A 113,876-nucleotide genomic window follows, 5' to 3' on the forward strand; every position below is an offset into this window, starting at 1 on the left:
CGCAGAGGATCGTGGATGCAGATGACCGCCGCCAGTTCCCCATCGATGCAGAGATACAGGTGGGAATACGCGGCGGGCAGCGCGTCATATTTCTCCTGCTCTCCCTCCGGGATACAGCAGCCCTCGTCCTCAAAGACAAAGTGGGCACTGCCGATGATGACCTTTTTGTCCTCTACCATAACGATTTGCTTTACCAGTGCCGCCCACTGCTCCGGGTAACATGCCAGCAGTTCTTCATGCCGCAGCTCCTGTTCATGGATGACAGGATGGTCAAAATGCCGCAGGTAGCGGAGGCGTTACTTTTTGCCCATTTTCAGGGCGTAAAAAATATGAATTTCCGTACCGGGCACATTGATCTGATCCGGCAGCGGTGTAATGAGATCGGAGTAAAACTGGTTTTTGCAGCTTTCCATGGTCACATAAGGCCGCCCGCCGCCCAACATGTCCATAAACGCCTGCACATAGGCTTCCGTCTGACCCATGCGTTTTTGAAGCTTTTTTTGCAGGATACGGCTTTTGAACTTTCCATCCCGGATGAAGGGATAGAGCAGGGGCAGGAGCAGCGCCGTCTGTAATTTTGCGGCGGCAATCGGCGATTGATCCAGATCGGAGCTGCCCAAAATGCCATAATCCATGTGGATGTTTTGCCGCGCCGCCAGCAGGCCCACAAAAGACCCCCCCAGAGAACAGCCGTAAGCCCCATGGATATGACCGCTGCAATGTTCCTTGATGTACGCTTCTATTTTCTCTGTTTCCTCAGGCATGGTCGGAAACTCTGTGTTTTCCGTCTCATCAAAGCCGTCATAGCTGACGCAGAGTACTCGAAAATTCTTTTCCAGCAGCGGAATGACTCGCCCAAAATTGCCTTTCCAATGGCAGCAGGTTCCGGGCAGCAGCAAAAGCGCCGGGGCGCTTTTTTTACCGAACTCGTAAACCTTCATCTTCCAACTCCCGCTAAGTATCTGCTTTTTGCTCTTTCTTCGGTATCATCCGATTCGTCATAGGCATCGTATGGGGCGTTGGGATCATGGGCTTTTCTCCGAAAGGGGGAGCAAAGCTCATTTTTGTGTGCAAAAGCAAAGTCCATATTGTCCGTCCAGCCTGTGTGTCCGGTTATGAACAACGGATGTAAATCGCGCCCCCGCAGCTTTTCTTCCAGTGCAGTCAGAGATCGCACCGCCAGTTCATTATCCTCTGCCAAGGCGGAAATGAAGCTGTATCCGCCGTCCGCGCCGAACCAGATGGTGTCGCCGGTAAACAAGTAACGGTCATCGACAAGATACACCATATGTCCCCAAGTGTGGCCGGGAACGAGGAAGCATTCGATTTTGATGCCGTCAATGTTGATGACTTCCCCATCCTGAAGCAGCACTTTTTTGTTGTTGATCGTGACCTGCGGCAGCTTATAAAGATGATAGATGACCTTGCGGCGTACCTCTCCGGTCAGATAACGGTTTTCAACTTCACCGATGTACAGCGCTGCGTTTTGGAACAATCCGGGGCTGTCCGCTTCCACCGCGCCCACATGGTCGGTGTCCTGGTGGGTGATAAGAATGTGCTGAACCGACTGTGGGGCGATTCCCAACCAGCCCATTTTTTCCGCCAGCCGGTCATAGTTGTACCCGGCATCGATCATAATGACAGCATTGTCCTTGCAGTAGAAGAAGATATTTGCTACCCATTCCCGCACGCAGGCAACGTTTTTATCGATCCAGCCGGTGTTCAGAGGCTTGAAGATCTCCTTGCCCCGGTACATCCGGCTCATTGCTTTTCGTTGGAATTCCGTTGCTTTTTTCGACATGATCGCACCTCATTTTCGTGCCGTGACGCACAGCCAGCCTGCTTTATTCTTGTGTATCTGCACCTCGTGAAAGCCCGCCTGTTCCAGATATGCTTTCAGCTCGGTACCCTGATAAATGGTCATGCCGTTAATGATCTTCGTCCACTTCTCGTCCTTGTCTGTGTCGCCATTGCTCTCGTTGCAGATAAAAAATGTCCCGCCGGGCTTCAGTACCCGCCAGACCTCACGGAAGCACCGCAGCAGATCCGGCCAGAAATAGACGGTTTCAAAGGCCGTGACCGCATCAAACCAGTTATCCGCGAACATCATATCTGCCACGCTGCCTTGCAGAACGGCGCAGCGACCATCAGCGATGGCAGTCTCGTTGACCTTTTTGGTTTTCTCCACGCTGACGAGCGAATAGTCGATGCCCTTGACGATACCCTGCGGGCATTTTTTCAGCAGCCGTCGGATATTTACCCCACCGCCGCAGCCGCAGTCAAGCACCTTATCGTCCGGAGCAAGCTCCAGAAAGCGAAGCCCCCACCGCGCCACAGGGCTGTGACTCAGGTTCATCATGACCACCATGAGTTTCCCGCCAAAGCCCGCAGGCTTGCGGGTATTCTCAAAAAAGGACATTGTAAAGCCTCCTTACGTTTTCTAATGGTGAGCCAGCCGGAGCGATTCCTCGCGGCGCTCGGATCATCCGGCGCCGATTCCGTTTCATCCCTCCGGCTTCAGGAATTTTTCCGCATAGTGATCGAACAGCTCCGGGTGCACCAAGACCAACTCTGCGTGGGCCATTTTGGGAATTCCGTGGACCCGAATCTGCGGAAAATAATGCTTCATAAACCGAATATTGTACCTACGGTCTTTCTTTTCATCGCAGCCGTACCAATAGGTGATTTTTGTGCCGCATTCGGCAGGCACTTTCGGCAGAGCGTAATTGTTGGCAGACCAGAATATGTTTCGGATCGTCCGGTTCGAGAAGGTTTTGAGGTACCGCTCCATCGCATTATACTCTTTCCTGCTGTCATGCCCCGGCGGAGTAAACCGTTCCGGCGGAAATGCCGCTTCCAGCACCTCACGGTTGCTTGCCACCGTTCTGAAGGACAACACATCCCGCGCCAGCAGCAGCTTTCGCACCAGAAACGGCAGGCGATAGGGAGTCATACCGCCGTCAATGATTGCCCGGCCAACGGAAATTTCCCCCAAGGCCAGCAAACGGGTCAGACACGCACCACCCAGAGAGCAGCCGTAGGCAGCATCCAAATGGGAAATGCCGTGGACATTCAGATATTGGGTCACCTCGTCCACAGTCTGCTCCACGGAAGTAAAGTCTCCCGGATATTCCGGCTGGTGACCGTCGAACACCACCTGAAAAATATGCCACCTTTGGGACAGGACCGCAATGGTGTCCGCAAATGCCCATACGGGCTCTGCCGTGCAGGGAAAAAACAGCAGCGTTTCTCTATGCTCCCGTCCGCACTCCAAAATTTGCACCGTTTACTCCTCCTTCTTCACATATTCCGCATATGACCCGGCATTCCGATCCCGGAGGCCCTTGTGTTCTTGCATCGCTGTTATCCTCTTTCGTGGTTAGATTGGTCTAACCATCGCCCGTGAATTCACGCGATTAGAGGCGTCTAACCGTCATGCCTTGAAAAAGCCGCAGTTCTGCGGCCTTTCGGCTTATTCAAATAGCTCCCTGCAAGCACCGTACACCAGTGCTTCCAGCACCTGCGGATACAATTCCCCGATCTGCTCCTTATGGGAAACTGTGAGGATCAGTCCCCGCACCGTCGCAGCGGCCAAAGAAGCGCCGCGCCTTGGCATCAAATCATATTTTTCAAAGAGCTGACGAATGTGCGTTTCGTCATCGTGGTAATGTTCCTCTTTGACGCCCTCCGGCAATCTCTGTAAAAGCAACTTGGCGTCATGTTCAATGAACGCCATGTCGCCAGTATCAGACAGCCTCCGGCAGACGGCCAGAACCGCCTCTGCCGCGCGCTCCGATGTTGGCAGGCCGCCATTTCTGCACAACGCTCGATCAGCCACCCCGTAAAGCTCGGAGTGGATACTTTCCAGAACTGCAAAGAATGCCATCTCCTTGGATTCGTAGAATTTATAGAACGAGCCCTTCGCAATGCCGACCGCCTTTGTCAGTTGATCCACTGAGGTTTTCTTCATCCCCAATGTGACGGCGCAGCGTCTTGTTTCCTTCAGCAACGCCTTGTGAAGCTGTTCTGCTTCATAGTCGGTAAAAGCCAAGCTTGTTCAACCTCCAAATGACCGTTTCGGTTCTTCTGGTCATGTTATATCATGACTCTTTCCATTTTGCAAGAGATTTAAGGTATAAAACTTCATGCATGAATACCGCACCACAAAAATGCGCAAATGCCGGTGCATGAAGTTTTTGTGCATCATTTCCGGCTGCCCCGCAGGGGCGAGGAAATGGCAGATTTGTCACAGCATCCGTGCTGTAGGCAAGAAGGCACCCTCTTTTCCATAGAATGCTCGAAAAGTGGGTTTCATTCAGTTTACACTTGCGGATAAAAACGGTATAATTACATACAAGTCGAAACCGTTATAGACAAAGGAATCTGTTGAAGCGCATCGGAGGGCGAAACCATGCCGAAACCGAAATGGAATCTGAATACCATTTACATATCCGAGCGGCTGCAGGAGAGCCTGCGGCCCATCTCCCGCTGCGCCATGAACACGGTGGTGGCGCCCATGGGCAGGTGAAGGACAACGGACAGATCAACATGGCGCTGTGCTGCGATTTTCGGTGCGGCACATCTTACTGTGTCACTTCAATCCTTTCGCTGACGCTTGTTGTGCGCTGTGATTCAAAAAATTCAACCAGGTCTTGACAGGTAATCACTCGGTAACTATAATAGAAGTTACCGAGTGGTTACCTGTCTGGGAGGAATATTATGGCTGGAGATACGAAAGAACGAATTTTGGAAACAGCGCTGGAATTGTTTGCGCAGAACGGCTACCTTGGGACATCTATGAATGATATTGCCCAGCAGTTAGGATTCACAAAAGCCGCCCTGTATAAGCACTATACCAGCAAACAGGAGATTTTGGACAGGATTGTAGAACACATGAATGAGATGGACTATGAACGTGCGGAAAGCTATGAAATGCCGGAGACAGAGCCAGACGGCTTCGCGGAGGCGTATCTGAACACGCCGATTCAAAAGATCCGCGCATACAGCATGGCGCAGTTCGACCATTGGACGAAGGAACCGTTTTCCTCTAATTTCCGTAAGATGCTGACACTGGAGCAATACCGTGATCCCAAGCTGGCGCAGCTCCATCACGACTACTTGGCGGGTGGGCCTCTGGAGTACATGGCGGCAATTTTTCGTAAGCTGACAGATACTGACGAAGCCGCCATGCAGCTGGCGCTGGAATTCTATGGGCCAATGTACCTCCTCTACAGCGTCTACGACGGTGCGCAGGATAAAGATTCCGTTGCTCCTTTGCTGGATGCGCATATTGAGCGGTTCATTGCCAAGGTCGAATCCTGTTACAGAAAGGACAGGGAGACGATATGAAGGAACATGAAGAGAAAAAACAGTGGGTTTTATGCCCTTGGTGCGGCTCGAAAACGCGGCTGCAAATATTTCGGGAAACTGAGTTGAAAGACTTTCCTTTGTTCTGCCCAAAGTGCAGACACGAAAGCATCATCAACGCAAAGAATTTCACGATTGAGACGAAAGAAGCCAGACGCTAAGACGCAGTGCTGATCGCAAAGCCGATCATGCGCTGCGTCTCACTTTTTTGAGAGGAATGTTTCTATGAACGCAATTATTTACACCACCAATACCGGCAGCACAGAGCATTATGCTAAGTTGCTGGCGCAGAAAACCGGACTTCCTGTGTATTCCCTTGCAGAAGCGAAGAAACGGGTCTTTGCCGGAGCGGAGGTTATCTACCTTGGCTGGATCATGGCAGGCTCTGTCAAGGGCTATGCCGAGGCCGCAAAGCGTTACCAGGTACGCACCGTCTGCGGTGTCGGCATGGGGCAAACCGGAACGCAAACGGACAACACGCGGAAAAAGTCGGCGATCTCTGCTGACATTCCGCTGTTCACCCTGCAAGGGAACTTTGATGTCAAAAAGCTGCACGGCGTCTACCGCCTTATGATGGAGATCATGGTCAAAACGGCAGGCAAGGGCCTTGCCGAAAAGAAAGACCGCACACCGGAGGAGGACGATATGCTGGATATGATGCTCCATGGCGGTGAGCGGGTTAAGGAGGAAAATCTCGGCGCTGTTCTCGATTGGTACAATACACAGCGATAAGAATGGGAGGGAATGATGATGATGATGTGTCCGAAATGCGGAAAAGAAATGAGAAACGGCTATCTGTTCAGCAGTAAGGATGGCGCGTTCAGCTTTGCAAACGAAGTGCCGAGTGCCTTGGAAAACGCCAAAAACACGGAGGAATTTGTAAAACTCACCGGGTTGAAGGTCGGCGGTCGCACCAGCGTGGAGGCCTGCTGCTGTGATGCGTGCAGAACGATCATGATTCAGTATTGAGAGGTGCAGTGAGAATGAAACTCTATTTTGGAAATGCCGTTGCTACGGCGACAACTTTGATGATCCTTGCCCTGCTGGGCTTTATCGGCTGGTCGGTTTGGGGCCGCGCAGTTATTCAGTATTGGGGACGCAGAAGTGTGCTTCTGCTTGTTTTTGGACTTGTGATCTGCTGCTTTGCGGCGGCGCGGGACGGGTTATATAAAACGATTCAGAATGCCATTGACGGAAGCTGCGCACCGGGACTGTTTCCACTGGTCAGCATTCCCACCATCGTCGGCTGTGTCGGTGCGCTGCTGATTATCATTGCCGCCATTGCCACGCCGATTGCCAAAACGCAGCACGCGCGAGAGATATGGTTCTATATGATGTCGGGCGGCGCTGTACTGAAAATCGTGACGATGGAGATCGCACGAATCATTCTCTGAAGGGAAAAGGCAGCACATTTTGACGGCGAGATTCCGCTGTTTTGAGAAAGGATTCATGAGGATAAAATGAAAGATTTAATAGTATATGTTCACGGAAAGGGCGGCTCGGCGCAGGAAGCCGAGCACTATAAATCGCTATTTCCGAAGGACGAAGTAATTGGGTTTGATTACCATTCCCAAACACCTTGGGAAGCAAAGAAAGAGTTTCTTGCGTTTTTTACCGAGCAGAGAGGCCGGTGTGAGCACCTCACCTTGGTTGCCAACAGCATCGGAGCTTTCTTTACGCTGTCCTCGCTGGATGAAACACTGGTTGACCGGGCTTATTTCATCTCTCCGATTGTGGATATGGAAAACTTGATTTGCAATATGATGCAATGGTCGAATGTAACCAAACAGGAGCTTGCCGAGAAACGGGAAATCGCCACGAATTTCGGAGAAACGCTGTCATGGGAGTATCTTTGCTATGTGCGCAAGCACCCGATTATCTGGAATGTCCCTACCTGTATTCTCTACGGCGAGCATGACAACCTGACATCCATTGAAACGGTATCTGCATTTGCCAAACTGCACCATGCTGATCTGACCGTCATACCCGGTGGCGAGCATTGGTTCCATACCGACGAACAGATGCAGTTTCTGGACAAATGGATCAGAGAGCGCAGCTTGAACGATGTCTGCGGCTGATGATACTTAACGGCGTGAACGATGAAACAAGAATAAAAGTAAGCGGGAGGCAGCGGGAATGGAGCTTCAGGAACTGCACTCATACATATGTCGGCAGAAAAAGCCCTTGCTTACGGGCTGATCGACAAAATTGTTGACAAGAGATAAGGAGAACCACCATGTCAGAAAAGAAGATCACCATTCGTTTGGAAACCAAAGACGATTACCGTGCCGTTGAAAACCTGACCCGCGAGGCCTTTTGGAATGTCTACCGCCCCGGCTGCATGGAGCACTATGTGCTGCACTGCTATCGGGATGACCCGGCTTTTGTGCCGGAGCTGGACTTCGTCATGGAGCTGGACGGTGAGCTGATTGGGCAGGTCATCTATGTGCGGTCAGAAATCGACTGCGATGACGGAAGAAAGGTGCCGATCATGACCTTCGGTCCCCTTGGCATTGCGCCCGCATACAAGCGGCAGGGCTACGGGAAGCAACTGCTGGACTATTCCATGGAAAAAGCAAAGGAAATGGGCGCGGGTGCGCTTGCCATCACCGGCAATATTGACTTTTACGGCAAGTCCGGTTTCGTTCCGGCAAAAACCAAGGGCGTGCGCTATGCCGATGATCCGGAGGCGGATTATTTTCTCATCAAGGAGCTGACGCCCGGCTTTTTGGACGGCATCTCCGGCACTTATAAAGACCCTGAGGGATATTTTGTTTGCGAGAAGAATCCGGAAGCATTTGAACAGTTTGAAGCGACCTTCCCGAAGAAGGAAAAGCTAAAGCTGCCGGGACAGCTGTTCTGAGCAGGAGGAATCTGAGTATGATCGAGTCAAGATGTGGGCTTCGGTGCAGTGATTGCAACTTTCGGGAATCGATGGGCTGCAAAGGGTGTGTGAATATGGACAAACCCTTCTGGGCGGATAGCTGTCCCGTGAAATCATGCTGTGAAAAGAAGGGCTTGCAGCATTGCGGCGAATGCGATGACTTCGTTTGTCCTTTATTACATACTTTTGCTTACGACATGGAGCAAAGCGATAACGGCGCAAGAATCGAGCAATGCCAAAAATGGTGTAACAATAATGGCATCCAGTAAAGAGTATCTTCATTTCATTCTGGAACAGCTATCCGATTTGGACGATATGCCTCGGCCCGGCGGTATCCGAGTGGGATCGTCCAGTTCCTCCAGCTCCGGATCATCCCCACCGATAATTTCGGAGCATGTCATTTCCACAAGTCCAATATCCTCCGGCGCAATGCCCTGTATGTCAGGGAGATCATATACGCTCTGTGCGTCGGCGACCTGCCGCAGTAGTCGTATTGCTCTCGGAGAGCGTCCAACAGCTTGTCCATCACCTTTTCGCAGAGTGTCTCTGCCTCCCCCGCTGTGTTGTACTGCGAAAGCTGCATAACCTGTAAGCGGGCAGCGGCATCTGCCAGCCGCTTATTAGCAGGGATCAGGTCAATGCCAGTCTCCGTATGTATCACGGCGCGGGGAAGATGCAGTTCCAAGTCTTCCGGCGAGTCGATTTGAACAAGCAGCAGCTTCGCCAGCGTATTTATCTGTTCACCCGGCGTATAGCCAAGTGCTGCTGTAAGATTACCCTGCGGGTCATTGTCGATCAGCAGGACCTTTTTGTTTTCAATTGTAAGAGCAGCAGCAAGATTCAGTGCTGTTGTAGTCTTACCCACACCACCCTTAGAGTTGGTGATAGATATTACAGTGTTTTCCCTCATATATATTACTCCTAATAGTCATAAAATTTTGTAGCTGCGACATCATTTTTATAGAGATATGAAGGGTGAATACTGACTGACTGTATTGAGCTCTCCTATATTGGTGTAAGATTGGTGTAAAATCAGTATTCTTGCATATTCTACATTCTGTAGAAGCATTGCAGCGCAACGGTTTGACCGCTCCAAAACGCATTCCGTTAAATATCTAACGTTAATTCATTAACATTTTCAGACTTCCGTTTACAGCGCCGCTTTTTTATGTTAAAATGAGTTGATTCTTGACCTGCGGAGGTTTTTGATAATGAGAATGCGGAAAAAGAAGAATCTGGTCCCCCGAATGGAGCGCTGCGCCGCGCAGCTGATCCGGGACCCCTATGAGCACCGGGGCCACTGGCGGGATCTGATGCCCCAGGCCCGGGAGTTGCGGGTAGAGCTGGGCTGCGGCAAGGGCCGCTTCACCCACGGCACCGCTGCGGCAGAGCCGGATGTGCTGTTCATCGCCATTGAGATGGTGCCGGACGCCATGGTGGTGGCCATGGAACGGTGCGTGAACGACGGTCTCACCAATGTGTTTTTCGTGGACGCCAACGCTGACCAGCTCCCCCAGTTCTTCGCCCCCGGTGAGGTGGACCGGATCTACGTCAACTTCTGCGATCCCTGGCCCAGCAAGCGCCATGCCAAGCGCCGCCTGACTCACGGCAACTTCCTGAAGCTGTACCGTCAGGTGCTGAAAATGGGCGGTCAGATCCACTTCAAGACTGACAACCAGCCCCTGTTCGAGTTCTCCGTGGAGGAGCTGCCCCAGTTTGGCTTTGAGCTGTCTGAGGTCACCCGGAATCTCCATGAAAACGGCCCGGTGGGCGTTATGACGGACTATGAGGTCAAGTTCCACGAGCTGGGCCAGCCCATCAACCGCTGCGTGGGCACCATGGTAGACTGGGAAGAACCAGAAGTTCCGGAGGACGTGGAACCCGCTGAGGAAACTGTTGAGGAATAAGAACGGGAGGACGCGCCGATGGGCGCGTCCTTTTACTGTTTTCTGTAAAGACAGCCCTCTCCCCTATTTTTCAAAATCTACACGCAAAAAACCTCTTCGGTTTCCCGAAGAGGTTTTTGTTTGAAGAACTGTGTAATTAAGCCTTCTTGGCGATCTCGATCAGCTGAGTGAATGCAGCGGGGTTGGAGATAGCCATCTCAGAGAGCATCTTGCGGTTGATCTCGATGCCGGCGACCTTCAGGCCGTGCATGAAGGTGGAGTAGTTCATGCCGTTCATCTTGCAGGCAGCGGAGATACGGGTGATCCACAAGCTGCGGAAGTCACGCTTCTTCAGCTTGCGGCCGGTGTAAGCGTAGGTCAGGGACTTCATGACGGCCTGGTTCGCCATCTTGAAGTGCTTGGACTTGGAACCCCAATAGCCCTTGGCCAGCTTCAGAACTTTATTTCTTCTCTTGCGCGTCATCATCGCGCCCTTGACTCTTGCCATTTGTAGTAGCCTCCTATTTCAAACGTCTCGTTACTTATTTGTAGGGGATCATCTTGCGGACAGCGTCCATATTGGTGACGTCCGCATAACCGCCTGCGCGCAGACGACGAGTGCGCTTGGTGTCCTTCTTGGTGAGGATGTGGCTCTTGAAAGCCTTGGCGCGCTTGACCTTGCCGGTCTTGGTGAGATTGAAGCGCTTCTTGGCGCCGCTGTGAGTCTTCAGTTTCGGCATTGTAGTTGCTCCTTCCGTGTATTGAAATCTCTTGAAATTTACTTGCTCGTCTTGGGAGAGAGGAAGATGGACATCATACGGCCCTCCAGCTTGGCGCTCTTGTCCATGTTGGCCACCTCGGCGCACTGCTCAGCAAACTGGTTCAGCAGATCCCGGCCGATGTCCGTATGTGCCATTTCGCGGCCGCGGAAGCGGACGGAAACCTTCACCCGGTTGCCATCGGCAATGAACTTCTGGGCGTTCTTGAGCTTCGTGTTGAAGTCTCCCACGTCGATGCCCGGTGACATCCGGATCTCCTTGATCTCTACCACATGCTGATTCTTGCGGGCTTCCTTCTCCTTCTTGCTCTGCTCAAAGCGGAACTTCCCGTAGTTCATGAGCTTGCAGACGGGGGGGACGGCCTGGGGCGAGATCTTGACAAGATCCAAGCCCTGCTCATCCGCGATCTTCAGGGCCTCCAGGGAACTCATGATGCCCAGCTGCTGACCTTCAGCGCCGATGAGTCGGATCTCCTTGTCGAGAATGTCCTCATTCAGTTCATGCATTTGCTTAGCTATGGTCGAAGCACCTCCTTCTAAAAATCACAAAACGCGGATACCATTTTGGCATCCGCGCAACAACAAACCGCCCTGCGGCAGTCTGGTAACAACGCTGTTGACCTCTTTGCGTCATGCTGGAGGTGAGGCGGATGCAATCAGCCTTCTTTGTTTTGCCTTGATAGTATACCAAACCATTTCTGATCTGTCAACAGGAAAATCAAGAAATTTTTTCTTTTTTGTGAATAGTTTTCCCCGCGGCGGCAACACTATCTTCTGTACGCAGACCGTCCCCCCGTGGGGACAGGAAAGGAGGCACGTTCCATGCAGGAGAAAAACCGGGAGAGCAACCAGAAAAACGCTCAGAAGGAGCCCAATGAGCAGAAGAACCAGAAAAACGACCGCAAGTAAGCCGGCGGCCATCCCATACGCAAGCGGCCCGGAGTTTCCGGGCCGCTTTTCTTTTGATTTTCTCTGCGTTCATTAAACCAGTTTTCGTCAATGGGCGATTCAGCGAGGGATCCCGTCACGCGGCGGCTGCGTTCTTCGGCCGGCTCAGATGCCAGATCATGCCGATGGCAAAGCCGATGACCGCCGGGAGCAGCTAGCCCAAATTCTTGTCGAACAGCGGAAGATTGGCTGCGGCGAACCGGATGGGTGCCTCCAGATGGAGGGCCGTCTGCGCGGAACCCGGCAGGGTCTTCATAAAGTCGAACAAAGCGGCGATCCATGTGGGGATCATCACGGCGATGTACACAATGCGGTCATGCCCGAAAAATCTGCCGATAAACGCCAAGGTGATCAAGGCGATGGCAGGGGGATAGATCAACATGAGCACTGGGATAGAATAGTTGATAATGGCACTGAGGCCCACGTTGGAGACAGCGAAGGAAAAAGCCGTGAACAGAATGGCCCAACCCCGGTAGGAAAACTTTCCGCCGGTCATCTTGTCGAAGGTCTCTGCGCAGGCGGTGACCAGGCCGATTGAGGTTTTCAGGCAGGCGAAGGTAATGGTAACCGCCAGAATGAGCTGCCCCACGCCGCCCAAGTAATGCCCGGCGATCTGCGTCAGGGCCACGCCGCCGTTTTCAGACAGTTCAAACAGCCCTCTGGACTGAGCGCCCACCAGAATGGACACCACATAGATCAGTGCCATCAGCAGGCCCGTGAGGAGGCCGGAAGAGAGCACGTCCTCCGCGATGGCGTCATCATTGGTCACGCCCATGCGGCGGATCACGTCAATCACCACGATGCCGAAGGCCAGACCGGCGATGGCGTCCATGGTGCCGTAGCCCTCGATCAGAGAGGGGAAAAATGCGTCACTCTGATAGGCCGCCACCGGCTCCACGGCAGACGCGGCGGCACCGGGGGCCAGCAGCGCCGCGATCATCAGCACGGCAAAGAAGATCAGGAAAATAGGATTGATGATCTTGCCGATCCAGACGGTGATCTTGCCGGGGCGCAGAGAGAAAAACAGCACGAAGGCAAAAAACACGGCGGAGAAGATCAGCAGATACAGCCATTCCGCCCCGCTGTCCCCCAGCATGGGCGCGACGCCGGTGGTAAAGGACACCGTGGCGCATCTGGGAATGGCGAACAGCGGCCCGATGGTCAGATACAGCAGACAGGTGAAGAAGATGCCGTATCCCTTGCTCACCTTGCCGGCGAGGGTCTGTAAACCGTCGGAATGGGTGATGCCGATGGCGGCCACACCGAAAACGGGGATCCCCACCGCCGTAATGATAAAGCCGATCATGGCGGGAATGGCGTTCCGGCCCGCCATCTGTCCCAGATGGACCGGGAAGATCAGATTGCCCGCGCCGAAAAACATGCCGAACAGCGTCCCGGCCACCAAAAGCTTCTGCCGGATCGTCAGCTTCTTCGTTGTCATGGAACATCATCTCCTTTATGGGTCTTATCATATAGGAAACCCTTGCAAAAGAGAAACGCAGGGTTATAATAGTTATATGACAAATCGTAATACATAGCTGAAGGAGGGAACCATGGACAGCAAAAAGCTGGAGATCCTGATGACGGCAGTGAATCTGGGCAGCTTTTCCAAGGCCTCCGAGGTGGTGGGTTACACACAGTCCGGCCTGACCCACCTCATCAACGGTCTGGAGCGAGAGATCGGCATGGCCCTCATTCGCCGGGACCACAGCGGCATTTCCCTGACAGAGAACGGTGAGGCTCTTCTGCCCGCCATCCGGGATTACCTCAGCGCCACGGCGAAGCTGGAAAACCAGATCGCCGCCATTACGCAGAAAAAGGCAGAGACCATCCGGGTGGCGGCCTATGCCAGCCTTGCCATGCACTGGATGCCGGAGATCCTGTACCGGTTCCGCCGGGTGTGCCCGGACACCGACGTGGATCTGCGGATGGTGGACCACGAATTGGAGCCCTTTGAGCTGCTGGAGGAAGGCCGCACCGATGTGATTTTCGCCGCAAGGCAAAGCCATGTCAACTGCGACTGGACACCGCTGTACAACGACATTATGTACGCCATCCTCCCGGAGGATTACCCCACCGGGGGACGGGACTCCTTCCCCATCGAGGAATTTGACGGAAAGGAATTTCTGATGCCCTACGGTCGGTTCGACATTGACGTGAACGCCGCCCTCAGTCCCAGGGGCGTCCGACCCCAGATCCGCCCCTGTCATGTGGACGATGAAACGGTGATCCGCATGGTAAGCAAGGGACTGGGCGTCTCCATGATGACGGAGATCATGATGCGCGGCAGGACGCAGGGTGTCCAGACGCTGCCGGTCACGCCGCGGGCAGGCCGGGAATTGGGCATGGGGATGCCTCTGCGGAAAAATATGCCGGAGGAGGTCCTCCGTCTGCGGGACTGCGTGCTGGATTTCATCCACGAACTGTGACCAACCGGCGCTCCCCTGTTGTGATTCCATTCAAAATCAGCTATACTGAAATTCAAATTCTAAAAAAGGCGGTAGAGCCATGAATCTCTGCGACGAACTGACGATCCGGATGCTGTTGGAACGCCACGGCTTTCATTTTTCCAAATCCATGGGGCAGAATTTTCTCATTGACCCCCAGATCCCCGCTGATATTGCGGCAGCGTCTCAGGCAGACGAGACCTGCGGTGTGCTGGAGATCGGCCCCGGCATCGGCCCTCTGACCTCCGAACTGGCCCAACGGGCCGGAAAGGTGGTCTCCATTGAGCTGGACCGGGCGCTGCTGCCCATTCTGGCGGAGACCATGGCCCCTTATTCCAATGTAGAGATCGTCCCCGGAGACGTGACCCGGCTGGATCTCAAGGCCCTGATCGACGAAAAATTCGCTGGCCTGCGGCCCATCGTCTGCGCCAACCTGCCCTACAACATCACCACGCCCGTGCTGACCGCGCTGGTGGATATTCCCGCCATCGAGTCCATCACCGTCCTGATCCAGAAGGAGGCCGCCCAGCGGCTCACCTCCGCCAAAGGCAGCGCCGACGGCGCGTTCCCCCTGCGGCTGCAATACGAAATGGAAACAGAATGTCTCTTTGACGTCCCCCCGGAGAAATTTCTGCCCGCCCCCAAGGTGACTTCCACCGTTCTGCGGTGCGTCCGCCGGAAGGAGCCGCCGGTGGCCGTCCGAGATGAGGCGTTTTTCTTCCGGGTCATCAAGGGAGCCTTCCTGCTGCGGCGAAAAACCCTGTCCAATTCCCTGTCCGCTGCCCTGCCGGGGTGGGACAAGGCCGCCATTGCCGACGCCATCGCCGCCTGCGGCCTGCCTGCATCGGTCCGGGGAGAGGCGTTGACGTTAACGGAGTTCGCTGCCCTGACAGACGCGCTGGCGGAGCGGAAATAACCGCCGCCCTGCCGCGAAAAGTCACAAAAGGAACCGTCCTCTTTGCCGGAACTTGTCATCTTCATAACTTGCTTTTTCCCCTGCGTTCCAGTATCATACAGTTATCAACCATGATTACAAGGAGGTATCCCGATATGTCCACAAAGGCCTATTATCCCAGAGCCGAGATCGGTCCCGGCCAGGTGGGTTTTTCCAAGACCCGTTCCATCATCGAAGCTCCGTTCTACGGCAACAATGTCATCAAGGTCAACACCTTGAAGGAAGCCTATGAGCTGGCCAAAAATTCTCCCGGCACCGTGGTCACCGATATGCCCGTCTACCGGGGCGAGGAATTCGGTCTGGAGCCGGACGCCAAGGTCCTGCTGTTCAATGACGGCTCCATCACCGGCCGCTACGCCCCCGCCCGCCGCATCACCGGCAAGCCCGGCGTGGACACCGCCGCCCTGGATAAGATCGTCATGGACGCCGTGTACGACACCCGCTGGAAGACCATGTATCACGCCGAGGTGTTCATCGGTCTGGACCCCGAGTTCATGGTGAAGGCCCATCTGCTGATCCCTGAGGGTGAGGAAAACCTCCTCTACAACTGGATGCTGAACTTCCAGTATATGTCCACGGAATATGTGAAGATGTACAAGAACTCCAAGCCCGTAGGCGACGGCAAGGAGCCTGACATCTACATCTTCTCCGATCCCCAGTGGACCGGTGCCCCCGGTCAGGAAAAGGTCTGCGACCCCAAGTGCCTGTGCTACTTCAACACGGAGACCAACTGCGCCGCCATCCTGGGTATGCGCTACTTCGGCGAGCACAAGAAGGGTACCCTGACCCTGGCCTGGGCCATCGCCAACCGCAACGGCTACGCCAGCTGCCACGGCGGTCAGAAGGAATACACCCTGGCGGACGGCCACAAGTTCGTCTCTGCCGTGTTCGGTCTGTCCGGCTCCGGCAAGTCCACCCTGACCCACGCCAAGCACGGCGGCAAGTACCCCTCCATCAAGGTGCTCCACGACGACGCCTTCATCATCAACTCCGACACCTGCGCCTCCATCGCTCTGGAGCCTACCTATTTCGACAAGACCGCCGACTATCCCGTGGATTCCCCGGACAACAAGTACCTGCTGACAGCGCAGAACTGCTCCGCCACGCTGGACGAGGACGGCAAGGTGGTGCTGGTCACTGAGGATATCCGCAACGGCAACGGCCGGGCCATCAAGTCCAAGCTCTGGTCTCCCAACCGGGTGGATAAGATCGAATCCCCCGTCAACGCTATTTTCTGGATCATGAAGGATCCCACCATCCCTCCCATCGTGAAACTGAAGGGCGCGTCTCTGGCCTCTGTCATGGGCGCTACGCTGGCCACCAAGCGTTCCTCCGCTGAACGGCTGAAGGAGGGCGTGGACCCCAATGCTCTGGTGGTGGAGCCTTACGCCAACCCCTTCCGCACCTACCCGCTGGTGAATGACTACGAGAAGTTCAAGAAGCTGGTGGCTGAGAAGAACGTGGCGTGCTACATCATCAACACCGGTGACTTCATGGGCAAAAAGGTCCAGAAGGAGGATACGCTGGGTATTCTGGAATCCGTGGTGGAGGGCCGTGCGGAATTCAAGCCCTGGGGCCCCTTCTCCGACATTGAGATCATGGAGTGGGACGGCTTCGTGCCCGACCTCACCGACAAGGGCTATGTCGCCCAGATGCAGGCCCGTATGCAGGACCGCCTGAACTACGTGGAGGGCCTGAAGGACGCTGAGGGCGGCTTCAATGCCCTGCCGGATGATGCCGCCGACGCCATCCGCAAGGTGGTGGAGCAGGCCAACAGCCTGTAAGCAGCATTTCCGCAAATAAATACGAATACGCAAAGGGAGCGTGTTCCGGTTTTGGAACATGCTCCCTTTCATTGTTTTCCCAGGAAACATCCGTCAACGCGCGTTTTTCCCCGGCAAGCCGCCAAAAGCTCGCAAAAACCGGCCTGCCCGCAATTTTGCGGGCAGGCCGGTTTCTCAGTTCAAGCTGTTAACGCTCAATCTTCCAGCAGATAGACAGTGCCCGTCCGGCGGCCGAACTGGATGCACTCCTGATAGCTCTCCATATACAGATCGATCTTGGGACCCTTCATGCCGGTGTCCTCGGCACGGGTCAGGCCGTATTCCATACCCTTGGCCACAACGTACAGGTCGGAGCCAAGGGGGAACACCCGCTTATCCACGGCGGCCACGCCCTTATGGACGGTGGTGCCGGTGGCGGTACGGGTCCCTACGCCGTCATACCCGGCGGTATAGGCGGTGGCGGTGACGGTGACGGCCTTGCTGAATTTCATAGTGCCGCCAGAGGCGAAAGTCAGGTAGCCGGAGCCATCGCTCTGGGTAGTGACGTTCACCAGCTTATCATCCGGCTCCACATAGGAGACCGCCGTTCCCCGTTCCACCACCTCCGTTACGCTGGTGGTGGAAATTTCCTCTACATACTGGCTGGTGACCAGCTCGCCGCTGACCCAGGTCTGCTCATAGATGGCTGTGTGCTGGCCGTCCATACCCTTCCGGGCCACCCGTTCCTCGCCCTTGGGCAGGTCCGGTGTATCCCGGTAAACCGTTTCGTGCTCCGCCTTTTCCGTCACCCGTTTGAAAACCGTCAGGTGATCGGAAATCGTCAGCATCACGCTGTTTTCCATCAGCTCGATGCCCACCATCTCCCGGGAACCGGGGATAATATCCATACGGGAGAGGAACTGCTTCACCGTTTCCTTCCGGGCGGTGGCAGTGATGGTCTCGCCGCCCCGGCGGACAGTCACCATGGTACCCTCCGTCAATACGGCGTTTTCACCGCTCTTGCCGGTATCCAGGTTCAAAAGCAGGGATTCGATGCCGGAATGGCTGTCATCCAGCGCTGCGGACTGCTCTCCGTCGCTGAACAGATACAGGGCTTTAGCCCAGCCCGTGGCGCCCGCCATGGTGACGGACAACAGCAGCAACAGAGTCAGACAGCGGCACAGCCATACCGTTTTTGGAGTGTGTAAATGTCGCAAATGTAAGACCTCCTGACAGCGCCAAATAGCGCCGTTACTGTTTTGTTACTTTTGTAATTTATCCAAAACTGGGTCTAAGTATACCTCCATCTCCCACTTTTGTCAAGTTTTCGCCTATTCTGCGATTTTATGTCCACCACAATCCCGCAAAAACACGATTTTCATTTTTTAGATTTTTCCAACCTCGATCCGCAAAAGTTACAATTTGTAACCGATTTTCTGTTAAAAAAGTACCGGTATCCGAAACCGGACACCGGCGCTTTTTCAGGTGTACGCTGCCTCTCAGCCCTGGACCTCCGGGGTGAAGCCCAGATCCTCCAGCTCGCTGACGGCGGTCTTGACGCAGTTCTCGCAGCCGTCGATGGTGACGTTCTTCGCCGCCAGATCCACCCGGAAGGTCAGTTCCGCGGCGGTGAGGGCGTTGGTGATGCGCTTCACACAGTTTTCGCACATCATGTCGGGTACTTTAATCGTTGTCATTTCAAATTCCTCCTTAAAATATTGGATGCTCATTTCATCATTTTCTGAATGGTGGCCACTAAATCGTCCACCACGTCCAGATCACCCTTTTGAATGTCCGTCACCACGCAGGTACGGATGTGCCGGGCCAGCAGTTCCCGGTTGAAAGCGTTCAGCGCCGACTGGATGGCGGAGACCTGGGTCAGGATATCCGTGCAGTAGGCGGAATTCTCCACCATCCCCCGGACGCCCCGCACCTGCCCCTCAATGCGGCTGAGCCGCTGCAACAGGGCTTCCTCCTCTGTCCGCTCCCGGACCTTCCGCCGCTGGGAACAGCAGCAGTTTTTTGTTTCCTCTGCCATTGCTTCCTCCTTTTTACAGCTTCACGGTGCCCAAACGCAGGGCGTTGCCCACCACGCACACGGAGCTCAGGGACATAGCGGCTCCCGCGAACATAGGGGAGAGCAGCGGCCCGCCCAAGGCGTACAGCAGTCCAGCGGCGATGGGGATACCGATGGTATTGTAGCAGAATGCCCAGAACAGATTTTGCTTGATGTCCCGCAGGGTCAGGGCTGACAGCCGCAGCGCCCGGGGCACATCCTCCAGATCCGAGCGCATCAGCACGATGTCGGCGGCTTCGATGGCAATGTCGCTTCCACTACCGATGGCACAGCCCACGGTGGCGGCGGTAAGGGCCGGGGCATCGTTGATGCCGTCCCCCACCATCATCACCTTGCGGCCTGCCGCCTCCAGCTTTTGCACGTGGACCGCTTTTTCCTCCGGCAGCACCTCCGGGATCACCTCGTCCACGCCCACAAGGGCGCCGATGTGCTCTGCGGCGGCGCGGCTGTCTCCCGTGAGCAGCACCACCCGAAGTCCCTGCTTGTGCAGAGCGGCAATGGCAGCTGCGCTGGTCTCCTTCACCGGGTCCGCCACGGAGATCAGTCCCAGCAGCGCCCCGTCAGCGGCGAAGAACATGGGCGTTTCCCCCTGTCCCGCCAAGGCGTCAGCCTTTTCGGAAAGGGCGGAGATGTCCACGCCGCTTTCCTCCATCAACCGGCGGTTGCCCGCCAGCACCGTCCGGCCGGAGAGGGTTGCCCGGAGGCCCCGTCCGGGGAGCAGTTCAAAATTCTCCGGCTGCTTGCCGGTAGATAGTTTTTTCTCCTGCGCCGCCTGTACGATGGCCGCCGCCAAAGGGTGCTGAGACACGGACTCCACTGCCGCCGCGATGGTCAGCAGCCCCTCCGCCGTGCCGCCTGCGGGACAGACCTCCGTAACGGCAGGCTCGCCCTTTGTCACGGTGCCGGTCTTGTCCAGCACCACGGTATCCACGGAGTGGGTCACCTCTAAAATTTCACCGGAGCGGATCAGGATGCCGTGCTTCGCACCCAGACCGGTGCCCACCATGATCGCCGTGGGCGTAGCCAGACCCAGCGCACAGGGGCAGGCGATCACCAGCACAGAGGTGAACACCCTCAGGACAAAGGCAAAGTCCTTCCCAGCAATGGCCCAGATCACCGCCGCCAGCACGGCGATGGCAATGACTGTTGGAACGAAAATCCCCGCCACCTTGTCCGCCGTCCGGGAGATGGGGGCCTTTTTGCCCTGAGCGTCCTCCACAAAGCGGATGATCCGGGAGAGGGTGGTGTCCTCCCCCACCCGTGTGACCTTCACATACAGCACGCCGTTTTCGTTGACGCTGCCACCGATGACCTCGCTGCCCTCCGCCTTTTCCACAGGCAGGCTTTCGCCGGTGAGCATGGCCTCGTTGACGCTGCTCTCGCCCTTGGTCACCACACCGTCCAGCGGGATCCGGGCGCCGGGCTTTACCAGCAGCACGTCCCCGGCCTTGACAGAGGACGTGGGTACCTCCTTGCCGCTGTCCGCTAAAAGGGCGGTGTCCGGCGTCAGCCGCATGAGGGCGGTGATGGCGCTCTTGGTCTTTTTCATGTTCCGGCTCTCCATGAACTTCCCCAGCGACACCAGCGTCAGCACCACGGCGGAGGATTCGTAGTAGAGATTATGCACATGGCCGTGAACATCATCGGTGATCAAAAACATCATCACCACACTGTATACAAAAGAGCAGGCGGAGCCGATGGCCACCAGCGAATCCATGTTGGGATTCCCGTGGAACAGTGCCTGAAAGCCGTTGATGAAAAAGTTCCGTCCGCAGTAGAGCACCGGAATCGCCAGCATAAGCTGTAAAACGGCGAAATTCATAGGATGAGTGTGCATGGAGAACAGATCCGGCAGCGGCAGGGCAGGCAGGCCGAAGGGCAGCATCTGCCCCATGGACACATACAGCAAGGCACAGGAAAAGATAGCCGAAACGATCAGTTCCCGCTTTTTTCGCCGCAGCTCCGCCTCCTCCGGGTCCTCGCCGGTCTGGACCGGAGCCGCTTCCTGCTTTTCCTGATGGAGCTTGGCCCCGAAGCCCGCCTTTTCCACCTTGGCGATGATCTGCTCCGGCGTCACCTGCGTTTCGTCATAAACGATGGTCATGCGCTCCGCCACCAGATTCACGTCGCTGCGCTCTACCCCCGGCAGCCGCCGGGTCACTTTTTCCACGGACGCACTGCATGCGGCGCAGTGCATCCCGGAAATGTCATATACTTCTTCCCGCATGGGGGTTCCTCCTTTGAGACGGTAAATTGCTTTCCTGTCGACCTTTCCCAAAACCGATATTCCTATTTCGTTTGCATCATATACCCCCATAGGGTATTTGTCAAGCAAAAAAACAACGCGGACAGGCAGACCCGTCCACGCCGTTTTCTGTTCCGTTTCCCCGCCTTGCTCCAAGCGCAGGTCACCCTTTGATGATGGTCATGACCGCCGGCAGCAGCATCAGGATCGCCAACGCGCCGGTGCCCCACACGATGTTGTAGCTGACGGAGTCCTTATCCTTTTCCCGGCAGTCCAGTGCGGAGAGGAAGGCGTATCCCGCCTCCAAGCCGAAGGCAAGCGCCGCAAACAGCGCAAGCCCCCGCCATTCCAGTGCGGACAGGGCAATATAGATGGCAAAGCCGATACCGCCGATGATGGCCCCGGTGTTCAGCTCCTTGCCGGGTTTCAGCCAGATGTCTTTTTTCATATCCTTGTTCCTTCTTTTTCTTTAGTATCTGTTGACGATCACGTTCAGCACCTTGCCGGCCACCGTTCCGGCCACGGCGTTTCCGCCGCCGCCGTTTTCCACCAGCACCACAAAGGCGTAGGGCGCATCCTCGTTCCGCAGAAAGCCCGCGAACCAAGCGTGAGGCGTCTGTCCCGTCCCCACCTCCGCCGTGCCGGACTTGGCGCACAGCTCCATGTTGGGAAAGCGCTTGGTGCCGTAGGTCTCTGTCACGTTATTGGCCATAAAATCCGCCACAGTAGCCGCCGTTTTACTATCGATCAGCCGCCCGGTGTGCCGAGTGATGTGAGGCAGAGAGGGAATTCCCAGTGAGGACACTGTTTTTTTGATTAGATACGGTTCCGCCGCCTTGCCGCCGTTGGCAATGGCCCCCATCCACAGCAGAAAGGCACAGGGGTTCACCTGATCGTGATATTGGCCCACACCGGCCCAGCCCAGCTGCCCGGCGGTGATGCCGTCCCAGTTGAACGTGCCCTTGGCGGTGGGCAGGCCGTCCACGGAATAGGCGCTGGTAAGTCCCGCCTTCTCTGTATACCGCCGCAGGGTATCCGCCCCCAGCTCCTCCGCGATCTGAGCGAAGGCCGCGTTGCAGGAGTGGGCGAAGGCCTCCTTCAGTGTCTGCTCCCCGTGGACGCCGGAGCAGGTGATGGTCTCGTCCCCGATCTGGACGCTGCCGGTGCAGTTCCATGTCCGGGTCTCCGCGTCCGGCAGGTTCTCCAGTGCCGCCGTCAGGGTCACGGTCTTGAACACAGACCCGGGCACAAAGGCGGAGGAGAGAAACCGGTTCAGGTACGCGCCCTTATAACGGTCATTCTCTTCCAGATCCTTGGGGACGTTCAAGGGGTCATAGCTGGGCGCCGACACCATGCACAAGATCTCACCGGTCTTGTAGTTATACACAGCCACCGTCCCGGCGTGGCCACCCAAAGCCCTGTACGCCTCGTAGTTATACCGGGCGTCCAGGGTCAGGTACAAATCGCTCCCCCGCTCCGCGCCGAATGCGCCGTTCACCAGATCAAAGCCGGTCAGCTTGTCGGCAAAGGCGTTGAGAACGCCGGTGCCGATCTTGCCGTACAGATCTCCCACCGCATGGAGGGTAGCCTTGCGGACGGTTTCATTTTCATAGTAGGTGCGGTGGCCGTTTTCCACGGAGGACAGCACATCCCCGTCCCGGTCCAGCACCGTGCCGGAGATCAGCACGCCGTTGGAATCGTACAGATGGCGGTTAAAGGCAGAGGAGGCCCACTTGCCGCCCTCGGCAAAATACCGGATGAGAAATACACTCATCCCCGCCGCCAGTAAAATCGCCAGTGCCATGCAGATCACGGCCCGTTTTTCAATCTTCCGCATGACCGTCCTCCTTTTCAAAGGCATCCTCTGCCGGTGCCGCCATACGGGCGGCTTCCTCGTCCAGCTTCCGCTCCGCCGCCCGGCCGATGGCAAAGCTGGCGTCCGCACGGGTGTCCATGGTCTTCAGATACGCCAGCAGTCCCCATGCCGACAGCATGGCGGAGCCGCCGTTGGACACGAAGGGGAAGGTCACGCCGGTGAGTGGCAGAAGATCCACGGAGCCGAACACATTCAGGCTGGTCTGAAACACCAGCAGGGAGCCTGCCGCGCAGGCGGCGATGGTATAAAAGCTGGATCGGCCAGTCCGGGAGGCGCGAACGGCGAACCATGCCAAGGTCAGGATGCAGGCCACCGCCAGCAGCGCGATAACCAGCCCCCATTCCTCGCATAACATGCCAAACACCAGATCCGTATCCCCGGCAGGGATACGCTCCAGCCAGCCGTTTCCGGCACCCATGCCGAACAGGCCGCCGGAGGCCGCCGCCGACATGGTGCGGGTCTGCTGATAGCCGGAGCCGGAGGCCGCCTCCCAGGCGTGGCCCCACGCGGCGAAGCGGCTCAGAATATAGGGCTTGAACTGTACGATGATCCCCGTGCCAAAGGCCGCGCCGCCGCAGATGAGGGCCAGAGTTGCGGCGTCCCCGGAGCGGAGATAGGCAATGACCAGGAAGGTCACAAAAAAGATGGCCGCCGTGCCGAAGTCGCTCATCAGCCCCAGCAGGCCGATGCACACGCCGGTGAGCACGATAAACAGTGCCAGATTCCGGCGGCGGAACAGCCGTTCCAGCGTGGCGGAGCCTGCAAAAATATAGCAGATCTTGGCGATCTCCGAGGGCTGGAAGGATATACCGCCCAAGGTGACCCAGTTGGTGGCGCCGAATTTAGCCTTGCCCAGCACCAGCGTAATCCCCAACAGGCCGATGGCCCCGGCAGCCATGAGCCAGCGGCGCTTTTCCACCCGTTCCAGATCCCGCAGGAATAGACCCAGCGCCAAAAACAGGCCCATGCCCAGAACGATGGCCAAAAGCTGCTTGGGAAGGCTTCCCGGTGCGCTGGAAGCTGTCACCGCAAGGGATAACGTCGAAAGATAAAAGGCGATGGTCTCCAACTCAAAGCCCACGCAGCGGCCCAGCCGCAGCGCGGCGGCGTAGAGCCACATAACCGCCGTGAGGATCAGGAAGCAGATGGGGATCACCGGGCTGGCCTTCTCCCCCGCCGCCAATGTTAACTGAATGGCGGTCAAAATCTGAAATACCGTCAGCCACAAAAAAGAGGGCCACATGGCGGCGGGCCGCTCCGCCTGCCGCTTCTTTTCCAGTTCTTCCCGCTCCCCCACGGTCTGGGGCAGGAACACCAGCGGTACGCCGCCCAGTGTAATCGTATCCCCCAGCTTCACCGGGGCCTGCTCTGTCACAGGGGTCCCGTTGACGGCGGTGCCGCCCTTGGAGCCAAGATCATACACCGTCCAAGCTCCGTCCTCACCACGGCACAGCGCCGCGTGCTGCCGGGAGATGCTGGGATAGTTCAGAATCGCATCGGCGGATTTACCCCGCCCCAGAATATTTTCCCAGTGGGTCAGGGGGATACTGCCGCCGCCGGGCAGGCTCAACTGGGCCCAGACCTCCGGCGTGTGGGGGATTCGCAGCAGGGACCGGATGGCCCGCACCAGGATCAGCGCCGAAAGCACCGGAAACAGCAGCCGTGCAATGGCCGTGTACCAGCCGGTAATCAGAGGATGGGCACTCAGCCACAGGGACAGCGCAGAAAACAGTTCCTGCATCCCATTCCCTCCTTTCCGAAAAAACAGCTTCAGACCGAACCGGCGGAGTCTGTCTCCGTCAGCCGGAAATCAGGGTTATTATAGCATTATCCCAATAGCCTGTACACCCTTGCCGACGGAAAAACACAGTCTTTTATTCTTTTTTCTGTTTTTCACTTGACCGTTTGTTAAAAATAGATTAAAATAATTATCCGTATGTACGAATATATGTCTACTCAGGGCGGGGACCGTTGTTTCCCGCCTTGATCTACCATCTATAAATAGGAAAGGCCGATCGATCATCATGAATCATCCATACAAAACAAGGGAAGGCGGCGCTACCGTCACCATCTTTGTCCCCTACGACTGCAAAAACCACTGCCCTTTCTGTATCAATAAGGAAGAATACGGGGATATGACCGGCTTCTCTCTGGAGAAGATCGTCCAGAGCATCCGCCGGATGGATGCCATCACCCCCAAATGCGATTTCGTCTTTACCGGCGGCGAGCCCTTTGCCGACATTGAAAAGCTCCAGATCATGCTGGATGAGATCCCCACCACCCACCGGGTGTTCATCAACACCACTCTGCCCGTCTCCAAATGTCAGACGGAGGAGGACATTCTGGCCTTCGCGGAGCGGAATAAGCACAAGATCACCTGCATCAATGTATCCCGCCACATGCAGCACTATGTGGTGGAGTCCAATGACTCGCTGCTGACCCGGCTGCCGGTACCCTTCCGGATCAACTGCGTTCTCTACAAGGATTATCCCAAGGAGAACCTGATCCCCTTCATTGAGCGCTTCCGCAAGCTTCCCGGCGCCAACATCCAGTTCCGCTTTGACTACACTGCCACCACTCCCGAAAACCTCTACGAGCCGGACAAGATCCTGCACGATCTGAAGGAGATCGCGGAATACACCGGTCTGGACGGCTGCCGGATGCGCTGCGGCTTCCACTTCGACTACAAGGGCATGGAGCTGACCTATCACAAGACCCTGCCCTACTCCACCATCGTGGAGACCGATCCCGCTGACGGCGTTACCTATGATATTCTCTATGACATCCTCATCAAGCAGACCGGCGAGATCCATTCCGACTGGACCGGCGTGGTGATGGACGTCCCCGCCTATGAGAAGGTTGTCTTTGAGCCCTATGACCTGAAATGGCTGGAGGGCGGCCCCCGCAAATAAGCTGACAACCCCCAGAAGCAATGCTTCTGGGGGTCTTTTTTTCTCCCAATTCAGTTTTGTGCTCCCAGCAATCCCGTCCTCTTGTTTTTCAGAGGATCTGAAAGAGAAACCCAAAGCGACACCGCATATCGGTTCTTCAAGCAGCACCCCCAGACCGGAGTCTCCGGTCTGGGGGTGTATCAGCTATATGATCTTGCGCGCTCTGTCTCAGTTCCGATTGAACAGATTGGCCGCCCACATACCGGCATCGCCGAAGCCGCCGCTGGGGTCCTCTGGGGCCGGAGGCTCCGACGGGATCACGATGCCGCCGGTTGGATCGTCAGGCAGGTTCGCGTCCCCGAAGCCGCCGCTGGGATCGTCGACCGACGGGCTGTAGTTGGGATCATTGGGATCATCAACGCCACCGCCGGGGTGATCCGGGTCCACCGGCGTCATGCCGGCATGGGCCGGACAGCCGATGACCTCCGGGTAGGTCTCTCCGCCACTTGCCGTAGGCGTGGGCTCCAGACCGATGGCCCGCTTCATCTCGATCAGATGGAACATCTTGTCCGGGTTCTTGGCACTGTCGGTGGCAATGGAGGCGTAGCGGGTGCCGTCCGCCTTGAAATACTCGGTCCGTTCAAAGTCCAGCACACCCACCTGCTTAATTGCAGAGGAGGGACAGTTATCGGTGGCAACGCACTTACCCTCGGTGCAGTAATCCACAAAGGTGTGGAGATTGCAGTTCTCCGTGGGAGCCGTGCCTGCCGCCACCGTGACCTGAACCGCCCGGCTGCCCCGGATGTCAGAACGGCAAGCGTCGGTGCACAGCAGGCCGCTGTCGGCGCAGACCGTCACCTGCTCCAGGCCGCTGGCAGGCTTTGCAAAGCTCTTATTCTCCAGATGCTCGTGGATCTTCTGCATGACCGGCTTCCACATGGTAATGGCCGGGTTGCCGGAGGCGGAGATCTTCTCATTGGTCTTGGGATAGCCCGTCCACACGGCGGCGCAGTAATAGGGGGTATATCCCACGAAATAGCGGGTCTTGGAGTTATCCGTGGTACCGGTCTTGCCCGCGATGGTCATGCCGCTGAACTTGGCGGAGGTACCGGTACCGGCGTTCACCACGCTGGTAAGCATCTGGTTCATGAAGTAGGCCGTGGTCTCCTTCATGGCCACATGGGTCTCGCCCTCGTTTTTCAGCACGGTCTCACCGTTGCTGTCCCGGACCTCGGTATACATCTTGGGGGAGTTGTAAACGCCGCTGTTGGCAAAGGCAGAGAAGGCCGCCGCCATCTCCACAGTGCTCAGGCCATAGGTCAGACCGCCCATGGCCAGCGGGGAAACGGCCATATCCTCCGGCACCAGGCTGAGGCCCAGCTTCTCCGTGGCGTAAGCGTAGGACTCCGCCACGCCCAGCGCCTCCACGGTCTGAACGGCGATGGTGTTGATGGAACGCCGGACGCCCTCGCCGATCATGGTCCAGCCGGTGTAGGTATTGGGGGAGTTCTTAGGCCAGGGAGAATTGTTCATAAGCTCTACGGGGTAGTTATCAAAGGTGGTGGCCGGTGTCACAGCACCGGCGTCCAGAGCTGCGGAATACACCGTCAGCGGCTTGATAGAAGAACCAACCTGATGCTTCTGGACCGCATAGTTGTCCACCAGATTCTGGGTCTTGGGGCCCATGGCGCCCACCATGCCCACGATGTTGCCGGTATAGGGGTCCATGATGGTGATACCGGATTGCAGCTGGTGGCCCTTGGCAGAGTGTACATTCAAATTGCTCAGATCTGCGTAGACATCCTCCGCGATCTTCTGGATATCCGGGTCCATGGTGCAATAGATCTGATAGCCGCTGTTGTTCACCAGCCGCTGGGCCGCTTCATAAGAAATGCTCTTGGCCTGGGCCAGATCTGTGGTCACGTCCTTGATGAGCTGCTCCACGAACCAGTTGTTGATCTCGATACCGTCGGTCTTGACCAGCTCGCTGGCGTCTCCGGAGGTATCTGTGAAGTTCAAAGGCTCCGCCTTGGCGGCTTCGCACTCCTCTTTTGTCAGATAGGGCTTGCCGGTATCGGGATTGATGACCTTAGACATCTTGTCCAGGATCAGTTCCTGGCGCTTCTTGTTCAACTGCCGGGGAGTGACGGTGGTGCCGTCCTTCCGGGTGTAGGTCCGTTCATACTTGGGGTTGTAGAGGGACGGGTTGTTGGTGATAGCGATGATACAGGCGCTCTCCGCCGCCGTCAGGTCCTTGGCTGACTTGCCGAAGTAGTATTCCGCTGCCGTTTCCACGCCGCCGCAGCCGCTGCCCAAATAGATCATATTCAGGTACAGCTCCAGAATCTGGCTTTTCGTGTTGTTCTTTTCAAATTCCAACGCCCGGAAGATCTCCTTGACCTTGCGGTTGATGGTGTTCTGATTCTCGCCGGTCATGTTTTTCAGCATCTGCTGGGTGATGGTGGAGCCGCCGTAGCTGTCGTTGCTGCCGGTGAGGGTCAGCAGCGTAGCGCCCAGGGTCCGCTTCCAGTCCACGCCGTGATGGCTGAAAAAGCGCTCGTCCTCAATGGACACCGCCGCCTGCCACAGGTAGGGGGACATATCGTCGATGTCGATCAGGACACGGTTCTCCTGCCCGTGGACCTTCTGGAACTCCACCCACTGACCGCTCTCCTTGTCCTGATAATAGACCACGGAGCTCTGGGACATGGTGTAGTCCTCCGCCCGGACCTCCAGCGTCGGCAGCAGAGATGTATTCACATACTTCATGAAAATTCCCAGCAGCATGAGCGTTGTGCAGACGCCGATCAGGACCAGGGTAAAGACCGTCATCACAACGCCGCCCGCCACATGACCGGGCCGGACCTTCCGCCGTTTGCGGGAATGATCCGCCCCCTGGGGATGCGTGTTTCTTCTTTCCTCCAACTTGGAACCTCCTTTTGTGATCCACAAGGCGGTTTCCCTTCAGGAAACCAACCCACAATACACCATTATCAAGTCCATTATATCATCCCCTGTCAACTGCGAAAATGTCGGATTCAACCGGTGAAAAGTTTCCGCTTCCATAGATTTTACCAAATTTTTCCGAAAATTTCTGTCACATAACTTTCGTACTTCGCTGCTTTTTCACGGTTTTCGCTCTTGCAATCATCGTTTTCTTCCGTTACAATAAGGGCAATCCTTCCCCGGAGGGACAGACAACACGAGAAAGGGTATACAAAGATGAGTGAAGATTTCGGCCCCACCTTTATTACCGTGACCGACGAGGACGGAAAAGAGCTGGTTTTGGAATTTGTAGACGCTCTGGAGTATAACGGCCAGATGTATCAGGCCTTCTTCCCCGCCGAGACCGAGGGGGAAAACGAGGATGATCCCGACAACGGTCTGGTGATCCTGAAGGTCATCCACGAGGATGGCGAGGATCTGCTCTCCACGCTGGACTCCGACGAGGAGCTGGAGGCGGTCTACGAGCAGTTCATGGAGCTGCTGTTTGACGAGGACGAGGAATAATTCCTCCGTTTCCACGCAGACTTTTAAGGAATACGTCATTCCGCGTGTCCTGCGGGGTGCGTGATAGATCTTTTTTTAACCCACATTTCGTTATTAGGGATGCACCTCTCAGGGTGTGGATCGCAGGCCTCCCGGCTGCCGTTCGCGGTTGGAAGTTGGAAGCGGTAAAGCATTCTGGAAGCAACCCACCTGTGCTTGAAGGTGCAGGTTATAACGAGGTCTACACGGCCGCCGCGGGACAGCTTTATACGACAAAAAGGACTGCTTTGCAGTCCTTTTTTCAGTTTATTTTCAGATATGTGTCATACAATAAGCGCAGTTTTGCCCCGGATGGCATCAAACGCGATCTGGTACTTGCATATCGCGGCGCAATCCTTTATAATGACGGGGTATGTGACAAATCATGCGGCGCTGTGCCGCGCAACAACGTTTAAACTTGAGAGGATGGACAACAAATGAGCGCATCAAGAGAAAAAAAGCTCCGGCAGGATCAGACGGCCTCCGGCTATGTGGATCCCAAGGCAGAAAAGGAGCTGGAAGAAAAGAAGGCTGAAAAGCGCAGCAACGTTCTGTACAGCGTCATCGCCGTACTGTTCGTGCTGGTGGTGGCAGCCAGCTTCCTCTGGAGATCCAATGTGATCTCCCGCAACGCCACGGCCCTGACCATTGACGGCGAAACCTACAGTGCCGCCGAGGTGAATTTCTATTATCAGAATGTTTACCGCGGCTTCCTGCAGAGCAATTCCTACTTCATCAGCTATCTGGGCCTGGACACCAACGCCTCCCTGAAGAGCCAGACGGTGAACGCCACCGCCGCTTCCATGATGGGCGTAGAGGAAGGTTCCTCTTGGCATGATTATATCATGGACAACACTGTCAAGCAGATGACCATGGTCCAGCGGGGTCTGAAGCAGGCACAGGAGGAAGGCTATCAGTTCCCCGCCAGCGTGCAGGAGCAGTATGAGGACTCCCTGAATTCCCTGAAGACCTCTGCGGAATCCACCGGCATGTCCGTGAAGGCATATCTCCAGAGAAATCTGGGTGCCATCATGACGGAGAAGGTCTACAACCAGCAGGTCCTGCGGATGCTGCAGTATCAGGCATACGCCCAGAGCTATTCCGACAGCCTGACCTACACCGACGCGGAGCTGGAAGCCGCCTATCAGGCAGATCCCAAGACCTATGACAAGGCCGCCTGGGAGTATGTGGTCGTCAGCGGCGCTGCCGATTCCACCACGGATGCCGACGGCAACACCGTTCAGGCCACCGATGAGGAGCAGGCTGCTGCCAAGGAGACCGCCAAGGCCACCGCAGAAGAGATCCTGGCCGCTTACAACAGCGGAAAGTCTCTGGAATCCATTGCCGGCAATTATGAAAAGGCCACCTATTACAACACCACCGACGCCACTTATTATGACGGCGTTGTGGGTAACTGGCTCTTTGACGATGCCCGCAAGGACGGTGACACGGAGATTCTGGAAGTTGGAACCAACTATTACGTCGGTCTGTTCCACAGCCGCGGCCGCGAGGAATACAAGACCGTGGACATCCGTCACATCCTCATCACCCCCGAAACCGGCACCAAGGCTCAGGGCGACGAGGGCTATGAGGACGAGCAGACCCAGCTGAAGGCCGCCGCCCGCACCAAGGCCGAGGAAATTCTGGCCCAGTGGAAGTCCGGCGAGGCCACCGAGGATTCCTTCGCCCAGCTGGCTCTGGAAAATTCCGCTGACGGCTCCAAGTATGACGGCGGTCTCTACACCCGGGTCACCAAGGGCTGGGCCGTGGAGGAGTTCAATGACTGGTGCTTCGACGCTTCCCGCAAGGATGGTGACACCGGTATCGTGGACACCACCTACGGTTCTCATGTGATGTACTTCGTTGGCTACGATCTGCCTGCCTGGGCGGCATCTGTCACCTCCGATCTGCAGGAGAAGGCCGCTTCCGAGTGGAGCACCGCCCTGTCTGAAAACGCCGATGTGCAGCAGAGCGACTTCGGCATGAAGTTTGTGGGTTAAAACTCAGTCATCGGCCCACTATTCCCGAAACAAAGGGTCGGCTTTTCAGCCGGCCCTTTTTGATCTTTACTTTTGAAATTCGGAGCGTTTTATGGACGAGCGTTTTTTGCGAAATGAAATGTTGTGGGGCAAGGATGGACAGGCCCGCCTGACCGCCGCCCACGTCATCGTGTTCGGACTGGGCGGCGTGGGCAGCTACGTGGCAGAGTGTCTGGCCCGGGCCGGTGTGGGCGAGCTGACGCTGGTGGACAGCGACACTGTGGCTCTCTCCAATCTGAACCGTCAGCTGGAGGCGCTGGACTCCACCGTGGGGCTTCCCAAGGCAGAGGCCGTGGCCCGGCGGGTCCGGGATATCAACCCCTATGCGGTCCTGCATCCCATGGAGGCCCTGTACAATGCCGACAACCGGGAACAGTTCTTCCCTGCAGGCTGCAGGTATGACTATATTGTGGACGCCATTGATCTGGTAAGCTGCAAGCTGGATCTGGCGGAGACCGCCCGGCGGCTGGGCGTCCCCCTCATCATGGCATTGGGTACCGGCAACAAGCTTGACCCCTCTCTGCTGCGGCTGGCGGATATTTCAGAGACCTACGGCTGCCCGCTGGCCCGGGTCATGCGGAAGGAGCTGCGGAACCGGGGCATCCTCCACCAGACGGTGGTCTTTTCCCCGGAACAGCCTGCGCCTACCCAGCAGCTGGAGGCTCCCCCGCCGGGACGGCGGAGCGTTCCCGCCAGTAACCCTTGGGTTCCCGCCACTGCCGGACTGCTGATGGGAAGCAAGGTAGTCCGTGACCTTATCGCCCAAAAGGAGGCGTAATGTATGCTGACCGGAACGATCATCAACTCTCTGACTATTCTGGCCGGGTCCGCTGTGGGGCTCGTCCTCCGGGCCGTCACCCGCCGTTCCTCTAAGGAGGTCTCCGCCGACGGTCTCGGCGGTCGGCTCCAGACCATCATCATGCAGGGCATGGCCTTGTGCGTTCTGTATATCGGCGTCAGCGGATGTCTCAAGGGGCAGAACACCCTGACCGCCATCCTCTCCATCGCTCTGGGCGCCATTATCGGAGAGCTGCTGGATCTGGACCGCCGGATGCGGTCCCTGGGGGATTGGGTCCAGACCCGGACCGCCCGGCTGATCCACACGGAGGATGGCGCGCCCAGCATATCTGACGGGTTCGTCACCGCTTCCCTGCTGTTCTGCGTGGGGGCCATGGCCATCGTAGGCGCTCTGGAAAACGGCCTTACCGGAAGCTATGACACTCTGAAAGCCAAATCTATCATCGACGGTATCAGCTCCATCGTGTTCGCCTCCTCCTTGGGAGTCGGCGTGGCGTTTTCCGCCGGGGCCATTTTTCTCTATCAGGGGGCCATTTCCCTTTTGGCGGGGCTGCTGTCCCCCCTGCTGGGGGACGCCGTAATCGCGGAGATGACCTGTGTCGGCTCTCTGCTGATCGTGGCCCTGAGTCTGAATATGCTGAACGTCACCAAAATCAAGGTCATGAACCTTGTCCCGGCTATCTTTCTGCCGATTTTGCTGTGCCGGTTTATGTAAACCTCGTGCAAAAGGGACGCCATCTTTGCAGATGGCGTCCCCCAGCGTGTCGAAAAAGTCTTTTCTCCCCGCTGAGCCAGTTTTTAGAACTTTATAAATGTTCTGAAAACTTAGGATTTCAATGGCGCAGGGAAATAGGCGAAGCGCCGCCGGTGGCGGATCAAGCGAGCTTGTTTCGAGGAAGGCTCCCAAACAGCGGATACGCAGTATCCGCTGTTTGGTCTGAGCCGACGGTGTATCCCTTCTTGGGTTATCTCCGCGCTAAGAGCCGCCTTGCGGCGGTTGCGCTCCGAAACACGCCTGCGGGCGTAGTCCCGCGCACACTCTTCACCCGCAAGGGGTATGCAGCATCCGTAAAGCGGCGGAGCCGCTAACGGCTGCCCTACCTTACCGTCGCGGAGAATTTACCACTTTATCGACAGTCTCAGGGACGCCATCTTTGCAGATGGCGTCCCCTTTCATATTCACTTTTGCGTTTCGCCTGTCACGGTCCTTATTTTGCGCTTTCCACCATGGCGGTGATCTCCGCCTTGGGCCGGTAGCCCACGGATTTGGCCACGGCCTTGCCGTCCTTAAAGACCACCAGCATGGGGATGCTGGAGACCTGAAAGCGCATGGCCAGCTCCATCTGCTCGTCCACATTGATCTTGCCCACCTTGAGGGTTCCGGCGTTTTCCTCAGCGATCTCGTGGACCACTGGAGCGAGCATCTTGCAGGGTCCGCACCAGTCGGCGTAGAAGTCCAGCAGGACGGGCTTATCGGAATTCAGTACCTCGTTTTCAAAATTCGCAGCAGTAATTTTCAGTTCAGCCATAAGAAAGGCTCCTTTCATTTGTATATCATCAGTCTTTGTTTTTCAGCTTGCAAATACTCTGGTGTATAGTCTCCGCGGGATAGAAGGCGCACTGCGTCCGTGGCTTGTCAAGTACCATGGTGATGAGCAGCGAAGTCAGCATGAGGCTGTAAGGCCGAGGGCGAAGCAGAGGATGGGTCCCCTCTCAGTCCTTCAAAGATTTGTAATAGAGCATACAGTGGCAGTAGCCCTCGAAATCAGGGTCGGCGATCTGGTCCTTAAACTCCTGACACATGCACCTGGTAGCCTCCGTGCGCTCCAGACGGCAGGGGCAGTACCCACCGGTACGCTTCAGGCCCTCGCGGATGGTGTTGACGACCTCCTGATCGGAATTGAGCTTGATTTTCATGTCAGTTCCCGCTTTCCTCGTTTTTTGTTATGGCCTTATCATAGTAGGTTTCGTCCTGCCTTTCTGTAACAAAGTCACATTCATGAAAAAATCCGACGCTTTTTCAGCGTCGGATTTCAGCGTGTCGAAAAAGTCTTTTCGACACGCTGAGCAAGTTTTCAGAACTTTATAAATGTTCTGAAAACTTAGGATTTTAATGGTGCGGGACACCCTTCTTGGGTTTCCCGCACACACCCTTCCTTACCGTTGCGGAGAATTTACCACTTTATCGACAGTCTCTTACTATATCAGCTACTTCAGGCTGTCAAAGTCCCGCAAGGTGATGGCGCCGCGCTTGAGCTCCACAAGGCCCTCCTCCGAGAACTGCTTGAGCATCCGCGCCACGGCCTCCCGCGCGGAGCTGATGTGCTGGGCGATCTGTTCATGAGTCATGCGGATTGTATCAGAGCCGGTGCGCTCCGCTTCGGACAGGAGAAAGCCCGCCAGCCGCCGGTCAAGGCCCTTGAACAAAAGCTGCTGCATGGCCCACATGACGTCGGAAAACCGTGCCGTGGCCAGCTCATAGAGGCAGCAGCGCACAGCCAAATTCTGCTCCTTGAGCATGGCAACGATATTTGCGGGGATAATGAGGACCTCGGTATCCCGCTGGGCAGTCATCTGGGTGTCAAAGGTGATCTGGCTGATGACGCAGGAGGCCGACAGCACGCACAGATCGCCTGCATACAGCCGGAACAGTGTCACCTCCCGCCCCTCGTCGGAGAGGAGATAGGTGCGGAGCTCTCCGGAGAGTACCAGCACCAGACCGAGACATTCGCTGCCGCCGTCATGGATGAGCGCCCCCTTTTCATAGCGGCGCGTCACCGCACTGCGCTGCACCGTTTCCCGCTCCCGCTCGGTCAGATCCTTCCAAAACGGAAGCTGCACCAGCCGATCCTCCATATCAGTGGCAGCCGTGATGGCCGCAGCCATGCTCACCGCAGGTGTGGCCGCCCTCGCCGTGGGCATGGTCGTGATGATCACAGCGGACGTTGGGATCGTATGCAAGCGCGCTTGCCAGCAGGGCGTTCACCGCCGCGTCCGCCTCGCCGCTGACGCCGCCGTAGAGCTTGATACCGGCCTCCGCCAGTGCCATCTGCGCACCGCCGCCGATACCGCCGCAAATCAGGGTATCCACGCCCCGCTGCATCAGGAAGCCAGCCAGCGCGCCGTGGCCGCTGCCGTTGGTGTCCACCACTTCCTCCCGGACGATCTTGCCGTCCGCCACTTCATAGAGCTTGAACTGCTCCGTGTGGCCGAAGTGCTGGAAAATTTGACCGTTTTCATAGGTAACTGCGATTTTCATATCAGGTTCTCCTTTTTGTTTGTGATCGGATTCGTTGAATGTCCACATCCGGCAGCTGCGGCCGCAGTGCGGATGCTCCTCCCCGCCGCAGATGCGGTAATTCCCGCCGGTGATGCGCAGCGGCTTTCCGTGGACAAGACACGCCGCGATCTTCTGCCGCGCGCTTTCGTAGATTTCCTGTACGGTGGAACGGGAAATGTCCATCTGGGCGGCACACTGCTCATGGGTGCGCTGTTCCAGATCCACCAGCCGGATGACCTCGTATTCGTCCAGCGTCAGCAGGATCGGCGTTCCGCTCCCTCCCCCGTTCGGGCAGAAGGTATCGATCTGCGGTTTGCCGCAGATCCTTCGGCATCGCGGTGGTCTCGGCATTCATACGCCCCCTTCGTTTTCGGTATATGCCGATTATAAATCAGTTTTTTGGAAAAGTCAATCGCTTTCTGCCGCTGCGCGGTCTTGATGCCGCAGAACAGCTGCGAGGGCCTCTCTCCATAGAAAAATACCGCTGTACAGCTTACGTACAGCGGTATCCGATCCCAAAAGTTTCGATTACAGTTTATTTTTGCGGCTGCGACAATTTTTTCAGCACCCAGATCTGAATGGGAACGGAGCAGAGAAAGGTCAGCAGGTCCGCCACCATCTGAGCCATCTGGATACCGGGCAGGCCCAGCGTCAGGGCCAGGATCCACACGGTAGGAATAAAGAACAGCCCCTGCCGGGCCACCGCCATAAAGGTGGCCGGCACCGTCAGTCCCATGGTCTGCTGACACATATTGCCCATGACCACCCAGCTTTGCAGGCAGAAGGTCACGCACTGGAACCGCAGAGCCGCCGTACCGATGGCGATGACCTCCGGATCGTCCCGGAAGATGGATACAAGCTGCGGTGCCCAGGCAAAGCCCGCCGCGCTGACAGCCAGCAGCAGCACGAACGTCACCTTGACGCTGAACCAGAAGCCCTCCTTCACCCGGTGGTACAGGCCGGCGCCGTAGTTGAAGCCGCACACCGGCTGAAAACCCTGACCGAAGCCGATCATGGCGGAGCCGCCGAACATCATGATCCGCTGCACCACACCCATAGCGGCGATGGCGGCGTCTCCATAGGTCCGGGCCGCCTGATTGAGGCAGATGGTAGCTACGCTTGCAAGCCCCTGTCGGGCCAGAGACGGCAGACCGCCCTTGAAGATCCACAGATAATAATAGGGCTTCAGTTTCACATGAGAAAGGTGGAGTTTGAGGTTGCCGCCCTTGGTGCAGCCGACCAGCAGCAGGCAGAAGCTGACGAACTGGCTGATGATGGTGGCCCAAGCAGCGCCGGCGATTCCCAGATCCAGCACAAAGATCAGCAGAGGGTCCAGTCCGATGTTCAGCACCGCACCGCTGGTGATGCCCACCATGGCGTAAGCGGCGCTGCCCTGAAAACGAAGCTGGTTATTCAGCACCAGCGATGAGGTCATCCACGGCGCGCCCAGCAGGATCACGCTGAGGTACGCTTTGGTATAGGGCAGAATGGTGTCCGTGGAGCCAAGCAGGTAGGCCAGAGGTTCCAGAAACAGCAGTCCCAGCACGCAGATCAATACACCGGTAGCCAGAGCGCTGAAGAAACCTGTGGAGGCCATTTCCGACGCCTCCTGATAGTTTTTGTGGCCGATCTCCCGGGAGATGAAATTACCGCTGCCCTGACCGAAGAAAAAGCCGATGGCCTGAATAATGGCCATCAGGGAAAATACCACGCCCACCGCGCCGGTGGCGGCGTTGCTCTTCAGCATTCCTACAAAAAACGTGTCCGCCATGTTGTAAAAGGCAGTCACCAGCATACTGACCACGCAGGGCAGCGCCATGCGTGGGATCAGCCGGCTCACCGGTGTTTCCGTCATCAGTTGATACTTCTTTTGCTGTTGATCTTCCAAAAAAGTCCCCCCTGTGCAGATATGGCTGTCATTTTTGTGGATTGTAACATATTTTTCGAAAAAAGAAAAGAAAAACGTAAAATTTTTCCGCGTTTTCCGGGTGTTTTTATGATTCTTGACAGAAAAAGTCCTTGAATCTCGGCCAAAAGGTGAGTATAATATAAAAGATTATTGACCGGGGCTTTTGCCCCGCACAAAACTTCAGGGACTACCCGGAGAGGATGAGACAGATGACTGCATACAAAGACATGACACTGGACCAACGGAGGGCTGAATACGCAGCATTGCAGACCGCTTTTGCAGATCTGAAGGCACAGGGATTGAAGCTGGACATGACCCGCGGCAAGCCCTGCAAGGATCAGCTGGACATGGTATCTGACATCTTCGATATGCTCAAGGAGCCGGAGGACTATATTGTCGACGGCATTGATATCCGCAACTACGGTGCGCTGTCCGGTCTGCCGGAGGCCAAGCGCCTGTTCGCAAACCTTTTGGACTGCAAGCCCAAGCAGGTATTCGTGGGCGGCAACGCCAGTCTGCAGCTCATGTACGGCGTGATCGACTGCGCCTTTATCCACGGCCGCCTCAACAGCCCCCGCCCCTGGTGCAAGGAGCCTGTTGTCAAGTGGCTGTGCCCCGCCCCCGGCTATGACCGCCACTTCAAGCTGACGGAATCCTTCGGCTTTGAGCTCATCACCATTCCCATGACCTCCACCGGTCCGGACATGGACGCCGTGGAGGAGGCCATCAAGGACCCGGCGGTGAAGGGCATCTGGTGCGTGCCCAAGTATTCCAACCCCGAGGGCATCATCTACTCCAAGGATACCATCGTCCGTATGGCCTCCATGAAGCCCGCCGCGCCGGACTTCACGATCATGTGGGATAATGCGTACTGCATCCACGAGTTTGACGGCGACTATGTGGAGTTCCCGGACATCTTGCACCAGTGCAAGAAGTATGGCAACTATGATATGGTCTACGAGTTCGCCTCCACCTCCAAGATCACCTTCCCCGGCGACGGTGTGGCCTGCATGGCTACCTCCGAAGCCAACCTGGAGGATTTTGAGAAGTGGATCGGTATTCAGACCATTTCCTATGATAAGGTGAACCAGCAGCGCCATGTGCTCTATCTCCAGAACCGGGCTCACACCCTGAAGCTGATGAAAAAGCACGCGGCATTCATGAAGCCGAAGTTCGAGGCCGTTCTGAGCACTCTGGACCGTGAGATCGCCCCGCTGGAGATCGCCAGCTGGAGCCATCCCAAGGGCGGCTACTTCGTCTCCTTTGACGCCATGCCCGGTACCGCCAAGCGGACGCTGGCCCTGTGCAAGGAGGCCGGCGTGGCCATGACCGCCGCCGGCGCCACCTTCCCCTACGGCATCGACCCCAATGACAGCAACATCCGTATTGCCCCCTCCTTCCCGCCTGTGGAGGATGTGGAGAAGGCCATTGCCGTTTTCTGCACCTGCGTAAAGATGTCTGCATTGGAGAAGCTGGGCGTATGAGATACCAAGGCATGGTCTACCGTCCGCCCTCCGAGGCGTACAGCCTCATCGTGCAGGTGACCTACGGGTGCAGCCACAATACCTGTGCCTTTTGCAGCATGTACAAGGAAAAGCGCTTTGCCCTGCGGCCTCTGCATGAGGTTCTGGAGGATTTCCAGATGGCCCGGCAGCGCTACCGCAGCGTCCGCCGCATCTTTCTGGCGGACGGCGACGCACTGATCCGAAAGGCCAGTGAACTGTACACAATTCTGGATACCATCCGGGAGCTGTTTCCGGAGTGCGAGCGGGTCACCAGCTACGCCTCTCCCAGCAGCATCCGCCTGCGGACGGACGAGGAGCTGCAAACCCTCCGGGCCAAAGGCCTGACCATGGTCTACATGGGGTTGGAATCCGGCAGTGACAAGGTCCTCACCCTCATGCGGAAGGGCCATCCCGCCGCAGAGATCATCGAAATGGGACAGAAGGTCCGCAGAAACGGCATGGCACTATCCGTCACTGCCATCACCGGTCTGGGCGGCCCGGAGCTGCTGGAGGAACACGCCGTCAAGACCGCCGAGGCCTTCAACGCCATGAACCCGGAATACATCGGAATGCTGACGCTGATGGTGGAGCCGGGAACACCTCTGTATGACTGGGTCCATGACGGCAGCTTCCGTCTGCTGGACCAGCATCAGGTGCTGAAGGAAACAGAGCTGCTGGTCTCTCACTTCGACAGCCCCGGCAGTGTGTTCCGCATGAATCACGCCAGCAACTATCTGGACCTCCGGGGCACCCTGAATCAGGACCGGGATACTCTGCTGGCCAAGATCCATCAGGCTGAGCAGGATCTCAGCTGTCTGCGGCCCGAAAGCTGGCGCGGACTGTGATTCGCAGCGGAGCCATTCCCATTCTTTCGTCAGATAAGAACAGGCGTGTAGGGTTCTGCTAACAGCGCACGATACGTTCCCATGAATGACAGCAAGCTCGTTCATGTGCATAATCAAAAAGAGCGGAGGGATCGTTTGATCCCTCTGCTCTTTTGCGGTTTTGCGGTCAGGCAGCGGCAAGATCCGCTGTGGCCTGCCGGTAGATACGAATGAAATAGATGATCTCTGCCGCTGCCGTGATGGTCCAGGAAAACACATACAGCAGATACAGGGACGTGATGGTGCCGAACCACGCAAACACGGTGTAGACCCAGATAATGCGGAACACGCAGGAGCCCAGGATCACGATGACCATGGGGACAGCGCTCTTTCCAAGGCCACGGGAGGCGGCGATGGAGCCGTCCATAAACGCGGAGACGCAGTAGGAAACGCTCATGACCGTCAGACGGTACATACCCGCGTCCATCACCTGCGGGTCTGTGGTAAAGAGGCTCAGGAACGGCCGTCCAAACAGCAGCAGTCCCAGACCCAGAAGCAATCCCGCACCGAAGGCGTAAGCCGTGCTGATCAGGAAGGTCCGGCGGATACGGTCCTTCTTGCCTGCGCCGTAGTTCTGACCGATGAAACTGCCGCAGGCGGTGTAGAAGGCCTGCATCACATCATACACCAGCGCGTCGGCGTTGGTAGCGGCGGAGTTACCCGCCACCATGGTGGCACTGAAGGTATTGACGCCCCGCTGGATGAACAGATTGGCCAACGCAAAGATCGCGTTTTGCAGTCCGGATGGGATACCGATGGATAGAATGGCTTTTGTGCGGGTCTTATGGAACCGCAGCTGGGAAAGCCGCAGGCAATAGCTCTCACGGCTCCGCAGCAGCGCCGCCGTTACCAGAATGGCGGAGAAATACTGTGAGATGATACTGGCCACCGCCACACCCGCCACGTCCATATTGCAGACGATGACGAAGAACAGGTTCAGCACCACATTGATAATGCCGGCGATGGAGAGGTAGTACAGAGGGCGGCGGGTATCACCCACCGCGGAGAACACGGCGTTGCCAAAGTTATAGACCGCCAGTGCGGGCATACCCAGACAGTAGATGCGCAGGTACAGCACAGCGCCGTCCATCAGCTCCGGTTTGGTGTTCAGCGCTCTGAGGATACCGCCCGCAAAGCCGCAGCCGATTCCCAACAACACCAGTCCCGCCGCCGCGCAGGTCAGCGCCGCCGAGTGGACGGTATCCGAGAGGTTCTTTTGATCGTCAGCTCCGAAGTGGTGCGCCACCAGTACGTTAACGCCGCCGGACAGTCCGATGAGGAAGCCGGTAAACAGGGACACGAAAATGGTGGTGGAGCCCACCGCTCCCAACGCTGTGGAGCCTGCGAACCGGCCGACCACCGCCACGTCCGCCATATTGAATAACACCTGCAGCAGGTTGGAAAAGATCAGAGGAATGCTGAATCGGAAGATCTTCTTCCCCAGCGGGCCCGTTGTGAGGTCCGCCTGTGCCGTTTTCATGTCTCCCGCCTCCCTTTTATCGTCATGCCCGCCAAGTGTAACACAGTCGGCAGGGCATTTCAACCGTGAAAGCGAAATAATCAGCGTCGACCTTTTGCAAAATCATTCGTTGACTTTCTACAACATAATCCGGTATAAGGGTGGCACGCTTTAGTAAAATCGATTACGTATCAGGAGGAACCGTTTTATGAAAACATCCGGCGCCGCATCTAAGTTTGCTATTCCCCTCTGATGCCGGTGAAATTCCAGTTCAACATCGGTGACATCGTACCTATGCTCATTGCTCATAGAGCATCGTCCTTTTTGGCTGCCAGACGAAACAGGTACATGACCAGCAGCCACACCCACGAGACCATTTCCGCGTAGGCGATGGTCATATTTCCAAAACGCGGAGCCATTGCGTAGGAAGCGATGATGCGGACCGCCAGAGAGACCAGTCCCGCAGCGCTGGAGTACATCAGGTCTCCCCTGCCCTCCAGATAGCCGCGGAACGCCGTGGTCAGGCCGAAGATCGGATAGAAGAATGCAATGCGATGGAAAAAAGCGCTTCCGATCGCCACCGCGGCGGTCCCTGCCCCGAAAAGCGCAATGATCTTTCCGCCTGTCGGGATCACGAGGCCCGTCAGGAACGCAGACACCACCAGGGTCAGAATTGTACCGGCAGTGAGGGTTTTGCGGGTGCGTATCGTATCTCCCGCGCCGTGACTGTGGGCCGTGACCGTGGAAATACCGGAGCCGAGGTTCACGATGGGCAGCAGGATCAGCGTGTCGATGCGGTAGGCCGTTGTGATGGCGGTGACGGTATCCGTTCCGAAGCGGTTCATGAAGTCCTGCAATACCAGACTGCCTAAGGCGCTGATGCTGGACTGTACCATGGGCGGCAGGCCGTAGCGCAAGCCGTCCCGCACCACGGCGCCGCAGAAGCTCTCTTTCCGGCAGTTGCTTTTCAGCCACGGGTATTTGCTTGTTCCGTACAGGACGATGAACACCGTCATGATCGCTTGGGACAGCACAGTCGCCGCAGCCGCGCCCAGTACGCCCCAGCGCAGCTCCGCAACAAAAAGGATATCCAGCAGTACGTTGATGACGGAGGAGACCAGAATGGAGAGGAACGGAATGCGGCTGTCCCCCAGTCCGCGCAGGGTGGCGGTATAGACATTATAGACCGCCAGAAATGGCAGGCCCCAGAAAATAATGCGGATATAGCCGCTGGCGAGGTCGATGGTATCCGCCGGCGTGTGCAACAGCTCCATAAACGGATAGGACAGGGCGGAGCCGACTGCCGCAGCCAGCAGAAATACGCCGCCGAGGATCACGGCAAACACCGCCAGCACAGGCGGGATGCTGTCCTGTTTCTTTGCGCCGAAGTTCTTGGCGATCAGGACGGACAGGCCCAGTGTGAAGCCGGTGATGGTGGTGATGAAGAAGCTGATGGGAATGGACGTCACGCCGATGGCGGAAAGGGACAGCTCTCCGTCCACATTGCCGACGATGAAGGCGTCTGCCCAGTTATAGAGCTGCTGCAGCACACCGCTGAGGATCAGCGGCAGGCTGAACCGGATCAGCTCTTTCATGATGGTTCCTAATTTTTGATTCTCGTTCATGTGTCCTCCTGAAAATTGCAGAACAAAACCACGCAATTGTTCTGCACAATTGCGTGGTTAAAAGCAGCATATCAAACGCCTTGAAAACCCCACGTCACAAATTTTGTAGGAGTATTATAGCATGGCGTGGCTGACAATGCAAGAGAGACGGTCGATCCTGTCCGGTCCCGGTCAGATCACCGACGCGCCGAAGGGCATCAGCGACAGCTTCGCCATCTTGAAGCACTGCTTTCCGATGGGGATACCAAGGAGTGTTATGCACCAGAGACAACCAAGAATGACATAGCCGATCGCCATTTCAAGGCCGAAGAATACGATCCAGATCAGGTTCACCAGAAAGGAAAACCCGCCGCCCCCATATATGACCTCTTTTCCGAAAGGGAAAAAGGCGAGACTTGCAAACTTGAAGCATTGCAGTCCGACGGGAATACCGATGATGGTCACACACCACAGGCATCCGGCCAGCACCCATGCAAGTCCGCCGATCAGTCCGCCAAACAGAAACCATAGAATATTGCCGATCACTGTCATATTCCTCTCCCCTTTCGTTTTTTCTTTTCGTATTGTGTTCAATTCGCCTTGTGAAAACAGGCTGCCGCTTGTTTGAGTGCCTTGGCAGCGACAGCGTCCGGTAAGCAAACGATTGTAATTCCATCACTTGTTCTTTCTAATTTCGATCAGTCCGCATATACCGGCAGCAATACACAAAAGCGCCGGAACACTCGTTCCTAAATTATTCAGTTCCGTTGCGCCGGCTCCAATCAGTACAATGGCTGCTATAAAATTCATTGCGACGCAGAACATAAACCATTTCATTTTCGTTGCCTCCTATTTTCACTGTTCAACATGATTCCGCCATTTTGGACAGTTCACGCTCAATTTGGAGTTCCGCAAAACGAACATTTCCCCACTGTAAATAGTCAGGGCCTATAACCGTACTTCGGCCCCAAAAAGTTTTCTCGCTTCACCGATGCTGCCGATAAATGTTCCCCGTAACCCATAAACACGGGCTGCATAACGGATAACAATCAAAATAACCGATTCTCTGTCTCTGAACGCTGAACACACGCAGAGATCGTGATTGGATCAAAAATGGTCGGACATTCGTGTGAAGCGACGGAAAGCAGTCACGCTTCCCACTCAAAGGTTTCCCGCTGATTTGCCGCGTCCAGCGCAAGCTGGGCACGGGACAGTTCATCGGCAGCTTTCTCATAGTCGGCCTCCACCGCCGCGATGTCATAGTTGGCGTAGGTGTAGTCGATGATGTTGGACTGGCGGCCGTACTGCTCCTCCACACGCTCCTTGGGCAGTCGGCTTTTCATCTCCAGCAGCTTGCTTTTCCGCTTGGTGAGCTGAGGAATGTAGACCAGCAGCTCGTCGATGGTCATGTCAAAGCTGTCCACGGTCTGCGTGGCGTTAAAAATGTTGATGGCGTGCTTGAGCTTGCGGATTTTCGCTTCCAACTCTGCGAGACGGATCTGCATTTCAGCGTAATCGTAGACAGGCCGAACGGACTCGACATCCTCCCCCATGGCAGCCCGGAAGTCCCGGCTGCGGGTCTCCTTGTCCAGCAACGCGGTATACTCGTCATTCAGTTTTTTCAGCAGCTTGTTGGCCTGTGCGGAGGTGTAGTTCATTTCCATCTGCCTCTCTTTCCTCTATCTGCATGTATTGAATTTTTTAATAGTATAACACGGTCGGGTGCGCTTGTATAGTCGGTACAGTAAGGGGCGCTGCCGTTGGATCGTCTATCCCATTGACAGAAGCTCACATTTCATTCTACAATGAACGTAAAGACATTGCGCGATACAAGGCAGAACGCCATCTGAATATGAAGCAATCCGGTTGCAGGTTCACGCCTGCTGATCCGGGCGCAGAAAGGTGGAACATATATGGCCAGATCCTCTTTCCAGAAATTGAAATTACTTCATGTCATGAATTATCTGCTTCAGAACTCCGACGAGGAGCACCCGATTACAGTCAATCAGATGATTCAATACTTAGAGTCCAACGGCATCGCCGCAGAGCGCAAAAGCATTTACGATGACATCGAGGCGCTGCGCACCTTCGGCATGGATATTGAGGAATGCAAGCGGGGCCGCGTGTTCGGCTATTATGTGGCAAGCCGCACCTTTGAGCTGCCGGAGCTGAAGCTGCTGGTGGACAGCGTGCAGTCCTCCAAATTCATCACCCACAAAAAGACCGCGTCCCTCATCAAGAAGATCGAGACATTGGCCAGCGTACACAGCGCCCAGCTTCTTCACCGGCAGGTCTTTGTGAAAAACCGCATCAAGACCATGAACGAGTCCATCTACTACAATGTGGATGAGATTCACAACGGCATCTCCAATAACCGGAAGATCCGGTTTCTGTACTTTGAGTACAATGTGGCCAAGGAGCGGCAGTACCGCCACGGCGGCGCATACTATGTAGTCAGTCCCTTCGCCATGACCTGGGACGATGAAAACTACTATCTGGTGGCCTATGACTCTGAGGCTGGAATCATCAAGCACTACCGCGTGGACAAGATGGAGAAGATCTCCACGCTGGATGAGGAGCGGGACGGTCAGGAGGTCTATCAGGCGCTGGACATGGCGGTCTACACCCGCAAAACCTTCGGTATGTTCACCGGCGAAGAGATCAAGGTACAGATGCGGTTTGAAAATCACCTGGTAGGCGCCGTTCTGGACCGGCTGGGCAGCGAGGTATTCATCGTCCCCGACGGCCCGGCCCATTTCACCGTCCGGACGGACGTGGTGGTCAGCCCTCAGTTCTTTGCGTGGGTGCTGGGTTTTGGCCCTCAGGCGCAGATCGTAGGCCCCGCTCATGTTGTGGACAGCATGAAGGCGCATATCGGCTCCGTCGCGGCACTTTACGGCCCGCAGGCATAAAAACTGAATCAAATTCAGATCAAGCGGCTCTGACCATTACGGTCAGAGCCGTTTTTTCGTCGCAGTCCGGTTATTGGGACAGGTAAGATTGTAAAATGATGACACTGGAAGGACACCCGATCATTTTGAAGGAGGGGTTTTATGAAGTTCAAGATCGTTTTTTCCGCCGCTGAAAAGGAAAGCAGGCACGAGGCTGCCGCGCGGTTTGTTATTTCCAGAAAGCCGAAGCCTACCAGATCCCTGGTGCTGATCCACTTCCCTGCTCGCAACATGACGCTCTCCTACTACAACGATCAATTTGATCTCCACTGCGGCGATCTGGTCTTTGTGGATGGAAAGCTGGAAGGTTTCCGCGGTCATGTGGTGGATGTCTGCTATACCTTCAAGATCAAGCTGTCCGACTACAAGCGGGTCATCAGCGTGGCCGATACGAAGGTCCACGGTGAATTCCATTTTGCCGGATCGCACTTCGTCACCTTTGATCGCAGCGCACTCCCTTATGAACAGGTCATCACCTGGTTCAAGGCACCTGAGAAGGAGGATACGGAGATTGTTTCCGAACAGGACGGCAGCGGCTTTCAGTTGAATGATCTGCAAACCATGAAGATCAGCGACGCCATTGCGGAGCGGGGACATGACTATTACAGAGAAAACCGGGTGCGGTACATCTCTCTGGATAAAACCCATGTGCAGGCCATTGTGGAAGGGACACAGCCCTACGAGCTGGAATGTGACTACATCGATGGCGAGATCAGAAATCTGGTTTGCGACTGTTTCTGCACTTACGCCTGCAAGCATATGTTCGCCGCCATGTTGCAGCTAAAAGAAACTCTGACATTCATTGAGAAGCACTACCCGGGCAGATTTGAAGAAAGTCGGTACTTCGCCGCCGTCTGCAAGGAAACGCTGCTGAATACCGCGATGGCCGGCAGAGAAACCGGCAGTATCATGCTCTGAGCCACAGATCGATCTGAGAAAAATACGCCGTACAGGGATCGCAGCTGGTGACAGTGTCCGTTTTATAGGACAGTATGTATTGTATACTGAGCATGTAATCAGAAAACAACACACCACGGAAGGGGTTATAAAGATGGAGCGATTTGAACTGCGGTATGTGATGGGACACATTGAGGTATATGATGAAAACGGCCGGTTCTGCTTTTCTGCGGATCATGTGTCCGAGGCCATGGAGGAATTGCGGGAGGAGTTCAGCGCAGCCTGACCCTTACCGGCTGATAGGCGAAAAAGTCTGCCTTCCAAATGGAAGGCAGACTTTTGCAGAGCATTTTCTTATCTGTCGCTATTTCAATCAGCATTTATGAATACGCACTCTGCAAGACTCTATTTGCCATTTATTCTGCCCGGCTCCGGTGCTCAGCTCAGAACCAGCCATTCAAGAGGTCCAGTACGCCGGAGAAGTCCCCGGTCATCGTATAGCCGCCCTTCTGCGTATAGAGCGTTCCGCGGTCATCCATTGAGATCTCCTGCTGATTTTCAAAGCTGAAGCGGTACACATACTGATCGTAGGGGCCGACCTTGCTGTCAGAGGTTCCCCTCCGTACTACTTGAATGGTTTCCAGTTCATTCAACAGGGCTCCCTTCTGGTCATTTGTAAGATCAATCTTTTCCGCGCCGTCTATGGATTCCCGCGCCACGGTGCAGGGGAGCTCCAACAGCTTTTCCGGGAATACCGCCGATGCTTTTTGGGGAAAGGGTTTTGCAATGACGATCACCGCAAGCAGGGCCAAAACCACAATCGCAGCCGCTAAAAATGGGACCGAAATTCTCTTTTTCATATCACGTTCTCCTTTTCATGTTTGTTAATAGGTATTCCGTCAAAAACCGCGTTACCACTTTTTCAGCACACCCAGCAGGCCCCGCTTGAGCACCTGACCGCCTGCTGAGATCAGTTGGGACTCGATCTTGGCCGCCCGGCGCTCCGCCTTGCGGCGAGCCTCGTCCTCCAGCTTCTGCTTACGTTTTCGTTCGGCCTCTTCCTCTTTCAGACGCAGCTTTTCCGCCTGAGCCTCCTCCTTTTCACGGGCCTTGCGGTCGGCCTCCTCCTGTTTGGCGGCCTCCGCTTCCTCCCGTTCCGCTGTCAGCACCTCGTAGGCTGACACGTTATCCACAAACTCGTCATACTTCTCCATGCCGTCATGCATCATCACCTTGGCCCGGACCATGGGCTCCGGCACCGACATGAGGCTCTGTGGGCAGATGATCTTCGTGCGCTCCACCATAGCGGGTACGCCCGCTTCGTCCAAGAACGAGGTCAGCGCCTCGCCCACGCCCAACTCCATGATGGCATCCTCCGCCTGAAACGCGGGATTGGGCCGGAAGGCCCGCGCCGCCGCGCGGACAGCCTTCAGCTCCGTGGGGGTATAGGCCCGGAGGGCGTGCTGCACCCGATTGGAAAGCTGCGCCAGCACGGTGTCTGGAATATCGCCGGGACTTTGCGTCACAAAGTATACGCCCACGCCCCGGGAACGGATCAGCTTCACCGTCTGCTCCACCTTTTGCAGCAGCACAGTGGGCGCATCGCGGAACAGCATGTGGGCCTCGTCAAAGAAGAATACCATCCGGGGCTTGTCCAGATCGCCAGCCTCCGGCAGGATCTCAAACAGCTCCGACAGCATCCACAGCAGGAAACTGGCGTACAGCGTGGGATTCTGCACCAGCTTGACGCAGTCCAGCACATTAATCATGCCCCGGCCGTCAGCAGCCGTGCGCATCCAGTCGCGGATGTCCAGCGCCGGTTCCCCGAAAAACAGCTCGCCGCCCTGCTGCTCCAGTGGCAGCAGCGCCCGCAGGATCGCCGCCACCGACTGAGATGTGATATTTCCATAGGTCATCATGTATTCGGTGCGGTGCTCGTTGACATAGGTCAGCATGGCCCGCAGATCCTTCAGGTCGATCAGCAGCAGCCCCTTGTCATCCGCAATTTGAAACACGATGTGCAGAATTCCCTCCTGTACCGCCGTCAAGCCCAAAATTCGGCTGAGAAGCTCCGGTCCCATGTCGCTGACGGTGGCCCGGACGGCGTGGCCGCCCTCCTGATAAACATCCCAGAAGGTGGTGGGATAGCCCTGGTAGACAAAGCGGTCCCGCAGGCCGAATTTGTCGATGCGCTTTTCCATGCCCTCGCTGCTCTGGCCCGGCGCGCAGATGCCCGCCACGTCGCCCTTCACATCACACAGAAACACCGGCACACCGGCGTCGGAAAAGGACTCCGCCATCACCTTCATGGTGACGGTCTTGCCGGTGCCGCTGGCCCCAGCGATCAATCCGTGGCGGTTGCACATATTCAGCGCCAGTTCCACCCGCTTGCCACCTGCCAGACCCATATAGATCTTCCCGTTTTCGTACATGAAGCCACCTCCGTCATTTGTTAATGCTCTTTTTCATCATTATACCTGCGCGCCCGCCCCGGTGCAAGAGCAAAGAGGTGCGTTTCCCCTGTTCATAACAGTTTTTCAGCGGTCAGACATGCAGACGCCGCCTTATAGCTGTGAAAGGCATAAGGCCTCCCAGAAGAAGTATAGGTAATACCTCCAATTAGCATAACTTATTTCGTTGAAAATAGATACTTTTTTAACATATTGTGCAAAAATCGCAACAATCTTTTCAAATTTTTGTGGCGAGGTCCCACGGAAAAAGCCGTGTCAGGAATTGACATTTTCTGTCGCGTCTGAGATAATGATTATATTGAAGCACAGGCAACTGACGGAACGTGGAGCACCACATGGAAGCCTGCTGTCATACGTACTGTCGACCGTCTGGGCAAACCTGTTCTCCATGGAGATCCATGGGGAGCGGTTTACCCTTTTTTTTATTTGCATTTTTATCTTTTTAAGGAGGATCGCATGAAAAAAGTAGCAGTCATTATGGGAAGCGACTCTGACTGGCCCGTTGTAAAGGGGGCCTGCCAGCAGCTTGAGACCTTCGGCATCCCCTATGAGGCCCACATTCTCAGCGCCCACCGCACCCCCGCCGCCGCCGCGGACTTCGCCAGAAACGCCCGGGCCAACGGTTTCGGCGTGCTGATCTGCGCCGCCGGTATGGCGGCCCATTTAGCGGGCGCCTTCGCCGGAAATTCCACCCTGCCGGTCATCGGCATCCCCATGAAGGGCGGCGCTGCGGACGGACTGGACGCTCTGCTGGCTACCGTCCAGATGCCCAGCGGCATCCCCGTGGCTACCGTGGCCATCAATGGCGCGAAGAATGCCGCTGTGCTGGCCGCTCAGATTCTGGCCGTCAGCGATGACGCGCTGGCCGCCAAGCTGGACGCTCAGCGCTCCGAGATGGCAGAGCAGATCGCCGCCAAGGAGGCCAAGCTGCAGGCGGAGCTGGCCCACTAAGCTGTTCACACAAGCATTGATCTTTTCCTGATAAAACCGATATTCAAAACATTTTGGAGGTACAATACTATGGAACTCGTTTATACTGGCAAGACCAAGAACGTTTACGCTCTGGAAAACGGCAACTATCTGCTGAAGTTCAAGGATGACTGCACCGGCAAGGACGGCGTATTCGATCCCGGCGAGAACTCCGTGGGCCTGACCATCGACGGCGTGGGCGATGTGAACCTGCGCATGAGCATCTATTTCTTTGAGAAGATCAACGCCGCCGGCATCAAGACCCATTTTGTCAGCGCCGACCTGAATAATACCACGATGGAAGTCCTCCCTGCCAAGGTCTTTGGCCATGGCCTGGAGGTCATTTGCCGTCACAAGGCCGTCGGCTCCTTCATCCGCCGCTACGGCGAGTATATCGCTGAGGGCGCCGACCTGCCCGCCTATGTGGAGACCACCTTCAAGAATGACGAGAAGGGCGATCCTCTGGTGACCAAGGACGCGCTGGTTGCTCTGGGCGTGATGACCGCCGAGCAGTATGATGCCATCAAGGAGGAGACCCAGAAGATCACTCAGATCGTGGCCGATGATCTGAAGGAAAAGGGCATGGTCCTCTATGACATCAAGTTTGAGTTCGGCTATGCACCCGACGGCAGCGTTATGCTCATCGACGAGGTGGCCAGCGGCAACATGCGGGTCTATAAGGACGGCCAGTACATCGATCCCATGACCCTCTCCCAGCTGTTCTTCGCGTAATGGGCGGTTATTTTGGAGCGATCTCCCACCGGGATGTGGGGCTGGACGTATTTTTCGGCACGGACTACCACTCCCATCTGGGTACCCGCCGGGGCGGCATGGTGGTTTACGGGCCGGAGACCGGGTTCGTCCGGGAGATCCACGATATTGAAAACACCCCCTTCCGCACGAAATTTGAAAGCGCGCTGCATGAGTTCAAGGGCCACATCGGCATGGGCTGCATCAGCGACACCGACCCACAGCCGCTGCTGGTGCGCTCCCATCTGGGCCTGTACGCCATCTGCACGGTGGGTATCATCAACAACATCGACGAGCTGATCGATACCTATTTCTCCGACCACGGGCATCAGTTCATGGCCCAGAGCAGCGGAAAGGTCAATGTCTCCGAGCTGGTGGCCGCCCTCATCAATATGAAGGAAAATCTGGTGGAGGGCATTTTGTACGCGCAGGAGATGATCAAAGGCTCTATCACGATCCTGCTGATGACGCCGGACGGTATTCTGGCTGCCCGCGACCGGCTGGGCCGTCTGCCTGTGCTGGTAGGCAAGCACCCGGACGGCAGCCTGTGCGTATCCTTTGAATCCTTCGCCTATCATAAGCTGGGCTATGAGGATGCTTACGAGTTAGGTCCCCGTGAGATCGTGGCCCTGACCCGGAACGGCTATGAGACCGTCTCTCCTCCGGGTAAGGAAATGAAGATCTGCGGCTTTCTCTGGACCTATTACGGCTACCCCAACTCCAATTATGAGGGCGTCAACGTGGAGGTCATGCGCTATCGCAACGGCGAGATCATGGCCCGCGACGAGGTGGCCCAGGGCCGGCTCCCTAAGGTGGACTATGTGGCGGGCGTGCCGGATTCCGGCGTCCCCCACGCCATCGGCTTCGCCAACCGCAGCGGCAAACCCTTTGCCCGCCCCTTTGTAAAGTACACCCCCACCTGGCCCCGGTCCTTCACCCCTGCCAACCAGGAGGTCCGCAACCAGGTGGCCAAAATGAAGCAGATCCCCGTTTCCGAGCTGATTCAGGGGAAAAAGCTGCTGTTTGTGGACGATTCCATCGTCCGGGGCACCCAGCTCCGGGAAACGGTGGACTTCCTCTATGAGTCCGGTGCGGAAGAGGTCCACATGCGCTCCGCCTGCCCGCCCATTATGTATAGCTGCAAGTACCTGAACTTCTCCCGGGGCAACTCCGATATGGAGCTGCTGGCCCGGCGGGTGATTCAGGAGCTGGAGGGTGATGAAGGACACAAGCATCTGGACGAGTACTCCGATTCCTCCACGGAGCGGGGTCAGTGCCTGCTCAAGTCCATCTGTGAAAAATTCGGTTTTGATTCTCTCGGTTATCAGTCTTTGGACGGCGTGCTGGAAGCCATCGGCATTGACCGGGATAAGGTCTGTACCTACTGCTGGAACGGAAAGGAATGATCGACATGGAAAAATCTCACTCCGCCGCCTATGCGGCAGCCGGTGTGGACATCACTGCCGGTTACAAGGGCGTCAAGCTGATGAGCGCGGACGTCAAGCGCACCCACATCCCCGGCGTAGTTTCTGACATTGGCGGCTTCGGCGGCCTGTTTGCCCCCGATCTGACCGGTATGACGGAGCCGGTGCTGGTTTCCGGCACCGACGGTGTGGGCACCAAGCTGCGTCTGGCCGAACTGCTGAACAAGCATGACACCATCGGCATCGACTGCGTGGCCATGTGCGTGAACGACGTGATCTGCTGCGGCGCGAAGCCCCTGTTTTTCCTGGATTACATCGCCATCGGCAAGAACGTGCCGGAAAAGGTGGCAGCCATCGTCTCCGGCGTGGCGGAGGGCTGTGTCCAGGCCGGCTGCGCCCTCATCGGCGGTGAGACCGCCGAGCACCCCGGCATGATGGCCGCCGATGACTACGATCTGGCAGGCTTCACCGTGGGTGTTGTGGACAAGCCCAAGGTCATTGACTCCGGCCGCATGGCGGAGGGCGATGTGGTGCTGGCTCTGCCCTCCTCCGGCTTCCACTCCAACGGCTACTCTCTGGTCCGCAAGGTATTCGACGTGGAGAACGCCGATCTGGGCCGGTATGATGACGAGCTGGGTGAAACCCTGGGCGAGGCCCTGCTCCGTCCCACCGTCATCTATGTCAAGCCCGTCCTCCGCTGCATCGAGGCCGCAGACGTGAAGGGCGTCAGCCACATCACCGGCGGCGGCTTCTACGAGAATGTCCCCCGCTGCATCCCCGACGGCCTGTGCGCCAAGATCGACAAGGCCGCTGTCAAAACACCCGCCATTTTCCGTCTGCTCCAGAAAAAGGGCGGCATCGACGAGCACGATATGTTCAACACCTTCAATATGGGCGTGGGCATGGCGGTGATCGTCAGCCCCGAGACCGCCGACGCGGCCCTCTCCGCTCTGAAGGCAGAGGGGATCGACGCCTATGTCTGCGGCGAGATCGTTGCCGGCGAAGAAAAAGTTGTTTTGTGCTGAGTGAAACCGCTCCCGGTACGCACTGTCCCGCTTTTCCGCGGTATCCTGACGTATACTGCTCCGGTGCGCTGAAAGGAATCGGTGCATCGGCGTCAAAGGAGAAATCATGACTATGAAAAAAGCGAAGATCGCCGTGCTGGTCTCCGGCGGCGGCACAAATTTACAGGCACTGCTGGACGCGCAGGCGGCGGGACTGCTGCCCCACGGAGAGATTGCGCTGGTGGTCTCCTCCAATGAAGGAGCCTACGCCCTGACCCGGGCGGCCAACGCCGGCGTTCCTGCCGAGACGGTCTCCCCCAAGCGCTGCGGCGGTCAGGCGGCCTTTGAGTCCGCCCTGTCCGACCTGCTGGCGGCGCATGAGATCGACCTCATTGTTCTGGCCGGCTTCCTCACCATCCTCAGTGCGGACTTTACCGCCCGCTGGCCCTCCCGCATCCTGAATGTGCATCCCTCTCTGATCCCCGCCTTCTGCGGCAAGGGGATGTACGGTCTGAAGGTCCACGAGGCCGCTCTGGCCAAGGGCGTGAAGGTCACGGGAGCCACGGTGCATTTTGTCAATGAGATCCCGGACGGCGGAGAGATCCTGCTGCAAAAAGCTGTGGAGGTCTTGCCGGACGACACCCCCGAAACCCTTCAGCGCCGGGTCATGGAGCAGGCCGAATGGCTGCTTCTGCCTCGGGCAGCGGAGCTGGTCTCGGAACAAATCGTAAAGGAGAAGAGCAATGCTTGATTTTCTGACCCTTCTGCGGGAGAATCCCTACCCCGGCCGGGGCATCCTTGTAAGCCGGGACCTCGTTTACTATTTCATCATGGGCCGCAGCGCCAACAGCCGCAACCGGATCTTCGTGAAAACGGAGGACGGCATCCGCACCGAGGCTCATGATCCCGCCAAGCTGGAGGATCCCAGCCTCATCATCTATCATCCCGTCCGGACCATGGGCGACGCGCTGGTGGTCACCAACGGCGACCAGACGGACACCATCTGCCAGCACGGCGATTTCCGCAAGGGTCTGATGACCCGGGAATACGAGCCGGACGAGCCCAACTGGACCCCCCGCATCTCCGCCATTCTGAATGCCGACGGCTCTTTTGAGATGTCCATTCTGAAGCACAAGAACGGCCGCTGCCTGCGGGAATTCTTCTGCTATGAGGGCTGCGACGAGAATCAGGGCTATTTCATCAGCACCTATCAGGGCGACGGAAATCCTCTGCCCACCTTTGCCGGTGAGCCTCTGGAGGTCACCGTTCCCAAGCCGGAGGAGGTCTGGGCCGCTCTGAACGGAGACAACAAGGTGTCCCTCTATACCAACGTGAACGGCGAGGTACGTCTGTTCAACAAAAATCTGGGAGATTAAGGAGAAGGTGCCGAAATGAACGAGTTGGAACTGAAATATGGCTGCAACCCCAACCAGAAGCCGTCCAAGGTCTTTATGCAGGACGGCTCTGACCTGCCCTTTACCGTTTTGAACGGAAAGCCCGGCTATATCAACCTGCTGGATGCGCTGAACTCCTGGCAGCTGGTGAAGGAATTGAAGGCCGCCACCGGCCTGCCCGCCGCCGCCAGCTTCAAGCACGTCTCCCCCGCCGGTGCCGCCGTGGGACGGCCCCTGAGCGAGGTGGACCGGAAGATCTACTTCGTGGATGACGCCGCCGAGCTCTCCCCCATCGCCTGCGCTTATATCCGCGCCCGGGGTGCTGACCGCCTGTGCTCCTACGGTGACTGGGCCGCTCTGTCCGACGTCTGCGACGCCGCCACCGCCCAGTACCTCAAGGGCGAGGTGTCCGACGGCATCATCGCCCCCGGCTATACCGACGAGGCGCTGGAAATTCTGAAAACCAAGAAGAAGGGCGGCTACAACGTGGTCCAGATCAACGCGGACTACGTCCCCGCCGCCGTGGAGCACAAGGATGTGTTCGGCGTCACCTTCGAGCAGGGCCGCAATAACCTTGTGATCGACAGGGAGATGCTGACCAACATCGTCTCTGAAAACAAGGAGCTTCCGGAGGCTGCCAAGATCGACATGATCGTGGCCCTCATCACTCTGAAATACACCCAGTCCAACTCCGTCTGCTATGTGAAGGACGGTCAGGCCATCGGCGTGGGCGCAGGCCAGCAAAGCCGCATCCACTGCACCCGTCTGGCTGGTCAAAAGGCGGACAACTGGTATCTGCGCCAGCATCCCAAGGTGCTGGGTCTGCAATTCGTAGACAACATCCGCCGCCCTGACCGGGACAACGCCATCGACATCTACACCTCCGACGAGTATGAGGACGTGCTGGCCGACGGTGTGTGGCAGAACACCTTCAAGGTCCGCCCCGAGGTCCTGACCCCGGAGGAAAAGAAGGCTTGGATCGCCACGCAGGCCGGCGTCACTGTTGGCAGCGATGCCTTCTTCCCCTTCGGTGACAACGTGGAGCGGGCCAGAAAGTCCGGCGTGACCTACATTGCCGAGCCCGGCGGCTCCATCCGGGATGACCATGTCATCGCCACCGCCGACAAATACGGCATGGTGCTGGCCTTCACCGGCGCACGGCTGTTCCATCACTGAGCCGCCGTACAATTCAAAGCTTCCGCGTCCGCACAGACGCAAACGCAGATCCGTTCCGCTGCCCCGCACATTCCCCCGTAAACACCTTACCGGTTTGCGGAAGACGTCTGCGGGGCAGCAGCTAAAAATCATTCAGGGAGGGAACCATGAACCTTCTGGTTATCGGCGGCGGCGGCCGTGAGCACGCCATCGTCAAAAAATTGAAAGAGAATCCCGCTGTGGAGACGATCTACTGCGCTCCCGGCAACGGCGGCATCGCTGCTGACGCTGTGTGCGTCCCGGAGATCGGCGCGAAGGATATTTCCGCGCAGGTGGACTTTGCCAAGACCCACAGCATTGACTTCGCCGTGGTGGCGCCGGACGATCCGCTGGTGCTGGGTGCGGTGGACGCGCTGGAGGCCGCTGGGATCCCCTGCTTCGGCCCGGAGGCGAAGGCCGCCATCATTGAGGGCAGCAAGGTCTTTTCCAAGGACCTGATGAAAAAATACGGGATCCCCACGGCGGAGTATCAGGTATTTACCGATGCTGCCGCCGCGATGGACTATGTGAAGTCCTGCGCCCTGCCCGTGGTGGTCAAGGCCGATGGTCTGGCCCTGGGCAAGGGCGTGCTCATCGCTGAGACCCGGGAGGATGCCGTTGCCGCCGTGGAATCCATCATGCTGGACCGCGCCTTCGGCGACAGCGGAAATCAGGTGGTCATTGAGGAATTCCTCACCGGCCCGGAGGTCTCCGTGCTGGCTTTTACCGACGGCAAGACCGTGGTCCCCATGGTGTCCTCCATGGACCACAAGCGGGCCCATGACCATGACGAGGGTCTGAATACCGGCGGCATGGGCACCGTGGCCCCCAACCCCTACTACACCGAGGACATGGCCCACGTGTGCATGGAGACCATTTTTCTGCCCACCATGGAGGCCATGAACGCGGAAAACCGTACCTTCCGGGGCTGCCTCTACTTCGGACTGATGCTGACGCCGAAAGGCCCCAAGGTCATTGAGTATAACTGCCGCTTCGGTGATCCGGAGACACAGGTGGTCCTGCCCCTCCTGAAAAGCGATCTGCTGACGATCATGCAGGCCTGCCGGAACGGAACGCTGGCAGAAACTGAGGTGAAGTTCTCCGACGGCGCCGCCTGCTGTGTCATCATGGCATCCAGCGGCTATCCGGAGCACTATGAAAAGGGCTTCGCCATCACCATGCCCGCCGAGACTGCCGCCCACACCTATGTGGCCGGAGCGAAGCGGGAGGAGGACCGTCTGCTGACCAGCGGCGGCCGGGTGCTGGGCGTTACCGCCACGGCGGCGGATCTGAAAAGCGCCATTGAAAAAGCCTATGAGCGGGTGGAGAGCGTTCATTTCGACAATGCCTTCTACCGTCACGATATCGGCCAGCGCGCCCTGAAAGCGCTGGAACACTGAAGGGAGCAAGGGCAGGCATGGTTTACAGAGTATATGTAGAAAAGAAAGAAGCGCTGGCTAACGAAGCCCGCGCTCTGTTGGAGGATCTGCGGGCATTTCTGGGTATCCAATCCCTGACGGGTCTGCGGCTGTTCAACCGCTATGATTTGGAGGGCATCAGCCGGGAACTGTTCGACTACGCCGTTCAAACGGTGCTGTCCGAGCCCCAGCTGGACACGGTGACGAGTGAAGTGCCTCAGGGAGACACGGTGTTCGCCGTAGAGTATCTGCCCGGCCAGTATGACCAGCGGGCGGACTCCGCCGCCCAGTGCATCCAGATCTTATCCCAAGGCGAGCGGCCCACGGTCCGCACCGCCCGGGTATATGTTCTGGAGGGTGAGCTGACGGCGGAGCAGGTCGAGGCCGTCAAGAAGTATGTCATCAACCCGGTGGAGAGCCGGGAGGCGTCTCTGGAGTTGCCGGAGACCCTGCGGATGGAATACGATATTCCTACCACCGTCCGGACCGTGGAGGGCTTCACCTCCATGGACGCTGCCGCGCTGGACGCTCTGCGGGACGAGCTGGGTCTTGCCATGGATCTGGACGATCTGAAATTTTTGCAGGGCTATTTCCGGGATGACGAGGGGCGGGACCCCACCATCACCGAGATCCGGGTGGTAGACACCTACTGGTCCGACCACTGCCGCCACACCACCTTCTCCACCCACATCGACCAGGTGGAAATTCATGACGCGGCCATTCAGGCCGCCTACGAGCGGTATCTGGCCGCACGGGTGGAGGTCTACGGCGAGGAAAAGGCCGCCAAGCGGCCTCAGACCCTGATGGACATTGCCACCATCGGCGCGAAGGTTCTGAAAAAGCGGGGCCTGCTGCCGGAGCTGGACGAGAGCGAGGAGATCAATGCCTGCTCCATCCATGTCACCGCCACGGTGGACGGCGAAGCCCAGGACTGGCTGCTGATGTTCAAAAATGAGACCCACAACCACCCCACGGAGATCGAGCCCTTCGGCGGCGCGGCCACCTGCATCGGCGGCTGCATCCGGGACCCCCTGTCCGGCCGTGCCTACGTCCATCAGGCCATGCGGGTGACCGGTGCGGGAGACCCCCGTGCCTCCCTCGACCAGACCCTCTCCGGCAAGCTGCCTCAGCGGAAGCTGTGCCAGACCGCCGCTGCGGGCTATTCCTCCTACGGCAACCAGATCGGTCTGGCCACCGGCCATGTGGCGGAGCTGTACCACGAGGGCTACATCGCCAAGCGTCTGGAATGCGGCGCGGTGGTGGCGGCGGCTCCCGCCTATAACGTCCGCCGTGAGTGCCCCGCCCCCGGAGATGTGGTCATTCTGCTGGGCGGACGCACCGGCCGGGACGGCATCGGCGGCGCAACCGGCTCCTCCAAGAGCCACAACCTGAAATCCCTCTCCACCATGGCCTCCGAGGTCCAGAAGGGCAACGCCCCCGAGGAGCGCAAGATCCAGCGCCTGTTCCGGGACAGCGCCGTGACCCGCCTCATCAAGCGGTGCAACGACTTTGGCGCCGGCGGCGTCAGCGTTGCCATCGGCGAGCTGGCGGACGGCCTGCGGATCGATCTGGACGCCGTTCGCAAGAAGTATGACGGTCTGGACGGCACGGAGCTGGCCATCTCCGAATCTCAGGAGCGCATGGCCGTGGTGGTGGCCCCCGAGGATGTGGACGCCTTCATCGCCGCCGCCGAATCGGAAAATCTGGAAGCCTACCGGGTGGCTGTGGTCACTGATGAGGCCCGGATGGTCATGGAATGGAACGGCACGGTCATCGCCGACCTGAGCCGTGATTTCCTGAACACCAACGGCGCTGTGAAGCACGCCGGGGTCCGCGTGGCAGAGAAGGACCGCGCCGAGCTGGCAAAGCCCCGGTTCCAGTCCCTCCGGGAGATGGCCTCCAGCCTGAAGTGCGCCTCTCGCCGCGGCCTTGTGGAGCGGTTCGACAGCACCATCGGCGCTGGGTCTATCCTCATGCCCTTCGGCGGCCGGACACAGCGCACCCCGGCACAGGCTATGGCCGCCGTATTCCCCGTCCTGCCCGGCCAGGAAACGGATCAGGCCAGCGTCATGGCCTGGGGCTGCGACCCGGAGCAGACCTGCACCGACCCCTACACCGGAGCCTACAACGCGGTCTACACCTCTATGGCCAAGCTGGTGGCCGCCGGTGCGGACTACAAAAAAGCCTATCTCTCCTTCCAGGAGTTCTTTGAAAAGCTCCGCAATGAGCCGGAGCGCTGGGGCAAGCCCTTCTCCGCTCTGCTGGGCACTGTGGACGCGCAGCTGGAGCTGGGCGCCGCCGCTATTGGCGGTAAGGACTCCATGTCCGGCACCTTCCTGGATCTGGACGTGCCGCCCACGCTGATCTCCTTCGCCATTGCGCCGCTGAAAACTGGCGAGGTGCTTTCTCCTGAGTTCAAGGAAGCGGGCCATCCCGTTTACCTGTTCTCCGGCACGGACGCAGATAGTGTCAAGGCGGCATGGGAGCGGCTGCATGATCTGGCGCTGGCCGGCAAGGTCCGGGCGGCGTGGGCCGTGGAAAACGGTCTTGCTGAGGGCGTGATGAAGATGTCCTTCGGCAACGAGATCGGCTTCACCGCCGAAAACGCCGACTTGGATTGGAACACCCTGTATCCCGGCGCCATCGTAGCGGAACTGACCGAGGACGTGGAGGGCGCTCTCCGTCTGGGCATCACCACCACCGAGCCTGTGGTGCGGATCGCCGATGACAGCGCCCCCATTTCCGAGCTTCTGGCTTTGAACGAGGGCGTTCTGGAATCTGTCTATCCCAGCCGTACCATCGCCGATCCGGCGGAGGTTCCCGTGCTCTCCGCCCCCGCCGCTCCCCGGACGGCTCCCAAAGCTGGCGTGGCGGTCCCCAAGGTGCTGATCCCCGTGTTCCCCGGTACCAACTGCGAATATGACTCCGCCCGTGCCGTTCAGCGGGCCGGATTGGAACCTGAGATCCTGGTGCTGAACAACCAGTCCGCTCAGGGCGTGGCCGACTCCATCAGCCGCTTCGCCAAGGCAGCCCGGAACAGCCAGATCATTTTCGTCCCCGGCGGTTTCTCCGGTGGTGACGAGCCGGACGGCTCCGCCAAGTTCATCACCGCCTTCTTCCGCAACCCGGAGGTGCGGGACGCCGCCATGGACCTGCTGAAAAACCGGGACGGCCTGATGCTGGGCATCTGCAACGGTTTCCAGGCGCTCATCAAGCTGGGTCTTGTCCCCTACGGTGAGATCATCGACACCGACGAGACCTGCCCCACCCTGACCTTCAACACCATCAGCCGCCACCAGTCCCGTCTGGTGCGGACCCGCGTTGCCTCCAACCGCTCTCCATGGCTGGCAGGGACGCAGGTGGGCGATATTTACACCGTCCCCATCTCCCACGGCGAGGGCCGGTTCCTGTGCAGTGAGGAGCTGGTTCGGAAGCTGGCTGACAACGGCCAGATCGTCACTCAGTATGTGGACGAGCACGGTGTCCCCGGCATGGACGTGGACGTAAACCCCAACGGCTCCATCTGGGCTGTGGAGGGCATCATGTCTCCCGACGGCCGGGTGCTGGGCAAGATGGGCCACTCCGAGCGTGTGGCCGACGGCCTTTACAAAAACGTGGACGGCTGCTATGATATGAAGCTGTTCCAGTCTGCGAAGAAGTATTTTGACATTTGAGAACGGGAGGACACGGATCATGTTGACTGATATTGAGATCGCCCAGCAGTGCCGGATGCGCCCCATCACGGAGATCGCCGCCACCGCGGGGATCGATGAGGAATATCTGGAACAGTATGGCCGCTACAAGGCCAAGATCGATCACCGTCTGCTGAAGGATCGGGCCGACCGGCCTGACGGCAAACTGATCCTGGTGACCGCCATTAACCCCACCCCGGCAGGCGAGGGCAAGACCACCACCTCCGTGGGTCTGGCCGACGGTCTGCGGAAGCTGGGCAAAAGCGCCGTGGCCGCTCTGCGGGAACCGTCTCTCGGTCCCGTGTTTGGCGTCAAGGGCGGCGCCGCCGGCGGCGGCTACGCTCAGGTGGTCCCCATGGAGGACATCAACCTCCACTTCACCGGCGATTTCCACGCCATCGGCGCGGCCAACAACCTGCTGGCCGCCATGCTGGATAACCACATTCAGCAGGGCAACGCTCTGGGCATTGACGTAAAGCAGATCACCTGGAAGCGCTGCGTGGATATGAATGACCGCCAGCTCCGCCACATCATTGACGGCATCGGCGGCAAAATGCAGGGCGTTCCTCGGGAGGACGGCTTTGACATCACCGTGGCCAGCGAGGTCATGGCGGTGCTGTGTCTCGCCAGCGGCATCACCGATCTGAAAGAACGGCTGGGCCGGATGATCGTGGCCTACACCTATGACGGCAAGCCTGTCACCGCCCACGATTTGAAGGCAGAGGGCGCTATGACCGCCCTGCTGAAGGACGCACTGAAGCCCAATCTGGTGCAGACACTGGAGGGTACGCCCACGCTGATCCACGGCGGTCCCTTCGCCAACATCGCCCACGGCTGCAACTCCGTCACCGCCACCCGCATGGCCCTGAAGCTGGGCGATTACGCTGTGACTGAGGCCGGCTTCGGCGCGGATCTGGGCGCGGAAAAGTTCCTGGACATCAAGTGCCGTCTGGCGAGCCTGCGGCCCAGTGCCGTGGTGGTGGTAGCCACTGTCCGGGCACTGAAAAGCCACGGCGGCGTGCCCAAGGCCGAGCTGAACCACGAGAATCTGGACGCGCTGGAAAAGGGCCTGCCCAATCTGCTCCATCACGTAGACACCATCCGCAACACCTTCCACCTGCCCTGCGTGGTGGCGGTCAACGCCTTCCCCACCGACACGGAAGCCGAGCTGCAGCTGGTGGAGGACAAGTGCCGGGAGCTGGGTGTCCGCGCTGTGCTGTCCGAGGTCTGGGCCAAGGGCGGCGAGGGCGGCAAGGCCCTGGCTGCCGAAGTGGTACGCCTGTGCGAGGAGCCCTGCCCGGAGCAGCCCACCCCGGAGGAGTTCACCTTCGCCTATCCCGACAACACCTCTCTCATCTATAAGCTCAACGCCATTGTAAACCGGGTCTACGGCGGCGCGCAGGCCGTCCTGACCCCCGCCGCCCAGAAGCAGGCCCAGCAGCTCTTTGATCTGGGCTTCGGCGATCTGCCGGTGTGCATGGCAAAGACCCAGTATTCCCTGTCCGACGATCCCACTCTGCTGGGTGCGCCCGAGGGCTTCACCGTCACCGTGCGGAACCTGAAGGTCAGCGCTGGCGCCGGGTTCATCGTGGCCCTCACGGGTGACATCATGACCATGCCGGGTCTTCCCAAGGTCCCCGCTGCCGAAAAGATCGACGTGGACAAGGACGGAAAGATCACCGGATTGTTCTGAGGCATGGTCATGCCGCCGCAAATGCGACGTACAGGCGTTTCGCAAAGTGAAACCTTGAAATTGCCCAGATTCATTTCGGGCAATTTGAGTGAAATCGAGGGGCCCCCGTGGGGCCTGCCCCATGGGGAAACATCCAAAGCAAAGCATCACGCAAGTGTTGCAAAGCAGCGGGCCAAGCAGCAAGAATAAGTGCAGAAAAGGCGGGCGCATCTGAACCGATGCGCTCGTCTTTGTCCGCTTTTATATGCAAAAGGCGCAGCCTATTCAGGCTGCGCCAAGGGTTCTTCGTATGCTATATCTGCTCTCCGTCTGCTTTTACCGGAATCGGATATTTCATTCAAATCAGGTAATTCGCCTTCCGCTGCCTGTACTCCGGGACCATTCCCCGATTGCGGGACATCCGTTTCCGGTTTGGGTTCAGGGGGCCGGAAGGTGCCGTCCAGCTTCTGAAAACAGCGGCGGTAACCGAGGAGCTTCTTTACGACAATGCCTTTACTCTATGGACCGGATTGCAAAAGGTCTGGAAGCAGACGGCATCCTCACCGGCGCTGGCAAAACAAAATGGTGGACCAGCACCATCAACAAGATCCTGCACAATGAGAAATATATCGGCGATGCGCTTCTACAGAAAACCTACACCATAGACTTCCTGAATAAAACCAGAGTGAAGAACAATGACATTGTTCCGCAATACTATGTGGAGGGCAACCACGAAGCAATCATTCCAAAGGACATCTTCTTGCGGGTACAGGAAGAGCTGGTACGCAGGCGAGTGGTCAAAACCAGTGCCAATGGCAAAAAGCGCTCCTACAGCTGCAACCACTGCTTTGCACAGATTGTCATTTGCGGCGAATGCGGTGAAATGTTCCGCAGAATTCACTGTAACAATCGCGGCTGCAAATCCATCGTCTGGCGCTGCATCAGTAGACTGGAGCCAACCGGACAGGAATGCCACGCAAGAATCGTCAATGAGCCGGTATTGGAAAATGTGGTAGTTCAGGCAATCAACACGCTCCTTGGCGATAAGTCAACCTACCAGGCGCAGCTCCAGCAGAACATCGCAAAGGTGATCCGAAGCGCTCAGCAAAATACCGCTGATGGTATCAATGAAAGACTGCAGAGACTCCAAAAAGAGCTTCTCAAAAAAGCCAATAGCAAAGAAGCCTACGACGAGATTGCCGACGAGATCTTCAAGCTCCGGGAACAGCACGAAAAGTGCACGGTGGCTTTCGTTTTGTGGACATAGTCCGCGTAATATTTATTGAACTGGGTGGATTTGTAGGGCAGTTCGTCGTTCTGATGGCACTGCTCACAGTATTCCACCCACAGCAGGCTCAAGGTGACGCCGTTCTTCTGCATCTCACGGTGCACCCACTCGTAGTCCGGCATCTTGTAGACAGGCGTTGAGGTGCTGGACGGAAACAGCCGCTCTGAGAGCTGCTTATCCGACATTTCCTCCGGCAGCGGCCATTGCAGGCCGCAGTTTGCTGCCCGCTGCAGGGTTGCTGCCACAGTGTTCCGAGCGCACTGGCAGCTTAACGCGATCTCGGTCTTGTTGAGTCCCAGGCTATGGAGCCTGAGGATCTCGCGGTAATTGGTCATACAGGTAACCTCCTTGCAGATATTTACACCGTAAAATACGGTGCATATCTACATTTTACCGCAGTGCTCAACGACGGCGGCAAGGGTGCTCAATCCCGCCGGAATGGATGCTCAATTTGAGCGGTTGAGGTGCGCAATCTCGCGCGGAATACTCAAATAATCGCCCGCAACCAAAGAGTACTATCCGGGCATAGCCCAGATAGTGCTCAAATCAGTACAGTTTTAAAAATTGGTCAATCGTGTAGGGATTCTCCCCCCTCTTCCCCCCTTTTTTCTATGCAAATCATGTCAGTGCCCTTTTTCAGCCGGAGCAGCTTGCATATCTATCGCAAATCCTCTGGATCTCAGGTAGTCACAACCCCCAAGTTCAAAGCCAGAATCGAATTGCTCAAACGGACTAACGGAAATTGCCAGTTTCAGCGCAAGGCTGCCGTTCTCGCATTATAAGATGTTCACGCAAAGCGCCTTATAGGACAAGCTGTTGACTTTCTGCGGTTTTCGGTTATAATAGTTTGTATACTTTGTCAAAAATTCAGGCTTTGATGAGGGAAATTTTAATAAATACGCCTCTGTTGCCAGTTAGATGATAGCGAGGGAAACGATTTATGAAACAATGTAACTACAGCCGCGAAGCACTATTTCAGCTCAATGGTATTCCGCCCCTTGGAATGTCGATCTCCTTGGCACTGCAACACTTAGTCGCTATGATCGTCGGCTGTGTTACCCCGGCGATCATTATTGCCAACGCGCTTGGATTACCGCAGAGTGAACGCGTTCTGCTCATTCAGGTATCCTTGGTCATGTCCGCAGTGACGACCCTGATCGAGTTATTCCCCATTGGCGGCAAGCTGGGTTCCGGACTTCCTGTAATGTTCGGCATCAGCTTTGCTTACTTGCCCAGTATGCAGGCCATCGTTGGCGGCGGCGGAGACATTGCCACCATTGCGGGTGCAATGGTCGTTGGCGGTATCGTTGCCGCTGTTGTGGGTGTTTTTGTGAAGAAGATCCGCAGATTTTTCCCACCCATCATCACCGGCACGGTGGTGTTCACGATCGGTCTTTCTCTCTATCCTACCGCCATCAATTATATGGCTGGCGGTGCCGGGAATACTTACGAGGTAGTCGTGCTGCGAAAGGGCTTGACCTCCGCGCTGGTTCACGGCTCATGGCAAAACTGGGCGGTGGCGGCGTTCACTCTGATCGTTGTGATGGTCATGTCCAACAAGGGCAAGGGCATCTGCAAGCTTGCCGCCATTCTGCTGGGCATGATCGCCGGGTATATTGTCGCCGCTGTGTTTGGCATGGTGGATCTCTCTGAAGTGAGAGATGCGGCGTGGTTCTCCCTTCCCAAATTCATGCATTTCGGCATCAAGTTTGAGTTCTCGGCCTGCATCGCGCTCGCCCTTCTGTTCGCCATCAACGCGATTCAAGCGATTGGCGATTTGACCGCCACCACGGTGGGAGGGTTGAACCGGGAACCCACGGATCAAGAGCTGCAGGGCGGTATTGTTACCTATGGCCTGACCAATGTGCTGTCGGCATTTTTCGGCAGCCTGCCAACAGCGACCTATTCGCAAAATGTAGGTATTGTTACTACAAATAAGGTCGTTAATCGGGTGGTTTTTGCTTTGGCCGGCGGATTTTTGCTGCTTGCGGGTCTGATTCCTAAATTTTCAGCTATTTTAACGACGATTCCGCAATGCGTGCTGGGTGGAGCGACCATCACCGTATTTTCCACCATCGCTATGACCGGCATGAAGCTGATCGCGTCCGAAACCATCTCCCCCCGCAATACTACCATTGTAGGGCTGTCGGCTGCGTTGGGCGTTGGTATCTCTCAATCCTCGTCTGCGTTGAGCCAGTTCCCAGAGAGCATTACGATTATTTTCGGTAAGACGCCGGTGGTCATTGCCACAATTATGGCAGTTCTGCTGAACCTGATCCTGCCTCAGGAAAACACGGATCAATAAACCGATCATCCTATTTTTAGGGATTGCTTTGATAAGACCCGTGGACTTTTGAAATCGGCACTTTTGCAGGTGTCTGCCATATAGCAATAGATGGCAGACACCTGCGTTATTACATTTCACTCTGTGCGTAACGGAGAACAGCATACTATAGCTTGCGTTCAAAGAAGCCTTGCCAGACCGTATTTCTACCATAACTGAGAAAGTTTTATTTTTCCTCATCGGCAGAAGCTCCTATTGAACGACTCGCCCAGCGAGTAGTTTTCGGTATAAAGCTTCATGCAAGAGCAGCGCACCACGAACATGCACAAATGCCAGTGCATGAAGCTTTCGTGCATCATTTCCGGTTGCCTCGCAGGGGCGAGGAAATGGCACATTTCTTATTTTGCTATGCAAAAGCGGATGCACGCCTGAGACGTGCATCCGCTTTTTTCAGTATTCAACTGTGCTTCTCTCCGTTGGATGGCTATGATGCGCTGATCTGCTGATAGCTCTTGCCCTAACGTCACGCTGCGTTCATTCAGAAAAACGGAACGAACATTCCGGAGGACTGCTGGGCTTCGTCGATGTGCATATCGGGGTTGATCTGATCCAGCCAAGGAATCATGTCCAGAAGATTCTGGATCACAAGGTCGGGCTTTTCCGCATCCGGTGCCGTTGCCGCGTCTTTTTGAGCAGAGAGGGCGGAAACGATCTGAACGGCTTTGCCGAAGCCCGCCTGCTTGGCGCCGATGATGTCGCGGGAGATCGTATCGCCCACATACACGCAGTTCTCGGCAGTGGTCTGCATCTGCCGCAGAGAAATGCGGAAGATCTCCGGATGGGGCTTGCGATAGCCGGTCACGCTGGAAACCGTCACATCCTCCATGCAGCCCCGGATGCCATACTCCTCCAGCATGTTGAACACGTTGTAAAGGGAGGCATTGTTGGAAATGATGCCGATATGGTAGCCGCGGGCCTTCAGCGCTTCCAGCGTTTCCAGAACGTCGCCCCGCAGCTCCCGGTGGTAATAGGTCACCTCCCAGAGATTGGCCAGTTCCTCCGTAATGGGGATCAGCTTTTCCCGATCGAAACCAAATTCTTTCAGATAGTAATCCGGCCAGATCTCCTCCGGCTTCTTCTCCAATTCCAGGCCCTCGCTCCAGCGCTTGTATTCTTTCAGGCCAGCCATGACCCGGCGGTCAAACTCCTCCGGGCTGCATCCCGGCTCCAGGCCGTGCGCCTGCAGGGTTTTCTGCAGCGCATCCATGGCTTTCGCCTGAGTCTCCTGAGTGTTCCAGATGTCCTCTAATGTGCCGCCCATATCGAATAAAACGGTATTCAGCATTGGTGGGTCCTCCTTACCGGTCATTATTTATGATTCATCGTCATCGTCTTCGTAAAACAGCATGGCCTCATCCTGGGCGTTATGGAACGCACCGGGAGCCGTTCCGGAGCTTTCCGGACCAAACAGGGCCTCTGTGGGAGAGATATCCGGCTCCGGCGTCTGGACCGGATCGGATACCGGCTTTGCAGCGGGCTTCTTTTTCTGCTCCTGTTCCACCGCCTCTTTCAGCTCCTCCGAGATGGTCTTTCTGACGAAATACTCGGGATGTGCCTTCCGCAGCCTTCGGTAGATGGGCCAGCTGACGGCGTTGCCAAGCAGCACCGGCGGCAGGCCGACCGTCAGAAACAGGCGCAGCATAGAGCCTCTCGTCTCCTGCGGCAGCATCCACGCCGCCGCGCAGAACATCAGCAGGATCACAGCTAGTCCGGCAAAGCCGTAGGGCGCCACCCGCTTGTCCTTCAACAGGAACAACAGGCAGCAGAGCAGCGTGCTGATGACCGTGATGATGATGGTGTGGAGCATGGAGGTGACCGTTTCGCCGCCGAAAGAGACGGTCCGGTACAGCGGTCCCGCCAGAAGCGCGGCTGTACAGAAGTAAACGGCCAGATCCAACAGGGCCGCACCGCACGCCGCCAGCGCAATGGGGCTTTTTCTGCGGCCATGCTTGTCGATAAAGAAGCTCATAGATACCTCGCAGTTTTGAAAATGAAGCGGAGAGCCTGCGCTCTCTTCGTCCTAAAAAGCTTTTGGGATGAAGAGAGCGGCGGACGATCGTCCGCCGCTCTTGCTTACATACAGTCAGCGGATGGAAGGACCGATCAGCCCAACATCTGCCAGAAATCGCGGACGGTGTTGTAATTCACAAAGATCTCGTTGGCGTCAAAGGGAGCAACGTTGATCTCGGAGAAGGGAGTGGAGCCCTCGGCGGGTTCGATGTCATCGCGGACAGGCCAGCCGCCCAGAGTGTTGAAGGGCTTGTAACCAGAGGTGTCACCGTCGATGCCGCCCATCATGAAGCGGATCAGCAGCTTGGCGGCGGCAGGATGCTCGCAGCCTTCCACAACGTACAGGGTGTTGACAGCGGGGATACCGGTGTCAGGCTCCAGATTCACGGGAGCGAAGACCCAGCCGTTATCGGCGGCCTTGCGGAGCTTGGAGGAAGCGCAGAAGCCAACGGGGGGATCCTTCTGGCCGGGGGTACCGACAGCCTCGGCGATCGCGTCGGAGGAGGCGGTGAAGATCGGTTCGTTGGCGTGCAGACGCTTCAGGAACTCATAACCGGCGTTCTCGCAGCCGTCGGACAGCTTCAGCTCTTCGCCGTACAGGGCCTTATAAGCCTCGGCCAGACGGTTCGGCTCCTCGCCTACGCAGAAGCCGGTGATCCAGGAGCCCCAGGACAGGTTATCCAGAGGATTCTGCATCATGATCTTGCCCTTCCACTGGGGCTCGGTCAGCTGCCAGATGTTGGTGATGGGAGAACCGTCGGGATAAGCCTCCGTGTTGTAGAACAGCTGGGTCAGCTCAATGTACAGGGGCGTGGCGGTCGCAGTGTAGCTGGGGTCGATGTGGGCGAAGATGTCAGCAGGCTGATAGTTGTAGAACGTCTTGTTGGCCACATACATGTTCCACATGGAGCCGTCCTGGTCCTTGATGTGGACAACGTCGGCTACATGCTGGCCGGCATCGTACTCACGGGTGACCTTCTCCAGCAGCTCGTTGGTGGAGATGTCGAAGGGAACGCAGTCAATGCCGGGATACTTTTCCTCGAAAGCGGCCTCCACCTTGGTGCATCTGGAGGAGATGGAGTACAGGGTCACGGTGCCGCCCTCATCAAGGGCCTTCTGATACAGCTCCTCATCGGTTTCCTCGGTGTTGTAGATCTGAGAAGCTTCTTCCCAGGGGGTCAGCTGGGTTTCCGCAGGGGGAGTGCCGGGGTCGGTGGTGTCGCCGGACGTGTCGGCTTTCTTTCCGCAGCCGACCAGGCTCAGCATCATCGTGCCAGCCAACAGTGCCGCCAGGAGCTTTTTGCGCTTCAACATGTTCTTTTCCTCCAAATCAGATTTTTATTTTCGCGGACTCTGCCGCAGTGGTACAAATTTACACGCAGTATTTGATCAGATTCTCGCTCTTGGTCTCGAAAACATTGACCTTCTTGGGATTGAAGCCCAGATACACCGGCTCGTCGCTGGCGTAGTGGGTGGAGCCAAGCTCCTTGACCGTCAGCATGGTGTCGCCCACCCGGACGCTGACCAGCGTTTCGGAACCGGCGGGCATACCGGAGTAAACGTGGCCTTCCACCCAATGCGCGTCATCCGCCTGACGGCTGATGGACAGCTGCTCGGGCCGGACGCCGATGGTCACATCGACGCTGCCGGACTGGGGTGCAGCCTCGGTCATATCGCCCCGCTCGAAGCCCATCTGACCGAGAGGACTATCGACCCGCATACCGCCGGCCTCCACCTGAGCGGTGCCCTTGACGAAGTTGATGCTGGGGTTGCCGATGAAGTCGGCCGTGTAGAGGTTCACAGGGTTGTCATACAGTTCCAGAGGCGGTGCGACCTGCACCAGCTCGCCCTTGCGGTACAGGGCGATGCGGGTGGACATGGTCAGCGCCTCCACCTGATCGTGGGTGACGTAGATGATGGTGGTGCCGGTCTCGTGATGGAGCCGCTTCAGCTCGGCGCGCATATCCACGCGGAGCTTGGCGTCCAGATTGGAAAGGGGCTCATCCAGCAGAAGCAGTCTGGGCTCGGAAACAATGGCGCGGGCGATGGCCACACGCTGCTGCTGACCGCCGGACAGCTCGGTGGGATAGCGCTTGGCGAATTCACCGATCTGCATACGGTCCAGAGCGCTGGCGACCTTTTTGGCGATGGTCTCGCTGTTTTCCTTGCGGATACGCAGGCCGAAGGCCACGTTGTCGAACACGGTCATGTGGGGCCACAGCGCGTAGGACTGGAACACCAGATTCAGGTTGCGCTTGCTGGGCGGGGCGAAAGAAGCTTCCGCCGCGTTGACGATCTCCTTGCCGTCCATCAGGATGATGCCGTTCTGGGGCTTTTCCAGGCCGGAGACCACGCGGAGGGTGGTGGTCTTGCCGCAGCCGGAGGGCCCCAGCAGGGTCATGAAGTCGCCGTCCTCGATGGTGAGGTTCAGATCCTTCAGAACGTGGTTTTTGCCGTAATATTTATCAATATGAGTCAGTTCAATTTTACTCATGGTCTCGTCTCCTCTTTTTTATCTCATCTCAGCCGGCCATGCTCTTGGCCAGGTCTGCGTCTCCGAAGATATTTGCCAGTGCGTATACCAGGAACACGATGGAGAACATCACGATGGCCACGCAGTTAGAAGCCTGCGGGCAATTCTGGTTCTGGTACTGGAACGCCAGATACGGCAGCGTGGAAGTCTTGGGCGTCATGATCAGGATGATCAGATCCAATTCCTTCATAATGGAAACGAAGATCAGCATGAAGCCGGAAATAAAGCCGCCCTTGGACAGGGGGAACACGATCTTGACAAAGCGCTTGAAGAAGCCTGCACCCTCAATGGTGGCGGCCTCCTCCAGCTCGCCGCTGATCTGCAGCATGTTGGAGGTACCGGCGCGGGAGGCAAAGGGCAGATGCTTGACCACGGAGGTCAGCGTCAGCAGGGCGAAGGTGCCGTACAGGGCCGGAATGAGCGTTACGCCGAAGAGCGTCTGAGGCTTGGAGAACATGGACAGGTAAATGCCGCCGAACGCCACGGAGGGGATCAGGTAGGGGATAAACACCAGCTGCTCCACCAGCTTGCCGTGGAGCTTGCCGCGGCCCTTGGCGCAGATGTAACCGAGCATCTGACCGAAGATGGTGCCGAACACGCCGTTGACAAGGGTCAGCTTCAGGGAGTTCACCAGAGACATCATAAAGGTTTCATTCTTGAAGATGCCGGAGACGCCCTCCATGATGTTGGGATCACCCTCGCCGATCCAGTAGTACAGCGTGAAGTTGGACAGAGAATAGGTGCCCTCCTTCAGCATGCAGCTCTCCAGGATCAGGATGATCACCGGCATGATGATGCCGACGATGAAGAAGATGAACAGGATGATGGTCACAATGGGCTTCCAGCCGCCCAGACCGATGGGGGTGGACCGTCCGCCCTTGCCGCCGATGGTGGCGTAGGACTTGCGGGCGCCGATGAGCCGCTGGTTGATGAACACCGACAGAGAAGCGATGCAGATCATCAGGATGGCCATGGCGAAGGCCGTCTGCGTGTTCTGGGACTTACTGTTGGAATACAGCTCGCTGGACAGCGTCCGGAAGCTGACGGGAGAACCCAGATAGTTGATGGTGCCGAAGGTACCGATGGCCTTGGAGAAGGTCAGGATCACCGCGGAAAGCATAGCGGGCAGCACCAGAGGCAGGGTGATCTTCCGCAGGATCAGGGGCTTGCTGGCTCCCTGGATCTCGCCCATCTCCTCCAGCTCGGAGTTGATGGAGTTCAGTGCTGCGGACACCAGCAGATATGTATATGCGTAATAGTGGAGTGTCAGCACAATGATGATCGCCAGACGGCCGTAAGCGATGGGAGACAGAATGGCTTCGATCTGCTCCGTGGATACGCCCGCATTCATCATGAGGGCCGCGATAAAGCCGGGAGCGCCGCCGACGCGGGGGGTCTTGAACATACTCAGCCATGCCTGAGACTTGACCCAGGAGGGGATCATATAGGGGATGATCACCGCCAAGGAGAAGAAGGGCTTGAAGGGAAGGTCGCTGCGGACCATCAGCCAGGCCAGTATGGAGCCAAGGGCGATGGCGCATACGGAAACGCCGACGCCGATGGTCAGGGAGTTCAGCAGGGGCTTGAACAGCAGATTCCAGGAAAGGTCACTGGCCAGCAGCCGCTGCCAATAGTACAGGGTAAATTTGCCTACGTCGGCCATGGTGCCGCCGGTGGCTCTCAGGTCCCGCTGCGCGAGCTGGAACGTGGTGGAGAGCATGTCTACCAGGGGAAGAACGATCAAATAAGTCAGCAAAACAATGGCAACCAGCACGATCACGTTATAGGGGTTGGTTACGACTGCCTTGACCTGATTCTTGAAACGCCTGGATTTCGAATAAGACTGATCTAATGGTTTCATCGTGGACAGGATCCCTCTCTTTCCTCTTGCGTGGAGGTGCGGCTTGCTATCGCAAACGTTTTCAGTCCTCCTGTTTTTTATGATATATTTTCCATAAGAAAAAGTCAAGAATTTAATATATATTTGGCATATTACAATAGAACAAGTGCATTAATTTTATGCACCTTGCATAGTTAAGCCAACGCAGCACCAACGCAACGCCAACGCAAACTATTGCGCAAGCGCTTTCCATTTTGTCGCAGGCTATTTCATCGATGCAGAAATACGATGATCGCGGGGCAAACAAATGACCCGATCGAAATTTTACATTGCACCTCTCTGAGATCTGCCCTATAATTGGGTATCCCCTACCCTTCCGGTGAAGAAATTGCCGGATCGAAGCGCGCAATGCTCACTTTTATCGGGATATCCGCGCGTATTCTGCACCCCCGCTTTCTTCCGTGGCATGATCCCGGTTATAACACCCCAAAAAAACACGAGGAGTACAAGGCCATGAAAAATGTAAACGCATATACCGGGCCGCAGCGGTTCGCTCATCGCGGCTTAGTCCAGGCTGCGCCTGAAAACACGCTGGGCGCTTTCCAGGGAGCTGTGGACGGCGGATACGAGGGGATCGAAATTGATGTCCAAATGACCAGAGACGGCGAGATCGTCATTGCCCACGACAGCAATTTCACCCGGATGACGCTCGGCCATCCAGACGGCGGATCAAATCGCCGGATCAGAGATCTGACCTGGGATGAGATCCAGAAAATCGAATTGCCTTACGCAAATCACCTGCTGAGCGAAGTGCCACCGGAGCATTCCGAGATCCAATTGCTGGCAACGCTGCCAAAGCTTGTCATGGGTCAGGTTGAGGGCCGAGACTACGAAACGGCCCTTGCGGAAGATGGGCGCATGGCCCATTTGATGCGCTTTTCCGATTTTGACGCATGGCTCACCGCTCAGCGCAAAAGCATCACGGTGGAAGTTGAAGTCAAAGCCCCCGGCCTTGCTGGACCGATACTGGAATTGCTCAGTAGATCTCCCAATACCTGCAGCTACATTCTCTTTTCCGGAGATCCGGTTTACGTGGGAGAAATGCAGGCGGCGGTTCGCAAAAACGGAAAGCCAACCGGTTTGCGGATGGGGGCTAATATGCGCCGCTTAACGGAGGAAGCCAAGCGGATGATCCCGAACATGGATCTGTTTGAAGTGGGGCTCAACGCGGATGCGTTTACCTGCGAGGATGTTCGCTGGCTGGGAGAGCATGGGATCCATGTGTTCTCGAATCTGGGAGATTATCCCGATTGGTGGGAAAAAATGGTTACGCGCGGCGTGTTGGGGTTTAAGACCAACTACGCGGCGGCGTACACCAACTGGTGGAATTCCCGGCATTGAGCTTCAAGCCTGCCCGATTGCTAGCGATTTGCCGCAGGACGCTGACCATGCCGGGATGACCACACAGCTGACAGTATTTTATGGCCTCCGAATGTGCGGCAGGCTGTGCCTGACCGAGCTGCTATACCCTGGCAGCGGTCTCTCTTTTTTCTTCCCTCGCAGGCAGATTTTTCTCGGTTTTTCACGGGTGTGATCCTGCGCTTTTTGCGGAAATCGCCAGACGCAAATTTTGTTTGACACCATTGGGAATCGTGCTATGATAAGAGTGAAAGCACCCCCTGCATACGCACTTTATAAAACCGGATCATGGAGGGTAATGATATGGATTTTGAAGCGATCAAGGCTGCGGCCCAAAATTATCAGGCGGACATGACCCGCTTTCTGCGGGAAATGATCTCCCATCCCAGCGAGAGCTGCGAGGAGCGGGAGGTTGTTCACTGCATCAAAGCGGAGATGGAGCGGCTTGGCTACGACAAGGTGGAAGTGGACGGTCTGGGCAACGTCATCGGCTGGATGGGAGACGGCGAGAAGATCATCGCCATCGACTCCCACATCGATACCGTGGGCATCGGCAACCTCTCCAACTGGGAAGCCGACCCCTACGAAGGCTATGAGACCGAGGACGTGATCTACGGCCGGGGCGGCTCCGATCAGGAGGGCGGCATGGCCTCCGCCGTGTACGGCGTGAAGATCATGAAGGAGCTGAACCTGATTCCCGCAGGCTACAAGATCATGGTAGTGGGCTCCGTCCAGGAGGAGGACTGCGACGGCATGTGCTGGCAGTACATCGTCAACAAGGACTTCAACGGCCCGGAGGACGCCCGCAGCAAGATTGAGTTTGTCATCTCCACGGAGCCCACTGACGGCGGCATCTACCGGGGCCACCGGGGCCGCATGGAGATCCGGGTGGATGTAAAGGGCATCTCCTGCCACGGCTCCGCCCCTGAGCGGGGCGACAACGCCATTTACAAGATGGCGGACATCATCCAGAACATCCGCTCCCTCAATGAAAACGGCGACGGCCCCTCCAATGAGATCAAGGGGCTCGTGAAAATGCTGAATCCGGAATTCAACCCGGAGCACGCCGAGGACGCTCAGTTCCTGGGCCGTGGCACCTGCACCGTGTCCCAGATCTTCTATACCTCTCCCTCCCGCTGCGCTGTGGCGGATAGCTGCGCCATTTCCGTGGATCGCCGCATGACCGCCGGCGAGACCTGGGATTCCTGCCTGAAGGAGATCGAGGCTCTGCCCGCCGTCCAAAAGTATAAGGATGATGTAAAGGTCAGTATGTACATGTATGACCGGCCCTCCTGGACCGGCGAGGTCTACGAGACCGAGTGCTTCTTCCCCACCTGGATCAACAAGGAGAGCGCCGCTCACGTGCAGGCGCTGGCCGATGCCCACAAGGCCCTCTGGGGCGAGGTGCGCATCGGCCACGCTGACGCCGACCCCAAATACGACGCCATGCACCTGCGGAACCGCCCCCTCATCGACAAGTGGACCTTCTCAACCAATTGCGTGTCCATTCAGGGCCGGTACGGCATCCCCTGCGTGGGCTTCGGCCCCGGCGCGGAATCGCAGGCCCATGCGCCCAACGAGATCACTTGGAAACAGGACCTCGTGACCTGCGCCGCCCTGTACGCCGCCGTGCCCGGCCTGTACAAAACGGAGGAGAAAACCGAGAACGCCACGGAATTCCGTCAGTCCCTGACCGACAATGACATCCAGTAACTATGTTCATGAATAGGAGATGGAATTATGTCTAAAACGATCGAATTGGCCCGCCGTTTAGAGCGTTTGCACATCAACAATATGTATAAGTCCGACTTTTATTGGACTTGGGACAAGACTGATGAGGAATTGGAGGCCATCTTCACCGTAGCCGATGCGCTGCGGGATCTCCGGGAGCGGAATCAGTCCACCCGGATCTTTGATTCCGGTCTGGGTATCTCCATCTTCCGGGACAACTCCACCCGCACCCGCTTCTCCTTTGCCTCCGCCTGTAATCTGCTGGGTCTGGAGGTTCAGGATCTGGACGAAAAGAAGTCTCAGATCGCCCACGGCGAGACCGTTCGGGAAACCGCCAACATGGTGTCCTTCATGGCGGACATCATCGGCATCCGAGACGATATGTTCATCGGTGAGGGTCACAAATATCAGAAAACCTTTATGGATGCCCTGGATGAAGGCTACCGGGACGGCATTCTGGAGCAGCGGCCCACGCTGGTAAACCTCCAGTGCGATGTGGACCACCCTACCCAGTGTATGGCGGATATGCTCCACATGATCCACCAGTTCGGCGGTGTGGAGAATCTGAAGGGCAAGAAGATCGCTATGACCTGGGCATATTCTCCCTCCTACGGCAAGCCCCTGTCCGTCCCGCAGGGCGTCATCGGCCTGATGACCCGCTTCGGTATGGATGTGGTGCTGGCTCACCCCGAGGGCTATGACGTCATGCCTGAGGTAGAGGAGATTGCCAAGAAGAATGCCGCTGCCACCGGCGGCAGCTACAAGAAGGTCGCCACCATGGAGGAGGCCTTCGACGGCGCGGATATCGTCTATCCCAAGAGCTGGGCGCCCTTCGCCGCTATGGAACAGCGTACCAAGCTGTACGCCGCCGGCGATCAGGCGGGCATCGACGCGCTGGAGCAGAAGCTGCTGGCCCAGAATGCCCAGTTCAAGAACTGGACCTGCTCTGAGGAAATGATGAAGCGCACCAAGGACGGCAAGGCCCTGTATCTCCACTGCCTGCCCGCCGATATCACCGGCGTTTCCTGCAAGGAGGGCGAGGTGGACGCCTCCGTGTTCGACCGGTATCTGGTACCCCTCTACAAGGAGGCCAGCTTCAAGCCCTATATCATCGCCGCCATGATCCTCATGAGTCAGGTAAAGGACCCTGTCTCCTGTCTGCGGGCATTGGATGGTGCCAATGACAGCCGCAAGCGGTTCTAAGTCTTATATTTCCTGTTGAACCCTCATAAAAACGACAATAGCGGGGATACTGATTGCATCAGTATCCCCGCTATGATTATCCATTGTCAGAAATTGTCAGGAATGAGGAGCAACAGTATGGGTAAACGAATCGTCATCGCCCTGGGCGGCAACGCGCTGGGCAAAAATCTGCCGGAACAGATGCTGGCGGTAAAGGAGACCTCCAAGGCCATTGCGGATCTGGTAGAAGCCGGGCACACGGTAGCGGTGGCCCACGGCAACGGCCCCCAGGTGGGCATGATCCAGAATGCCTTCGCCGCCTACTGCAGGCAGGAGCCGTCCGCCGATGTGATGCCCCTGTCCATGTGCGTGGCCATGAGTCAGGGCTATATCGGCTACGATCTGCAAAACGCCCTGAAGGAGGAGCTTTTGAATCGGGGTCTTCAGCAGGGCGTCGCCACGGTGCTGACGCAGGTGGTCGTGGATGGAAACGATCCCGCCTTTCAACACCCCACCAAGCCCATCGGCGCGTTCATGACGAAAGAGGAAGCTGAGCAGATGGCCCGCGAAAAGGGCTGGCACATTGCGGAGGACGCAGGCCGGGGCTGGCGGCAGGTGGTGGCCTCTCCCAAACCCTTAGCCGTAGTGGAATTGACCACCATCCGGGCGCTGGCGGAGGCAGATAACGTGGTCATCGCCTGCGGCGGCGGTGGGATTCCCGTCATCGCCACGGACAATCACCATCTCAAGGGCGCCGCCGCAGTCATCGACAAGGATCTCGCCTCGGAGCTGCTGGCGGAGCATCTGGATGCCGATATGCTCATCATCCTCACCGCCGTGGAAAAGGTGGCTGTGAACTTCAACAAACCGAACCAGAAATGGCTGGATACCCTGACGCCGGAGGAAGCCCGCACTTATATAGGCGAGGGGCAGTTTGCTCCCGGCTCCATGCTTCCAAAGGTGGAAGCCGCCGTCAAATTTGCGGAATCCAAGCCCGGCCGCACCGCCCTCATTACCCTGTTGGAAAAGGCCCGGGACGGCATCGACGGTAAAACCGGCACCCGTGTCACCTGCTGAGCTTCCCCGCCCCCCACAGCCGAACACGCAAAAAAGAGACGCCCCCAGGCGTCTCTTTCGTTTCCGTTTTTAGTTCAGGATCAGCAGGATCATGGTCAGCACCAGGAACACGGCGCCGAACCACTTGGTAGCGCGAGCCAGCTTGGCATCGATGGTCTTGGCCTTGTTCTTGGCCAGGAAAGAATCAGCCACGCCGCCGATGGCACCGGACAGGCCCTGGCTCTTGCCGGACTGGAACAGCACGATCAGGATGATAGCAAGGCCGCAAAGCAGCTGCAAAATAGTAACAACGGTCTTCATAGTGGACAACCTCCGAACATTCATTCGCGCACAGGCGCAGAAAATCATCTTACAGAAGTTTATAATACCATAGCTTTGTCCCTATTTCAAGTCCATTTTACAAAAAATATCTGTCAAAGTCTCTCGTTATCCATAGAACAAATGTTTGCATTTTGAGAAAAACTATGGTATACTGACAGTAAGATACATTGCTCCGGCGCAGCTGCCGGAAGCTGCCAATAGAATGGAGGTCATTTCATGCTTTCTGCCATGCAGCAGAGGATCTATGATTATATTGCCGCCTGCATCCAGACGCAGGGGTATCCCCCGTCTGTCCGGGAGATCGGCGAGGCTGTGGGCCTGCGGTCCCCCTCCACCGTCCACTTCCATCTGAAAAAGCTGGCGGATGCCGGTGTCATTGAGATCGGTGCCGGAAAAGGACGGGCCATCACCTTGACCCATCCCGCCGCGCCGTCCGTCCCGGAGCCGGAGGAACCGGCGGACCGGGTGCCCATCGTGGGCAATGTGGCGGCCGGCAGTCCCATTCTGGCTCAGGAGTGCATCGAGGACTACCTCACCTTCCACACCGGGCATCCCGGGGACGTTCACTTCGCCCTGCGGGTCCGGGGCGAATCCATGCTGAACGCGGGAATTCTCCCCGGCGATCTGGTGGTGGTGCGGCAGCAGCAGACCTGCAATCAGGGGGAGATCGTGGTGGCCATGATTGATGACGAGGCCACCGTCAAACGGTTTTCCCGGAAAAACGGCCATATCTGGCTATTGCCGGAAAATGACGATTACGAGCCTATCGACGGCACCTACGCCCAGATCCTGGGCAAAGTGGTAGCCGTGGTGCGGCAGTACTGAGCTACACCCGCCCGGACCGGTACATGGCCCCTGCCTGCGGCTGGATGCCGTTCAGCTCCAGAAGCTCTTCCACCGTAACAAACCAATACCCCTCCGCCTCCAGCGCGTCCACGATCTGAAGCGCCGCCTCCACGGAGGAGGGGTAGATGTCATGCAGCAGAATGATGTCGCCGGGCTGTACGTCCTTTAAAACAGAGCGGACCACCATCGCCGTATCCCGGCTTTCCCAGTCCCGAGGGTCCACGCTCCAGTGGACCATAGGCACCGTAACGCCGGTGCGGACCGCCGGATCAATGAGGCCGTAGGGCGGTCGCAGCCAGCAGCTATCCGTGTCCAGGAGTTTACAGACTGCGTTTTGCGCCGCCTGAATATCCCGGAGCTGCGTCGCCGGAGCCGTACCGTCCAGGCGGATATGGCTCCACGTATGGGTCCCCACCTGATGCCCTTCTGCCTGCATCCGCAGCACCAGATCCTCGTTCCCCGCCAGCCGCTCCCCCACTAAGAAGAAGGTAGCGCTGGCCCCCCGCTCCCGGAGGCCGTCCAGCAGCCGGGCGGTGGTGCCCCGCCGGGGACCGTCATCAAAGGTGAGAGCTACATAGTTCGGCTCCTCCGGCAGTTCCGCCGGGGCTGAGGCCGGTACCCCCGTCACCTCCGCCGCCGACTCTAAAAAAATCAGCAAAATCAGATAAACAAAAATTGACAGCAGCTTTTGCATCCCCATCGCTCTTTCTTTCCGTATTCAGGGATAGTTTGCGCACGGGGCGGAAAAATACCGCTGTCAAAATCATGGAACGCAGACAAAAAAGGACAGCCTTGCTCACTCAAGGTCAGTTTGTTCCGGTTTCGTGCAGGGTCAAAGAAACACCGCCTCACGAAACATAAGGCGGTGTCTTTTTACTCGTTTTTCAGGATATTTCTGTATTTTTTGTCGATAAAAAACGTAAACACAATGGATGGCATGGCCAGCGCAAGCAAAATGATACAGAGCAAACCTGTCCCGATATTCGCAGCCGTATGCACCGCTATCCGATTGAACAACAGCCACGGGACACCCAGCATCAGCCACGATACGCCCAGCAAGCGAACATAGGCTTTCGTCCAGTCATGCCCTCTGTATTCGCTTCGGATGATCTGAAAACCCAATATGCCGGCGATTCCGTATATGACCCAAAAGGCACTCATTATCAAAATCACGTTCACAGGGACACGCCCCCTTCTGATTCCGGTTCTCCGGCATTTCTCACCCAAACGGGTGGAAACCCGTCACCACATCAGCAAAAGTCCGACTAAAGAACTGAGGATATTCAGCCCGATGATGGCCGCAAAAATCCAGAAGATCAGCTTGCCCACCGCAGGCTGCGCTTTCCCGCTTTGTCTTCCGCTCTGCCGGGATGCGGTTCTCTGCACAGACGGCTGTGGCGCCGCAGCCGCCGTCCGGCGGGTGCCCTTGGAAAGGCCCATGCGCTTGCGTTCCCGGTTCTCCTCATGCAGCTCCTCATGGACGAAGGACCCGGCATGGCCCCGCTCATTGATCCCGTCCACCCGGATCACCGCGCCGTTGGCGTCGATGGTGGTGGACTTGGGCGGCTGGTTGAACGCGCCGCACTTCGGACAGAAATCATCGGTATCATAATCGTAGGTCTTACCGCACTCATAGCATCGCACTTTGCGCATAACGCCACCCGCCCTTTCATATCTCTGCCTGTATGATACCACAGTCCCGCCCGTTTGAGAAGAATTTTTTGAAGTCGATAGGACGCGAAGTAAGACTGGGTATTCATTTTAGGATTGCCCCGCGTCACATATTCAAGCTGTCGGACGCTCCTCCAAGAGGCGGATCTGCCGCCCGTCGGTGCAGACGATCCCCTGCTCCTTCAAATGCCGCAGCTCCCGCATCATGGCGCTGCGGTCCGTGGCGATGTAGTCCGCCAGAACACTCAGGGAGAAGGGCAGCGTGAACACATCCTCCCCGCTCTTCTCCGTCTGCTGGCGGAAATAGCACAGCAGCTTTTCCCGAATGGACCGCCGGGACAGGACGTCCACCCGCTCGCTGAGGGAACGGGTCTTATTGCTGAGCAGGTTCATCATATTGTAGACCAACGTGCTGTGGTGGGTGCAGGCATTCTCGCAACGTTTGAATATGCAGGAATTGTCGATGAACAGAATGTCGCAGGCAGTGCGGGCCACCACCTCCAGACTGTCCGCCGCAAAGCCCGCAAAGGCCAGATGGCGGCCAAACACGCCGCCGGGTCCCATGTCCTCCAGCACCGTCGCCACGCCCGCCTCGTCGATCCGGATCAGGGACACCTGCCCCCGCTCCACAATGCCTACTGCGTCCGTCCGGGAGGATGTAAAATCATAGACCTGTTCCTCCGGCACATAAGACCGCTGGGCCGCCTGAAAGCAGGTCAGCATCCGGCGGTATTCCTCATAGCTGATGTCATGGAACAGCGGACTGGTTTTCAATTCCTGGGCTGTCAGCATCGCAGCGCCTCCTTGTTGCATTTATCACTATTTTTTATCATAGCAGGTCCTTGCCGAAAAGAAAAGGACTATTTTTTTAAATTTCATACATTGTTCAAGAAATCGACAATGGATTCCTGTATACTGTATATAGAGAAAAGGAACGGTTCCGCCGCTGTCGGCGTTCGTAAATGGAAAGGAGCACTCAGCGTGAACATTGCCTATTTTCTGCTTCCCAAAAGCCGGATCGCCTATCTGTACGATGACTTTACCTTCCGCCAAGGTCTTGAAAAGATGCGTAACCGGGGCTATACCGCCATCCCCGTCATCACCCGGGACGGCCGGTATGTGGGCACTGTCAGCGAAGGGGATTTCCTCTGGCGGTTGTTAGATACCGACGATCCCTCCATGAAAAAGGCGGAGGAGCTGCGGGTCCGGGACATCATCGGCAGCAAATACCCGGCGGTCCGCATCACCGTGACCATGGACGCGCTGCTGGAAAGCGCCATGAATCAGAACTTCATTCCCGTCATCGACGATCTGGATAATTTCATCGGCATCGTCACCCGGCGGGACATCATCAGTTACTTAGCCAAGGAAAACGAAAATAGCTTTGCGCCCCCTGTTTCCAAAATTGGATAAACAAACCCCCGCCCAAAATTGGGCGGGGGTTTCATCGTGCCGAAAAAGTCTTTTCGCCCCGCTGAGCAAGTTTTCAGAACTTTATAAAAGTTCTGAAAACTTAGGATTTCAATGGCAAAGAAATACGTTGCCGGCCTAATCGTTTTCCGGGCGCAAGACGCCCGGAAAACGGGAGCCTTCCTCGAAACAGGCTCGCTTCATCCGCCACTGGCGGCGCTTCGCCCGTTTCCCCTTCTTGGGTTATCTCCGCGCTAAGAGCCGCCTTGCGGCGGTTGCGCTCCGAAACACGCCTGCGGGCGCAGTCCCGCGCACACCTTTCACCCGCAAGGGGTATGCAGCATCCGTAAAGCGGCACAGCCGCTAACGGCTGCCCTACCTTACCGTCGCGGAGAATTTACCACTTTATCGACAGTCACGCATCCCCGGAGTGCCATGTATTCCGGGGATGGTTTCATTCAATGCTCCATCAGTTCACCGGGGTCGGCTTTTTCCGCCGGATCGGCGGCGCAGGGAGCGAATCAACAGGAGGATCAAGGCCAAAATCAGCAGTACGATCCCCAGCACCACCCACGTGATCCCGTTCCAACCGGCCAAAAGCTGTCCCGGTGCGAAGCTGTCGGACACCTGCTTGCAGCCGTTGGCGGGGTCGGCGTAGCGGTCAGGGAGGCCATCCTCCCCGAACTGCTCCAGATACGCCGCCAGCGCGTACCATTCCTTCAATTCATTACCATTTGCATCGTAGAGAATACAGTCGGCAAAATCTGTCACCGGAGTGCCGTTGGCCTGCTTCGGCTCCAGGGACAGCAGCCCCATGGATTTGCTTTTCACCGTGCCCAGCATTTGGGCGGAGTACATCCCCGTCACCACCCGGTAGAGGGCGTTATCGTCGATCTCATAGGCATTTCCCGTGCCGCTTTCATCGAAGGTCACATCCGTCAGCGCCGCATCGTAGACCCGGTTGAAGAACATCCGCTTGGTGTTGAAGGCGTACTTGGCTCCGGACATATAGAGCTGGGCCGCAGGCATGATGGGCGTCACGGAGGCGTCCACCTCCATGGCGGCCTTCAGTTCCTTGCCGGTGAGGTACACTGCCACCAGCGGAAAGCCGGAGGTGCCGTCCTCCCCCACGCCCATAGACAGCACATCAAAGGCCATCGCAGCTGTCAGATCTCCTGCGGGCAGGTTGGCCCGGAGAACGCCGTCGGCCGTCACCGAGACCGTATGGGGGCTGTCGGCATAAGCGGCGTTCAGGGTACGATCCGCCCACAAAAAAGCATCGGACACCAGCGTTCCAAGGCCATTGTTCTCCTGCACGGCGGACGCTGGCGTGTTCAGATCGTAGTCTGAATGAGTCAGCACCTCGTCATAGGTCAGGCCGTACCGGGCCAGATACGTCTCCCCCACCATGTCCTTCCATTGCTCCACGAGCCCGGCGATCTCCGGATTCTCCGCCACCGTTTCGTCAATGGGGATCAGGCGGTAATCCAGCAGCCGCTTTTCTCCGCCATCGTCCCACGAGAAGGTCAGGCTGCCCAGATTCTGACAGTAGGGGCCGCTGGAGACGATATAGGTATCGTTCACCACCAGCGGCTCCGCCAGTGTGGAGTGGGTATGTCCGGAGACGATCACGTCAATGCCGTCCACAGCCTTGGCCAGCTCCTCATCCTCGGAGGACGCCAGCGAATCCCCGGTGCCGCTGTGGGACAGACAGACGATGATCTCTGCCCCCTCCCCCTTTAGGGTCTCCACACAGCGCTTGGCCGCTTCGGCGGCGTCCGTCCGGGTGAAGCCGGAGGTGGGGGCGCACTCATCGGAATCCACCCCCATCAAGCCGAACAGACCGTAGGTCACGCCGCCCCGTTCCAGCGTCATGCAGTCCGTCACGCCATAGTCCTCCATAGCGGACCGGATGAATGCCCGGTCGGGGTTATCATCGGCAGGGGCATAATTGGCCTCTAACAGCGTCGGCAGTACAGGGGTAACAGGGCCGAACCGCTCTCTGTAAGCGTCCATATTCTCAAGCGGCCGGGCATCCACCAGCAGTAGTCCCACCGCCGCCTGTTGAGCAGCCTTAGCGGAATTCAGCATTTCCGCGAAGCCAACGCCCTTGTGGTCAAACTCGTGGTTGCCGATGGTCACGGCGTCGTAACCCATGGCTCCCATGGTCCGCAGCTCCGCCGCCTGCGTGGTGTAAAGGGTCTGGATCAGGGAGCCGATGGAAAAGTCTCCGCCATCCACCAGCAGGGCGTCCGGATTCATCGCCCGTTCCCCGTCGATGACGGTTTTCAGCCGGGCGTAGCCACCGCTCTCCCCTCCCTCCGCCGTGGGCTGGGGGAGGAAATGGGAGTGGAGATCGTGGGTGAACAGGATGGTCGTGACGTTCGTCTCCTGAGTACAACCTTCGGCCACGGCACCGACAGGGAGCGCACACAGCGCCGCCAACAGCAGCGCCAGAAAAAATGCAGAAAAGCGACGGAATTTCATACAGTTCCTCCTGATTTACAATAAAGGAAGAGAGTCCGTAAGGACTCTCTTGAGGCTGTCGATAAAGAGGTAGATTCTCCGCAACGGAAAGGAAGGGTGTGCGCGGGAAACCCAAGAAGGGTGTCCTGCGCCATTGAAATCCTTAGTTTTCAGAACTTTTATAAAGTTCTGAAAACTGGCTCAGCGGGGAGAAAAGACTTTTTCGACACGCTGAAGAGAGTCCGTAAGGACTCTCTTCTGATTTCCGATTGCCAGCCTTACAGCCCACATTATACTGGCCGCCCCTCGGCCTGTCAACAAACCTGCTTACAGGTCCAGTGCCGTGAGGTCCGCGAAGGTCTCCCGGCGGACCGCCTCGTAAATACGGTCCGGGGTCAGCATCACCACGGCAGGGCGGGGCAGACGGTTATAGTTGGAGGCCATGGAGTAATTGTAAGCACCGGTGGTGCACACCGCCAGAATGTCCCCCCGGCAGGTGTCTCCCGGCAGCTCCACGCCGGGCTGGATGATATCCCCGCTCTCGCAGCAGCGGCCCACCACATCGAACCGCTCCATCGAACTGGACTTATAGGCGTGATAGACAGTGTAGCGGGACTGGTAGAGCGCGTAGCGGGGGTTGTCCGTCATGCCGCCGTCCACCGCCGCGTACTGCTTATAGCCGGGAATGCGCTTCACGGAGCCCACGGTGTACAGCGTCATCCCCGCGTCCGCCACGATGCTGCGGCCCGGCTCCATCAGGAACCGGGGCATGGGCAGGCCCAGCCGTTCCGTTTCCTCCTTCAGATGGGCCGCCAGCTCCGCCAGACGGGCGGGAATGTTAATGGCCTCGTCCTCAGCGGTATAGCGGACGCCGTAGCCGCCGCCAAGGTTCAGATCTGAAAGCGTCACGCCGGTCTCCTCCCGGATGGATGCCAGGAAGGGCACCATGATATCCAGCGTCCGCTGGTACACATCCTCTCCGAACACCTGCGAGCCTACATGGCAGTGCAGGCCCCGGAGGTCCAGATGGGGCAGCGTCAGAGCCAGCTTCACCAGTTCCATGGCCTGACCGGTCTCCACCGCCGCACCGAACTTGGAGTCCACCTTTCCGGTGCTGACGGCCTCGTAGGTGTGGGGGTCAATGCCCGGCGTTACCCGCAGAAGGATCTTCTGGGTGACGTTGGCCTCTGCCGCCGTCTTTTCCAGCGCTAAAAGCTCCTCCCGGTTGTCCGCCACAAAAAAGCCGATGCCCTGACTGACGCCATAGGCAAGATCCGCATCGGTCTTGCAGTTGCCGTGGAAGTAGATCCGCTCCGCCGGGAAGCCGGCGCTGAGAGCGGTGTACAGTTCCCCGGAGGATACCACGTCCACGCCCATGCCTTCCTCCGCCATGATGCGGTACATCTGCTTGAAGGACGCCGCCTTGCTGGCGTACAGTGGCAGAGAGCCGGGGCCGAAATGGTCACGGAACGCCTGCAGATACATCCGGCAGTTGGCCCGGATGCGCGCCTCGTCCATCAGGTAGAGGGGGGTGCCATACTCCTTGGCCAGTTGGGTCACGTCATATCCGGCGAAGGTCAGGACTCCCTCCGGCGTCCGATCGATGTTGTTGGAAAGCATTTGGACTCCTCCTTAGTGGGAAACCGGCGTTGCCCGGCAGTCCACATTTTTATGGTTTAAATAGTAACACATTTTTTCTTGATAAGGAAGCGGCCTTCTGTTCAATTTTTGACGGATTTCGACCGGCTTTTCCGTGATTTTACCGCTTATGCGGCTCATTTTTTCCACAAAGCCTTAGTGGGGGGACATTCCTGCCGTGTTTGTCTTTTCCACGTGGAATACGTTGGATAGTGCTTCAACACTTTAGGCTATTCCTCGATTCCGTGCAAAAACCAAGGCCGCCCATAGGACGGCCTTGGTTTTCTGTATATGCGTTAATCCATGGGAGCACCGCACTTGGGACAGAACTTACTGTCAGACTCCGCGCCGCACACCGGGCAAATCTTCATGCCCGGCTCCGCCGCAGATACTTCACTGTGCTCCACCTTGATGGCGTTCTTCTGCTCCTCCAGCTCCGCGATGCGGGCCTTGGAAGCGGCAACGGCATCCGCCAGTTCCTGAACGCCCTCGGGCAGTTCTCCCTCATACTCGTTGATGAACCACTCGCCGATCAGGCGGCAGTTCTTCTCGATCTCCCGCTGCTCACCGGCGATGGCCACGGAGATCTTGGTCTTTTCCGTGGTCTCCCGGGCCTTATCCGCGGCGACAGCCGCCACGTCCTTGGCCTTGTCAGCCGCCACAGCGGCCACATCCTTCGCCTTACGGCCCAATTCCTCAAAAAACGCCATCGTAAACGCTCCTTTCACGGCCGGTCTATCCAGCCGAATGATTCATGGCCTTAGTATACTTCCCTTTTTTCAAAAACGCAACAGCGTTCACACATTGTTTTCAATCCAACTCCGGGAGCGCTCCACCGCCCGATGCCAGCGGGCCAGATCCGCCAGACACGCTTCCTCTTCCCGCTGGGGACGGAACACGCACTGGCTTCGGCGCAGAGCTGCCAACTCGTCAAAGCCGTTCCACACGCCAACGGCCAGTCCCGCCAGCGCCGCTGCGCCGAAGGCGGTGGTCTCCACCTGAGTGGGCCGGTCCACCGGCAGCCGCAGCAGATCCGCTTGGATCTGCATGAGAATATCGCTGACGGACGCGCCGCCGTCCACCCGCAGTTCCGTTAAGGGACAGGGGGCGTCGGCATTCATCACCCGCACCAGATCGGCGGTCTGATAGGCGATGCACTCCAGCACCGCCCGGGCGATATGGGCCTTGGTGCTGCCCCGTGTCAGGCCTACGATGGTGCCCCGGGCGTACATATCCCAATAGGGCGCGCCCAGGCCGGTAAAGGCAGGCACCACCACAACGCCGCCGCTGTCCGGCACGCTCTCCGCCAGCCGGTCACACTCCGGGGCGCTCTGGATCAGCCCCAGCTCGTCCCGGAGCCACTGGATGGTGCTGCCTGCGTTGAACACGCTGCCCTCCAAGGCGTAGACGGTTTTCCCCGCCACCTGCCAGCCCACGCTGGTCACAAGGCCGCTGCGGGATCGCACCGGCGTATCGCCCACGTTCATCAGGGTGAAGCATCCGGTCCCGTAGGTGTTCTTCGCCTGACCGGGGGTGAAGCAGGCCTGTCCGAACAGGGCGGACTGCTGATCGCCCGCGCTGCCGCACACCGGGATGCCCGCCAGATCCTCCAATCCCGGCAAGCCGGAAGCCAGATGGCCGTAGACCTCGCTGTTGGACTTCGGCTCCGGCAGCAGGTCCATGGGGATGTCCAGCGCGGCACAGAGCGCCGGGTCCCATTGCAGGGTATGGATATTGAACAGCATGGTACGGCTGGCGTTGGAATAGTCCGTCACATGGGCCTTCCCGCCGGTCAGGTTCCAGATGAGCCAGCTGTCCACCGTCCCGGCGCACAGTTCTCCCCGCTCCGCCCGCTGGCGGACGCCGGGAATGTTGTCCATGATCCACTTCAGCTTCGTACCGGAAAAATAGGCGTCGATCAGCAGGCCGGTCTTTTCCGTCACCGTTTCTCCAAGGCCGTCGGCCTTCAGCCGGTCGCAGATCTCCGCCGTACGGCGGCACTGCCACACAATGGCATTGTACACCGGCTGTCCTGTCCGGCGGTCCCACAGGATCGCCGTCTCCCGCTGGTTGGTGATGCCGATGCCCGCGATGGCCTTGGGGTCGATGTGGGCGGCGTCCACCGCCTCGGACAGCGCCCGGACCGTGGTGGCCCAGATCTCCATGGGATCGTGCTCCACCCATCCCGGCTGAGGGAAGATCTGCCGGAAGGGATATTGGGCCTTTGATACGATCTCTCCCCGGCTGTTGAACAGAATGGCCCGGGAGGTGGTGGTTCCCTGATCCAGTGCGGCAATATAGGTCTCCATTGGGTTTCCTCCTCTGGTAATTTTCAAAAAAGCGTGTTACACTATGATAAACTGCATTTTATCATACACAGGAGGAAATTTCCATGGTGAAACGTGAATTTACCTTTCCGTCCGCCGACGGCAAAACCGCCATTCACGCCGTGGAGTGGCTGCCGGAGGGCGCACCCCGGGCCGTCCTGCAAATCGCCCACGGCGTTTCGGAATACGTGCTGCGGTACGAGGACTTCGCCGGGTATCTGACAGAGCGTGGCTTTGCCGTGGTGGGCAATGACCATTTGGGCCACGGCCTGTCAGTCTCTGACGGCGCGCCCCGGCTGTACTTCGGTCCCAAGGGCAGCTGGAACTGGGTGGTGGAGGACATGGAGCAGCTCCGGAAGCTGACCCACCGGCAATTCCCCAACCTGCCCTATTTCCTGCTGGGGCATTCCATGGGCTCCTTCCTGACCCGGACCTATCTCATCCGCTATCCCGGCACGGTGGACGGTGCTATTATCATGGGCACCGGCTACATGAGCGCCGCATCCACGGCGGCCAGTCTGGCCGTCATCAACGCCGAATGTCTGCGAAACGGCGAGTCCAGGCCCAGCGCCGTGGCCACAAAAGCCTCCTTCGGCATTTACAACCGCCGCTTCGCCCCCAACCGCACAAGCATGGATTGGCTGTCCCTGAACCCGGACAATGTGGACGCTTACCTGAAGGACCCGCTGTGTCAGGGCAGCGCCTCGGCGGGGCTGTTCCGGGAGATGCTTTCCGGCATCCGCTTCGTCTGCAAGGAGGACAACATCCGCAAAATGAACCACCATACCCCCATCCTCTTCATCTCCGGGGCCATGGATATGGTGGGCGACTGCTCCAAGGGCGTGGAGCGGGCCGCTGCCGCGTTCCAGCGGGCCGGGATGCGGGACGTGACAGTGAAGCTCTACCCGGAGCTGCGCCATGAGGTCTTGAAGGAGGATTGCCGGGAGCAAGTCTACGATGACATCGACCGCTGGCTGGAGGGTAAGCTGGCGGGCGTCCGCTGAGGCGCTTCCCTTTCTGTTTTACAAACCGGGCTGCTTTTCGCAGTCCGGTTTTTCATCTTTCTCTTGACATTATCGATATTCGATAGTATACTGTAAACAGAAATATCGAATATCGATAGTAGGGAGGCGGGACTGTGGCCCGGGAGAAATTTCAAACACTGACGGAGCAGATGTTCTATGTGCTGCTGACCCTCCGGGAGGAGTGCTGCGGCACCGACGTGATGGCCCGCATCTCCAATCTCACCCAGGGCCGGGTGACGGTAGGCCCCGGCACCCTCTACAACCTGCTGGACAGCTTTCAGGCCGCCGGCTGGATCATGGAGACAAAAACCGAAGGCCGCAGGCGGAGCTATCTCATCACCCCCGCCGGGGAACAGGCCTTGGCTGAGGAATACCAGCGGCTGCAAATTCTCTCGGAGGATTACCGCGGCTACATGGGCCGGAGAGGAGAGATCGAATCATGAAGCTTTTTGACAGACAGAAAAAATGGGAGATCAATCTCTATTCCTACTATGACCACGCCGGGATCGTCCGCCATCTGGAGGACATGGCCCGTCAGGGCTGGCAGCTGGAAAAGGCCGGGTCCGTGTTCTGGACCTACCGGCGGTGCAAACCGGCAGAGCTGCGCTACGCCGTGGTGTACTTTTCCAAGGCCAGCCAGTTCGACCCGGAGCCGCCGGCGGAGCAGCGGGAGTTCTGGGAGCTGTGCAAAGCCACCGGCTGGGAGCTGGTGACCAACCGCTATCAGATGCAGATCTTCCGCAATCCCGCGCCGGACGCCATCCCTATTGAGACGGACCCTGTGGTGCAGGTGGAAAATGTCCGCGCCGCCATGAAGAAGGGCTCTGCCCGGGCCAACTGGTGCCTGCTGATCTGTTCCCTGCTTCAGCTCTGGCTGCAATTCCGCTCCGCCTACACCATCCGGGATTTTTTGACGCAGGGCTTCGCCCTGTCGGCCGTTCTCATCTGGCTGATGCTGGGCATCAAGGCCGTCGTGGAGCTGATCGGCTACTACCACTGGTGCCGAAAAGCCCGGACCGCCGCCGAGGAAGAGGGCGTCCTGCTCTCGCCCCGGACCCGCAAATGGTGGCAGATCTTGCAAATTTTGGGGTTCCTTGTTACGGTCACCCTTGCTCTGTCGCTCCCGCTGCTGAATTCTTCTCCCAGTCCGTCCACCCTGATCATCCTTGCGGCAAGTCTTGCTTATGCCCTGCTGTTGGCGCTGATCGTCAACGGCAGCCGTCAGCTTATGAAGAAAAAAGGCTTCTCCGCCGAAGCAAATATGGGGTTTAACATCCTGATCGCCGTGATCGGCTCCCTTGTCCTTATGGGCGGTCTTGTCTGGACGGGCTTTCGCATTGCCAAGGCCCCCTCGCTCCAGGGCCATATCAACGCGGAGACCCGCACTTCTCCCGCTTATCCCGCCGGTGACACGGAGCACACCTACACCGTCTATCACGATCCCCTGCCCCTGACGGTGGAGGACCTGGTGGGAGAAACAGTCTACAAGGACTATTCCTGTTACCGGGAGATTCAAGGTTCGCCCCTGCTGACGGAATATACTTACAAGCAGGAAGTGCCCTTCGTGTTCAGCATCTCCGAGCAGGACGGCCCGGAATTGCTCTATGAGATCTATGAGGTAAAGCTGAACTGCCTTTACGAGCCGGTGAAGCAGTCCTTCTTCACGGACACGGTTTACAATATCCCCGGTAGGTTCAAATTCGCGGTTTCCCAAAGCTGGACGCCGGTGGACGCCGCCCCCTGGGGCGCTTTGGACGCCTACCGGTTCATCCGGGAGGACAACACGCCTATTGGGAATTTCCTGCTCTGCTACGCCGACCGCTTCGTGGAGATCCGGTTTGACCCCTGGTATGACGGAGCCGAACCCACTGAAAAGCAAATGGCGCTGGTGGGAACGGTATTGGGCAACGGGCCGCTGTCCTGACGAAAGTTCCATACAAAAAACCACTACCCGGAGCGATCTGCTCCGGGTAGTGGTTTTCGTTACGCTTATTGATTGTCCAGCTTTTCCAGGGCAGACTTGGCGGCCATCTGCTCCGATTCCTTCTTGCTGTGACCGCTGCCCTCGCCGATGGCGGCGCCGTTGAGCCGCACCTCGGTAACGAAGGTCTTAGCGTGGTCGGGGCCTTCCTCCCGCACCATGCAGTAGGTCAGCTCCTGACCGGCCTTCCGCTGGATGTGCTCCTGGAGCAGGGTCTTGTAGTCCCGGCGGCGCTCCTCCACCACCTCTTCCCGCTCCACATCCAGCAGGACCCGGTGGATCAGCTCCGACGCGGCGGTAATGCCGCCGTCCAGATACACGGCGGCGAACACAGCCTCGGTTGCATCCGCCAGAATGGAGGCCCGATGGCGGCCGCCGCCGGCTTCCTCGCCCTTGCCCAGCTTCAGATAGCTGCCCAGATTCAGCTTCTGGGCCACCTCGTGAAGGCTCTGCTCGCACACCAGCGCTGCCCGGATCCGGGTCAGATCCCCCTCCGGCAGGTCCGGGTGCCGGTCGAAGAGATACTCCGCCGTCACAAAGCCCAGCACGCTGTCGCCCAAAAACTCCAGCCGTTCGTTGCTGCCAAGCCCCTGGGAGCGATGCTCATTCGCGTAGGAGCTGTGATTCAGCGCCTCCCGCAGCAGTTCTTGGTTCCGGAAGGTATAATTTAATTTTTTCTCCAGTTCCTGCATCCCCGTTCACCTCATAAGGAAGCCCCGCGCATGGCGGGGCCACTCTTTTTTACTTCAGCTTGGAAGCGACAAAATTCACCGCGTCGCCCACGGTCTTGAGTCCGGCCAGCTCGTCCTCGTTGGCCTCACCCATATCAAATTCCTCTTCCATGGCCATGACCAGCTCCACCAGGTCCACGGAATCAGCGCCCAGATCCTCCTCGAAGGAAGTATCCATGGTCACCTCCGCAGGCTCCATTGCAAACTGCTCGGACACCAGATCCCGCATGGTCTGAAAGATTTCATCAACTGACATACTAAATTCACTCCTATGAAACATTTCAAAATTCATTTGCTTTTTAGCATGAAGCAATCATACGGCAATCCCATAGCCCTGTCAAGAGGGCAACCCTCTTTTATCCGTTCTTTTCCACCTTCATCACGTCGATGTGGGCCTCCACGTCCGCGATGATCCCGCTCTGGGCGTATTCCACCGCTCGGAACACGGCGTTGCGGATGGCCCGGGCATCAGAGGAGCCGTGGGCCTTCAGCACAGGCTTGCTGATGCCAAGGAAGGGCGTTCCGCCTACCTCGCTGGGGTCCAGCAGCTTTTTCACATCGCCCAAGCTATCCTTGACCAGCAGGGCGCCCAGCTTGCTCTTTGTGCTGGACAGGAATGCCTTCTTCATCTCGCCCAGCAGCAGCTTGGCGGCGCCCTCCACGGTTTTCAGTAGGATATTGCCGGAATAGCCGTCCGCCACGATGACGTCCGCCCCGCCCAGCAGGGCGGTGTTGGCCTCGATGTTGCCGATGAAGTTCAGACGGCCCTCCCGGCCTGCCTCCTCCAACAGGGCGTAGGTCTCATGGCGGAGGGTATCGCCCTTGGACGGCTCGGCACCGATGTTCAGCAGGCCCACCCGGGGCTTCTCCACCCCCATGAGCCGCTGGGCGTAAAAATTGCCCAGATACGCAAATTGCAGCAGATATTCCGGCGTACAGTCGGCGTTGGCGCCGCAGTCGCAGAGCAGGGCGCGGCCCGTAGCGGTGGGGAGTACAGGCCCCATGGCTGCCCGGCGGACGCCCCGGATCCGCTTCACCAGCAGGGTGGCCCCCGCCAGCAGCGCACCGGTGGAGCCGGCAGAGACGAAGGCGTCTCCCTCCCCGTTTTTCAGCATGGTCAGGCCCACGGTCAGGGAGGAATCCTTTTTGCGCTTGAAGGCAGTGGCGGGATCATCGCACATTTCCACCACTTCCGTAGCGTTCACGATCTCCACGCCCTCCGGCAGGGGACCGATCAGGCAGGCCCGGATGTCCTCCTCACGGCCCACCAGCACGATGTCCGCGCCGCACTGGGCATGGGCCTCCAAAGCGCCCTGTACCACCGCCAGAGGGGCGTTATCGCCGCCCATAGCGTCCAAAATGATCTTCATTGGCAGGTTCCTCCTTTCAGGGGGACGGCCGCCGTCCAGTTCGGGCGGCGGGTTTGTTCTTCTGTGTTGCGGGTGGTCAGGCCAGAATGTCGGCCTTTTTCTCCTCCAGGATGGCAAGTGCCCGCTGGGAGATCTCGGCGTTTTTATTTCTCTTGCCCTTGACGAAGTGGTCAAGAGGCGGGATGATGCCGAAGTTGATATTCATAGGCTGGAACTGGGTCACAGACTCGTTGGAAATGTACAGTGCCAGCGCGCCGATGGCCATTTCCCGTGGGAAGTCCACCGGGGGCTGTCCCTTCAGGCGGCGGGCCGTTTCAACGCCCACCAAAAAGCCGCTGGCGGCGGACTCCACATATCCCTCCACACCGGTCATCTGCCCGGCAAATGCGATGCGGGGTTCCTTTTTCAGCCGGTAATACCGGTCCAGCAGCCGGGGGGAATCCAGGAAGGTATTCCGGTGCATGACGCCGTACCGCAGAAATTCCGCGTTCCGCAGGGCGGGGATCATAGAAAATACCCGCCGCTGCTCCGGGAATTTCAGATGGGTCTGGAAGCCCACCAGGTTATAGACGCTGCCCTCGGCGTTGTCCCGCCGCAGCTGCACCACGGCGTAGGGCCACCGGCCTGTCCGGGGATCGTCCAGACCCCGGGATTTCAGGGGGCCGTACAGCAGCGTGTCATGGCCCCGGCGGGCCATGACCTCCACCGGCATACATCCCTCGAACACCATGCTGTCCTCAAAGCCGTGGACCTCCGCCTCCTGGGCGGTGGTCAATTCCTTCCAGAAGGCGTCATATTCCTCCTGATTCATGGGGCAGTTTACATAATCGTCCGTGCCCTTATCATACCGGGAGCCCATCCAGGCGTGTTCCATATCCACGCTCTCAGCAGACACCAGCGGCGCCGCCGCGTCGAAGAAATGGAGGTCGCTGTGCTCCCCCAGCAGTCCTTGCAGCGTTTCCGCCAGCGCGTCGGAGGTCAGGGGGCCGGAGGCGATAATGACCTCCCCCTCCGGGATCTCCGTCACCTCGCCGGGGATCACGGTGATGTTGGGATGGCTGCGGACCTTCTCCGTCACCAGTCTGGCAAAGCCGTGACGGTCCACGGCCAATGCGCCGCCAGCCTCCACCCGGGTGGCATCGGCGCATTGCAGGATCAAGCTGTCCAGCCGCCGCAGTTCCTCCTTCAAAAGGCCCACGGCATTTTCCAGACCCGCGCCCCGGAGGGAGTTGGAGCAGCACAGCTCCGCAAAGTATTCCGTTGTGTGGGCGGGGGTCATTTTCTCCGGTTTCATCTCGTGAAGCTCTACCTGAATTCCCCGCTGGGCCAGCTGCCAGGCGCATTCGCTGCCGGCAAGACCCGCGCCGATGACTGTTACGTTCATGCTCAAAATCCTTTATCTCCTGGCCGGAACGGGGTCATTCCTCCGTTGTTTCGGCCTTTTTCGTTGTCTTTTTAGTAGTAGTTTTTTTCGTCGTGGTCTTGGCCACCGCTTTCTTTACCGCAGCCTTTTTAGCGGCGGGTTTCTTTTCCGCGTCGCCGTCCTCCGCCTTTTTTGCGGTCTTTTTCACGGTGGTTTTCTTTGCGGCGGTCTTGGTTGCGGTCTTTTTGGCAGCGGTCTTCTTGGCGGGCTTTTCCTCAGCAGGTGCGTCGCTCTCGCCGGGGGCCTCCTCCGCGTTGGCGGATGCCTCCACCTGCTTCTTGGGATAGCCCCGCTTGTCCTCTGGTAGGTAGTTGGCGCATTCCGGATTGATGCAGTAGGGCCGCTTGTAGCCCTTGCCCGCCCGCTTGAACATGGTCTTGCCGCAGACAGGACAATCATCCTTCACCGGCACGTCCCACGTCATGAAATCGCAGGTCGCGCCGCCGGCTACCCGGTTGTTGGTGTGCTCACAGCAGTAGTAGGTGTACTGCTTGCCGGATTTCCGGCTGGTGCCGGTGCGCTTGAACAGCCGCCCGCCGCACTTGGGGCAGCGGCCCGGCATCTCCACCACCAGAGGCATGGTGAAATTGCACTCCGGGAAGCCGGGGCAGGCCAAAAACCGCCCGAACCGGCCGGATTTCACCACCAGATTCCGCCCACAGACGGGGCAGATCTCCTCGGAGACCTCGTCAGGCACCTTGATATAGACGCCCTCCAGATCTTTCTCCGCCTTTTTGAGGTTTTCCTCAAAATCGCCGTAGAAATCCCGGAGCACGGACTTCCAGTTCACCGTGCCCTCTTCCACATCGTCCAGCTTTTTCTCCATGTTGGCGGTGAATTTCAGGTCGGCGATGTCGCTGAAGCGTTCCTCCATCAGCTGCGTGACGACCCGGCCCAGATTGGTGATGTGGAGGTACTTGCCCTCCTTCACCACATACTCACGGTCCAGAATGGTGGACACCGTGGGGGCATAGGTAGAGGGACGGCCGATGCCCTGCTCCTCCATGGCCCGGATCAGCGTGGCGTCGGTATAGTGGGCCGGAGGCTGGGTGAAGTGCTGGTCCCGGCCAAAGCTCTTGAGGTCCAGCGTCTCCCCTTCCGTCAGCGGCGGTAGAGTGGGTTCCTTTTCCTCCTTATCATCGTCCTTGCCCTCCTCGTACACAGCGGTGTAGCCGGAGAATTTCAGACTGGATGAGCTGGTACGGAAGCTGTGTCCCGCGGCGTCGATCTCCACGGAGACGCTGTCATACACGGCATTGGCCATCTGGCAGGCCACAAAGCGGCTCCACACCAGTCGGTACAGCCGGTACTGCTCGCCGGTGAGGTCCTTTTTCAGCATCTCCGGCGTCCAGTTCACGTTGCTGGGGCGGATGGCCTCGTGGGCGTCCTGGGCGCTGGCCTTGGCCTTATAGTGATTGGCTCCCTTGGCGGGATAGTACTGCTGACCGTAGCGGCCCACGATAAATTCCTTAGCGGCGGCAATGGCCTCCTCGCTGATGCGGAGAGAGTCGGTACGCATATAGGTGATCAGACCCACGGTGCCCTCGCCCTCAATATCCACGCCCTCGTAAAGCTGCTGGGCAATGGCCATGGTGCGGCGGGGGGTCATGGACAGCTTGCGGCTGGCCTCCTGCTGCATGGTGGAGGTGGTAAAGGGGGGAGAGGGAGAACGGTTCTTATCCGTCCGCTTCACGGACTTGACGGTAAAGACAGCATTCTTCGTCTCCTCTACCACGGCTTCCACCTCAGCGGCGGATTTCAGCTCCGCCTTTTTGCCATTTTTCCCGTGATACCGGGCGGAGAAGGGCAGCTTTTTCACGTCATTGCCGGTGAGGTTGGCGTCCAGCGTCCAGTATTCCTCCGGCTTGAAATTCTCGATCTCCCGCTCCCGGTCATCCACCATTCGGGTGGCAACAGACTGGACCCGTCCTGCGGACAGGCCCCGCTTGATCTTCTTCCACAGCAGGGGACTGAGCTGATAGCCCACCAGCCGGTCCAGAATACGCCGGGCCTGCTGAGCATCCACCAGATTCTGGTCAATGTCCCGGGGATTTTCGATGCTCTGGCGGACCACGTTCTTCGTGATCTCATTGAAGGTGACCCGCTTTGTTTTCTTGTCCGGCAGATCCAGCAGGCTTTTCAGGTGCCAGCTGATAGCCTCGCCCTCGCGGTCCGGGTCGGTTGCGAGGTACACGGTATCCGCCGCCTTAGCGGATTTTTTCAGGTCGGAAATGATGGCTTCCTTCCCCTTGATGGGCTTGTAGACCGGCTCGAAGTCATTGTCTACATCCACGCTGAGTTTGCTTTTCTGCAAGTCCCGGAGATGGCCCATGCAGGCCTTTACCTCATAGTCCTTGCCCAGATATTTTCCAATGGTTTTGGCCTTCGCAGGAGACTCCACGATGACCAAGCTCTGTTTTGCCATAGTTACCTCCGGCGGCTTTGTTCAAAAGCCGCGTTTTCATATTCTGATCGTGCTCGGGAACGCGTTTATTCTGTAAGGGTCACGGCGCGGGTATAGTGCTTGCCCGCGTGCTGGACCACATATTGGTCGATCTCAAGGACCGTCAGGGCAGAAAGCACCCGACGGGTGGGGATGTCCACCAGCTCGGTGAGGTCATCCACCTGCATCGGCTCCGTATCGGACAGGGCCTTCAAAATGGCGATCTGGTCATCCGTCAGCTCCACATCGCCGCGGGACAGGCTGAGGGCAGGGGCCACAGGCTTCGGCTCCGGCACCGTCCGGGCCTGATAGCCCAGAGTCTCCGGCTCCTCCCGCGCCTCTTTCAGATCCAAAGTGAAGCGGCCCTCATACTCCCGCAAAATGTCGAACGCATCTGTTACCAGCCCCGCGCCGTCCCGGATCAGACGGTTGCAGCCCACGCTGGTGGGCGCATCGATAGGACCGGGAACGGCAAAGACATCCCGTCCCTGCTCCAGCGCCGTGGCGGCGGTAATCAGCGCGCCGCTTTTCTCCGGCGCTTCCACTACAAGGGCCGCCAGAGACAGCCCGGAAAGGATGCGGTTCCGCACCGGGAAATGCCCGGAGGCCGGTTCCGTTCCCGGCGGGTACTCCGACAGCAGCAGACCGGCTGACGCCACATCCTCGTAAAGATAGCGGCTTTCATAGGGGTAATGGACATCCAGTCCGTTGCCCACCACGCCGATGGGAAACCCGCCGGCCCGGAGGGCGCCCCGGGTGGCCGCGGCGTCGATTCCCTTTGCCAGACCGCTCACCACCACGGCTCCGCCGGAGGCCAGACCAAAGCCCAGCTTTTCCGCGCAGGCAACGCCGTAGGGCGTACAGTCGCGGGTACCCACCACCGCTACGCTGAGCAGATCGTCCAGCAACGGCAGCTTACCTTTGTAATAGAGCAAAGCCGGTGGATCGTAGATGTTTTTCAGCCGTCCGGGATAGGCGGCGTCGGAAAAGGTCAGAAGCTGAATATCCAGCCGCTGACAGTCGGCAAGAATTTTGTCAGCCGGGGCGAGATCATGGTTTTCCAGCAGCTTCAGCTGACCGGGGTCGGCCCCCTCCGTCAGCATCAGCTCGTCGGGATCGGCGTAGAAAATGCTCTCCGGATCGCCGAAACGGCGCAGCAGCGCCAGCTTGGTCTGATTTCGCAGGCCCTTCAGTTCCGACAGCCATACCCAATATTTCAGCATATCCCCCGTCCTCCCCGCTCAGTCATTCCGGGCGGCCTCCCACAGCAGGACCGTGGCTGCCGCCGCCGCGTTCAACGATTCGCAGTGCTCGCTCATAGGAATTTTGATTGTCCGGTCGCAGAGGGCCAGTACGCTCTCCGTCAGTCCCCGGCCCTCGCTGCCGATGGCAATGGCGCACCGGCTGTAATCCACCGCACGGGCGTCCAGGGTATCCTCCCGCAGTGCCGCGCCGTAAAGAGGAATGCCGCTCTTTTTCAGCAGAGCGGACAGCTCCTCCGCCCCCACCGTCCACACCGGGCAGCGGAACACCGCTCCCATGGTGGCCCGGAGGGTCTTGGGGTTATAGAGATCCGCGCAGCCGTTCACCAGAAACATCCCATCGGCATGGAAGGCGTCCGCCGTGCGGAGGATGGTGCCCACATTGCCGGGGTCCTGCAAGGTGTCCAGCACCACATAGCGGCGGCCCGCCAGCATTTCCGGCAGCGGCTCCGTGTGGATGGCGCAGGTAAACAGCGTCCCCTGGGGGGTCTCCATAGGCGAAACGGACTTCATTACATCCGCCGGGACCTCCACCTGCCGTACACCCAAGGGCAGTTCCGGCAGGTCTACCCCCGCCGTAGCCACAACGGTGCGGACCTCCGCCCCCCACAGCAGAGCTTCCTTCAACAGCTTGGGACTGTCGCAGAGGAATTCTCCCCGCTGGCGGCGGTAGGACGCAGAGGCCGCCAGCTTCCGGAGATGGGTGCACAGCGGATTCTGTCTGCTGGTGATGATCTCCATAGGTCGGCGGCTCCTTTCTCATTCTCTGGTCGTTTGATTGGATGCATTTGCCGGCAACAGGGGCCGGCTTCCAAATTCGCCGTATCCGTTCCCGGTTTTGGGCGAATGGCAGGCAATTTGCCGTACCGCGCGGAAAAAACAGGCGGTTTTCCGTGTCTGTTGGGGTAAATCTAAACGCTTACTATATTAAATGTATCCGCCAGAATTGTCAAGGGAAGTTTGTTTGAAGGCCGATACAGGCACGGTTCTCATTTTTTCATGGGAAATCGGCTATTTTTTTATGATACTTCACATTGACAGCACTTATAGAGAATGATACCATCAGAATGGCAAATTGATCGGACAGGAGCGAAACCGAAATGACATTGGATCAATTAAAGATTGGTGCCTCCGGCACCATTACCTCTGTGGGCGGAGACGGCCCTCTGCGCTGCCGCCTGCTGGATATGGGACTGATCCCCCGCACACGGGTCACCTTACAGAAGATCGCCCCCATGGGAGACCCCATTGAGATCCGCGTCCGGGGCTACGAGCTGACCCTCCGGGTGGAAGAAGCCGAAAAAATTGAAGTGAAGGAGGACGCGTGATGGTTTTTGCGTTGGTAGGCAATCAGAACTGCGGCAAGACCACGCTGTTCAACGCCCTCACCGGCTCCAATCAGCACGTGGGCAACTTCCCCGGCGTTACCGTGGATCAGAAAATGGGCGAGATCCGGGATGAAAAGGGCTGTTCCGTTGTGGACCTGCCGGGTATCTATTCCCTGCGGCCCTATACGCAGGAGGAGATCGTTTCTCGGGACTTCATCATCAATCAGAAGCCCGACGGCATCATCAATATCGTGGACGCCACCAACATCGAGCGGAACCTGTATCTGACCCTTCAGCTTTTGGAGCTGCGGGTGCCCATGGTGCTGGCCCTGAACATGATGGATGAGGTCCGGGCCAACGGCGGCTCCATCGACGTGCGGAAAATGAGTCAGGCGCTGGGGATCCCCGTAATCCCCATCACGGCGGCCAAGGGCGAGGGCGTCAGCGAGCTGGTAGATCAGGCGCTGACCGTGGCCCGCGGAAAGATCCTGCCCAAGGTGACGGACTTCTGTTCGGATGACTCTGCCGTACACCGCTGTATTCACGCCGTGGTGCACCTCATCGCGGACCATGCCGACCGTATAGGCGTTCCCGCCCGGTTCTGCGCCGCCAAGCTCATCGAGGGCGGCGACGATCTGGCGGACCAGCTGAAGCTGGATGAAAACGAAAAGGAACTTCTGGAGCACTGCATCGTCCAGATGGAGACGGAGACCGGTCTGGACCGCAACGCCGCACTGGCGGATATGCGGTACAGCTTTATTGAAAATGTGGTGAGCACCTCCGTGGTGAAGTGCCATGAGAGCCGGGAACACGCCCGCTCCATGAAGTTCGACCGGATCCTCACCGGCCGGTACACCGCCATCCCCACCTTCTTGGCGGTGATGCTGCTGACCTTCTACCTGACCTTCAACGTCATCGGCCAGCGGCTATCCGACTGGATGGACGTGGGGATCGACGCTCTTACCGCTCTGGCGGACCGGGCACTGACGGCCTACGGCATCAATCCGGTGGTCCACAGCCTGATCATCGACGGCATTTTCGCCGGTGTGGGCAGCGTACTGGTGTTCCTCCCCATCATTGTGACCCTGTTCTTCTTCCTGTCCATTCTGGAGGACACCGGCTATATGGCCCGTGTAGCCTTTGTGATGGACAAGCCTCTGCGGAAAATTGGTCTGTCCGGCCGCAGTATCGTGCCCATGCTCATCGGCTTCGGCTGCTCCGTGCCCGCTATCATGGCCACCCGCACCGTGTCCTCTGACCGGGACCGGAAAATGACCATTCTGCTGACGCCCTATATGAGCTGCTCTGCCAAGATCTCCATTTACGCCTTCTTCACCGCCGCCTTCTGCCCCAAGTATCAGGCGCTGGTGATGATCTCCCTGTATCTGCTGGGCATTATGATCGGCATTGTGGCGGCCCTCATTATGAATCAGACGGCCTTCCGGGGCAAGCCCGTGCCCTTCGTCATGGAGCTTCCCAACTACCGCCTTCCCAGCCTTAAAAGCGTGGCTCTGCTGCTGTGGGAAAAGGCCAGAGACTTTTTGGAGCGGGCCTTTACCGTGATTTTTCTGGCCACCATCATCATCTGGTTCCTCCAGAGCTTTGATACCCGGCTGAACGTGGTCACTGACAGCGCTGACAGTTTGCTGGCCCTCATCGGTCAGTGGATCGCGCCGGTGTTCGCCCCCCTGGGCTTTGCGGACTGGCGCTGCGCCACCTCCCTGATCTCCGGCTTCATCGCCAAGGAATCCGTGGTCAGCACGCTGGAGATCCTGCTGGGCGGCGCCGCTCTCTCCACTCTGTTCGCCAGCCGGGCCGCCATCAGCTTTCTGGTATTCACCCTGCTCTATACTCCCTGTATTGCGGCGGTGGCCACCATCCGCCGGGAGTTCAACTCCACCCTGAAAACCGTGGGCGTGGTGCTGATGCAGTGCTGCGTGGCGTGGATCGTGGCCTTTGTGGTCTATACGCTGGTGGGGATTCTGTGATGAACACTTTGGATTGGCTGCTGCTGGCACTGGTGGCCCTTGCCGCCGTCGCCGCGATCCGCCGCTGGCGGAAAAAGGGCAGCTGCGGCTGCTCCGGAGACTGCCGGCACTGTGCCGGCGGCTGTCAAAAAAAGGAGTCCTGAAAATCGTCCCCGCCGGTAATTTCCTTCTCAGGTATAACGAAACCCCCGCTTGCGAGACAAGGCTCTGTCTCACAAGCGAGGGTATTTTTCACTTCTTGACACAGTGTTTACTTCGTTCCCATCAGGGCACGGAAGCGCCGGGTCGATGCGTTCCGCACGCAGCTCCAGACCTCCCGGGTGGCACAGATCTTGTCCGCGCAGGTCACCACAACGCTCTCCTTGTACTTGGGCGGCGTGGGGTTCAGGGGAAACATATGCCGGTGGATGATATTCGCTTCCAGCGGATTCAAACCGAAATCCCGCTGGGCGTTCTCCATGGCCTTGCGGGCGTGGTAGAACCCGTGGAGTTTGTGGTCCCGGTTGTGTTCCCGCCAGTTGTAGAGAAAATAGTCATGAAGCAGTGCGCCTCGCACCAGGCTCCGCCAATCCACGTCCCAGCCCCATTTCTGAGCCAGACGGATGCTGCAAAGCGTCACCGCCACGGAATGATCGTAGCAGGTGGTGCTGCCGTGCTGGGGGATCGTGCGCTCCTGATCCATGGTAGGCGAACGCAGAATATCACCGCCGTATTCCCATAGCATTTCTTCTGCAGTCATATCCGCTCACCTCTTTTCTGTCCCTGATTATAGGGGCAAAACCGGAGAAAATCCAGTAGGAAATGCAACAGAGCTTTCCTACCCGTCTTCACATTTCTTTGTGCGGTTTGCCGTTTTTGTTGGAAACGTCCTGCTAATTTTTAGCTTTTTGGATGAAACAGCAAATTTCCGCTTGACATTTGCCCTCGGGCGGCGTATGCTTGCGCCAAGTTCAAAACCAAAACCGATGACACGGAGTAAGTACACGAAAGGGCATTTCCCCCAGCGAGCTGCCGGTAGTGAAAGGGCAGCGGAAAGGCGTTCGTGGAATGGACCGTAGAGGGCGGGCCAAACAGGGAAACCTTAGTAGGCACCGCCGGGCTTTTCCCCCGTTACCAAGGAAAGACGTGTGATGGCACGTCGCCGAGGGGACGATTTTTCGTCAATTTGGGTGGCACCGCAGAAGTTTCAGACTTTTGTCCCAAAGGAACCTATCAACAGGTTCGTTTGTGGATGAAGGTCTTTTTTTGATGCCTTCTCCACAAAGGACCGTTTACGAGCTATGAAAGGAGAACGCACCATGGCAGCCGAAATCAACAACATTCCCTACAAAATTTATCTCTCCGAAGACGAGATGCCCAAGGCATGGTACAATGTCCGGGCTGACATGAAGGTCAAGCCCGCTCCCCTGCTGAATCCCGGCACCGGAAAGCCCATGGGCTTTGAGGACCTGCGCCCTGTGTTCTGCGATGAGCTGATCCGCCAGGAGCTGGACAATGATGACCGGGAGATCCCCATTCCCCAGGAGATCCTGGATTTCTACAAGATGTACCGGCCCTCTCCCCTGGTGCGGGCCTACTGCCTGGAAAAGGCCCTGGGCACCCCCGCCAAAATCTACTACAAGTTTGAGGGCAACAATACCTCCGGCTCCCACAAGCTGAACAGCGCCATTGCCCAGGCCTATTATGCCAAGCAGCAGGGCCTCAAAGGTGTTACCACCGAGACCGGCGCCGGCCAGTGGGGCACGGCCCTGTCCATGGCTTGCGCATACCTGGGTCTGGACTGCAAGGTGTATATGGTAAAGGTCAGCTACGAGCAAAAGCTCTTCCGCCGGGAAGTCATGCGGACCTACGGCGCTTCCGTTACCCCCTCTCCCTCTGAGACTACCGCCATCGGCCGGAAGATCCTCCAGGAGCATCCCGGCACCACCGGCTCCCTGGGCTGCGCCATTTCCGAAGCCGTGGAAGTGGCCACCTCCACCCCCGGCTACCGCTACGTGCTGGGCAGCGTCCTCAACCAGGTGCTGCTGCACCAGAGCGTGATCGGCCTGGAGACCAAGGCGGCCCTGGACAAGTACAACATCGTGCCGGATATCATCATCGGCTGCGCCGGCGGCGGCAGCAACCTGGGCGGCTTGATCTCCCCCTTCATGGGCGAGAAACTCCGGGGCGAAAAGGATTACCGGTTCATCGCCGTGGAGCCCGCCTCCTGCCCCAGCTTCACCCGGGGCAAGTTCGCCTATGACTTCTGCGACACCGGCATGGTGTGCCCCCTGGCCAAAATGTACACTTTGGGCAGCAACTTCATTCCCTCTCCCAACCACGCCGGCGGTCTGCGGTATCACGGCATGAGCAGCATCCTCTCCCAGCTGTACCATGACGGCTACATGGAGGCCGTGGCCGTGGAGCAGACCAAGGTCTTCGAGGCCGCCGAGCAGTTCGCCCGGATCGAGGGCATCCTCCCCGCCCCCGAGTCCAGCCACGCCATCCGGGTGGCCATCGACGAGGCCATGAAGTGCAAGGAGACCGGCGAGGCAAAGACCATTGTCTTCGGTCTCACCGGCACCGGCTACTTCGACATGGTGGCCTACGAAAAGTTCCACAACGGCGAGATGACGGACTACATCCCCACCGACGCGGAACTGGAAGCCAGCTTCGCCACGCTGCCCAAGGTGCCCGGTCAGGACTAAAGCCCCCTCCAACTCTTACCCTCTCAACACACAATCGCCCAGCCGCGCCGGATTTCCACGCACCGCCTTTACCCGCAAGGGGTATGCAGCATCCATAAAGCAGCACAGCCGTTAACGGCTGCCCTACCTTACCGTTGTGAAAATCTTACCGCTTTTATCGACAGTTTCAAGCAAAAACCATCCCCGCAGGCAGTTGCCTGCGGGGATGGTCTGTTTTTCATTAAGAGTTGCTGCAAAAAACCCATCCTATGTCCGATCCGGAAAAGTTCACTGTTCCTGGGCAGTCTCGGACAACTTTTTCAGTTCTTCCTCCTCCAAGACCCGGTAGGCTACCTTGCCCACCAGCGTTTTGGGCAGCTCCGCCCGAAATTCGATGTCATAGGGCAGGGCGTATTTGGCTACGTTTTTGCGGATATAGGCCATCAGCACAGCCTTGGTCTCCTCGTTGGCGGGCACGCCGGGCTTCAGCATGACGAACGCCTTTACCTTCTGCATTTTCAGCGGGTCCGGTACGCCGATGACGCAGCTCATCTGCACCAGCTCGTGGGCGTCCAGAATGTTCTCCATCTGAGAGGGATACACATTGTAGCCGCTGGTGACGATCATGCGCTTGAGCCGCTGCCGGAAGTACACAAAGCCGTCCGGGTCCATAGAGCCAAGGTCGCCGGTGTGGACCCAGGCAAGACCGTCCTCATGGGTCTGGAGAGTCTGCGCCGTTTCCTCCGGGTGGTGGAGATAACCCATCATCACCGTAGGCCCGGACAGGCAGATCTCGCCCTCGGTGCCGTAGGGAACCTCCTTTTGCGTCCCGTGCTCCACGATCTTATAGTAGGTGTCCGGGAAGGGGATGCCGATGGAGCCTTCCCGTGAGATGTGGTACGGCGTCAGGCAGGAGGCGGTAACGCACTCCGTCAGGCCGTAGCCCTCCCGCACCTGAATGGTGGCATGGTGATCAAAGAGGAACTGGTCGAACCGCTTTTTCAGCTCTACGGACAGGCTGTCACCTCCGGAATAGACGCCCTTCAAACAGCTCAGGTCCGCGTTTTTCATTTTGGGCAGCCGCAGCAGCGCCTCGTACAGCGTAGGGACGCCGGCGATCAGGTTGCACCGGTATTTCAGCAGCAGCTTTGCGTAGCTGTCCGGGGTAAACCGGGGCACCAGAATACAGCAGCCGCCGCTGACCAGCATGGAATGGATAGACACGCCCAGACCGAAGCCATGGAACATGGGCATCACCGCCAGCATTTTGTCACCGGGGCGGAACATGGGGTTGGTGGCGATGATCTGTTTTCCCAGAGCGTTGAAGTTCAGATTCGTAAGCTGGATGCCCTTGGTGACGCCGGTGGTGCCGCCGGAATAGAGGATCACCGCCTCATCCCCGGCTCTCCGCTCTGCCCGGTACGTCCAATGGTAGCCGCGGCCCCGGCGCAGGAATTCGTTCCAGCGCAGCACAGGCGCGTCTTTGGGGATTTTGGCCTGCTTGCGGCCCTCGGTGAGCATATAGCCCACCCGCACCGGCTTGGAAAGGGCGTCCGGAATGGAGGCCAGAATGATATTGTCCAGTGTCACATTCTGACGGATGGCTTCAAATTTATGGTAAAACTGATCCAGCGTCACAGCGAAGATGGAGCCGGATTCCTTTAAGTAAAACTCGATCTCCTTCTCGCTGGAGAGGGGATGGATCATATTGGCCGTGGCCCCCACCAGATTGATGGCGTAGAACATGATCACCGCCTGGGGACAGTTGGGCATAGCCATGGTGATCCGGTCGCCGGGACGGACACCGGTGGCCTTCAGCGCCCGGGCACAGAGGTCGATTTCCGCCGCCATAGCGCGGTAGGTGGTTTTCCGGCCCATGAACACATAGGCAGTGTGGTTGGGATAGGTTTCCGCGCAGCGCTCCACGGCCTCATACATGGTGCAGTCCGGGTAATCCAGATGGGGCGGCACCACGCCGTAAACATTCAGCCACGGCGCTTTCACATGGGATTCCTCTGCGATTTTTGTCTGTTCAGCAGTCAAGGTCGATGGCCTCCTTCAAGGGTCTGTCCAGCAGCTCCGGGTGGCTCATCAGGTGCTGCACGATTTTCAGGGAACGGCCGAAATAGAAGCCGTCCGCCACCCGTTCGTCCAAGGTGATCCCCAGTTCCACCACGTCCCGCACCTGACGGGTGCCGTCAGCGGCGATCTTCTCCACCTTGTGCATGGTGCCAATGGCGATCATGATGGAATTGGTGCCGTAATTGTTCAAATGGTGGTACACGCTGGGGCATTGGATGCTGCCCAGGTTGGTGAGGAACACGCTGGCGAAGTTGGGGTCATCCTCCTTCAGCACAGCAGGCACCTTCCCATAGAAATCCAGGGTTTTCAGCCCCCAGAAGAAAAGCATCAGGAACCAGCGGGGCATGATCTTCAGGATATCCATGGCACCGTTGGCACCGCCGCTCTTCTCCGTTCGGGCCTTGTGGACCTTCCCCACCACCTGACGGGTCACAGCGGTCAGGGTCCAATCCTCCGGAGCTGTGGCCACCACCAGTTTTTCCTCACTGTGGTCCTCAAACCGCTTTTTCGCCACAAAGCCAAGGGTGATCTCGTGGCGCTGGTAATACCGCCGTCCGGAGATGTAGCGGTTCAGATCCGGCCGCAGGTATACGGTTTTGGCAACGGCCATGAGGATACAGTGGAACAGGGTGGTCTTGTATTCGTCCTCTCCCCGGTTCTTTTCCTCGATATAGCGCAGGGCCTCCGTCACGTCAAATTCCATATTGACGTAGACCTCGGCGTCGGTGCGCTTATTCATCAGATGGGGCATGATGGCGTGAAGCCCGTCCAGATCCCGGATCCAGTAGGCATCCGGCCGGTCACCCCATCGTTTTGTTCGTTTTTCCATAATTCGCTCCCTTTTTGCCATGCAAAAGCATCACAAAATAAGAAATGTGCCATTTCCTCGCCCCTGCGGGGCAACCGGAATGCTGTGCGAAAACTTCATGCACTGGCATTTTTGCATTTTGTGGTGCGCTGCCCATCCATGAAGTTTTATGAGGTTTTCTGCCATTTGCCGGAAAATCCAAACAAACGGGATACCGTGCACAGTATAGCACACCGCATCCCGTTTGTCAGCAATTTTATAGGTTCTTACAGATACCGGTCCAGCTTCTGCCAGAGGGCTTCGCCCTTCTGCTTCAGCTCCGTGCGGAAGGCCCGCCGGCCTTCTCTGTGTTCTTCCAGGCGCTCCTGAAATTCCTCCCGGAACTCATTCCGGCGCTCCTGAATCCCCTCTCTGTGCTCATCCCAACCCTCACGGTACCGCTCTGCCAGGCCATCGCCCAGATCCCGGAGCTTTGCCAGCGCGTCCATCATGCTGCCCTGAGCATTCAAAACACCGTCCATGGGCCTATGGTGATCGTCATACCGGCCCATGCGGTAGTTCTCCATCACAATGCCATAGCGCTCTCTGGCCCGCTTTACCGCATCGCCCCAGGAGAGATACAGCCGGTCCCCGGCCTGACAGCCCACCTGAGCCATACATTCCGGTTGCTTGCAGATCTCCTGCAATTTTGCGGCCATGGACCCGGCATTTTCATCAATGAGGAAGCCGTCCACCCCATCGGTCACGCCCTCCGCCGCGCAGCTGCCGTCGATCAGCACTGCCGCAAGGTCGCAGGCCGCCGCCTCCCGCACCACCAGCCCGTTGGTGTCATAGCTGGATGGGAACAGGAACAGATCCGCCCGGCAGTACCACGCCCGCAGCGTCTCCCGCTGGGAGATGGCCCCGGTAAAAATGCACTTGCCGCCCAAGGGCTTTGCGTACTCCTGCACCTCCGCCGCGTCAGCGCCGCTGCCGATGAACACCATGCGGAAATCCTGACCCCCAGCCTGAAGCAGCTTCAGCGCGTCCAGAATGATCCGCAGTCCCTTGTACCACATCATGCGGCCCACGAACAGAAACACAGGCACGCCCTCCGGCAGATCGTAGTCCGTTGTGGCGGCGGTGATCGCCTCCTCGCTGACCCGGCCCCGGGGCATATCCACGCCGTTTTCCATCACATGATAGTCCCCCTGATAGCCGATGGACCGGAGGTTTTCCCCCGCGCCGCGGCTCACCACCCACACCTCATCGCAGGCGGAGATATTGGAGGCCAGTACATACAGCGCGCTCTCCTGCAGCAGCCGACCCCGGAGGAGCTTGGCTACGTCCACATCAAACTTCGTGTGGTATGTAAACACCAGCGGCGCATCCACCACGTCCCGGATGGACCGGGCCAGGATCGTGGACATCACAGGGCAATGGCTGTGGAGCAGGTCCACCTTTTGCTCCTTCAGCTGCCGCAGGGTCTCCGGGGAAAAGGGATAGCCCGCCAGATAGCCGAACAGCCGCCGGGTATCCACGCTTGGATAGCGGGCCACTGGAAAGGGAAAGCGGCTGTCGTCGGCGTCCGGATGCTCCGGCGTCACCACGATGGCCCGATCCCCCAGCTTTGTCAGCTCCTGAGCGTAGTTGACAACGGTATTGGCCACGCCGTCGATCAGCGGCGGGAAGGAATCATTTAAAAGACAGATGCTGTGCGGTTCCTGCATGGTATGTTCTCCTTTTTATTCACTCCCAGTTTCATTTCGTGTTCCCATGCGGCCGCAAAATTCACGCCGCCGGGAACGCAGCATCAAATCAGGATGGATTGTTCAAAATGGCAGCAGCCCCAAATGCTCCAGCAGAATTTTACAGCCAAGCAGCACTAAGATCACACCGCCGGTGATCTCCGCCCTCTGCTTGTACCGGGCGCCGAACCAGCACCCCACCGCCACGCCGGCCACAGAGATGCAGAAGGTTATCACGCCGATCAGGCTGACAGCTGAGAGGATCGGCGTTTCCAGAAAGGCGAAGGTCACGCCTACCGCCAGTGCGTCGATGCTGGTGGCAATGGCCATGAGAAAAAGCTTTTTATGGTCCGGTCCTCCGCCGGCAGCAGCGTCCTCCGCCTCGTCCTCCTCGCCGGAGAAGGCCTCCCGGATCATGTTGCCGCCGATAAGCAGCAGCAAAATAAAGGCGACCCAGTGGTCATACTGCTGGATATAACCCGAAAACTGAGAACCAAGTACCCAGCCCAGAAGGGGCATCAATGCCTGAAAGCCGCCGAAATACAATCCCACCGTCAAGGCATGGCCCCATTTGATCTTCGTCATGGACAACCCTTGACAGATCGCTACGGCAAAGGCATCCATCGACAACCCTACGCCGATGAGAAACAGCTCAAGAAATCCCATATTGATTAAGCCTCCTACAGGATCACCGGAACTTCTCTGCGAATTTTAAGGCTGTCCGGCGTCACATCACAGTCAAAGGCCAGCACCCGAACCCCGTGAGCCGCCGCCTCCCGCAGGGCTTCTCCAAAGGCGGGATGGGTTGCGTCATTGGGTGCGACGCTGTGAATATCTCTTATTTGTACCACAAAGAACAGGACTGCGTCAAGGCCGGTTTCCGCCGCCCGCTGCAGTTCCCGGATGTGCTTGACACCCCGCTCCGTGGGGGCGTCCGGGAACAGGGCGTTTCCGTTTTCCTCCAGTGTGACGCCCTTCACCTCCACCAGATGAAGCCGTCCCTCCGTCTCTACGCAAAAGTCCAGCCGTGACGAGCCGTAAGCATACTCCGGATGGATGGCGGTGACGTCCGGCAGAAAGCCTCCGGCCGCCGCCCACTCCGCAAACACCTTATTGGGAGCCTGCGCGTCCATATTGATAAGGCTGCTTCCCTTTTCCACCGCAATCAGATCGTATGCGGTTTTTCGGTTGGGATTCGTTCCCTTTTCCAGATAGACCGTGCAGCCCGGCACCAGCAGTTCCCGGCACCGGCCCGTATTCTTCACATGGACGGTCTCCACGCTGCCGTCCAGTTCCACATGGGCGATAAAGCGGTTGGGGCGGTCGATGAATTTCGCCGCCCGGACATTCTGATAGTGCATTGCTGTCTCCTTCGTATCATTCGCCATCCGCAGGCGCGGCTGACAGCAGGGGGCTGTACATCATAATGGCATCGTTGGTGCAGAGGTACTGCTCCTCCAAAAGCGCACCGGACAGGCCATACACCTCCCGCCAAAGCTGGTTGTGCCGGATATAGCCGCCCCAGGATGCCTGATCGATCCGGGCGTCCTTTTCTATGACCCGGAATTGCAGCGCCGGCGGCTCTGTCGAGCGCCACGCCCCCTCCAGATGGGTCTCCCCCACCCGCAGACACAGCTGATACGGCCGGTCCGTGTCGTTGCGGATCATCAGGTCCCGGTGGGGATAGGCGCAGGTGGCCCCGCTGCCGAAGGGCTGGGTCCGGTTGGCATCCGGGAACACGTCATGGGAGTGGCGGTAGCGCTCCGTCACCGTCAGGGGCGTGTGGAGGGTCATCCAGAAAATCAGATTGGACAGCTGGCACAGCCCGCCGCCGATGTCCCCGCCGATCTGTCCCAGAAACAGCACCATGCCCTCCTTGTAACCCTTCCGGGCGGTGGGTTTTCCGATGCGTTTCCAGTAGCTGAAAGTCTCGCCGGGATACAGGATCAGCCCGTCCAGCCGCTTTACGGCCAGCTTCAGATTTGTCACCTTATTCTCCTGCCAGACCATTTCTTCTCCCCGGAGGTGTCGCATAAGCGGCGTGGCGTGGGAGAACTGGACGCAGGGGAGCCGTTCTTCCTTCCAGGTCTTTGCCCAACGGTACTTGGGCGAGCACCACAGCAGATAGCGCTTCCCGGTGTAATACGCCTTTCCCAGCCGCAGACGCAGCCAGCTGCGCCGGATGGGCGGGCGCAGGTCCATCTTCGTATCCACAACGTCTCCCCCTTTCATTTTTCTTAGTATGCCACAGGATCTACCGTAAATCTACATCAAAACGGTAACATTTCCCAGCTTGTCAGCGTTTTTTTGTCACCTTTTTGCAAAAGATTGGCCAAATATGACGTCCGGCATCCGGTGGAATCTGCCATTTCCCGGAACTTATCTGAAAAAGCGGCAAAAATTCCAATCAGCCTCGTCTCAAGTATGAAATCAGCCGTTTTTCGTTCACAAATTGTTTTCTGGACACGCTTTCCACGCCGTGCTAAAATTGCTGTTATCCATAGAATACATACCAATTCAGAAGCGGAATTTCTGTCGGTTTCCGCTCCAAGAGAAAGAAGGAACGATCCATGAATGAGGTCCATTCCCCGAAAAAGCCTCTGATTTTCTACTACATGGTGGCCATGCTGCTGGTGATGCTGTTCAACTTCATCGCCATGCCCTGGCTGTCCCAGTATCAGATTCAGGAGGTGGACTACAACACCTTTGTGTCGATGACGGAAAAGGGCGAAATCGGTCGGGCGGAGATCCAGGAGGCCGACAACCGGATCCTGTTCACCAGCAAGGATGAAAAAACCATCTACAAGACCGCTATGATCTCCACGGACAGCCAACTTGTCCAGCGACTGCTGGACGCCGGTGTTTCCACCAGCGGCGAGGAGATCGAGCAGACTTCCCTGCTCATGAATATTCTGAGCTGGGTGGCCCCCATTCTGATCTTCATCGCTCTGGGGCAGTTCATGTCCCGGAAGCTGATGCAGAAAATGGGCGGCGGCAATTCCATGATGTTCAATATGGGCAAGACCAATGCCAAGGTGTATGTGAAGTCCGCCGAGGGAATTCGCTTTGACGACGTGGCCGGTGAGGACGAGGCCAAGGAGAATCTGACGGAGATCGTCAATTATCTCCATGACCCCAGTAAGTATCAGGAGATCGGTGCTTCCATGCCCAAGGGCGTCCTGCTGGTTGGCCCTCCGGGTACCGGCAAGACCATGCTGGCCAAGGCCGTGGCCGGTGAAGCCAACGTGCCCTTCTTCTCCATGTCCGGCTCCGAATTCGTGGAGATGTTCGTGGGCATGGGTGCTTCCAAGGTCCGTGACCTTTTCAAGCAGGCCAAGGAGAAGGCTCCCTGCATCGTATTTATCGACGAAATCGACGCCATCGGCAAAAAGCGTGACGGTCAGATCGGCGGCAATGACGAACGGGAACAGACCCTGAACCAGCTCCTGACGGAGATGGACGGCTTCGAGGGCAATACCGGCGTCATCATTCTGGCAGCCACCAACCGTCCGGAGTCTCTGGACCCCGCCCTGACCCGTCCCGGACGGTTCGACCGTCGGGTGCCGGTGGAGCTGCCGGACCTGAAGGGCCGGGAGGAGATTCTGAAGGTCCACGCCAAGAAGATCAAGGTGGCTGAGGATGTTGATTTCAACAAGGTCGCCCGTATGGCATCCGGCGCATCCGGCGCAGAGCTTGCCAACATTGTGAACGAGGCCGCTCTGCGGGCCGTCCGGGATGGGCGGAAATTCGCCACCCAAGCGGATCTGGAGGAGAGCATAGAGGTGGTCATCGCCGGTTATCAGAAAAAGAACGCCATTATGACGGACCACGAAAAGCGGATCGTGGCTTATCACGAGATTGGCCACGCGCTGGTGGCAGCAAAGCAGACCAATTCCGCCCCCGTGCAGAAGATCACCATTGTTCCCCGGACCTCCGGTGCACTGGGCTACACCATGCAGGTGGATGAGGGCAACCACGTT

At 57.7% G+C, this 113,876-nt stretch carries 108 protein-coding genes, 1 other RNA gene, 1 riboswitch and 1 other annotated feature (1 of these 111 running past the window's edge); of the genes, 49 read left to right on the forward strand and 60 right to left on the reverse strand.

Features of this window, described 5'->3' with window-relative positions; translation table 11 throughout:
- Positions 1 to 296: 296 nt before the first annotated feature.
- The 5 genes from H8Z83_RS10865 to H8Z83_RS10885 form a co-directional block, all read right to left on the reverse strand.
- On the reverse strand, positions 297 to 941 hold the full coding sequence (locus tag H8Z83_RS10865) for an alpha/beta fold hydrolase (protein ID WP_337786661.1): 645 nt from the start codon (positions 939 to 941) through the stop codon (positions 297 to 299).
- The gene (locus H8Z83_RS10870; RefSeq protein WP_187015045.1) at positions 938 to 1,801 is read right to left on the reverse strand and encodes an MBL fold metallo-hydrolase; all 864 of its coding nucleotides are present in this window, start codon (positions 1,799 to 1,801) and stop codon (positions 938 to 940) included. Before H8Z83_RS10870 ends, H8Z83_RS10865 begins: the two co-directional genes overlap by 4 nt.
- Before the next feature lie 9 nt (positions 1,802 to 1,810).
- Positions 1,811 to 2,419 (reverse strand): class I SAM-dependent methyltransferase, encoded by a 609-nt coding sequence (locus H8Z83_RS10875; RefSeq protein ID WP_187015046.1) that lies wholly within the window; start codon positions 2,417 to 2,419, stop codon positions 1,811 to 1,813.
- Positions 2,420 to 2,503: 84 nt separating this feature from the next.
- Positions 2,504 to 3,283, reverse strand: coding sequence for an alpha/beta hydrolase (locus H8Z83_RS10880; RefSeq protein ID WP_187015047.1), 780 nt, complete (start codon positions 3,281 to 3,283; stop codon positions 2,504 to 2,506).
- Positions 3,284 to 3,472: 189 nt separating this feature from the next.
- The gene (locus H8Z83_RS10885; RefSeq protein ID WP_187015048.1) at positions 3,473 to 4,051 is read right to left on the reverse strand and encodes a TetR/AcrR family transcriptional regulator; all 579 of its coding nucleotides are present in this window, start codon (positions 4,049 to 4,051) and stop codon (positions 3,473 to 3,475) included.
- A 668-nt stretch (positions 4,052 to 4,719) separates the two neighbouring features.
- Here H8Z83_RS10885 and H8Z83_RS10890 point away from each other — a divergent pair.
- The 8 genes from H8Z83_RS10890 (at position 4,720) to H8Z83_RS10925 (ending at position 8,520) form a co-directional block, all read left to right on the forward strand.
- Entirely contained in the window at positions 4,720 to 5,349 is a 630-nt protein-coding gene (locus H8Z83_RS10890) for a TetR/AcrR family transcriptional regulator (RefSeq protein WP_187015049.1), read from the forward strand.
- Positions 5,346 to 5,528, forward strand: coding sequence for a cysteine-rich KTR domain-containing protein (locus H8Z83_RS10895; protein WP_187015050.1), 183 nt, complete (start codon positions 5,346 to 5,348; stop codon positions 5,526 to 5,528). Before H8Z83_RS10890 ends, H8Z83_RS10895 begins: the two co-directional genes overlap by 4 nt.
- A gap of 64 nt (positions 5,529 to 5,592) precedes the next feature.
- The gene (locus H8Z83_RS10900) at positions 5,593 to 6,099 is read left to right on the forward strand and encodes a hypothetical protein (RefSeq protein ID WP_187015051.1); all 507 of its coding nucleotides are present in this window, start codon (positions 5,593 to 5,595) and stop codon (positions 6,097 to 6,099) included.
- A 15-nt stretch (positions 6,100 to 6,114) separates the two neighbouring features.
- Entirely contained in the window at positions 6,115 to 6,336 is a 222-nt protein-coding gene (locus tag H8Z83_RS10905; protein ID WP_243184942.1) for a PF20097 family protein, read from the forward strand.
- Between the two features lie 14 nt (positions 6,337 to 6,350).
- Complete coding sequence (locus tag H8Z83_RS10910; RefSeq protein WP_187015052.1) at positions 6,351 to 6,761, forward strand: hypothetical protein; 411 nt, start codon at positions 6,351 to 6,353, stop codon at positions 6,759 to 6,761.
- A 66-nt stretch (positions 6,762 to 6,827) separates the two neighbouring features.
- Positions 6,828 to 7,445, forward strand: a complete 618-nt coding sequence (locus H8Z83_RS10915; RefSeq protein ID WP_187015053.1) for an alpha/beta fold hydrolase — start codon at positions 6,828 to 6,830, stop codon at positions 7,443 to 7,445.
- 158 nt (positions 7,446 to 7,603) lie between these two features.
- Positions 7,604 to 8,230, forward strand: coding sequence for a GNAT family N-acetyltransferase (locus H8Z83_RS10920; RefSeq protein ID WP_187015054.1), 627 nt, complete (start codon positions 7,604 to 7,606; stop codon positions 8,228 to 8,230).
- 17 nt (positions 8,231 to 8,247) lie between these two features.
- A complete protein-coding gene (locus H8Z83_RS10925; RefSeq protein ID WP_187015055.1) occupies positions 8,248 to 8,520 on the forward strand; it encodes a DUF3795 domain-containing protein in 273 nt (90 codons plus the stop codon).
- Positions 8,521 to 8,648: 128 nt separating this feature from the next.
- On the opposite strand, the gene H8Z83_RS10930 is transcribed toward H8Z83_RS10925, so the two are convergent.
- Entirely contained in the window at positions 8,649 to 9,161 is a 513-nt protein-coding gene (locus H8Z83_RS10930; RefSeq protein ID WP_187015056.1) for a ParA family protein, read from the reverse strand.
- Between the two features lie 301 nt (positions 9,162 to 9,462).
- Here H8Z83_RS10930 and trmB point away from each other — a divergent pair, with 301 nt between their 5' ends.
- Entirely contained in the window at positions 9,463 to 10,158 is a 696-nt protein-coding gene (gene trmB / locus H8Z83_RS10935; RefSeq protein ID WP_187015057.1) for a tRNA (guanosine(46)-N7)-methyltransferase TrmB, read from the forward strand.
- Between the two features lie 136 nt (positions 10,159 to 10,294).
- Here trmB and rplT read toward each other — a convergent pair whose 3' ends face one another.
- The 4 genes from rplT to brnQ form a co-directional block, all read right to left on the reverse strand.
- Positions 10,295 to 10,645 carry a 50S ribosomal protein L20 gene (gene rplT, locus H8Z83_RS10940; protein ID WP_187015058.1) on the reverse strand — a complete coding sequence of 117 codons (351 nt, stop codon included), beginning with the start codon at positions 10,643 to 10,645 and terminating at the stop codon, positions 10,295 to 10,297.
- Between the two features lie 34 nt (positions 10,646 to 10,679).
- Positions 10,680 to 10,877: a 50S ribosomal protein L35 gene (rpmI, locus tag H8Z83_RS10945; RefSeq protein ID WP_187015059.1), complete on the reverse strand. Its 198-nt coding sequence runs from the start codon at positions 10,875 to 10,877 to the stop codon at positions 10,680 to 10,682.
- Positions 10,878 to 10,915: 38 nt separating this feature from the next.
- Positions 10,916 to 11,422 (reverse strand): translation initiation factor IF-3, encoded by a 507-nt coding sequence (gene infC / locus H8Z83_RS10950; protein WP_187015060.1) that lies wholly within the window; start codon positions 11,420 to 11,422, stop codon positions 10,916 to 10,918.
- A gap of 595 nt (positions 11,423 to 12,017) precedes the next feature.
- Complete coding sequence (gene brnQ / locus H8Z83_RS10955; protein ID WP_187015061.1) at positions 12,018 to 13,304, reverse strand: branched-chain amino acid transport system II carrier protein; 1,287 nt, start codon at positions 13,302 to 13,304, stop codon at positions 12,018 to 12,020.
- Between the two features lie 112 nt (positions 13,305 to 13,416).
- Here brnQ and H8Z83_RS10960 point away from each other — a divergent pair, with 112 nt between their 5' ends.
- From H8Z83_RS10960 to H8Z83_RS10970, 3 genes are all read left to right on the forward strand, one after another.
- A complete protein-coding gene (locus tag H8Z83_RS10960; protein ID WP_187015062.1) occupies positions 13,417 to 14,292 on the forward strand; it encodes a LysR family transcriptional regulator in 876 nt (291 codons plus the stop codon).
- A gap of 79 nt (positions 14,293 to 14,371) precedes the next feature.
- Positions 14,372 to 15,226, forward strand: a complete 855-nt coding sequence (gene rsmA / locus H8Z83_RS10965; protein ID WP_187015063.1) for a 16S rRNA (adenine(1518)-N(6)/adenine(1519)-N(6))-dimethyltransferase RsmA — start codon at positions 14,372 to 14,374, stop codon at positions 15,224 to 15,226.
- Between the two features lie 134 nt (positions 15,227 to 15,360).
- Positions 15,361 to 17,049: a phosphoenolpyruvate carboxykinase (ATP) gene (locus tag H8Z83_RS10970; RefSeq protein ID WP_187015064.1), complete on the forward strand. Its 1,689-nt coding sequence runs from the start codon at positions 15,361 to 15,363 to the stop codon at positions 17,047 to 17,049.
- A 194-nt stretch (positions 17,050 to 17,243) separates the two neighbouring features.
- Here H8Z83_RS10970 and H8Z83_RS10975 read toward each other — a convergent pair whose 3' ends face one another.
- From H8Z83_RS10975 to H8Z83_RS11005, 7 genes are all read right to left on the reverse strand, one after another.
- Entirely contained in the window at positions 17,244 to 18,245 is a 1,002-nt protein-coding gene (locus tag H8Z83_RS10975; protein ID WP_187015065.1) for a G5 and 3D domain-containing protein, read from the reverse strand.
- A 282-nt stretch (positions 18,246 to 18,527) separates the two neighbouring features.
- Positions 18,528 to 18,725, reverse strand: a complete 198-nt coding sequence (locus H8Z83_RS10980; protein WP_187015066.1) for a heavy-metal-associated domain-containing protein — start codon at positions 18,723 to 18,725, stop codon at positions 18,528 to 18,530.
- 29 nt (positions 18,726 to 18,754) lie between these two features.
- A complete protein-coding gene (locus tag H8Z83_RS10985; protein WP_187015067.1) occupies positions 18,755 to 19,066 on the reverse strand; it encodes a metal-sensing transcriptional repressor in 312 nt (103 codons plus the stop codon).
- A 13-nt stretch (positions 19,067 to 19,079) separates the two neighbouring features.
- A complete protein-coding gene (locus H8Z83_RS10990; protein ID WP_187015068.1) occupies positions 19,080 to 21,332 on the reverse strand; it encodes a heavy metal translocating P-type ATPase in 2,253 nt (750 codons plus the stop codon).
- Between the two features lie 181 nt (positions 21,333 to 21,513).
- Positions 21,514 to 21,798, reverse strand: coding sequence for a hypothetical protein (locus tag H8Z83_RS10995; protein ID WP_187015069.1), 285 nt, complete (start codon positions 21,796 to 21,798; stop codon positions 21,514 to 21,516).
- A gap of 21 nt (positions 21,799 to 21,819) precedes the next feature.
- A complete protein-coding gene (locus H8Z83_RS11000) occupies positions 21,820 to 23,187 on the reverse strand; it encodes a penicillin-binding transpeptidase domain-containing protein (RefSeq protein WP_187015070.1) in 1,368 nt (455 codons plus the stop codon).
- Positions 23,174 to 24,967, reverse strand: a complete 1,794-nt coding sequence (locus H8Z83_RS11005) for an FtsW/RodA/SpoVE family cell cycle protein (RefSeq protein WP_187015071.1) — start codon at positions 24,965 to 24,967, stop codon at positions 23,174 to 23,176. The genes H8Z83_RS11000 and H8Z83_RS11005 overlap by 14 nt, the downstream gene beginning before the upstream one ends.
- Positions 24,968 to 25,250: 283 nt before the next feature.
- Here H8Z83_RS11005 and H8Z83_RS11010 point away from each other — a divergent pair, with 283 nt between their 5' ends.
- Complete coding sequence (locus H8Z83_RS11010) at positions 25,251 to 26,138, forward strand: radical SAM protein (protein ID WP_187015072.1); 888 nt, start codon at positions 25,251 to 25,253, stop codon at positions 26,136 to 26,138.
- 207 nt (positions 26,139 to 26,345) lie between these two features.
- Here the strand turns inward: H8Z83_RS11010 and H8Z83_RS11015 are convergent, their stop codons facing one another.
- Positions 26,346 to 29,042, reverse strand: coding sequence for a transglycosylase domain-containing protein (locus H8Z83_RS11015; protein ID WP_187015073.1), 2,697 nt, complete (start codon positions 29,040 to 29,042; stop codon positions 26,346 to 26,348).
- Between the two features lie 297 nt (positions 29,043 to 29,339).
- Here H8Z83_RS11015 and H8Z83_RS11020 point away from each other — a divergent pair, with 297 nt between their 5' ends.
- The 5 genes from H8Z83_RS11020 (at position 29,340) to H8Z83_RS11040 (ending at position 33,197) form a co-directional block, all read left to right on the forward strand.
- Positions 29,340 to 29,627: a DUF1292 domain-containing protein gene (locus tag H8Z83_RS11020; protein WP_187015074.1), complete on the forward strand. Its 288-nt coding sequence runs from the start codon at positions 29,340 to 29,342 to the stop codon at positions 29,625 to 29,627.
- Positions 29,628 to 29,670: 43 nt separating this feature from the next.
- A non-coding RNA gene (ssrS, locus tag H8Z83_RS11025) (6S RNA) lies at positions 29,671 to 29,871 on the forward strand.
- A gap of 211 nt (positions 29,872 to 30,082) precedes the next feature.
- A complete protein-coding gene (locus H8Z83_RS11030; RefSeq protein WP_187015075.1) occupies positions 30,083 to 31,645 on the forward strand; it encodes a peptidylprolyl isomerase in 1,563 nt (520 codons plus the stop codon).
- 91 nt (positions 31,646 to 31,736) lie between these two features.
- A complete protein-coding gene (locus tag H8Z83_RS11035; RefSeq protein WP_187015076.1) occupies positions 31,737 to 32,462 on the forward strand; it encodes a tRNA threonylcarbamoyladenosine dehydratase in 726 nt (241 codons plus the stop codon).
- A gap of 6 nt (positions 32,463 to 32,468) precedes the next feature.
- The gene (locus H8Z83_RS11040; RefSeq protein WP_187015144.1) at positions 32,469 to 33,197 is read left to right on the forward strand and encodes a DUF554 domain-containing protein; all 729 of its coding nucleotides are present in this window, start codon (positions 32,469 to 32,471) and stop codon (positions 33,195 to 33,197) included.
- 493 nt (positions 33,198 to 33,690) lie between these two features.
- Here H8Z83_RS11040 and trxA read toward each other — a convergent pair whose 3' ends face one another.
- The 5 genes from trxA to H8Z83_RS11065 form a co-directional block, all read right to left on the reverse strand.
- Positions 33,691 to 34,011, reverse strand: coding sequence for a thioredoxin (gene trxA, locus H8Z83_RS11045; RefSeq protein ID WP_187015077.1), 321 nt, complete (start codon positions 34,009 to 34,011; stop codon positions 33,691 to 33,693).
- Positions 34,012 to 34,195: 184 nt separating this feature from the next.
- Complete coding sequence (locus H8Z83_RS11050; protein WP_187015078.1) at positions 34,196 to 34,399, reverse strand: ferredoxin-thioredoxin reductase catalytic domain-containing protein; 204 nt, start codon at positions 34,397 to 34,399, stop codon at positions 34,196 to 34,198.
- A 291-nt stretch (positions 34,400 to 34,690) separates the two neighbouring features.
- The gene (locus H8Z83_RS11055; RefSeq protein WP_243184944.1) at positions 34,691 to 35,368 is read right to left on the reverse strand and encodes a Crp/Fnr family transcriptional regulator; all 678 of its coding nucleotides are present in this window, start codon (positions 35,366 to 35,368) and stop codon (positions 34,691 to 34,693) included.
- Positions 35,340 to 36,113, reverse strand: coding sequence for a DUF134 domain-containing protein (locus tag H8Z83_RS11060; RefSeq protein ID WP_187015079.1), 774 nt, complete (start codon positions 36,111 to 36,113; stop codon positions 35,340 to 35,342). Before H8Z83_RS11060 ends, H8Z83_RS11055 begins: the two co-directional genes overlap by 29 nt.
- Before the next feature lie 184 nt (positions 36,114 to 36,297).
- Entirely contained in the window at positions 36,298 to 37,650 is a 1,353-nt protein-coding gene (locus H8Z83_RS11065) for an MATE family efflux transporter (RefSeq protein ID WP_243184945.1), read from the reverse strand.
- Positions 37,651 to 37,880: 230 nt separating this feature from the next.
- On the opposite strand from H8Z83_RS11065, the gene H8Z83_RS11070 reads away from it, so the two are divergent.
- Together H8Z83_RS11070 and H8Z83_RS11075 are read left to right on the forward strand one after the other, a co-directional pair.
- Complete coding sequence (locus H8Z83_RS11070) at positions 37,881 to 39,155, forward strand: aspartate aminotransferase type Ic (RefSeq protein ID WP_187015080.1); 1,275 nt, start codon at positions 37,881 to 37,883, stop codon at positions 39,153 to 39,155.
- Positions 39,152 to 40,021: a radical SAM protein gene (locus H8Z83_RS11075; protein WP_187015081.1), complete on the forward strand. Its 870-nt coding sequence runs from the start codon at positions 39,152 to 39,154 to the stop codon at positions 40,019 to 40,021. Before H8Z83_RS11070 ends, H8Z83_RS11075 begins: the two co-directional genes overlap by 4 nt.
- Before the next feature lie 166 nt (positions 40,022 to 40,187).
- Here H8Z83_RS11075 and H8Z83_RS11080 read toward each other — a convergent pair whose 3' ends face one another.
- From H8Z83_RS11080 to H8Z83_RS11100, 5 genes are all read right to left on the reverse strand, one after another.
- On the reverse strand, positions 40,188 to 41,540 hold the full coding sequence (locus tag H8Z83_RS11080; protein WP_187015082.1) for an MATE family efflux transporter: 1,353 nt from the start codon (positions 41,538 to 41,540) through the stop codon (positions 40,188 to 40,190).
- Positions 41,541 to 41,824: 284 nt separating this feature from the next.
- Positions 41,825 to 43,144, reverse strand: a complete 1,320-nt coding sequence (locus H8Z83_RS11085; protein ID WP_187015083.1) for an MATE family efflux transporter — start codon at positions 43,142 to 43,144, stop codon at positions 41,825 to 41,827.
- Positions 43,145 to 43,315: 171 nt separating this feature from the next.
- Positions 43,316 to 43,675, reverse strand: a complete 360-nt coding sequence (locus H8Z83_RS11090) for a YccF domain-containing protein (protein ID WP_187015084.1) — start codon at positions 43,673 to 43,675, stop codon at positions 43,316 to 43,318.
- A gap of 123 nt (positions 43,676 to 43,798) precedes the next feature.
- On the reverse strand, positions 43,799 to 43,960 hold the full coding sequence (locus H8Z83_RS11095; RefSeq protein ID WP_187015085.1) for a hypothetical protein: 162 nt from the start codon (positions 43,958 to 43,960) through the stop codon (positions 43,799 to 43,801).
- A 311-nt stretch (positions 43,961 to 44,271) separates the two neighbouring features.
- Complete coding sequence (locus H8Z83_RS11100) at positions 44,272 to 44,787, reverse strand: hypothetical protein (RefSeq protein WP_243184947.1); 516 nt, start codon at positions 44,785 to 44,787, stop codon at positions 44,272 to 44,274.
- 249 nt (positions 44,788 to 45,036) lie between these two features.
- Between H8Z83_RS11100 and H8Z83_RS11105 the strand changes: the two genes are divergently transcribed.
- From H8Z83_RS11105 to H8Z83_RS19890, 3 genes are all read left to right on the forward strand, one after another.
- The gene (locus H8Z83_RS11105) at positions 45,037 to 46,035 is read left to right on the forward strand and encodes a helix-turn-helix transcriptional regulator (RefSeq protein WP_187015086.1); all 999 of its coding nucleotides are present in this window, start codon (positions 45,037 to 45,039) and stop codon (positions 46,033 to 46,035) included.
- Positions 46,036 to 46,176: 141 nt separating this feature from the next.
- Positions 46,177 to 46,992: an SWIM zinc finger family protein gene (locus H8Z83_RS11110; protein WP_187015087.1), complete on the forward strand. Its 816-nt coding sequence runs from the start codon at positions 46,177 to 46,179 to the stop codon at positions 46,990 to 46,992.
- Positions 46,993 to 47,125: 133 nt separating this feature from the next.
- Positions 47,126 to 47,257, forward strand: coding sequence for a hypothetical protein (locus H8Z83_RS19890; protein ID WP_256435332.1), 132 nt, complete (start codon positions 47,126 to 47,128; stop codon positions 47,255 to 47,257).
- A 157-nt stretch (positions 47,258 to 47,414) separates the two neighbouring features.
- Here H8Z83_RS19890 and H8Z83_RS11115 read toward each other — a convergent pair whose 3' ends face one another.
- Positions 47,415 to 47,831 (reverse strand): hypothetical protein, encoded by a 417-nt coding sequence (locus H8Z83_RS11115; RefSeq protein ID WP_187015088.1) that lies wholly within the window; start codon positions 47,829 to 47,831, stop codon positions 47,415 to 47,417.
- Between the two features lie 51 nt (positions 47,832 to 47,882).
- Positions 47,883 to 49,403, reverse strand: coding sequence for a helicase HerA-like domain-containing protein (locus H8Z83_RS11120; protein WP_187015089.1), 1,521 nt, complete (start codon positions 49,401 to 49,403; stop codon positions 47,883 to 47,885).
- Positions 49,404 to 49,741: 338 nt separating this feature from the next.
- Positions 49,742 to 49,824, forward strand: a riboswitch (ZMP/ZTP riboswitch).
- 74 nt (positions 49,825 to 49,898) lie between these two features.
- Here H8Z83_RS11120 and purE point away from each other — a divergent pair.
- The 11 genes from purE to H8Z83_RS11175 all read left to right on the forward strand — a co-directional run bounded on the left by purE (position 49,899) and on the right by H8Z83_RS11175 (position 64,226).
- On the forward strand, positions 49,899 to 50,393 hold the full coding sequence (gene purE / locus H8Z83_RS11125; protein ID WP_187015090.1) for a 5-(carboxyamino)imidazole ribonucleotide mutase: 495 nt from the start codon (positions 49,899 to 49,901) through the stop codon (positions 50,391 to 50,393).
- A gap of 69 nt (positions 50,394 to 50,462) precedes the next feature.
- Entirely contained in the window at positions 50,463 to 51,143 is a 681-nt protein-coding gene (locus H8Z83_RS11130; RefSeq protein ID WP_187015091.1) for a phosphoribosylaminoimidazolesuccinocarboxamide synthase, read from the forward strand.
- On the forward strand, positions 51,143 to 52,567 hold the full coding sequence (locus tag H8Z83_RS11135; RefSeq protein WP_187015092.1) for an amidophosphoribosyltransferase: 1,425 nt from the start codon (positions 51,143 to 51,145) through the stop codon (positions 52,565 to 52,567). Before H8Z83_RS11130 ends, H8Z83_RS11135 begins: the two co-directional genes overlap by 1 nt.
- Positions 52,568 to 52,572: 5 nt before the next feature.
- A complete protein-coding gene (purM, locus tag H8Z83_RS11140) occupies positions 52,573 to 53,610 on the forward strand; it encodes a phosphoribosylformylglycinamidine cyclo-ligase (RefSeq protein WP_187015093.1) in 1,038 nt (345 codons plus the stop codon).
- A 112-nt stretch (positions 53,611 to 53,722) separates the two neighbouring features.
- The gene (purN, locus tag H8Z83_RS11145; RefSeq protein WP_187015148.1) at positions 53,723 to 54,340 is read left to right on the forward strand and encodes a phosphoribosylglycinamide formyltransferase; all 618 of its coding nucleotides are present in this window, start codon (positions 53,723 to 53,725) and stop codon (positions 54,338 to 54,340) included.
- Positions 54,333 to 54,965, forward strand: coding sequence for an IMP cyclohydrolase (locus H8Z83_RS11150; RefSeq protein WP_187015094.1), 633 nt, complete (start codon positions 54,333 to 54,335; stop codon positions 54,963 to 54,965). The genes purN and H8Z83_RS11150 overlap by 8 nt, the downstream gene beginning before the upstream one ends.
- 15 nt (positions 54,966 to 54,980) lie before the next feature.
- On the forward strand, positions 54,981 to 56,159 hold the full coding sequence (locus H8Z83_RS11155; protein WP_187015095.1) for a phosphoribosylaminoimidazolecarboxamide formyltransferase: 1,179 nt from the start codon (positions 54,981 to 54,983) through the stop codon (positions 56,157 to 56,159).
- 146 nt (positions 56,160 to 56,305) lie between these two features.
- Positions 56,306 to 57,577 (forward strand): phosphoribosylamine--glycine ligase, encoded by a 1,272-nt coding sequence (purD, locus tag H8Z83_RS11160; RefSeq protein WP_187015096.1) that lies wholly within the window; start codon positions 56,306 to 56,308, stop codon positions 57,575 to 57,577.
- A gap of 17 nt (positions 57,578 to 57,594) precedes the next feature.
- Positions 57,595 to 61,269 (forward strand): phosphoribosylformylglycinamidine synthase, encoded by a 3,675-nt coding sequence (locus H8Z83_RS11165; RefSeq protein WP_187015097.1) that lies wholly within the window; start codon positions 57,595 to 57,597, stop codon positions 61,267 to 61,269.
- Between the two features lie 19 nt (positions 61,270 to 61,288).
- A complete protein-coding gene (locus H8Z83_RS11170; protein WP_187015098.1) occupies positions 61,289 to 62,980 on the forward strand; it encodes a formate--tetrahydrofolate ligase in 1,692 nt (563 codons plus the stop codon).
- Between the two features lie 499 nt (positions 62,981 to 63,479).
- The gene (locus H8Z83_RS11175; RefSeq protein ID WP_418481477.1) at positions 63,480 to 64,226 is read left to right on the forward strand and encodes a recombinase family protein; all 747 of its coding nucleotides are present in this window, start codon (positions 63,480 to 63,482) and stop codon (positions 64,224 to 64,226) included.
- Here the strand turns inward: H8Z83_RS11175 and H8Z83_RS11180 are convergent.
- Entirely contained in the window at positions 64,145 to 64,582 is a 438-nt protein-coding gene (locus H8Z83_RS11180; RefSeq protein WP_187015099.1) for a hypothetical protein, read from the reverse strand. The two genes, H8Z83_RS11175 and H8Z83_RS11180, sit on opposite strands and share 82 nt — an antisense overlap.
- A gap of 605 nt (positions 64,583 to 65,187) precedes the next feature.
- On the opposite strand from H8Z83_RS11180, the gene H8Z83_RS11185 reads away from it, so the two are divergent.
- Positions 65,188 to 66,552: a uracil-xanthine permease family protein gene (locus tag H8Z83_RS11185; RefSeq protein WP_187015100.1), complete on the forward strand. Its 1,365-nt coding sequence runs from the start codon at positions 65,188 to 65,190 to the stop codon at positions 66,550 to 66,552.
- Between the two features lie 517 nt (positions 66,553 to 67,069).
- On the opposite strand, the gene H8Z83_RS11190 is transcribed toward H8Z83_RS11185, so the two are convergent.
- From H8Z83_RS11190 to H8Z83_RS11210, 5 genes are all read right to left on the reverse strand, one after another.
- Positions 67,070 to 67,876 carry an HAD family hydrolase gene (locus tag H8Z83_RS11190; RefSeq protein ID WP_187015101.1) on the reverse strand — a complete coding sequence of 269 codons (807 nt, stop codon included), beginning with the start codon at positions 67,874 to 67,876 and terminating at the stop codon, positions 67,070 to 67,072.
- Between the two features lie 27 nt (positions 67,877 to 67,903).
- The gene (locus H8Z83_RS11195; protein WP_187015102.1) at positions 67,904 to 68,560 is read right to left on the reverse strand and encodes a hypothetical protein; all 657 of its coding nucleotides are present in this window, start codon (positions 68,558 to 68,560) and stop codon (positions 67,904 to 67,906) included.
- 134 nt (positions 68,561 to 68,694) lie between these two features.
- The gene (locus H8Z83_RS11200; protein ID WP_187015103.1) at positions 68,695 to 69,915 is read right to left on the reverse strand and encodes an ABC transporter substrate-binding protein; all 1,221 of its coding nucleotides are present in this window, start codon (positions 69,913 to 69,915) and stop codon (positions 68,695 to 68,697) included.
- A gap of 58 nt (positions 69,916 to 69,973) precedes the next feature.
- Entirely contained in the window at positions 69,974 to 71,095 is a 1,122-nt protein-coding gene (locus tag H8Z83_RS11205; RefSeq protein ID WP_187015104.1) for an ABC transporter ATP-binding protein, read from the reverse strand.
- Positions 71,096 to 71,123: 28 nt separating this feature from the next.
- A complete protein-coding gene (locus tag H8Z83_RS11210; RefSeq protein ID WP_187015105.1) occupies positions 71,124 to 72,995 on the reverse strand; it encodes an ABC transporter permease in 1,872 nt (623 codons plus the stop codon).
- Positions 72,996 to 73,487: 492 nt separating this feature from the next.
- Between H8Z83_RS11210 and H8Z83_RS11215 the strand changes: the two genes are divergently transcribed.
- The 4 genes from H8Z83_RS11215 to arcC all read left to right on the forward strand — a co-directional run bounded on the left by H8Z83_RS11215 (position 73,488) and on the right by arcC (position 78,383).
- Complete coding sequence (locus tag H8Z83_RS11215; RefSeq protein WP_187015106.1) at positions 73,488 to 74,375, forward strand: glycerophosphodiester phosphodiesterase; 888 nt, start codon at positions 73,488 to 73,490, stop codon at positions 74,373 to 74,375.
- A gap of 321 nt (positions 74,376 to 74,696) precedes the next feature.
- Positions 74,697 to 76,106: a YgeY family selenium metabolism-linked hydrolase gene (locus H8Z83_RS11220; protein WP_187015107.1), complete on the forward strand. Its 1,410-nt coding sequence runs from the start codon at positions 74,697 to 74,699 to the stop codon at positions 76,104 to 76,106.
- Positions 76,107 to 76,133: 27 nt separating this feature from the next.
- Positions 76,134 to 77,327, forward strand: a complete 1,194-nt coding sequence (gene ygeW / locus H8Z83_RS11225; RefSeq protein ID WP_187015108.1) for a knotted carbamoyltransferase YgeW — start codon at positions 76,134 to 76,136, stop codon at positions 77,325 to 77,327.
- A 117-nt stretch (positions 77,328 to 77,444) separates the two neighbouring features.
- Complete coding sequence (arcC, locus tag H8Z83_RS11230) at positions 77,445 to 78,383, forward strand: carbamate kinase (protein WP_187015109.1); 939 nt, start codon at positions 77,445 to 77,447, stop codon at positions 78,381 to 78,383.
- A gap of 69 nt (positions 78,384 to 78,452) precedes the next feature.
- Here the strand turns inward: arcC and secG are convergent, their stop codons facing one another.
- Entirely contained in the window at positions 78,453 to 78,683 is a 231-nt protein-coding gene (gene secG / locus H8Z83_RS11235) for a preprotein translocase subunit SecG (RefSeq protein ID WP_187015110.1), read from the reverse strand.
- A gap of 237 nt (positions 78,684 to 78,920) precedes the next feature.
- Here secG and lexA point away from each other — a divergent pair, with 237 nt between their 5' ends.
- A complete protein-coding gene (gene lexA, locus H8Z83_RS11240) occupies positions 78,921 to 79,529 on the forward strand; it encodes a transcriptional repressor LexA (protein ID WP_187015111.1) in 609 nt (202 codons plus the stop codon).
- 1 nt (position 79,530) lies between these two features.
- Here lexA and H8Z83_RS11245 read toward each other — a convergent pair whose 3' ends face one another.
- The 4 genes from H8Z83_RS11245 to H8Z83_RS11260 all read right to left on the reverse strand — a co-directional run bounded on the left by H8Z83_RS11245 (position 79,531) and on the right by H8Z83_RS11260 (position 82,013).
- Entirely contained in the window at positions 79,531 to 80,244 is a 714-nt protein-coding gene (locus tag H8Z83_RS11245) for a polysaccharide deacetylase family protein (RefSeq protein ID WP_187015112.1), read from the reverse strand.
- 179 nt (positions 80,245 to 80,423) lie between these two features.
- Entirely contained in the window at positions 80,424 to 80,729 is a 306-nt protein-coding gene (locus H8Z83_RS11250) for a hypothetical protein (protein WP_187015113.1), read from the reverse strand.
- A 63-nt stretch (positions 80,730 to 80,792) separates the two neighbouring features.
- Complete coding sequence (locus H8Z83_RS11255; RefSeq protein WP_187015114.1) at positions 80,793 to 81,203, reverse strand: hypothetical protein; 411 nt, start codon at positions 81,201 to 81,203, stop codon at positions 80,793 to 80,795.
- Between the two features lie 132 nt (positions 81,204 to 81,335).
- On the reverse strand, positions 81,336 to 82,013 hold the full coding sequence (locus H8Z83_RS11260) for a Crp/Fnr family transcriptional regulator (protein WP_187015115.1): 678 nt from the start codon (positions 82,011 to 82,013) through the stop codon (positions 81,336 to 81,338).
- A gap of 189 nt (positions 82,014 to 82,202) precedes the next feature.
- Between H8Z83_RS11260 and H8Z83_RS11265 the strand changes: the two genes are divergently transcribed.
- A complete protein-coding gene (locus H8Z83_RS11265; RefSeq protein WP_187015116.1) occupies positions 82,203 to 82,634 on the forward strand; it encodes a CBS domain-containing protein in 432 nt (143 codons plus the stop codon).
- Between the two features lie 471 nt (positions 82,635 to 83,105).
- Here H8Z83_RS11265 and H8Z83_RS11270 read toward each other — a convergent pair whose 3' ends face one another.
- The 4 genes from H8Z83_RS11270 to glpK form a co-directional block, all read right to left on the reverse strand.
- Positions 83,106 to 85,118 (reverse strand): bifunctional metallophosphatase/5'-nucleotidase, encoded by a 2,013-nt coding sequence (locus H8Z83_RS11270; RefSeq protein WP_187015117.1) that lies wholly within the window; start codon positions 85,116 to 85,118, stop codon positions 83,106 to 83,108.
- A gap of 306 nt (positions 85,119 to 85,424) precedes the next feature.
- Entirely contained in the window at positions 85,425 to 86,717 is a 1,293-nt protein-coding gene (gene lysA, locus H8Z83_RS11275; protein WP_187015118.1) for a diaminopimelate decarboxylase, read from the reverse strand.
- Between the two features lie 314 nt (positions 86,718 to 87,031).
- Positions 87,032 to 87,445: a zinc ribbon domain-containing protein gene (locus H8Z83_RS11280; RefSeq protein WP_187015119.1), complete on the reverse strand. Its 414-nt coding sequence runs from the start codon at positions 87,443 to 87,445 to the stop codon at positions 87,032 to 87,034.
- An 87-nt stretch (positions 87,446 to 87,532) separates the two neighbouring features.
- A complete protein-coding gene (gene glpK, locus H8Z83_RS11285; RefSeq protein WP_187015120.1) occupies positions 87,533 to 89,044 on the reverse strand; it encodes a glycerol kinase GlpK in 1,512 nt (503 codons plus the stop codon).
- 83 nt (positions 89,045 to 89,127) lie between these two features.
- Between glpK and H8Z83_RS11290 the strand changes: the two genes are divergently transcribed.
- From H8Z83_RS11290 to H8Z83_RS11300, 3 genes are all read left to right on the forward strand, one after another.
- The gene (locus H8Z83_RS11290) at positions 89,128 to 90,066 is read left to right on the forward strand and encodes an alpha/beta fold hydrolase (protein WP_187015121.1); all 939 of its coding nucleotides are present in this window, start codon (positions 89,128 to 89,130) and stop codon (positions 90,064 to 90,066) included.
- Positions 90,067 to 90,200: 134 nt separating this feature from the next.
- Positions 90,201 to 90,530 (forward strand): helix-turn-helix transcriptional regulator, encoded by a 330-nt coding sequence (locus tag H8Z83_RS11295; protein ID WP_187015122.1) that lies wholly within the window; start codon positions 90,201 to 90,203, stop codon positions 90,528 to 90,530.
- Positions 90,527 to 92,011: a DUF2812 domain-containing protein gene (locus H8Z83_RS11300; protein ID WP_187015123.1), complete on the forward strand. Its 1,485-nt coding sequence runs from the start codon at positions 90,527 to 90,529 to the stop codon at positions 92,009 to 92,011. Before H8Z83_RS11295 ends, H8Z83_RS11300 begins: the two co-directional genes overlap by 4 nt.
- A gap of 65 nt (positions 92,012 to 92,076) precedes the next feature.
- Here the strand turns inward: H8Z83_RS11300 and rnc are convergent, their stop codons facing one another.
- The 7 genes from rnc to H8Z83_RS11335 form a co-directional block, all read right to left on the reverse strand.
- Positions 92,077 to 92,760: a ribonuclease III gene (rnc, locus tag H8Z83_RS11305; protein WP_187015124.1), complete on the reverse strand. Its 684-nt coding sequence runs from the start codon at positions 92,758 to 92,760 to the stop codon at positions 92,077 to 92,079.
- A gap of 49 nt (positions 92,761 to 92,809) precedes the next feature.
- On the reverse strand, positions 92,810 to 93,055 hold the full coding sequence (gene acpP / locus H8Z83_RS11310; RefSeq protein WP_187015125.1) for an acyl carrier protein: 246 nt from the start codon (positions 93,053 to 93,055) through the stop codon (positions 92,810 to 92,812).
- Positions 93,056 to 93,155: 100 nt separating this feature from the next.
- On the reverse strand, positions 93,156 to 94,169 hold the full coding sequence (gene plsX, locus H8Z83_RS11315; RefSeq protein ID WP_187015126.1) for a phosphate acyltransferase PlsX: 1,014 nt from the start codon (positions 94,167 to 94,169) through the stop codon (positions 93,156 to 93,158).
- A 76-nt stretch (positions 94,170 to 94,245) separates the two neighbouring features.
- On the reverse strand, positions 94,246 to 95,553 hold the full coding sequence (gene trmFO / locus H8Z83_RS11320; protein WP_187015149.1) for a methylenetetrahydrofolate--tRNA-(uracil(54)-C(5))-methyltransferase (FADH(2)-oxidizing) TrmFO: 1,308 nt from the start codon (positions 95,551 to 95,553) through the stop codon (positions 94,246 to 94,248).
- A 34-nt stretch (positions 95,554 to 95,587) separates the two neighbouring features.
- On the reverse strand, positions 95,588 to 98,017 hold the full coding sequence (gene topA / locus H8Z83_RS11325; protein ID WP_187015127.1) for a type I DNA topoisomerase: 2,430 nt from the start codon (positions 98,015 to 98,017) through the stop codon (positions 95,588 to 95,590).
- Between the two features lie 65 nt (positions 98,018 to 98,082).
- A complete protein-coding gene (dprA, locus tag H8Z83_RS11330; protein WP_187015128.1) occupies positions 98,083 to 99,258 on the reverse strand; it encodes a DNA-processing protein DprA in 1,176 nt (391 codons plus the stop codon).
- Between the two features lie 18 nt (positions 99,259 to 99,276).
- On the reverse strand, positions 99,277 to 100,038 hold the full coding sequence (locus tag H8Z83_RS11335) for a TrmH family RNA methyltransferase (protein ID WP_187015129.1): 762 nt from the start codon (positions 100,036 to 100,038) through the stop codon (positions 99,277 to 99,279).
- A gap of 359 nt (positions 100,039 to 100,397) precedes the next feature.
- Between H8Z83_RS11335 and H8Z83_RS11340 the strand changes: the two genes are divergently transcribed.
- The 3 genes from H8Z83_RS11340 to H8Z83_RS11350 are packed head-to-tail and all read left to right on the forward strand — an operon-like array spanning position 100,398 to position 102,756.
- Positions 100,398 to 100,625 carry a FeoA family protein gene (locus H8Z83_RS11340; protein ID WP_187015130.1) on the forward strand — a complete coding sequence of 76 codons (228 nt, stop codon included), beginning with the start codon at positions 100,398 to 100,400 and terminating at the stop codon, positions 100,623 to 100,625.
- The gene (gene feoB, locus H8Z83_RS11345; protein WP_187015131.1) at positions 100,625 to 102,613 is read left to right on the forward strand and encodes a ferrous iron transport protein B; all 1,989 of its coding nucleotides are present in this window, start codon (positions 100,625 to 100,627) and stop codon (positions 102,611 to 102,613) included. The genes H8Z83_RS11340 and feoB overlap by 1 nt, the downstream gene beginning before the upstream one ends.
- On the forward strand, positions 102,610 to 102,756 hold the full coding sequence (locus H8Z83_RS11350; RefSeq protein ID WP_187015132.1) for a FeoB-associated Cys-rich membrane protein: 147 nt from the start codon (positions 102,610 to 102,612) through the stop codon (positions 102,754 to 102,756). The genes feoB and H8Z83_RS11350 overlap by 4 nt, the downstream gene beginning before the upstream one ends.
- Positions 102,757 to 102,863: 107 nt before the next feature.
- On the opposite strand, the gene H8Z83_RS11355 is transcribed toward H8Z83_RS11350, so the two are convergent.
- Positions 102,864 to 103,352 carry an HD domain-containing protein gene (locus tag H8Z83_RS11355; RefSeq protein WP_187015133.1) on the reverse strand — a complete coding sequence of 163 codons (489 nt, stop codon included), beginning with the start codon at positions 103,350 to 103,352 and terminating at the stop codon, positions 102,864 to 102,866.
- A 217-nt stretch (positions 103,353 to 103,569) separates the two neighbouring features.
- Positions 103,570 to 103,818, forward strand: a binding site (T-box leader).
- Between the two features lie 93 nt (positions 103,819 to 103,911).
- Here H8Z83_RS11355 and H8Z83_RS11360 point away from each other — a divergent pair.
- On the forward strand, positions 103,912 to 105,300 hold the full coding sequence (locus H8Z83_RS11360; protein ID WP_187015134.1) for a TrpB-like pyridoxal phosphate-dependent enzyme: 1,389 nt from the start codon (positions 103,912 to 103,914) through the stop codon (positions 105,298 to 105,300).
- A gap of 267 nt (positions 105,301 to 105,567) precedes the next feature.
- Here H8Z83_RS11360 and H8Z83_RS11365 read toward each other — a convergent pair whose 3' ends face one another.
- From H8Z83_RS11365 to H8Z83_RS11395, 7 genes are all read right to left on the reverse strand, one after another.
- The gene (locus H8Z83_RS11365; protein WP_187015135.1) at positions 105,568 to 107,322 is read right to left on the reverse strand and encodes an AMP-binding protein; all 1,755 of its coding nucleotides are present in this window, start codon (positions 107,320 to 107,322) and stop codon (positions 105,568 to 105,570) included.
- A complete protein-coding gene (locus tag H8Z83_RS11370) occupies positions 107,312 to 108,190 on the reverse strand; it encodes a 2-oxo acid dehydrogenase subunit E2 (protein WP_187015136.1) in 879 nt (292 codons plus the stop codon). The genes H8Z83_RS11365 and H8Z83_RS11370 overlap by 11 nt, the downstream gene beginning before the upstream one ends.
- A 245-nt stretch (positions 108,191 to 108,435) precedes the next feature.
- Entirely contained in the window at positions 108,436 to 109,878 is a 1,443-nt protein-coding gene (locus tag H8Z83_RS11375) for a glycosyltransferase (RefSeq protein ID WP_187015137.1), read from the reverse strand.
- A gap of 102 nt (positions 109,879 to 109,980) precedes the next feature.
- The gene (locus tag H8Z83_RS11380; RefSeq protein ID WP_187015138.1) at positions 109,981 to 110,562 is read right to left on the reverse strand and encodes a manganese efflux pump MntP; all 582 of its coding nucleotides are present in this window, start codon (positions 110,560 to 110,562) and stop codon (positions 109,981 to 109,983) included.
- A gap of 14 nt (positions 110,563 to 110,576) precedes the next feature.
- Positions 110,577 to 111,257: a DNA/RNA nuclease SfsA gene (sfsA, locus tag H8Z83_RS11385; RefSeq protein ID WP_187015139.1), complete on the reverse strand. Its 681-nt coding sequence runs from the start codon at positions 111,255 to 111,257 to the stop codon at positions 110,577 to 110,579.
- Between the two features lie 16 nt (positions 111,258 to 111,273).
- Positions 111,274 to 112,110, reverse strand: a complete 837-nt coding sequence (locus tag H8Z83_RS11390; protein ID WP_366464177.1) for a VanW family protein — start codon at positions 112,108 to 112,110, stop codon at positions 111,274 to 111,276.
- Positions 112,111 to 112,166: 56 nt separating this feature from the next.
- Positions 112,167 to 112,481, reverse strand: coding sequence for a hypothetical protein (locus H8Z83_RS11395; protein ID WP_187015140.1), 315 nt, complete (start codon positions 112,479 to 112,481; stop codon positions 112,167 to 112,169).
- Here H8Z83_RS11395 and ftsH point away from each other — a divergent pair.
- Positions 112,467 to 113,876, forward strand: partial view of an ATP-dependent zinc metalloprotease FtsH gene (gene ftsH, locus H8Z83_RS11400; RefSeq protein WP_187015141.1) — the 5' portion only. The gene runs 408 nt beyond the window's last position; only the first 1,410 of its 1,818 coding nucleotides appear in the window; its start codon is at positions 112,467 to 112,469; its stop codon lies off the right edge, out of view. The genes H8Z83_RS11395 and ftsH overlap by 15 nt on opposite strands.

Origin of the sequence: Dysosmobacter segnis, from assembly GCF_014297285.1 — a bacterium.
GTDB lineage: Bacteria > Bacillota > Clostridia > Oscillospirales > Oscillospiraceae > Oscillibacter > Oscillibacter segnis.

Bases quoted from the DNA above. Each gene is read 5' to 3' on its own strand.
- H8Z83_RS10865 (WP_337786661.1), bottom strand. From the start codon at position 941: ATGAAGGTTTACGAGTTCGGTAAAAAAAGCGCCCCGGCGCTTTTGCTG.
- H8Z83_RS10870 (WP_187015045.1), bottom strand. From the start codon at position 1,801: ATGTCGAAAAAAGCAACGGAATTCCAACGAAAAGCAATGAGCCGGATG.
- H8Z83_RS10875 (WP_187015046.1), bottom strand. From the start codon at position 2,419: ATGTCCTTTTTTGAGAATACCCGCAAGCCTGCGGGCTTTGGCGGGAAA.
- H8Z83_RS10890 (WP_187015049.1), top strand. From the start codon at position 4,720: ATGGCTGGAGATACGAAAGAACGAATTTTGGAAACAGCGCTGGAATTG.
- H8Z83_RS10895 (WP_187015050.1), top strand. From the start codon at position 5,346: ATGAAGGAACATGAAGAGAAAAAACAGTGGGTTTTATGCCCTTGGTGC.
- H8Z83_RS10900 (WP_187015051.1), top strand. From the start codon at position 5,593: ATGAACGCAATTATTTACACCACCAATACCGGCAGCACAGAGCATTAT.
- H8Z83_RS10905 (WP_243184942.1), top strand. From the start codon at position 6,115: ATGATGATGATGTGTCCGAAATGCGGAAAAGAAATGAGAAACGGCTAT.
- H8Z83_RS10910 (WP_187015052.1), top strand. From the start codon at position 6,351: ATGAAACTCTATTTTGGAAATGCCGTTGCTACGGCGACAACTTTGATG.
- H8Z83_RS10915 (WP_187015053.1), top strand. From the start codon at position 6,828: ATGAAAGATTTAATAGTATATGTTCACGGAAAGGGCGGCTCGGCGCAG.
- H8Z83_RS10920 (WP_187015054.1), top strand. From the start codon at position 7,604: ATGTCAGAAAAGAAGATCACCATTCGTTTGGAAACCAAAGACGATTAC.
- H8Z83_RS10925 (WP_187015055.1), top strand. From the start codon at position 8,248: ATGATCGAGTCAAGATGTGGGCTTCGGTGCAGTGATTGCAACTTTCGG.
- H8Z83_RS10930 (WP_187015056.1), bottom strand. From the start codon at position 9,161: ATGAGGGAAAACACTGTAATATCTATCACCAACTCTAAGGGTGGTGTG.
- trmB (WP_187015057.1), top strand. From the start codon at position 9,463: ATGAGAATGCGGAAAAAGAAGAATCTGGTCCCCCGAATGGAGCGCTGC.
- rplT (WP_187015058.1), bottom strand. From the start codon at position 10,645: ATGGCAAGAGTCAAGGGCGCGATGATGACGCGCAAGAGAAGAAATAAA.
- rpmI (WP_187015059.1), bottom strand. From the start codon at position 10,877: ATGCCGAAACTGAAGACTCACAGCGGCGCCAAGAAGCGCTTCAATCTC.
- infC (WP_187015060.1), bottom strand. From the start codon at position 11,422: ATGCATGAACTGAATGAGGACATTCTCGACAAGGAGATCCGACTCATC.
- brnQ (WP_187015061.1), bottom strand. From the start codon at position 13,304: ATGACAACGAAGAAGCTGACGATCCGGCAGAAGCTTTTGGTGGCCGGG.
- H8Z83_RS10960 (WP_187015062.1), top strand. From the start codon at position 13,417: ATGGACAGCAAAAAGCTGGAGATCCTGATGACGGCAGTGAATCTGGGC.
- rsmA (WP_187015063.1), top strand. From the start codon at position 14,372: ATGAATCTCTGCGACGAACTGACGATCCGGATGCTGTTGGAACGCCAC.
- H8Z83_RS10970 (WP_187015064.1), top strand. From the start codon at position 15,361: ATGTCCACAAAGGCCTATTATCCCAGAGCCGAGATCGGTCCCGGCCAG.
- H8Z83_RS10980 (WP_187015066.1), bottom strand. From the start codon at position 18,725: ATGACAACGATTAAAGTACCCGACATGATGTGCGAAAACTGTGTGAAG.
- H8Z83_RS10985 (WP_187015067.1), bottom strand. From the start codon at position 19,066: ATGGCAGAGGAAACAAAAAACTGCTGCTGTTCCCAGCGGCGGAAGGTC.
- H8Z83_RS10990 (WP_187015068.1), bottom strand. From the start codon at position 21,332: ATGCGGGAAGAAGTATATGACATTTCCGGGATGCACTGCGCCGCATGC.
- H8Z83_RS10995 (WP_187015069.1), bottom strand. From the start codon at position 21,798: ATGAAAAAAGACATCTGGCTGAAACCCGGCAAGGAGCTGAACACCGGG.
- H8Z83_RS11000 (WP_187015070.1), bottom strand. From the start codon at position 23,187: ATGCGGAAGATTGAAAAACGGGCCGTGATCTGCATGGCACTGGCGATT.
- H8Z83_RS11005 (WP_187015071.1), bottom strand. From the start codon at position 24,967: ATGCAGGAACTGTTTTCTGCGCTGTCCCTGTGGCTGAGTGCCCATCCT.
- H8Z83_RS11010 (WP_187015072.1), top strand. From the start codon at position 25,251: ATGAATCATCCATACAAAACAAGGGAAGGCGGCGCTACCGTCACCATC.
- H8Z83_RS11020 (WP_187015074.1), top strand. From the start codon at position 29,340: ATGAGTGAAGATTTCGGCCCCACCTTTATTACCGTGACCGACGAGGAC.
- H8Z83_RS11030 (WP_187015075.1), top strand. From the start codon at position 30,083: ATGAGCGCATCAAGAGAAAAAAAGCTCCGGCAGGATCAGACGGCCTCC.
- H8Z83_RS11035 (WP_187015076.1), top strand. From the start codon at position 31,737: ATGGACGAGCGTTTTTTGCGAAATGAAATGTTGTGGGGCAAGGATGGA.
- trxA (WP_187015077.1), bottom strand. From the start codon at position 34,011: ATGGCTGAACTGAAAATTACTGCTGCGAATTTTGAAAACGAGGTACTG.
- H8Z83_RS11050 (WP_187015078.1), bottom strand. From the start codon at position 34,399: ATGAAAATCAAGCTCAATTCCGATCAGGAGGTCGTCAACACCATCCGC.
- H8Z83_RS11055 (WP_243184944.1), bottom strand. From the start codon at position 35,368: ATGGCTGCGGCCATCACGGCTGCCACTGATATGGAGGATCGGCTGGTG.
- H8Z83_RS11060 (WP_187015079.1), bottom strand. From the start codon at position 36,113: ATGCCGAGACCACCGCGATGCCGAAGGATCTGCGGCAAACCGCAGATC.
- H8Z83_RS11070 (WP_187015080.1), top strand. From the start codon at position 37,881: ATGACTGCATACAAAGACATGACACTGGACCAACGGAGGGCTGAATAC.
- H8Z83_RS11075 (WP_187015081.1), top strand. From the start codon at position 39,152: ATGAGATACCAAGGCATGGTCTACCGTCCGCCCTCCGAGGCGTACAGC.
- H8Z83_RS11080 (WP_187015082.1), bottom strand. From the start codon at position 41,540: ATGAAAACGGCACAGGCGGACCTCACAACGGGCCCGCTGGGGAAGAAG.
- H8Z83_RS11085 (WP_187015083.1), bottom strand. From the start codon at position 43,144: ATGAACGAGAATCAAAAATTAGGAACCATCATGAAAGAGCTGATCCGG.
- H8Z83_RS11090 (WP_187015084.1), bottom strand. From the start codon at position 43,675: ATGACAGTGATCGGCAATATTCTATGGTTTCTGTTTGGCGGACTGATC.
- H8Z83_RS11095 (WP_187015085.1), bottom strand. From the start codon at position 43,960: ATGAAATGGTTTATGTTCTGCGTCGCAATGAATTTTATAGCAGCCATT.
- H8Z83_RS11100 (WP_243184947.1), bottom strand. From the start codon at position 44,787: ATGGAAATGAACTACACCTCCGCACAGGCCAACAAGCTGCTGAAAAAA.
- H8Z83_RS11105 (WP_187015086.1), top strand. From the start codon at position 45,037: ATGGCCAGATCCTCTTTCCAGAAATTGAAATTACTTCATGTCATGAAT.
- H8Z83_RS11110 (WP_187015087.1), top strand. From the start codon at position 46,177: ATGAAGTTCAAGATCGTTTTTTCCGCCGCTGAAAAGGAAAGCAGGCAC.
- H8Z83_RS19890 (WP_256435332.1), top strand. From the start codon at position 47,126: ATGGAGCGATTTGAACTGCGGTATGTGATGGGACACATTGAGGTATAT.
- H8Z83_RS11115 (WP_187015088.1), bottom strand. From the start codon at position 47,831: ATGAAAAAGAGAATTTCGGTCCCATTTTTAGCGGCTGCGATTGTGGTT.
- H8Z83_RS11120 (WP_187015089.1), bottom strand. From the start codon at position 49,403: ATGTACGAAAACGGGAAGATCTATATGGGTCTGGCAGGTGGCAAGCGG.
- purE (WP_187015090.1), top strand. From the start codon at position 49,899: ATGAAAAAAGTAGCAGTCATTATGGGAAGCGACTCTGACTGGCCCGTT.
- H8Z83_RS11130 (WP_187015091.1), top strand. From the start codon at position 50,463: ATGGAACTCGTTTATACTGGCAAGACCAAGAACGTTTACGCTCTGGAA.
- H8Z83_RS11135 (WP_187015092.1), top strand. From the start codon at position 51,143: ATGGGCGGTTATTTTGGAGCGATCTCCCACCGGGATGTGGGGCTGGAC.
- purM (WP_187015093.1), top strand. From the start codon at position 52,573: ATGGAAAAATCTCACTCCGCCGCCTATGCGGCAGCCGGTGTGGACATC.
- purN (WP_187015148.1), top strand. From the start codon at position 53,723: ATGAAAAAAGCGAAGATCGCCGTGCTGGTCTCCGGCGGCGGCACAAAT.
- H8Z83_RS11150 (WP_187015094.1), top strand. From the start codon at position 54,333: ATGCTTGATTTTCTGACCCTTCTGCGGGAGAATCCCTACCCCGGCCGG.
- H8Z83_RS11155 (WP_187015095.1), top strand. From the start codon at position 54,981: ATGAACGAGTTGGAACTGAAATATGGCTGCAACCCCAACCAGAAGCCG.
- purD (WP_187015096.1), top strand. From the start codon at position 56,306: ATGAACCTTCTGGTTATCGGCGGCGGCGGCCGTGAGCACGCCATCGTC.
- H8Z83_RS11165 (WP_187015097.1), top strand. From the start codon at position 57,595: ATGGTTTACAGAGTATATGTAGAAAAGAAAGAAGCGCTGGCTAACGAA.
- H8Z83_RS11170 (WP_187015098.1), top strand. From the start codon at position 61,289: ATGTTGACTGATATTGAGATCGCCCAGCAGTGCCGGATGCGCCCCATC.
- H8Z83_RS11175 (WP_418481477.1), top strand. From the start codon at position 63,480: ATGGACCGGATTGCAAAAGGTCTGGAAGCAGACGGCATCCTCACCGGC.
- H8Z83_RS11180 (WP_187015099.1), bottom strand. From the start codon at position 64,582: ATGACCAATTACCGCGAGATCCTCAGGCTCCATAGCCTGGGACTCAAC.
- H8Z83_RS11185 (WP_187015100.1), top strand. From the start codon at position 65,188: ATGAAACAATGTAACTACAGCCGCGAAGCACTATTTCAGCTCAATGGT.
- H8Z83_RS11190 (WP_187015101.1), bottom strand. From the start codon at position 67,876: ATGCTGAATACCGTTTTATTCGATATGGGCGGCACATTAGAGGACATC.
- H8Z83_RS11195 (WP_187015102.1), bottom strand. From the start codon at position 68,560: ATGAGCTTCTTTATCGACAAGCATGGCCGCAGAAAAAGCCCCATTGCG.
- H8Z83_RS11200 (WP_187015103.1), bottom strand. From the start codon at position 69,915: ATGTTGAAGCGCAAAAAGCTCCTGGCGGCACTGTTGGCTGGCACGATG.
- H8Z83_RS11205 (WP_187015104.1), bottom strand. From the start codon at position 71,095: ATGAGTAAAATTGAACTGACTCATATTGATAAATATTACGGCAAAAAC.
- H8Z83_RS11210 (WP_187015105.1), bottom strand. From the start codon at position 72,995: ATGAAACCATTAGATCAGTCTTATTCGAAATCCAGGCGTTTCAAGAAT.
- H8Z83_RS11215 (WP_187015106.1), top strand. From the start codon at position 73,488: ATGAAAAATGTAAACGCATATACCGGGCCGCAGCGGTTCGCTCATCGC.
- H8Z83_RS11220 (WP_187015107.1), top strand. From the start codon at position 74,697: ATGGATTTTGAAGCGATCAAGGCTGCGGCCCAAAATTATCAGGCGGAC.
- ygeW (WP_187015108.1), top strand. From the start codon at position 76,134: ATGTCTAAAACGATCGAATTGGCCCGCCGTTTAGAGCGTTTGCACATC.
- arcC (WP_187015109.1), top strand. From the start codon at position 77,445: ATGGGTAAACGAATCGTCATCGCCCTGGGCGGCAACGCGCTGGGCAAA.
- secG (WP_187015110.1), bottom strand. From the start codon at position 78,683: ATGAAGACCGTTGTTACTATTTTGCAGCTGCTTTGCGGCCTTGCTATC.
- lexA (WP_187015111.1), top strand. From the start codon at position 78,921: ATGCTTTCTGCCATGCAGCAGAGGATCTATGATTATATTGCCGCCTGC.
- H8Z83_RS11245 (WP_187015112.1), bottom strand. From the start codon at position 80,244: ATGCAAAAGCTGCTGTCAATTTTTGTTTATCTGATTTTGCTGATTTTT.
- H8Z83_RS11255 (WP_187015114.1), bottom strand. From the start codon at position 81,203: ATGCGCAAAGTGCGATGCTATGAGTGCGGTAAGACCTACGATTATGAT.
- H8Z83_RS11260 (WP_187015115.1), bottom strand. From the start codon at position 82,013: ATGCTGACAGCCCAGGAATTGAAAACCAGTCCGCTGTTCCATGACATC.
- H8Z83_RS11270 (WP_187015117.1), bottom strand. From the start codon at position 85,118: ATGAAATTCCGTCGCTTTTCTGCATTTTTTCTGGCGCTGCTGTTGGCG.
- lysA (WP_187015118.1), bottom strand. From the start codon at position 86,717: ATGCTTTCCAACAACATCGATCGGACGCCGGAGGGAGTCCTGACCTTC.
- H8Z83_RS11280 (WP_187015119.1), bottom strand. From the start codon at position 87,445: ATGGCGTTTTTTGAGGAATTGGGCCGTAAGGCGAAGGATGTGGCCGCT.
- glpK (WP_187015120.1), bottom strand. From the start codon at position 89,044: ATGGAGACCTATATTGCCGCACTGGATCAGGGAACCACCACCTCCCGG.
- H8Z83_RS11290 (WP_187015121.1), top strand. From the start codon at position 89,128: ATGGTGAAACGTGAATTTACCTTTCCGTCCGCCGACGGCAAAACCGCC.
- H8Z83_RS11300 (WP_187015123.1), top strand. From the start codon at position 90,527: ATGAAGCTTTTTGACAGACAGAAAAAATGGGAGATCAATCTCTATTCC.
- rnc (WP_187015124.1), bottom strand. From the start codon at position 92,760: ATGCAGGAACTGGAGAAAAAATTAAATTATACCTTCCGGAACCAAGAA.
- acpP (WP_187015125.1), bottom strand. From the start codon at position 93,055: ATGTCAGTTGATGAAATCTTTCAGACCATGCGGGATCTGGTGTCCGAG.
- plsX (WP_187015126.1), bottom strand. From the start codon at position 94,169: ATGAAGATCATTTTGGACGCTATGGGCGGCGATAACGCCCCTCTGGCG.
- trmFO (WP_187015149.1), bottom strand. From the start codon at position 95,553: ATGAACGTAACAGTCATCGGCGCGGGTCTTGCCGGCAGCGAATGCGCC.
- topA (WP_187015127.1), bottom strand. From the start codon at position 98,017: ATGGCAAAACAGAGCTTGGTCATCGTGGAGTCTCCTGCGAAGGCCAAA.
- dprA (WP_187015128.1), bottom strand. From the start codon at position 99,258: ATGCTGAAATATTGGGTATGGCTGTCGGAACTGAAGGGCCTGCGAAAT.
- H8Z83_RS11335 (WP_187015129.1), bottom strand. From the start codon at position 100,038: ATGGAGATCATCACCAGCAGACAGAATCCGCTGTGCACCCATCTCCGG.
- H8Z83_RS11340 (WP_187015130.1), top strand. From the start codon at position 100,398: ATGACATTGGATCAATTAAAGATTGGTGCCTCCGGCACCATTACCTCT.
- feoB (WP_187015131.1), top strand. From the start codon at position 100,625: ATGGTTTTTGCGTTGGTAGGCAATCAGAACTGCGGCAAGACCACGCTG.
- H8Z83_RS11355 (WP_187015133.1), bottom strand. From the start codon at position 103,352: ATGACTGCAGAAGAAATGCTATGGGAATACGGCGGTGATATTCTGCGT.
- H8Z83_RS11360 (WP_187015134.1), top strand. From the start codon at position 103,912: ATGGCAGCCGAAATCAACAACATTCCCTACAAAATTTATCTCTCCGAA.
- H8Z83_RS11370 (WP_187015136.1), bottom strand. From the start codon at position 108,190: ATGGAAAAACGAACAAAACGATGGGGTGACCGGCCGGATGCCTACTGG.
- H8Z83_RS11375 (WP_187015137.1), bottom strand. From the start codon at position 109,878: ATGCAGGAACCGCACAGCATCTGTCTTTTAAATGATTCCTTCCCGCCG.
- H8Z83_RS11380 (WP_187015138.1), bottom strand. From the start codon at position 110,562: ATGGGATTTCTTGAGCTGTTTCTCATCGGCGTAGGGTTGTCGATGGAT.
- sfsA (WP_187015139.1), bottom strand. From the start codon at position 111,257: ATGCACTATCAGAATGTCCGGGCGGCGAAATTCATCGACCGCCCCAAC.
- H8Z83_RS11395 (WP_187015140.1), bottom strand. From the start codon at position 112,481: ATGGACCTCATTCATGGATCGTTCCTTCTTTCTCTTGGAGCGGAAACC.